The sequence below is a fragment of the Flavobacterium sinopsychrotolerans genome (genome assembly GCF_900110375.1).
In the GTDB taxonomy this organism is placed as follows: Bacteria; Bacteroidota; Bacteroidia; order Flavobacteriales; family Flavobacteriaceae; genus Flavobacterium; species Flavobacterium sinopsychrotolerans.
On record NZ_FODN01000003.1, the window covers coordinates 115,343 to 230,685 of the forward strand.

The window sequence follows — 115,343 nt, forward strand, 5'->3', positions numbered from 1 at the left end:
CAAAGGAGCATTGAATTGGGAAAATGGAACATGGACTAATCCTTTGGCGGGATTGCAATCAGAAGTTGAATCCCGTATCAATGATCTTGTCGCTAATACGGTATTGTCGTATCGATTTTTGCCAAATTTGGAATTTAAAACAAGCTTTGGTTTTACGGATTTGGATAATAATGAGAGCCGGACCCAGCCTTCGACAATGTATAACCCTTCGTTTGGTTTAGGCAGTAAGTCCTCAAGTATTGCTACCAATTTTACTAACCGCAGTTCTTGGATTGTGGAGCCACAAATTCATTACAATGTGGCTATCCGTAAAGGCCGTTTTGAGGCCCTGTTGGGAAGTACATTACAAAACCAGCGCACCGAGCGTCTTTATCAGTTCGGTTCTGGGTTTGCGAGTAACAGTCTTATCCACGATTTGGCTTCAGCGACTACCAAGGCAGTTCGATTGAGTGACGTTACGATTTACAAGTATCAGGCTCTTTTTGCCCGTTTGAATTACACATGGGATAGTCGTTATATCCTTAATCTGACTGGTCGTCGCGATGGTTCGAGCCGTTTTGGACCGGGTAAGCAGTTTGGTACTTTTGGAGCAGTAGGGACTGCATGGCTGTTTTCGAACGAAGCTTTTTTGAAAGGCAATAGCATCCTAAGTTTTGGAAAACTACGTGCCAGTTACGGAATTACAGGTAATGATCAGATAGGCGATTACCAGTTTCTGGATACCTATATTTCCACCGGCAATAATTACCAAGGAACTATAGGATTGCAGCCCACACGATTGTTTAATCCTGAATTTGGATGGGAAAGTAATAAAAAATTTGAAGTAGCTCTTGAAACGGGATTTTTGAGGGATCGTATTTTCCTGACGACTGCTTATTACTTTAATCGTTCTTCGAATCAATTGGTTGGAGCACCGTTACCGGGAATTACAGGATTTAGTTCGTTATATGGTAATCTGGATGCTACGGTAGAGAATAGTGGTTTCGAGTTGACATTGCGAACGGTAAACTTGACTGGTGAACACTTTGAGTGGTCTACTAATTTCAATATTTCAGTTAACCGAAATAAATTGATTTCGTTTCCCGGGCTTAAAAGATCGACTTATGCCAATACGTATGTGGTGGGGGAGCCCACGAGCATTATTAAAGTGTATCATTATACAGGAATGAATTCGACAACCGGTGTTTATGAGTTTGAAGATATTAACAGTGACGGAATCACTACCGCCTTAGGCGACAGGCAGGCATTGGCTGATTTGACGCCTAGTTATTTTGGAGGGCTATCGAATCAGTTCCGATATAAAGGAGTGCAATTGGACTTCCTTTTTCAGTTTGTGAAGCAGGAAGCTTTCGGTGCATTGCCCGGAGTTCCTGGCACACTGGTTAATCAATTGGCGAGTGTAGCGGATTCAGCAGCGCAACAACCCTATACTGCGGGGAAGAACGGAAGTGTAATAACAGCTTACAATCGTTTTGGATCGAGTGATGCAGCGTTGCAAGATGCCTCTTATGTTCGTCTTAAAAACATTTCACTCACGTATGATTTACCATTGAAACTCAGCCAAGGTTTGCGATGCCAATTGTATTGGCAAGGACAGAACCTACTGACATTTACCAAATATACTAATGGTGATCCAGAGTTTAAATTTGGTGGCTATCTGCCCCCATTGAGAGTTAATGCCGTAGGGGTAAAGCTGACTTTTTAATCAAATCATTTTACTTAGTCAGTTCGCTTTTACTTATACGCAGTGTTTTTTCTTTTGTCTTGATACAAAAGAAACAAAAAATCAAGCCTGAATATTTTTATCCCAAAAATCATCGGACAGATTTTCCCTATCGCGACCTCAGCCGCTCGTGTTTCACACTCGACTCCGGGGTCACTCCCTTCGACCAGCGCTCATATCCTTACCGTGATTTTTTGGTATAAAAATATAAGGGCGATAAGAGGAGGTTTTCATGAGTTTATCGTTGGGATTGATTTTGACTTGGATTGTGTAGTTTCTTGCGGAAATTGCTACCCAGTTAGCTTCATTCGTGTATGGAATCTGTGTTTAATTTCATTTATACCTCGTGGGTTCTACCCCGAGGCAGTTTAATCAAATATTTTTAATTATGAAAAATTATATACTACTAGTGCTATTTTTGATATTGATACCTTTTGCGGGATGTGATTCCTTTGTAGATGTGGATATTCCGGATTCACAACTCACCGGAAACCTAGTTTTTGAAGACCGAACGACGGCAAATGCTGCTATGGCGGATGTTTATGCTAAACTGCGTGATACTGGCATACTGACTGGATTAACGATAGGCAGTAGTGTCAGCTTAGGGCTATATGCAGATGAATTGATTTATTATGGAACGAGTAACGAAAATACTTCTTTCTTATTTAATAATACACTGCTGGCTAATACGGCGACTGTTGGACAATTATGGAATGAAAGTTATCATCAGATATACTGCGCGAATGCAGTTATATTGGGTTGTGAAAACTCAAAAACTCTTTCTGAAGCCGACAAGAATTTGTACATCGGAGAAGCTGTTTTTATAAGGGCATTGGTACACTTTTACCTCACAAACCTTTACGGTGATGTGCCTTATATTACTTCTACAGATTATGAGACCAATCGGCTCGTATCAAGAATTCCTACAACTGAAGTTTATAATACTATTATAGCCGATTTGAATCAGGCGATTGCCTTATTGCCCGAAAACTATAGCAGTTCTGATAGGGTCAGACCCAATCGGTCTACAGCGGTTGCCTTACTTGCGCGCGTTTATCTATACAATGGGGACTGGGCAGCAGCCTCGAATGCTGCTTCGGCTGTTTTGAATAACCCGCTTTACGTTTGGGAAAACAATATTGATAAAACGTTCCTCAAGGAAAGTAAGTCTACTATTTGGCAATTTATTCCCAAACTAGCGGGTAATAATACGGATGAAGGTTCCGCTTTTATTTTTATGACGGGACCACCGCCCTTTGTCGGTTTGAGCCCAGCGCTGTTTAATTCATTTGCAACCAATGACCTTAGGAAAACACATTGGATAGCAACCATATCAAATGGAAGTTCTAAGTGGTACCATTCCAAAAAGTACAAACAAAAAAGCAATACCGGAACCGCTGTAGAATATTCGATTGTTTTCAGACTGGCGGAACAATATCTTATCAGAGCTGAAGCGCGAGCCAAACAAGGAGAACTGACAGGAGCAAAGCAGGACCTAAATGTAGTGCGGCGTACAGCAGGATTGCCTGATATTGATGCTGTTGGTGCTGATGCAATTGTAGCTGCGATTATTCAGGAACGACAATTTGAATTGTTTACCGAATACGGACACCGGTTTTTTGATTTGAAGCGGACGGTTACTCTTGATGCAGTTCTACCTGCAGTAAAATCAGCGTGGAATAGGGATGATGCCTTATGGCCGATACCTGAAAAAGAGTTGTTAACTAATACAAAACTCACTCAAAATCCCGGTTACTAATGCATGATTATTTTAGATCTATTGTTTATAGTATTATTGCTGTAACTTTAATAGGGTTGATTCCCTGTCCCGTTTTGGGACAGGTGCCAATCAAAAAGCAACTCACTGAGGGGGATTATTCGCTTTGGGGAACGATGAGGGGAGAGCAAATTTCTTCGAAAGGAAAATGGACTAGTTTTCATATGTCTTACGAGTCCAAGGCAGACACCTTGTTTGTTCTAAATACTAAAACCAGACAGAAATATTCTTTACCTGGAGGACGGGCAGGAATTTTTAACGGTGAGCGCACTTTTGCATGCAGCAAGAAAGAAGGTCTTTCCTTAATTGATTTGAGTAATGGCAAAGAGAATGTGATTCCCGGTGTAGAGCGCTATGATTTTTCATCAGACACTCACTATCTTGTCACGATGGAAAAGGGTCAGGGCGGCCCGCTTGTGATTCGAAAAGACGGAATGATTATCGATGTCATTTCGAATGTGACGGAATACCGTTTGAATGATGCTAAAAATATGTTGGTTTATACGAGCACGGAAAATGGTATTGGTCAAGTGGGAACTCTAACATTGGCAGGAACTTATGTTAAACGCTTTATAGTACCACAAAAAGCTCAGACTTTTAAAGTTTTACGATGGCAACATAAAGGAAAAGCAATTGTTTTTTATGGTGTTAATGAGGGAGAGGAGGAGCTCTATTATTATGATATTGAATCGGGGCAACAGCATGTTTTAAAAAGTACGGATGCAAATTTCCCCGTTTCTATGAAAATTGCACCTAATCAAAACGTGGAGTTAACCCTATCACGAGATGGAGAAAAGGTATTTTTCGGGATATCGGCTGAAGTATCCAAACCTAATAGGATGTCAGCAGATGCAGTGGAAATTTGGCATGCAAAAGACAAAATGATATTTCCCGACCGGAAGTTATCGGCTACAGTAAAGTATCCACAATACCTTGCTGTTTGGTATCCTAAGAGTGCTATTGTGCGTCAAATCAATACTGCGGAGCAGCGCTGGGTGATGTTGAGCGGTAATCAAGATTATGCTCTTGTGGCTGACCCTTTGCAGTACAATCCACAATATAAGTGGATTGCCGATATGGATTATTATCTGGTACATCTTGCAACCGGTAAACGGGAATTATTCTTAAAGGGACATTCAGGTCTTATTAATCACATGGGTATTTCGCTGGATGGACGGTATATTAACTATTATAAAGAAAGTAATTGGTGGGTTTATGATCTAAAACAGCAAACCCATACTAATGTCACCAAGGGACTTAATGTGTCATGGGATAACAGTGCCACTGATCCTGGAAACCAATTGAATGTTTGGGGACAGCCCGGCTGGACTACAGACAATCAATGGGGACTTTATTATGATTATCATGATATTTGGGCCATTTCTCCTGATGGACTGGTACGAAAACGCCTGACCGATGGTAAAGAAAAGCAGTTGCGTTTTCGTTTTGATGTTTCAGCCCTTTCAGATCGACATGATTTTAATTATAAAGGAAAAGGAATCTTTAGATATGACCTTTCAAAAAGCCTCTTGCTTACCGTACTTGATTTATATGGAGGCTCAACTGGATACTACACTTTACAACCTAAAAAGGGTGTGGTGCCTCTTGTAATGGATACTAGTTCTATCAGTAAATTACAAAAGACCAAAGCGCTGGATGCTTTTGTCTATGTTACGCAACGCTTTGATCGACCTCCCAGCTTTATGTTTCAAAGTAGTATTGATAAACCGGCTATAGTTTTGGTGCAAAGTAATCCTCATTACGAATTGTATCAATGGGGGAAATCAGAAATGATTCATTACACCGATAGTAAAGGCAGGATTTTGAACGGGGCTTTGTTTTATCCCGCAGGTTATGATTCGACCAAACGATATCCCATGGTGGTTTATATTTATGAAATAGTATCACGTGATGTCAATAGTTATGTCAATCCTACACAATACAATACTTTGGGTTTTAATATAACGAATCTCACTAGCAACGGATATGCTGTTCTGTTACCAGATATTGCTTTTGAAAAAGGAAATACCGGATTTTCTGCTGTAGATTGTGTGACGAACGCCGCCTCAAAAGTCATTGCAATGGGAATAGCTGATGCCGGAAGGATAGGCTTGATGGGGCATTCATTTGGGGCTTATGAGACCAATTTTATCATCACTCAGACTTCCATGTTTGCGACGGCCATAAGTGGTAACGGAGTTTCGGACACTCTGGGGCATTATTTTACTATAAATACTGACTACAATACCATGGATGGGTGGCGGTATGAGAACCAACAGTATCGAATGGGATTTTCTTTTTTTGAGAATCGTGAAGCGTATTATCGCAATTCTCCTTTAGTTAACGCAAGATCGATTACAACTCCTTTACTGACTTGGGCAGGTGTATTAGATCAAAATGTACAACCCAGGCAGGCAGCAACTTTTTATGCGGCACTGAGGCGATTGCAAAAAGAGCATGTTATGTTGGTATATCCTAATGATGGTCATATTTTTTTTAATCCTAAAAATCAGATTGATTTGACCTATAAAATTCAGGATTGGCTTGGTCATTATTTGAAGAGGGAGGTCAAGGCGCAATGGATGAAAGCGGATAGAGAGGAGTAGTGTTTTTAATTTTTTATTTATTAAGGGTATTTTTCTTTTAGCTCACTAAAATTTTATTTTAACTGGTGTTCACTGAATCTTCGATTTGTCTTGATACAAAAGAAACAAAAAATCAAGTGTGGAATATTACTATATGTTTTTTGTTGATGAGGATGGTTTTTACTTTTTTCCTTGATGAAAAAAGTAACAAAAAATTATTCATGGTTTATTATTGTTTTTTGGTATTCATGAATCTTCGATTTCACTGCCTGAAAATAAAAAGCTTAAAAACTACCTTGAATTGCCGTTCCATGCCCCGAGCCGTTCGTCCTGCGGACTCAACTCGCGGAGCACTGCCACTTCAATTCTTCGTTGTTTTTTTATGCTTTTTCTTTAAGGGCGGGAGAAGAGGGACTAAAGGAACGTTTACTATTGCCGGTTCTTTTTTGTGTATTAAAGAATGAGTTTACTTTTTTCCTTCATGAAAAAGAAACAAAAAATATTCATGGGTTGTTATTAATTTAGGGGAGTTCATGAATCACTGAGTTCCCATTGTGGAACAATATTAAAAATAAGATGCAGTTTCCTTTGCGGGAAGCTGCATCTTACAATTTTTGCTTCTAGTCAATCACTTTGAATAAGTTGACGCTACAAGCATTCCCTTCGTTTTTATCAAAAACTTGTCTGGGAGTTGCCTCACTGGACATACATAGCTGACCAGTGTTTACAGGAGTACAATCTACATTAACTTGGAGACAGTCTTCGGGGGAAGGATTCTGAATGTATCCCGAAATTAAAACCGTTTTTTTTGACTCCTTGATTTTAGCTTCATTAGTGCTAACCGCTGCAGCACTCGCTAATGTGAATGCCAATACTGGCAGAATCACTTTTACAATTGTTTTCATAGTAAAAAAAATTAAATTAAAATTTTGACTTACTCTTTTTTACAGGTTTTCAGTCTCAACCCTGTCACTAGCGCCAGTAAATTATTTATATTGTTTTGTATTGTAAATCATGGCTTTGGGGATATTGAAAAAATCTTTACCCAAACGGTATTTGTGTATGTGGTGACCAATTATTGCAAACAAATTATTTCCGGATATCAGCATCGATTGTACTTTGGCTCCATTTACATCATAAATATAAATGCTAGACAAATAGATGTTTCGCTCGATGTCGTACACATCTACAATTGCTGCTTGCTTCCACATCTTTTTGGATTCGAAGCGTCCTATTAGCTTGGAATTAATAAAGAGTAAATTACCAGACACGGCAGTAAGTTGGTTTACTGTGGACGGAAGAGAAGCGATTTTTCGTTGTCCTGTCTCCTTTATAAATGTCACTTTGAGTTTTGCTTTACTTGTAGTGTCAATTGTGTTTCCTCTATACTTTAAGTCGCCGTTTTTATCAGCGACTAAAAATTGATTGCGATAATAATAGACATACACCAATTTTTGAAGTTTTGAATCATAGAGCATCATACCATCTGTATCAAAGAAACCATCAATTTGTTTTTGTAACAGGTTGGGAGCATATTGTACCTGCAGACTATCTGAGAAAGTAAAAATTCCCAATATGTTGTTTGATGATTTTAGTTCTTGTGCCCGAAATGCAATTTTGTCTGCAGCTATAACTTCAGCTTTAGAAAAATAGTAATTATTGCTATGCATTATTAATTTACCTTTCCAGCTTGCTATATCTCCTTTATAAATCACCGGAACTGTACCATCCATCAAGTAAAAGTTTGGAGGTATTATTCGCACTTGAACGGTACTAAATGGAAAATTTTCTCTTTCTAACTGGATTTTATATTGGTTTTTTACTTTCAAACTAGTGTCAAAAGCAGTTATGTGAAGCGGTGCTTTATTATCACCCATGTAAATTGTGCTATTATTTCCTCCAACAAAATATAACGAATTACTTTTTAGATCTATTTCAGCAATTTTTGTTGCTGAACCTTGAATAAAGCGGCGGATAAATGGATTTTCGCGATGCATTGTGTTTTCGGAATTAATGTATAGTGCCACTATTATGGTAGGTGCTACAATTGTGATACTTATTAATCCAAAGATTGTTTTCGATTTATTTCTTGTACTAATCAAGCAAGCTGTTGCTGCCAAGATTGTAAAAACAACATTAAATATTAAGTGTTCTTTCCATCCTAGTTTTTCCAATATACCACCGCAAGAACATGGAACGAAAGACGAATAATTGAGAATTACAATTATGTATGCGGTAAACATCACCATTAATACAAATGATGATAAAAGGCCTACAAAGCGGGTTTTAGGAAAAGCAAGAAGTAAGGCAATTGTAAATTCCACTATTAAAACAGCGTAGGAAATAAATCCAGTATACGCACTTAATAACGGGGATTGACCCAGCTGCGCTTGAAAATTTTGGAATTCGAGTACTTTACTCAGTACGCTATAGACGAATAATAGAATTAATAAAACACTTATTATTTCGATAACTACTTCTTTGAACTTGGTACTATAACTTTTCATAACTCTACAGGATTAGTACTGTAAAATTCTATCATTTAAATTTGTAATGTTATGCAAATCAGGCATTTCGTTATTCAAAAATAAAACAGTGCAAAAATATTAGGGTTAAAGATTTTCGTCAGGTCTTGAAATGTCACTTGGGTTGTAGCCAAATCTTTTTTTGAATGCTTTGTAGAAATTAAGGTAGACCTTAAAGCCATTCAGATATGCAATTTCTTTTAAAGAAACGGAGGTTTGTCGAATCATGAGATGTGCTCTTTTCAAGCGTTCTTCTTGATAAAAGTTATAAACACTAGTTTTAAGAAAGGTTCTAAAACCATTTTTTAATATGTGTTCTTCAACAGCAAACATTTGTGCCAAGGAATGTAAAGTGGGTAAAGGTTCATCCAGATGACTTAAAATATAATCATGTAAATTTTGTACTGCAGTAACTTCATTGTGTTTGCGAATTTTTGAACCAGAGAGACGGTCGTTAATGTCGCGCATGTCTTCAAGTATGGTTGATACTGAACTTACAATTATTTCATCGCTGTATAGTAATCGTGATACCGTGCAAAATGATTGCATTAGGTGATTATCACCAGTAATGAAAAATAATTGCAAAGAAGTGGTGTAATTGGAGTTTTTATCTAATTCATCAAGAATACCATTCCAAAGATCTTTCGATTGCTGATCAATCAATTTTCCAAAATCGGTATTGACAATTGTATCCGGTTTATATTTAAGAGTGAGTGGCACCTCATTATTAAAATTCAATAAAACAAAATCATTGTCCAATACAAATGTCGATTGAATTAGATTTTGATACGGGTAGTAAGCGGTTATATATCCTGATGCCAGAATTATTTTTTGGAGATCTTCTGCAATTTTATTTAATGCTGCAGCAATATTTTTTAATTCATCATTACTATTATCTTGGATGCGGAAGGTCATATTTCCAATTGCCATTTCGAAAAGCATTTGGTAAATACGTTTAATCCGGACCTGATTAAATTGGTCTGACATAATTATATAATTTGAAGTGATTTGCTGGAGGAAGAAAAGGGAAAACCTTTGCAAACCTATCTAAATAAATTATACGAAGCTAAAAGTGTAGTGTGCAATTCGGGAATTACACACCTGATTTGGAGCTATTTTTAAATTAAAAAGCATTACAATTTACTTGCAATGCTTTTTAATTTTTGGTTGCTTAAATTATTTCTTGCTTAGCTGCTGGTAAACTAAATTTCTCACGCAGTAAGTTCATGTCGTCACTTACTTTTCTATCGAGAACTTTAGCGTAGTGTTGCGTCGTGCGTAGATTTTTATGTCCCAACATTTTACTCACGCTTTCAATAGGAACGCCATTTGTTAGGGTTATAGAGGTTGCGAAGGAATGTCTTGCCATGTGAAAGGTTATTTCTTTTTGGATGCCGCACACGTCTCCTATTTCTTTTAAATAGCTGTTCATTTTCTGGTTGCTTAGTACAGGCAAAATACGGTCCTCATCAATACATTTAGGATGGTTAGAATATTTATGAATCAAATCTTCTGCAATTGGGAGTAAAGGTATTTTAGATCTTGTATCTGTCTTTTGTCGGTTTTTAAAGATCCACTTATTACCGTCAATGCCTATTCCTAAATGGTCACTTCTTAACTGCTGCACATCGATGTATGCTAAACCGGTAAAACAGCAGAAAATAAAGATATCCCTAACTTGTTCCAAGCGTGCATTCATAAATTTTTTTGCATAAATCTTTTGTATTTCTTCCTCTGTTAAAAACTCTTTGTCGATTTCATAAACTTTGCCTTCATACTTGCTAAAAGGATTTTTCTCAAGCCAATCATTGTTCAGGCATATCTTGATGATTTTCCTAAAATTCCGGATGTATTTTACAGCGGTATTGTTGGCGCAGTTTTTAATACTTCTCAGATAAAATTCAAGGTCGGTTATCATTGCGTGATCAACCTTATTAATTAAAATATCTGAAGCATTATATTTCCACAACAGGAAATTTTGAATATGATTTAAAGTAACCTCAAAGCGCTGCAGAGTTCCATATGCATACTTTTTCCCGACCAATTCTTTCATTTTGTCATTATGATCCTGAAATATGGGAATAAGTGTTCTATGGTTTTTATACAATCCTTTAATTATCGATTGTACGTTTTGGAGAGATACATCTTCGTCCTTATGAATTAAGTCCATTTCGGCACTTAAAACCTTTGACCTCATCATGTCGAGATAACTATTTATTGAACGGGCTTCTTCCGTGTTCCCTTTCATTTTCGCTAGCTCCGTTGACCATTTTGCTTTGTCTATGAATTTTTTAGAACTAAATTCAGTTCGTTCGCCATTAATGGTTAACCGAACATAAATAGGCAAATTACCGTTAACATTCATTTTTGTACTTTTTGCATAAAAATGTAAAGTGATTTTTGTTTTCATAGTGGTGACCTTTTAATTATTATTCAATTTATATTACTGAGTAATAACAAACAAGATGTACATCTTTTGAACTGCATAATGAACAGGCTGGAAGCACAGTGTTTGCAAGCCTTAAGAAGATTAAGCGAGACCCTAGAATTGAATTTTTTCTAGGGTCTCGATTTTGCCCCTTAAGATTTAAGATTGAATGAATATTTTGAAGTTGTCAGAAAAACAAAAACCCAGTAAATCATAAGATTTACTGGGTTTTGAGATTGAATGAATTCTCAATCGTGGGGAGAGCAGGATTCGAACCTGCGAAGTTTACACAGCAGATTTACAGTCTGCCCTCGTTGGCCGCTTGAGTATCTCCCCAAGTCTCAATAAGCATTGCTTATCTTGCTAACCGGGTGCAAATATAGGAACAGTTTTGAAGTTTCCAAACTATATTTGCACTTAATTTTACTATTATTTTTAAAGTATTGGTATTGAATAAAATAAAAAAATCTCCACTAGGGAGATTTTTTTTATTTGTATCAAATAAGGTCTTTATTTTGCTAAAAGCTCTAAAATTTTGGCTCTAAGTTCAGCTCCTCTTAAATCTTGTGCTACTACATTTCCTGATGCATCAAGAATAAAAGTGGCAGGGATAGATTGAACTTTATATTGAGCTGCTATTGGTTCATCCCAAAATTTTAAATTTGAAACATGATTCCAAGTTAGTTTGTCTTTTGCAATAGCATCTTTCCAAGCTTTCGCATCTTTATCTAAAGATACACCAATAATGTTAAGACCTTTACTGTGTAACTCTTTGTAAAGCGCCACAACATTTGGGTTCTCTTGACGACAAGGTCCACACCATGATGCCCAGAAATCAACAATTGTAACCTTTCCTAAATTTTCTTTAAGAGAAATTATTTTCCCTTGAGGATTAGGACCTGAAAAATCTGCTCTTCATTTAGCGTCACCAGCTGGAGCTGATGCAGCAGGAGCAGCTCCAACAGAAGCTGGTGCTTTCATTTCTGCTAGTTTAGTTTTGATTGCTAAACCTGGTTTTGTTTTTTTCAATGATTCCTCTAAGCTATTGTATAACTTTTCAGATTTTGCAATATCGGCACTTTGGTCATTTAACATACCTTGAATAATCAAAGCTGAGATGAATGATTTTGGATGTGTTTCAGCATAAGAAATATATTTAGCTTTTGAAGCTACACCAACTTCTTCTTGTATCTTAGAAAATTCTTGCATCAACTTGTTGATAACAACAGTGTCTTTTGTTTGTTGTGCAGCATTCATTGCTTGCATGTTATTATTTTGGAAATCCATTAGTTTCTTTTGAACTTTAGTGATTTCGTCATTGAATTTTACGTATTCGTCATTATTGTAAGTTCCTGAAACTTTAGATTTTTGTATGCTGTCTTTGTTGATGACAACTTCAATATCTCCATTTTCTAAAATAAGAGGCACTTTACCTTGAACACCTTCAACTTGTAATGTATGAAAAGAAGGCTCAGTAGTTTTTCCTTCAATTTCAAATTTACCATTTTCAACTTTTACAGTATCAACAGCGATTAGACCCATTCCATTTGCATCTTGAGTTTCAAGAATGATGGTTTTACCATTTTCAATTCCAGTTGCGATTCCAGAAATAGTGTATTTATCTTTAGTACATGATACCAATACAACAGCTGCCGAAAGTAAAAAAATTATTTTTTTCATTATTAATTAGTTAATTGAGTTAAGTGTGCAAAAGTATTTAAAAAATATAAAATACAAATAAAATTACAACCTAAATTTTTGTTATAATTTTAGTATTATTTGTGTATAATATGTGTTGTATTAGAAATTATTTCAATAAATGAGCAGTAGGAAGTGTTATTGTGTAAATGTTATGGATGCTTAGAAAGTTCTTTTTTGAAATTAGATTCAATTTGAAAATAGAGTTTAATCCATAATAATAAATTCTTATTTTTTCAAGGATGTATAAGTGAAAAATGGAGTGAAGGTTAACTACAAAGTTTTATTTATTCAACTTACTAAATGAAATTTCTTGGTAGTCTAATAAGTTATTTAAAGAGATTACTTGTCTTGCATTAAAAAATTGTGTTTAATAATAGCGGATTCAGCATGCTCCAGTTCATTTGCAGTTATCTTTATGTCTAAATTTATTGTTCTTAATTCTTTGTGTAAAATAGAGCAAATAGGATTTGACTGCAAGTTAAAATCGATTTGAGCTTTTTGTTTTTCAAGAATGTCAAGAGTTTCCTTTGCTTTCTTATATTGAGATTGATACAGAACACTTAGGTCTTTCATAACATAGAATTTATGCTAAAATACTAAAATTAAGTCATATTACAATACTGGTTTATTCCATTAATTACATTTGATCATTACGTATAAATACCCATTATAAATGATTAGAAATAAAAAAGCACTCTTAAAAAAGAGTGCTCAAATATGTTTGATGCTTAAATAAAAACTAGTCTTGATTGATTGTTTTTCTCCAAGTAAATGAATTCAAGATGTGTCTTTTTGCAAATCTTCCAGGAGAATCAGCATTTACCATTTTTACATAAGTCGCTTTAGGAACACTAATGTATTCATAAACACTTCCATTTGAAAAATTGATAATCAATCTGCCCTCAACAAACTTGTAATCTGAAATTGTAGCAGTTGCTATTGTTTCAGTATATTCAGGTAAGTTTTGTTTTAAAGTTTCAGGATTGATGCTTACCAAGAAATGATATGCTTCAATAATTTTTTTACTGTTTTCTTCTGCAGCTTTCAATCCGGCGTCATCGCCTTGAAATTTATCAGGATGCGCTTCTTTCATGGCATTACGATAAATCGTTTTCAAATCTTTAAGCTCTGCAGTTTTGTCTACATTTAGCAGTTTGCGGTATTCAACTATTTTTTTCATAAATAAGGTAACTACTTGTCTTCTAATATAAAATCAATGTAATTTGATTTTAAAATCGACAAATTTTTTGCAAAGGTACACTTTTTTTTATTTTTTTTGTTTAAGACAAAAAAATATTCAAAAAAAAGTATTTAATGGTTAACTATTTAAAGAAAAAATAGCCTTTGAGCGTTTTATTGTTGGGGTTTGTTGTTCGCTTTATCAAAGTTTTTCGATTTTTTTGGATATTTATTATAGCTGATATCACTAGGATTTTCTATTATTGATTTTATCGTAATCCAATCACCAACAGCATATTTTGTAGCCATTTTATAATCCAAAAGATATTCACCACAAAAATAATTATTGTTTTCATCTTTTTCCATTATTCCGGTGTAAACTCCTTTTTGTAACATTTGTTCTTGTGAAGACTTTGTCATAATCAATTTAATTTTATGTAATTCTATTTTGCAAAGTTAATCAATTATTGAATCTTTTGCTATGTTTTAGGCTTTCTGGTTACTTTTGTGCTATGGAAAAAATATTTAGACCAAACCCAAATTCATTTAAAAATACTTTCTGTGTATTTCATGAAGTTTCTATTGATTCAATATTGGGATTGAAAATTCAATTTGACAGTAAATCGGGAAGTAAATATTATTACACTATACAAGGGATGTATCGCTTGTCAAATCATTGGGGACGATTGGCTAACAGCAAATGGCGTTTAGAACCTTTAGAATCCGTAACTGATTCTAAAATTAAATTGGGTTTTGCTTCTTGGGATACTTTTTATCCTGATAATGCTTTGGAAGAACTATATTATTTAGAGGCAGATTACAAAAAGAAAATAGTTAATTATCAGCATAAAAATAATCCAAATTATGATAATAAAGCAGTATTGAGAACTAGTTTTGAAACGACCAAACGAATCAAGCAGGCTAGAAATTTATTTAATTTAACTTCATGGGCAAAGTATTTTGACTATGAAGATTTAGATGTTTTGAGACAAAAAATTATTGATCAATTAATCTTTACCAATAAACCTTTGGAAGATATCAAAAAAGATTTTTTTTAATATTAATGATTTTTTAGTTAAGATATTTAATCATTAGAAGCTATTAATACTAAATCATTTATAGTGACTGGCTTTGATAAATAACCTAAAATGTCAGCATAGGTTTTTGATCTGTTTTTATCCTCAATTGAAATAGACGAACTCACAATATATACGGTTATTTGTTTATTAAACTTTGATTTCATCAATGCCATTTCTTCCATAAATTCCCATCCGTCCATTATTGGCATGTTGATATCCAATAAAATTATATCCGGAAGAGCGGTATCTTTATCTAATGTCTCCTGTAAAGCGTCTATTGCTATTCTTCCGTTTTTGAAAGAAGAAACTGCTGAAAACATTTCGGATCTTTGAATGATTTTATTAACAATAATTTGATAAATGGCATCATCGTCTATAACCCAGATTATTTTTTTTGTCATTGAATATAGATTTTAAATGTTGTTCCAACATTGGGTTCGCTTTCCACAGTTATATTTCCTCCCATGGCGTCAATTTGATTTTTTGTGATAAACAATCCAATTCCTTTTGAATCTAAATTGTTAGAGAATGTTTTGTACATTCCAAAAATTTTATCTGCATTTCTGACAAGATCAATCCCAATCCCATTATCCGAAATTTGAAGAACTTTCATGTCATTCTCCATGAAAAATTTAATTGTTATAATGGCTTTACGCGACGGATGTTTATACCGAATGGAATTAGAGATAATATTATAAAGAACACTCTCTAGATAGGCTGGATTATAATTTATCATTGTGTCTTTTGGTATTTCTGTCGAAATAATCACGTCATGGGATGTGATTTGTTTAGAAAGGACATTTTTTACCGTGATGATATATTGCTCTAAATTTAATGGTTCCGAGACTAAACCAATATTTGTTCTAATGTTTATGACTTCATTTAAGTGAAGCATAGTCTCGTTGAGTGAACATGAAACTGTCTTTAATAATTCCATCATTTGATCTCTTTCTTCTTCGGATTCGGATGATTCAATTAAAGACACAATAGATGCTATATTACTGGTGTGTGATCTTAGGTTATGAGAAACGATATAAGAAAAATTAAGAAGTCTTTTATTTTGTTCTGTTACTAAATTAAAGGAAGCGTTCAAATCTTTTTCAGCTTCTTTTGTTTTAGAAATATCAATCATAATACCTCTTAAACTTATAGCCTTACCATTTTCAAAAATTATATTAACAATATCTCTTAGCCAAACAATCGAGCCATTTTTGGCAACCATTCGATATTCAAAATCATGATTTAAATTCTGATCCGTTTTCAGCTTACAATAATTTTGAACCCAATCTTTGTCTTCTGAATAAATATGATTTTGCCAAAAAAACGGGTTTTCTAACCATTCCTCTGGAGTATATCCCAATATGCTTTCTGCTTTTTGACTAATAAAATTGAAGGAAAAGGTCTTAGCATCACATTCCCACACGATTCCGTCAATAGTATTGATCAATGACTCAACCCTTTGTTGCGATTTTAGAATAATGTTTTCCGATGATTTACGAACCGTAATATCCTGTGTGGATACAATTATTCTTTCTAATGTTTTTTCATAACCACGAATCACATTCCACCTTATATTTACGTCTCGGCATTCACCATTATAATTTTCTATTTTAGAGTCAATAATTAATTGTTTCTCACCTTGGGTGATGGCAATTAGCTGTTTTATGAAATCATCTATCGCATCTTTATCGGCTATTTGTTTGAGTCCAGAAATTAGTTCTTTTTTACTTTTCGCTCCATAAAGACTCAAACACATCGTATTCACATCAATAATTTTGACTAATTTGATACAATTGAATACTACAACAGGATGCATTGTTAAATACAGTAAAACTGTTTCTGGATTTTCATCAATAAGATTCAATTCTTCTAAATAACTTTTCACCTCTGAGAAATCTTTTTCTAATAAAGGTATAGGTGAATCATCAAAGAGACTTTTAAATCGTATTTCACTTTTTTTAATTATTTGAGCAGTTTCTTTTTGTAAAGTGATGTCTTCTACAATAACAATGTTAGTATTGTATTTCGAATTTGCTTCTAAAAATGGTGTGACAGTCTGATTAACCCATACAATTTTACCTGATTTAGTAATGTATTGATTTTCCCTAGAATGTTTTTTTATTTCCTTTAATTTTTTCTTATCCAATGTATCATTATTGGAATCATTAGAATTTGTTACTGGCTGAAAATTTTTCTCTCTCATTTCCCGCAATGTATATCCTAACATATTACAGTATTGTTTATTAATTTCAAGATACTTACCTGAAATGGTATCCACAAGTGCTATTCCAACAGATGCTTGATCGAAAATAGTTTTGAATTTTATTTCACTATTTAAAAGCTTTGTTGCTTGGGAGTTTACTAAAAACTGCAATTCTTCCGGTATTTTTAAAAGTGTGTAAATTAAAATGCCAAAGAGTCCTGCTAGAATAAATCCTATAATTGCCGGAATTAAAATTTGAGAATAAAGATAATTCTGTTGTTTCGATATTAAATAGATTTTCCAGTCACCATCTGGGATTGTTGTTGAGATAGTATAATTATTGGAAAAATTAGTTTTATTTGGTAAGTAAAAAATTTCTTTTTGTTCTTTAGCATCATACTTTGAAAACTGAAAATAATATTTTGAATCATCAACATTATTAATTCCAGATGATTCCAATAAAGTTTCTAATTTGATAATAACTGCTGAAAAACCCCAGAATTTATTATTTTGAAAAACCGGAAATCTTCCTACAATTCCCACTCCGCCTTGTTTTAATTTCAAAGGTCCTGCAAAATACATTTTTCTGGTTGAAATTGATTTTAAGGCTTCTCTTTTGAGATAGGGCGAAGTCAGTATGTTTAAGTTCATAGCGGCTCCATTTTCTATCATTGGATACGTATATTTTATTATGCCATTTGGGACCAATTGAACGGCATTAATACTGGTGTTTGATTCAACAAGTTTTTTGCCTACATAATCAAAATTTTCAGGAATGCCCTTGTCATTAATTGTTAATGCGAGTGTTAGCGTGGTGGTGTAACAATTTTTAAGAGATTGTTCAATATTTTGATGAACAACATGAAGGATATTATTCATTTCTCGCTGCTCGTCCTCTTTGATGAGTTTATATTGCTGCCACACAATAAAACCTGCAATATAACTCAAAAACAGGAATGTGAAAAAACCCGTTATTTTTGGTCTGCTAAAGAACCATCCGATGAATTTGGTGTGTTTTTTTTCAGACTCCATTTATTAATTAGGTAGGTTTTCTAGAAATTCATTATTCAAAAAATAAATATATAAAAAAAATATATAAGAGCATACTATTTTAAAATTATAGTTATATTCTTAATTTAAAATCCTTTAAATTCTCATTTTTGAATTAATAGTGCTTCTTGGATTATCATTTTTGATATAAAAACTAATTATTGCAAAGAAAGCATCTCTAGAAACGAGAAATTTTAGATAAGATTTGAAGAAATAAAGCGAACTTTGCAGTAATTATTGAATCAAATAACGGATTTGATTATTTAAAAGTAAAAAGTATGAGCAGAAATAACGAAAGAAATATTAAAAAACACAACGATAAGTTGCACAAAGCACAGGATAAAGTCAAACAAGCGGAGATGCTACGCAAAGAAAAATTGAAACAAATCGTTAAGAAGTTCAATGAAAATAACGCTACGGAGAATAATTAAACCACTAAATCATGGAAAAAAATAAATTTAGCGAAGTGAAAAATGGAGTTCAGCAAATAATTGATTTTATTGCCGAAAAAAATGCCCGTGAAGCAAATAATAAATTAGTGGAAGTTAGCGAGCAATTAGATGAACTCTTAGATTTTGCTGAAGAGGATGAAGATCTAATGGAAATAAGCCGCTATCAAGTATTGCTGAATCAGTTGCATCAAAAAATAATAGGGCTTAACGGACAGGCAACGAGTCCGATTTAAACATTTTTTATAAATAAAATGATTCAAAATAAATGTTATTGCGGTTTAGAAAAAATCTTTCAGGATTGTTGTGAACCAATTATAAAAGGCATTCAAAAAGCGCCTACAGCTGAATCCTTAATGCGTTCTAGATATTCGGCGTATGCAACGCATCAAGCGGATTATTTACTGGAATCCACTCATATTTCTGAAAGAAAATACTATTTGAGATCTGAAATTCTTCTTTGGGCAACCAGTAACCAGTGGCTTAAATTGGAGATTTTAAAGTCCACCGAAACTATCGTAGAATTCAAAGCTTATTTTTTGGACAGCAAACTTCAAAAACAAATTCATCATGAACTTTCGACTTTCAAACTCGAAAATGGAAGTTGGTTTTATGTCGATGGGAAATTTTTTTAATAATTTTCTCCTTAATATTAAATACAGTTTAATATTGTCTATATGTTTTTAACTAAAAATTAATAAACGTTTGTCTGGACTGCATTTTAAAATGATGTAATTTTAAAGTCTATGAAAAATGACAATAAAAAAGGATTTTATTTCAAGCAATATGAAGCGCCATTTCAGTCTCCGTTTGATAAGCTCTTTGGTATTTTCAAAGAATTAATCACACATACTTCAGGAGATTTTGATGAAGCAATCGATTGGTTGCGGGAATTAGACAAAGAATATAAACTCACCGATGAACATTACACCATTGATGATTTTATTGAAGATTTAAAGAAAAAAGGCTACATCCGAGACGAACTCAAAGACGATGGAACTTCTGGAATTGGAATTACCGCCAAGACGGAGCGAGCTATTAGACAACAAGCTTTAGATAATATTTTTGGTAATTTAAAACGTTCAGGAAGCGGGAACCACAAAACCAAACATTCCGGAAATGGAGATGAACACACCGGTGAATTTCGGGAATTTCATTTTGGTGACGGACTCGAACGAATTTCATTGACGGAAAGTTTACGCAACGCCCAAATCAATAATGGAGTCGCGGATTTTATGTTGACCGAAAATGATTTAGTTGTCGAAGAAACACAGTATAAATCCCAGATGAGTACGGTTTTGATGATTGATATCAGCCACAGTATGATTTTGTATGGTGAAGATAGAATTACACCCGCCAAAAAAGTAGCAATGGCTCTTGCTGAATTGATTACAACACGTTACCCAAAAGATACGTTAGATATTCTGGTTTTTGGAAATGATGCCTGGACGATTGCAATTCGGGATTTACCGTATTTAAAAGTGGGTCCTTATCACACGAATACGGTTGCCGGTTTACAACTAGCCATGGATATTCTGCGTCGAAAACGAAATACTAACAAACAAATTTTTATGATTACCGATGGGAAACCGAGTTGTGTTCGCGAAAAAGACGGTTCCTATTATATGAACAGTAATGGACTCGATGAATATATTGTGGATAAATGTTACAATCAGGCGCAACAAGCCCGAAAATTACACATTCCAATCACCACTTTTATGATTGCGAACGATCCGTATCTGCAAAAATTCGTCAATAAATTTACGGAATCAAATCAAGGTAAAGCATTTTATACCGGATTAAAAGGACTGGGCGAAATGATTTTTGAAGATTATGAAACTAATCGAAAAAAGAGAATAAAATAGAAGTCAGTTTACAGTCACAGTTGTCAGTTCGAGCGCAGTCGAGAACAAATTGACAAACCATAACATAACAATTTCAAAAAGCAATATGAAAATAGAAAATATAACAACACTCGGAGAATTAAAAAAATCAGGTTACGAAAGCAAAAGCATTAAAGATGAGTTGCGTTCTAATCTTAGAGAAAAAATAAAATCGGGAAAACTAACATTCGATGGCGTTCATGGTTTTGAAAACACCGTAATTCCTGAATTGGAGCGTGCTATTTTATCACGTCACAACATCAATTTGTTGGGCCTTCGTGGTCAAGCCAAAACCAGATTGGCGCGCAAAATGATTGAATTATTAGACGAATACATTCCGTTTGTGACTGGTTCCGAAATTAATGATGATCCGTTGCAACCGATTTCCCGTTTTGCAAAAGACATTATTGAAACCAAAGGCGATGCAACTCCAATTTCATGGTTGCATAGAAGCGACCGTTTCTTCGAAAAATTAGCTACGCCGGATGTTACAGTTGCGGATTTAATAGGTGACGTCGATCCAATAAAAGCAGCCAATTTAAAACTGTCTTATGCGGATGATCGTGTGATACATTTTGGGATGATTCCAAGAGCGAATCGTTGTATTTTTGTTATTAATGAATTACCTGATTTACAGGCGCGAATCCAAGTAGCGCTATTCAATATTTTGCAGGAAGGCGATATCCAAATTCGAGGTTTTAAGTTGCGAATGCCACTTGATATGCAATTTGTTTTCACGGCAAATCCTGAGGATTATACGAATCGTGGTAGTATTGTAACGCCATTAAAAGACAGAATAGGTTCTCAAATTCTAACGCATTATCCGGAAACCATTAAAATTGCCAGAACCATTACAGAACAGGAAGCAAAACTAGATGCAACGCAAAATGATATGGTTTACGTGCCTTCATTGGCAAGGGATTTATTGGAACAAATCAGTTTTGAAGCTAGAGAAAGCGAATATATTGATAACAAAAGCGGTGTGAGTGCACGATTGAGCATTACTGCTTTTGAGAATTTATTAAGTACTGCAGAAAGAAGGGCGCTGAAATCCGGAGCTGATAAAACAACTTTGCGTTTGTCTGATTTTATGGGAATTATTCCTGCCATTACTGGAAAAGTGGAGTTGGTTTATGAAGGAGAACAGGAGGGAGCTGCCGCTGTAGCGCAACATTTATTAGGCGATGCAATTCATACTTTCTTTCCTGCTTATTTTCCAAAAATTGAAAAATTAGAAAAAGAAGGAGTCAAAAATGCCTATACGGATATCATTGAATGGTTTTTTGCCGAAAGCGGTTTTGAATTATTAGACGATTGTTCTGATGAAGAATACGAAAGAATTTTGGGAAGTATTGTTCCGCTTGAAATTTTAATCAAGAAATACCAACCGCAACTGGAAAAAGAAGATAAATTTTTCATGAAGGAATTTATTCTTTGGGGATTGGTTGAATACAAGAAACTGAGCAAAGACCGCTTTTCAGAAGGATATCAGTTCAAGGATATTTACGGAAGTTTTATCAGTAAACTATAAAAAACGTACTGTTTTCACCAAAAAAAAGTCATTTAAGAAATCAACATTTTGTAGTTTCTTAAATGACTTTTCTGTTTAAAATTGAAACTGTATTTTTATATTTTTCTCGCTATAGGTGTTAGTTTACCATTTAATTTTTTATTTATTTCAGAATCAGTCTTTAACGATTTTTATTAGTCTACCTTGTCCCGTTGGCGGTATTTTCAGTCAATGCAAAAGTCATGGAAAATAGCTTTGAGGATTTAATTGCCTCTTATATTGAAAATAAAGTGGGGATATCTGAACATTTTTTGAGTACTGATTTGGCCAATAATCTCAAACAAAATTTGATTGTTTTGAACCAAAAAAGCCTGCTGATGGAAGCTGGAATTGGCAACTCAGAGAAGGTTTCTTATGATGGTGCGATACGAAGCGATTCTATTTATTGGTTGGATAAAAAACACAACAATGCATTCGAAAATGAATTCTTTGCCCAAATAGAAGCCTTTATTATTTATTTGAATCAAAGTTGTTATGCCGGAATAACGGGTTATGAGTTTCATTATTCGTTGTACGAATCGGGTGATTTTTATCTAAAGCATTTGGATCAATTTAAAAATAATCCCAGCCGAAAATACTCGATGATTAGCTACTTGAATAGCAATTGGCTAGAAAGTGATGGTGGCGAATTACTTATTCATCAATTGGATAACAATCAAAAAATTTCGCCCACTCAGGGTAAAACTGTTTTCTTTAAGAGTGATGAATTAGTTCATGAAGTTTTGGTTACCCAAAATACTAGAATGAGTATCACAGGATGGTTGAAGAGTGATTGATATTTATAAAAAAACTTCTAGTTTCCTTTCAATCGAATCACTATTTTTTGAAGAAGTCGCTTTCCGTCTCTTTTGTTTTTAGGGACTTCTATCGCTTTCAATCCTGCGTTGTTTGCAATAAATTGATAACTGAAAGCAAACTGTGGGTTTTTTGGGTTGTCATTTAACAATCCAAAGCGCAAATCATTGAAGTATAAAGATTGATTTTTTTGAGAAATGATATACCAGCCTTCGCTGGCTTTTTTCAGTTTCTCAAAATCTGAATTTCCTTTTAACTGTGATTCTAAAATTTTATTTTTGTTGTAAGCAGTAAAGGAAATGGGTTGCGTGTCAAAAAGAGAGTAGTCGCCTAATACGTAATTATCTGCAGTAGCTACGTTGGCATTCCATAAAATGAGGTTGAAAGCGGTAGGTTTTACAATAATTTCAGAATAGTGGATTCCTTGTTTTGTTAATGCTTTTTCAAATTGGTTTAAGGCGTATATTTTTATAAAACAGGACAAAAGCAAATAGAAACTACTGATGAATAATCCTCTGATGATGTATTTTTTACGAAGTATGGTGTCTTTTGTTTTCCAGACCAAAATCAATGTAATCACAAGCGGAATGGTATAGAGCGGATCAATAACAAAAATGGTTTTTAACGCAAACCGATAGTCCAAAGGCCATAAAATTTGTGTGCCCCAAGAAGTAAACATATCCAATAGCACATGGGTAAACAAACACCAAAAAACCATGCCAGATGCCTGAATAAAGTTGATTTTCTCTCTTTCTATTTTTGAAATAATCCAGCCCAAAATAGGCGATAAAAACAAAAAAAGAAAAAGAGAATGACTGATACCACGATGAATCAAGATAGTATCTACAGGATTTAAGAATAGTCCTACTAAAACATCTAAATCGGGAATTGTGCCCAGAACTGCACCGTATAAAACCGTTTTGTTTTTAAGTTTTTTGCCAGCGCATACTTCGGCTATGGCAATTCCTAAAGCGATTTGAGTAAAAGAATCCATGCTACAAAAGTAACCGTAATTATGTGATTTTAAAAGTGGTTTATAGAATAGTTTTTAATTGCCAAAGCTTATTATTTTTATAAAAATAGATTTTTTAGTTTAAATTAATATAGGTGTACAATGCGTACAAGACCATTATTACACTGATAATAATTAAATTGATTACAAACACCAAAGTACTTTTAACAGCAGAAATGAAATAAGTTTCACCATAAAAGAGTCGATGTGCTGGAAAAAAATAATAGAACATCCAGAGAATACCTATGGATTTAATCCCCAGATGAATCCAGCTTAAACTAATTGAACTTTCAGATAACGAAAAGAGTTTATCTATAAAAAACAGTAATAATATTAATAGCAGCAAAAACGAAAAGAAATGCAATGTAAAGATACCGTGATCATAATAGTACCATTTTTTTTTATCATGAAAAAGCCATAATATTAGAGCAAAAACCGGCATATACAAAAACAATACTTTAGGCAGATTATTAGCAAAGGACTGACTGAACTTTTCTATAATTTCCTCGTTTGTATTCTCTTCTTTTACCGCCAGCCACTTTTTGAGAAACCAATATTTAGTTTGACTTACTTTTACTTTTTCAGTACCATGAATTTGTATTGAATCGAGTTCATTAGTGTTTTTATATCCAAAATCTGTAATTTCTTTGGGATTAATATCTTTAGTATCCTGAAGTATTTTTTTAATTGTATCGTTGTTTTTCTGTGAAATCAAGCCTACTTTGGTAAGCCCATCGACACTTTTTTCATCAATATGCAATGAGTCAAGAGAAGGTACATTCTCTGTTTTTGTTTTAATTTTATCGGCTTTCACTATTTCCTTAGAATTTTCATCCGGAAACAGCGATATGAGAAAAAAAGTAATAAAGCTGAGGAAAATATACAGCCGTACAGGTGGCAAAAAGGACAAACGTTTTCCTAAGACATAAGCTTTAGTTAGAGCTGCAGGCTTGAATATGAGATAGATGATAGTTCTCCAAAATTTACTTTCATAATGGGTAAAGTCTTCAAAAAAATGAACAAACAAGTGATAAAAAGTTTTGCGAACCTTAGCATTTTCCTGTCCACAATTAGGGCGATATCGCTGTTCAACCAAGTGACTACAGTTAAGACAATTTCTTTCCGATCGTAATGGTTCTTTTGACATTAGTTTTAAATTTATTTCAAGTTTACAAAGCTATAAAACTTTTAACCTACTTCTTAGCACCTTAACAAAGTGTATTTTTGAAAAATCCGGTTTACATCTCTATTTAGTTAATCTTGTAAACAGTACTTCCAATTAATTACTATTTTCATTAGTATTTATATAAGAAAAAACATATATTAATTGTTTTTTTATGTATTTAATCGATAATATTAGGTACTTAAACGATATTATTCATACTTTTAATTGTGAAATAAAAAAACACAAGTCTAAATCCTAAAGAAGTTTGCCCCACAATCTACTTTAAACTTAAACTACTACAATTATGAAAACAAAATTACTCCGTGTAGTATTACTTTCTTTAGTAATATTTATGATGAATTCATGTTCGTCTGATTCTGATGCAGCTACAGTAGAAATTAAGTCTGAAGTAATTGAAAATTATTCTTATACTACATCTGAATTGGAAACAATGAATTTGATTAACGAATATAGAATAAGTGTAGGATTAAATGCTCTACAAAAAATAAATCATTTATCTTATAAAGCGGAAGAGCATGATGATTATATGATTGAAAATAACATTGTAAATCACGATAATTTTACAGATCGCTCTCAAAATATTATTAAAGCATTAGGAGCTAAAAGCGTAAGTGAAAATATAGCATATAATTATAGAACACCTCAAGCAGTTATAGATGCTTGGTTGCTAAGTGTAGGACATAAAGAAAATATCGAAGGAAATTTTACTCATTTTGGTATTTCTATCAGAGAAAATCCAGTTAATGGAAGAAAATATTACACAAATATTTTTGTTAAAATATAATTTGTTTTTAATTGAAAAAGGCTATTATCCCCCAATGATAGTCTTTTTTATTTATACTATCAAACATTATAAAATGATCTACTATAGTCTTAGTTTAATTTTAGAATAGATTCAATTCTGATTTCTAATGTTTATCAGATTGTTTTATTATAGTTTATCAACTACACTTCTACTCGCATTCGGAATATCAAAACGATCTTGTTTTGAATCCTTTTCTACTAATTTTTAAAGATCAATTTTCAAGCTTTTTATTCTTCAATTTATTTAAATTACCCCGCTATATAGCAATTATAAGGATATTTATTTCCAAAATTATTTCTTTTTATCAAGTTTAGGTATTTAAATGTTTATTTAAATAAAATGTATGTTATTGAAAATTATGGTTTTATAACCCTTTAAAATTTTCAATACAATTTTGATTGATACCTTTTTAATTTTTTCGGAGCTACTTTCATAAAATAATGATAAAAGGTTTAAGGATTAGCTTTTGTTTTGTAAATTGTATCTGATTATTTCGAACTATTTGCTAATTGATTCCAAATTTATTTTTCATTATGAAAAACTTAATATTAATACGGCATGCAAAATCAAGTTGGGAATCTCCCTTACATGACAAGGATCGTGCTTTAACAACTCAAGGAATTCAAGACGCACATATTGTTTCTTCACACATAAGTGATTACATTCCCAAAACCTATATAATCTGGACTAGTGGTGCAAGAAGGGCGACAGATACTGCGTTAATTTTTGCTCAAAATATTTCATATCCTCTTGAATGTATCGTTTACAAAGACGACCTTTATACTTTTGAAGAAAAGAAATTAGAAAAAATCATCAAATCATGCAGTAATATTTTCGAAAGTGTTATTCTTTTCGGACACAACGAAGCAATTACAGATTTTGTTAATAAATTTGGAGATATTTTTATCAAAAATGTTCCAACAGCTGGTTTTGTATCATTAGAATTTGATACTGATGATTGGAAAAAAATAAAGAAAGGTAAAATAAAAAAAATAATATTCCCCAAAGATTTAAAATGAATAAAGTAGTAGAACATAAATATATTGATCGAGAAAAAAGTTGGCTGGCTTTTAATGCGCGAGTACTTCAAGAAGCAGGTGACAATTCAGTCCCATTATTAGACAGGTTACGATTTTTAGGTATTTTTTCAAATAATTTAGATGAGTTTTTTAGGGTTAGATTTGCAGCTATCAGACGATTAAGTTTAACTGGGATATCTGGAGAAAAATACCTCGGTGGAATTTCTGCGCAACAATTAGTAAAAGATATTACCGAAATTGTTATCCAGCAACAATCAGAGAGTTTACGAATATTAAACAATATTGAAACAGAACTCGAAACTAAGAACATATTCATCATCACTGAAAATGACATTTCTATTGAACAAGAAATTTTTCTGAAAGATTTTTTTATTCAAAAAGTGAGCCCTGAATTGGTAACCATTATCTTAAATGATTTAGCAGAATTTCCGGTATTGAAAGATACTTCAGGATATTTAGCGATTAAATTGGTAATGAATAAAAATTCTGAAGTTCGGTATGCAGTAATCGAAATTCCTAAAACGATTAACCGTTTTGTTGTTTTACCATCCAATAACGAAAAACAGTACATTATACTTCTAGATGATGTTATTCGACATAATTTGAGTAATATTTTCAATATTTTTGATTACAAAAGCGTTTCGGCTCACATGATCAAAATAACCAGAGATGCGCAACTTGACATCGATAGTGATTTAAGTAAAAGTATGATTGAAAAAATATCATTAAGTGTAAAAGACAGAAGAATTGGAGAACCGGTGCGTTTTATTTATGACCAATTAATCGAAGAAGATACTTTGAATTTTTTCTTAGACAAAATGAAAATTGTTTCCACTGACAGCATTATTCCGGGCGGAAGATACCACAACAGAAGGGATTATATGGATTTTCCAAATCTTGGTAGATATGACTTATTATATCAAACAAACGATCCACTTCCTATTCCGGGATTAAGTCTTGAAGGAAGCATGCTCGAAAAAATAAGCGAGAAAGATTATTTATTAAACGCGCCTTATCAATCCTTTTCCTATTTGACCAAGTTTTTGCGTGAAGCGGCTTTAGATCCCAAAGTAATTTCGATAAAAATTACCTTGTATCGATTAGCAAAAAACTCTCAAATTATCAGCTCTCTTATTAATGCGGCCAAAAACGGAAAAAAAGTTACCGTTCAAATCGAATTGCAAGCTCGTTTTGATGAGGCTTCCAATATTTCCTATGCAGAACAAATGCAGCTAGAAGGTATAGAACTTATTTTTGGAATTAAAGGTCTCAAAGTTCACAGTAAAATATGTGTCATCGAAAGAATTGAAAATGAGAAAATAAAACGATATGGTTTTATTTCAACAGGAAATTTCAACGAATCTACCGCCAAAGTATATACTGATGTTACTCTTTTTACATCTCATCAACAGATTTTAAAAGATATCATGCGGATATTCGAGTTCTTTGACATCAATTACAGGGTACATCGCTACAAACATCTTATTGTTTCTCCGCATTATACCAGAACAAGATTTGTGAAGTTGATTGACAGAGAAATTACGCATGCGTTAGCCGGAAGGAAAACACATATTAAGTTAAAAATGAATAGTTTATCTGATTTCGCAATGATTGATAAATTATATGAAGCAAGTAGAGCCGGAGTAAAAATTCAACTTGAAGTCAGAGGAATTTGTTCCTTAATTCCTGGAATTCCCGGAATGAGTGATAATATAGAAGCAATAAGTATTGTCGATAATTATCTGGAGCATTCTAGAATTTATATTTTTGGAAATGCCGGACAAACAGAAGTTTATATTTCGTCAGCGGATTTCATGACTAGAAATCTGGATGGAAGAGTTGAAGTGACATGTCCTATTTACGATCAGGGAATAAAAAATGAGCTGATAGACAATTTTGATATTGGCTGGAAAGGTAACGTGAAAGCGCGTTTTCACTCGTATAAATTAGATAATAAATACCGCGCTAGAAATCATAATCCTATTTTTAGAGCGCAATTAGAAACGTACAAATACTATCAAAAAAAACTGGAAGAAGTTCTACATGATAAATAAAAAGTATAATTAATGGCTTATAAACGGACTGGATTTTATAATCCTAATAACTACGAAATTGGCACTATAATTAGTAAATAACGAATCGAAAATGATTAAAATAAAGAAATATGCAGCAATTGATATTGGCTCCAATGCCATGCGTTTGTTGATTGCTAATATTGTGGAACAGGAGGGAAAAGAGCCTCAATTTAACAAAAGTTCCCTCGTTCGTGTACCCATTCGTCTTGGTCAGGACGCTTTTACAGTTGGTGAGATTTCAGAAGAGAATATCGAAAGAATGTGTGATGCCATGAAGGCTTTTAATCTTTTGATGAAAGTACATAAAGTGGAACGCTATATGGCTTTTGCAACCTCAGCGATGCGAGAAGCGTATAACGGAAAAGAAGTTGTAGCATTAATTAAGAAAAAAGCAGATATAAAAATAGAAATTATTGATGGAAAAAAAGAAGCAGCCATAATTGCATCAACTGATTTACATCATTTGCTGAAAACAGATCAAACCTATCTTTTTGTCGATGTTGGCGGTGGAAGTACCGAGTTTACGTTGTTTTCTAATGGTAAAATGATCAACTCAAGATCTTTCAAAGCTGGAACCGTTCGTTTATTGAATGACATGGTTTGCGATGTCGTTTGGGATGAAATTGAAAAATGGATTAAAGCAAATACAGAAGAATACGATGAAGTTACTTTGATAGGGTCTGGCGGAAATATAAATAAGCTATTTAAAATGTCCGGTAAATTACAGGAAAAGCCGCTTTCTTATATTTATATGAATTCGCAATATGCGTTTTTAAATTCTCTGTCTTATGAACAAAGAATTTCTGAATTAGGTCTGAATCCGGATCGTGCCGATGTAATTATTCCTGCAACAAGAATTTATCTGAATGCAATGAAGTGGAGTGGTGCACGAAATATTTATGTACCAAAAATTGGTCTTTCGGATGGAATTGTAAAAGCAATGTATTACGGTAAAATATAATTTTAATGCAGATTATGCATCTAAATCTAATCCAAATGTTGTGCGTAAAAGCTCAATATTTGGATTTATTTCTAATAATCTGTTGTAGCGGTCTTGGTCATTAAAACTTCTTTTGTTTTCTATACTTTCATTTACAATAACCTCAATTGTAAGGTCATGATTTTGCAAATGACCTTTTAAATGCCCTAAAAGTCCATGTATTTCCTTTTCAAAATCTAATTTTGATCCTTCATTAGGCAATTCAATTGTGATGGCGGTTCCATTTAATTTTGGATCGTTAATAAGTAACAAAGATTCCATAATTCTATATCCTTTGTCGCCTAAACGTTGCGCATATTTATTCCATTGTAGCAACATTTCAGTCTCTGAGAAAGCTTCTGTTGGCAAATGAAGCACTTCTTTGACGATTCCTTTATTACTTTCTTCTAATGCTTTTTTGGCACGAATACTGGCTAATGAAAATGCAGAAACCTTTGGTCCATCGGAATGTGAAATGTTTATTTTTGTTGCTGGAGTAGGTAATGGAATTGATGTAACAGCAGCTGTAGTTTCCGGTTCTTTTAATGGAACTGATTCTATAACTGGCATAGCAGGTTTTGAATCGTCAATTTTCGGTTGAACCGTTATCGAATAATCATTCTTTCTATAATAAGTAGGGGGAATTATATATTGTTCAACTTTTTTTTTTCTCCATCAAAAGTGATAGAGGCAAGTTGCATTAGGCAAAGTTCAACAAGAAGTCGTTGGTTTTGACTCGGTTTGTATTTCAAATCACAATCATTTGCAATCTCGATTCCTTTCAAAAGAAAGTCTTGACTACATTTCTGAGCTTGCACGCCATACATTTGTTGTGCTTGTTCGCCAACTTCTAATAAAGTCAAAGTTGCAGGCGTTTTAGAAACTAATAAATCTCTAAAATGAGAAGCCAATCCAGATACAAAATGATGTGCATCAAAACCTTTAGCAAGAATTTCGTTGAACGCCATCAATAGATCCGGGATTTTGTTTTCCAAAATCAAATCGGTGATGTTGATGTATGTTTCGTAATCCAACACATTCAAATTCTCTGTAACGGCCTGACGTGTTAAATCTTTTCCACAAAAAGAAACTACTCGGTCAAAAATAGACAAAGCGTCACGCATGGCACCATCAGCTTTTTGAGCAATAATGTGCAAAGCGTCATCTTCAAAAACTACGCCTTGACTGGTGGCCACTTCGGCAAGATGTTCTTTGGCATCTTTTACGGTAATTCTTTTGAAATCAAATATCTGACAACGAGAAAGTATCGTTGGAATAATTTTATGTTTTTCGGTCGTAGCCAAAATAAAAATGGCGTGCTTAGGCGGTTCTTCCAGTGTTTTCAGAAAAGCATTGAAAGCTGCCGAAGACAACATGTGAACCTCATCAATAATGTATACTTTGTATTGTCCCGTTTGTGGTGGGATCCGAACTTGGTCAATAAGATTCCTAATATCATCAACAGAATTATTAGAAGCGGCATCTAATTCGAAAACATTAAAGGCAAAATCTTCATTAGGATCATCATATCCGGGCTGGTTAATTTTACGAGCCAAAATACGAGCGCAGGTTGTTTTTCCAACGCCACGAGGTCCTGTAAATAACAATGCTGAAGCTAAGTGATTGCTTTCTATGGCATTCAATAAAGTATTAGTAATGGCTTTTTGTCCTACAACTTCTTTAAATGTTTGAGGACGATATTTACGGGCCGATACAACAAATTGTTCCATAGAAATTTTATTCGAAAGCAAATATAGGTTTTAATTTAAAGATGTAAAAATTTAAGGATTGAAAGATTTTATAATTTTCATAATGGTTTTTGTTCCCCAAATTTCCTAGCCCAGATAGTAGTGAAAATCCTTATGCGCCGGGGTTCGGCGTATAAGATTGTAACGGATAGCTGGAATAAGCTCCTAGAAAAATTCTTGATTTAGTTTTAAATTATTTTAGAAAACGAGCTTACTTGCCTCTTCCTTTGATGCTAAGATCGATTAAAACTCTTGCGGCACCATTTTCGGAATTTGCAGCATATCCCGCTACAAACACTCCTTTTTTACCCGAAGCTGATTTTATGCCATAAACTGTTGCTTCGTCATCTGGATTGGTATCTCCTTCGTAGCGATAAATATGTTGAATTTCATAGTGGCTTGGGTTTTTTATAATGTCTTCCTCATGGAGATTGAAATCATAGGTAAATCCCATCTCATTCAAATCGTCTAAGGCTTTAGAAACGCTGGCATAATGATACATATTTGACATAATAAAGAATTTATAGTTAGTTAATAAAGGTAACTATTTTATTATGAATTGATTGTAAAAGGCTTGTTAAAGTAAATAGCTGTAAAGGAAAAAAAAGAATTAAATAGTGTAAATTTGCACCGCAGACCGCCTTATCGCCGTTTTGAGCAATCAAGAGGGAGGAAAGTCCGGACACCAAAGGGAAGCATAGCGGGTAACACCCGTCGGTCTCGTCTTTACGGACGAGATTAGGACAAGTGCAACAGAAAGTATGTACAGGTAATGCTGTAGTGAAACCAGGTAAACTCTATGCGGTGAAATATCAAGTATATCAGCATTTAAGGGCTTCTCGTCCGTTGTTGAAGGGTAGATAGCTTGAGTCTCGCAGTAATGCGGGATCTAGATAAATGATAAGGCTCTAATTTATTGGAGACAGAATCCGGCTTATAGGTCTGCATTTTTTTATTAAAAGATTTAATAAAATTAAGGATTGTGAAATCTAAAAGAAAACCATTAAGAAATTAAGTTTCATTAAGTTCCAAGGCTTAATTTTCTAAATTTCTTAATGGTTTAATTTTTAACTAGTAGTTATGAAATCGCCAATAACAACAAGTTTGCGTAAGCATACACCAATAAATAAAAGGCGATACCATATATGACAGCTAAAAATTAAATTTTGTACATATGAAAACAAGAATTGGAATTTTAGGATTGGGTGGAGTAGGCGGTTATTTTGGTGGGTTATTAGCCAAAGCTTATGCTGACTCAGATACAATCGAAATTGTTTTTATTGCTCGTGGCGAAACTAAAAAAGCCATTGCTGCGAATGGTTTAAAAATCATTTTGGATGAAAGTGAAATGATTGTTTTTCCAAAATTGCTTTCGGATGATGCAGAAAAAATTGGTAAACTGGATTACTTAATTTGTGCCACTAAAACCTATGATATTGAAACTAGTTTTGAGTCTATAAAAGACTGTATTACTTCGAAAACTATAATTTTACCTTTATATAATGGAGTTGATGCAACGGAACGCATACTAAATTTGTTTCCTGAAAATAATGTTTTGCAAGGCTGCGTTTATATTGTTTCTATGATTGAATCACCTGGAGTAATAAAGAAAATAGGCCATTATGAAAAGCTTTTTTTTGGTTCTAAAAATACTTCAATTTCTTTATTAAAGGAACTACAATCTATTTTTGAAAATGCAAGTATCGAAAGTTATCTTGTTGAAAATATAGAAGAAACAGTTTGGGAAAAATTCATTTTTATTTCTGCTTTGGCTTCGGCAACTTCTTATTTGAATGAGAATATTGGTGGGATTTTGAATAATCCTAATAACAAAGCAATTTATATTTCACTTCTCAATGAAATTACTGCTGTAGCTCTCGCTAAAGGATTAGCGATGCCAAATGATATTATTGTTCAAACGATCATTAAACTTGAAAAATCACCACAAGATAATACATCATCTATGCATAGGGATTTGTTGGCTGGACATAAGATAGAAGTGAATTCCTTAACCGAGTTTGTAGTAAAAGAAGGTTTGAAGTATGCTGTTCCAACTCCAATGTATCGAATGATTTTAGATAAATTAATGAACAGTAACATTTACTAATTAATGATTTAATAAATAAGAAGTTTAAATATTCTTTTTAGTGCGTAAAATAATTTCACGTTTTTTTATTTAATGATAAAAAGGACACTACATAACTATGTTTTAGTAGTAAAAAAAAAGAGGTTGTCTTTTGTAGACAACCTCTTTTAATAAAAAATTTTACAAAAATTATGGTTTTTGTTTTTTCATTTCTTTTTCGATCATATCATAAAACTGATCTATTTTTGGTAAAACTACAATACGCGTTCTTCTGTTACGAGCTTTATTTTCAGCAGAATCATTTTCAACCAAAGGAATATAAGAACTTCTTCCTGCCGCGATTAACTGTGCTGGATTTACACTTAATTGATCTGTCAATACACGAATAATAGAAGTAGAACGTTTTACACTTAAATCCCAGTTGTCTAGTAAAACTCCTTTACCATTGTATGGAACATTATCGGTATGACCTTCAACCATACATTCAAAATCAGGTTTGTCATTTACTACTTTTGCAACTTTGGCTAAAACACTTTTTGCTTTGTCTGTTACTTCATAGCTTCCGCTTTTGAATAATAACTTGTCAGCAATTGAGATAAATACAACTCCTTTTTCAACATTTATTTCAATATCTGGATCCGAGATTCCTACTGAACTTTTCAAACTAGTTACTAAAGCCAATGTTACACTGTCTTTTTTAGTTAATGCATCTTGCATTCTACTAATTTTTAAATCTTTTTCTTTTATAGATTCTAAAGCTTTCTCAATATTTTCGGCCCCTTTAGTAGATAATATCGTCATATCTTTTGAGGTACTGATTAAACCCTGATTTTGTTCTTTCAAACCAGCAACAGTTGCAGTTAATCCTGCTTTTTCTTCTAAGCAAGAATTTAATTTTACAGTAGCTGTATTTAATAAATCTTGAGTTTCTTTGTTTCTGGCTTCTAAATCAGTGTATTTCTTTTTAGAGACACACGAAGTTAATAAAGCCAATACTGATAATGCAATAACTATTTTTTTCATAAGTTGTATTAATTTGATTAAAATGTTAATGACAAAGTTAGTTTTTTAAAATTTATTTAATTCCAAATAAATCGTTAAAAACACTGATTTTCTTAATAAAATAGAAGTAAACGATGCTTTTGGTATTATAGTATTTAGCATTTTGAAAATTACTTCTTTTTTTATAAGTGATAGAAAAAAGGGTGTAAAACGCACCGTGAGCTTTTAATATTGCCCAAAAATGCTTGAACTTTCCTTGAGTTAAAAATTGAATTCCTGCAATTCCATCTAAAATCATTCTGCCTAAAAGTATCGTGTATAATTTTTCTTTAGGAAGGTTTTTGGTAAGCATCAATAGGGAGTTTCTAAAATTTAAGTAAGTTTTCATTGGATGGCCTTGCTGTAAAGTGGCACCTCCTACATGATAAACTACCGATCCAGAATTGTATTTTATTTTATATCCTTTATTAAAGGCACGCCAACACAAATCAATTTCTTCCTGATGTGCAAAAAAATCATCATCAAAACCATGTAATGTTTTATAAACTGAACTTCGGATAAAAAAACAAGCTCCTGAAGCCCAAAATATCTCACAATTATCCTCATACTGTCTAGTATCTTTTTCTAAAGTATCAAAAATTCGACCACGACAATAAGGGTATCCGTATTGATCAATAAATCCACCGGCAGCACCAGCATATTCAAAGTATTCTTTGCGTTTATAATCTAATATTTTGGGTTGGATGATAGCAGTTTTTGGTTCGTTTTCGAAAGTTTTAAGAATAGGTTGCAACCAATTCTCTGTTACTTCAATATCAGAGTTTACTAGTGCATATATTTCTGCATCAATGTGTTTTAGGGCTTCATTATATCCACTGGCAAAACCAAGGTTACTGTCGTTTTTTACAATTTTGATCGAAGGGAAAAAAACTTTGATGTAGGAAATAGAATCATCAGTAGAAGCATTATCAGCCACATAAATTGTAGCTTCCGGAGAATATTGTACAACAGAGGGCAAAAATTTTTCTAATAATAGTATTCCATTCCAATTGAGTATGACAACTGCTAATTTCATTTAGATTATTTTATACATTGGCAATTCGGGGAGGAATTGATATTTTTCATTTTCAAAATCCATTTGGCAAAAGTAATGATTCAATCCATTGGTTACCATCAAAAATTCGGACTTCATCGTCATATTGTATCTTGCAATTTGGTCAAATGTCGCTTGTGCAATTTTTACTTCAGGCGCTTTGCATTCGATTAAAATGAAAATAGAGCCATCAGGATTGAAAACCACGACATCGTATCTTTTACGCAAGCCGTTGATTTTTAAAACCTTCTCTACATTAATCAATGATTTTGGGTATTTTTTTTCTTCCAATAAAAATTGGACTACATGCTGACGAACCCATTCTTCGGGAGTAAGAATGATAAATTTTTTCCTGATTTCATCAAAAATGGAGACTTTATTTTCGCTATTTTTGAACCGAAAGTTATAAAGTTGAAAATTTAGTTTTTGCATAAAGCAAAAGTATTAAATAAGTTTAAAGTTTAAAGTTTAAAGTTTCATTCGAGGCAACAAACTTTAAACTTAAAACTTTAAACAAAAAGGAATGGACGAGGTTATAAAAATTGTAAATGATATAAAAAGCGGGAACATCAAACCAATCTATTTTTTGATGGGTGAAGAACCGTATTATATTGATAAACTATCAGATTATATTGAGGAAAAAGTCTTATCCGAAGAAGAAAAAGGCTTCAATCAAACCGTTTTATACGGAAGAGACGTTTCTATTGAAGATATTATTTCGACTGCAAAACGCTATCCAATGATGGCAGAACGTCAAGTGGTCATCGTAAAAGAAGCACAGGATTTAATCAGAACCATAGATAAACTGGAAAGCTACGCTGAAAACCCAATGACAACAACAGTTTTAGTTTTTTGCTATAAATACAAAACGCTTGACAAACGTAAAAAAGTAACCAAATTGTTAGCGAAAAACGGTATCGTTTATGAAAGCAAGAAACTATATGAGAACCAAGTAGGAGAGTGGATTAAACGCGTTTTGTCAGGCAAAAAATATTCCATTGAGCCCAAAGCAAATGCTATGTTGGTAGAATTTCTTGGGACAGATTTGAGTAAAATAAACAATGAACTGGAAAAATTACAAATTATTTTGCCAGTAGGAAGCACCATAACTCCCAAGCATATTGAGGAAAATATAGGGTTTAGCAAGGATTTTAATGTATTTGAATTACGAAAAGCTCTTGGCGAACGCAACCAGTTAAAAGCTTATACGATTGCGGAAAACTTTGCACAAAATCCAAAAGACAATCCAATGGTGGTAACTACAAGTTTGGTTTTTGGATTTTTTATCCAATTACTGAAATACCATGGTTTGAAGGACAGAAATCCAAAAAATGTGGCTGCAGTATTGGGCGTAAATCCATTCTTTTTGAAAGAATATGATGTGGCTTTGAAAAACTATCCGATGAAAAAAGTGAGTCAAATTGTTGCGGCTTTAAGAGATATTGATGTGAAAAGTAAAGGTGTTGGCGCTAATGCAATGTCTCAATCCGATTTGTTACGAGAAATGCTTTATAAAATATTTAATTAAAGGACAAAAATTTCCGATATTTGCACTCCCATTCCGAGACTTCGGAATTGGGTTATTAAAAATAAATACCACAATTATGGGAATGAATAAAAACACTATTTTAGGTTGGGCTACTTTGATAATGATTGTAATGGGTTTATTGCTTATCGCATTAGGCGCTTTTAGATATGATGACGTAGCTGGCTGGGGATTTGCAGCAGTAGGTGTTGGTTTTTTGGCTAATGCTTGGGTGTTTAGTTCGCTTAAAGGCAGACTGTAGTAGTTGTTTTAAATGTGGATTCTAGACTGAAAGTGAAAATTGATAATGTAATTTTAAATTAAAAAATAAAGATGGCAGACGATAAAAAAGTGATATTCTCAATGTCAAAATTGAGTAAAACATATCAAGGAGCAGATAAACCGGTACTTAAAAACATCTATTTGAGTTTTTTTTATGGAGCTAAAATTGGTATTTTAGGTTTAAATGGTTCTGGAAAATCTTCCTTATTGAAAATTATTGCTGGTGTTGATAAAAACTATCAAGGTGATGTAGTTTTTGCACCTGGTTACACAGTAGGTTATTTAGAACAAGAGCCTATTTTAGATGACAGTAAAACGGTTATTGAAATTGTAAGAGAAGGAGTTGCTGAAACAATGGCTGTTCTAGATGAATTCAATAAAATTAATGACAGTTTTGGTTTGCCGGAAGTCTATGAAAATGCCGATAAAATGGAGCAATTGATGGATCGTCAAGCGCTTTTGCAAGATAAAATTGATGCATTGGGAGCGTGGGAAATCGATACCAAACTGGAAATTGCCATGGATGCGTTGCGAACTCCGGAAGGCGATACACCAATCAAGAATTTATCTGGTGGTGAGCGTCGTCGTGTAGCTTTATGTCGTTTGTTGTTACAACAACCTGATGTATTGCTTCTGGATGAGCCTACGAATCACTTGGATGCGGAAAGTGTACTTTGGTTAGAACAACATTTAGCACAATATGCAGGAACTGTAATTGCAGTAACACACGATAGGTATTTCTTGGATAATGTTGCCGGTTGGATTTTAGAATTGGATAGAGGTGAAGGAATTCCTTGGAAAGGGAATTATTCTTCTTGGTTGGACCAAAAATCAAGTCGTATGGCATTAGAAGAAAAAGTAGCTTCGAAACGCAGAAAAAACTTAGAACGTGAGTTGGACTGGGTTCGTCAAGGTGTCAAAGGGCGTCAAACGAAACAAAAAGCACGTTTGCAGAACTACGATAAATTATTGAATGAAGACCAAAAACAATTAGACGAAAATCTGGAAATTTATATTCCAAATGGTCCACGTTTAGGAACGAATGTAATTGAAGCCAAAAATGTTGCTAAAGCTTTTGGAGATAAATTGTTATATGATAATTTAAATTTCACTTTGCCACAAGCAGGAATTGTTGGGATTATTGGACCAAATGGTGCTGGTAAATCAACTATTTTCAAAATGATCATGGGCGAAGAGAAGCCAGATGCAGGAGAATTTTTAATTGGAGACACTGTAAAAATCGCTTATGTAGATCAAGCACATTCCAACATAGATCCTAATAAATCAATTTGGGAAAACTTTGCTGACGGTCAGGAATTGATCATGATGGGCGGAAAGCAAGTAAATTCAAGAGCTTATTTGTCACGTTTTAATTTTGGTGGAGGAGAACAAAACAAGAAAGTTTCTATGCTTTCTGGAGGAGAACGTAACCGTTTGCACCTTGCGATGACTTTAAAAGAAGAAGGAAACGTACTTTTGCTGGATGAGCCTACGAATGATTTGGATATTAATACACTTCGTGCATTAGAAGAAGGTTTGGAGAGTTTTGCAGGTTGTGCGGTAGTTATTTCTCACGACAGATGGTTCTTAGATAGAATTTGTACGCATATTCTAGCTTTTGAAGGTAACTCTGAAGTGTATTGTTTTGAAGGTGGTTTTTCTGAATACGAAGAAAACAAGAAAAAACGTTTGGGTGGTGATTTAACGCCAAAACGATTGAAATACAGAAAATTAATTAGAAGTTAATTCATTCTAATTGTCTTAATAATAGCAAGAGGGTGTCCATTGGTCATCCTCTTTTTTTGTGCTATTTTTTTATTTTTTTGTCGGAATTCATCATAATCAAAACTGCGGCAACCAGTCCTATGATTACTAACCCGAATACAACAACCATTATAAAAGTTCCGTTATCCCAAGAAAAAAGTGTAGTGTCTTTCATGATTAATTAAATTTTAAGATTGTCCAAATATATTATTCTTACAAAATAAAAGGCATGATAATTATCATAATTGGGCATTTATTCTAAAAATTTACCTTGTAGCTCCTTTGTAGGGATCAGACAAGTTTCCTTTTTTCCATACCATTTGTATCGGTTCTTAGCGATATAATCGTAAATATAGTTATTAAAAGAAGTCGGTAATATTGAAAATAGTGAGGCAAAATAGAATATTCCACCCAAATTTTTTGCAATCTCTAAAGCTGCTTCTGATTTGTAGTAGTAAGCAAAACCAGGCTGGTACAAAATAATACTATCTATTTTTTGTGCATCAATTCCCAAGTGTTGGATAATTTTTTGACCCAAATCAGATTGTAAGGCAACGAACCTAAAAACATCTTTTGCATCATGTTTAATAATCATTTGTACTGCCGAATCACACAGATTGCAAACGCCGTCAAAGAGGATTATTTTTTTATCTCTAGGAATATTGAGCATAATTTAAAATTTAAAATTCAACCGGATTGAGATTTCTCCTTCGTCGAAATGACAAAACATGAGATGAGACTGAAAACTGCAAACTGAATACTTTTATTTTTTTCCCGCTTCAACAAATTCCAGTGCTTCCAGACTTACTTTTGAAGTAAATACACCATAGTTTACAGTTGCTTTGTTTTTTTCAATAGAATCAATGGTTCCCACTGCTTTTCCGTCCAACATTCGTACGCGATCGCCTACTTTTAGGATTGGTTTTGGTTTTTCAACCACTACTTTTAATTTCTTCTCTTTCTTTTCTTTTCTTATTTCTTCAACCTGAACGGTCACTTCTTGAATGACTTCTTTTTTCTTTTCAATCAGTGCTTTTGTCTCTTTAGTTGTGGCTTTCTTGCGCTTTGAATTTTCGATTTCAATGATTTTCAAAAACTCACCAAGGAGTTCTTTCTTGTTCTTATTGTTGAAATATTTCTCCGAAATGTCTTCAATTTTTTGACCAATGTAAATTGTTTTCTGGTTGCTGTCGTATAATTCTTGATAGCTTTCCAGTTTTTGTTTGATTTTTACATTAATGGTTTCCATTTTCTTGCCTTCTTCACGTGCTTTTGTTTCCTCTTCTTTCAGCGTTTGCGAAGTTTTCTCCATTTTAGAACGTTCTTTCTGAAGGGTTGCAATCGTTTTATCAAAACGCACTTTACCCACTTCAATTTTCTTTTTCGCCCGATTGATTAAACTGAAAGGAATTCCATTTTTTAAAGCTACTTCAAAGGTGAAGGAACTTCCTGCTTGACCTAAAACTAATTTGTACAATGGCTCTAATGTTTTTTCATCAAAAAGCATATTGGCATTGGTAGCAAAAGGCAATTCGTTGGCCAGAATTTTTAAGTTTGAATAATGCGTTGTAATAATCCCGAAAGCTTCTCGATGGTAGAATTCTTCTAAGAAAATTTCGGCTAAAGCACCTCCTAATTCTGGATCAGAACCGGTACCAAATTCATCAATAAGGAACATGGTTTTTCTATTGCACTTCTTTAAAAAGTAGTTCATGTTCTTTAATCGGTAACTGTATGTACTTAGATGATTTTCAATAGATTGATTATCTCCGATGTCTGTTAAAATTCGATCAAATAAAAACGTTTCACTGCGTTCGTGCACCGGAATCAACATTCCGGATTGCAGCATTAATTGCAGTAGTCCTACGGTTTTTAACGAAATAGTTTTACCTCCCGCATTTGGCCCTGAAATCACTATGATTCTACTTTCCTGACTCAATTCAATAGTTTGCGGATGCGTAATTTCGTTTTTTTGTTTGTTGTTCAAATACAGAATTGGATGGAAGGCATCTCTAAAATAAAGGCGGCGTTCCTCTGTAATTGTTGGCAAAATTCCATTGATTTTATTGGCATATTTTGCTTTCGCAGCAATTACATCAATATCACTAAGAAAATCCTGATATTTGATTAAAAGCGGTAAATATGGGCGAATATAATTAGATAACTGTTTTAAAATTCGGGTGATTTCTTCTTTCTCTTCGTATTCAAGATTACTCAATTCACGGGAATATTGTAAAGTAGCTTCGGGTTCAATATAAGCAATACTTCCTGTCTTGGAACTGCCCAAAATAGATCCTTTGACTTTACGGCGATACATCGCTAAAACTGCTAAAACGCGTCGATTTTGAACAAAACTTTCTTTGATATCATCTAAATATCCTAAAGCATTGTATTGTGTCAATGCTGTGCCAAAACTTTGATTGACTTTTCCGCGAACAACATTCATACTGCGACGGATGTTCAATAAATCCGGGGAGGCATTGTCTTTAATTTCGCCATATTTATCGACTACTTCGTCCACCATCGTGATGATTTCTTTGGTCAGTTCGACTTGGTTTGCTCTTGCGTTTATATTTGGATAATAATCCTCGAATTTTCTCAAAAAACTCAACAGGAAATTTACCGTTGAAGAAATGGTAGCGATTTTTCTAAAACTGCCTACTTCCAAGAAACTGTCTTCGATGGCCAGAAATTTTATTTCATGCGTGATAGCATCAAAACCATGATTGGGAATGGCATTGTTATTTTGGAAAGACGAAACATATTCTGAGGTTTGCATTAATGCTTGCATCAACGTTTCCTTGTCTTTAAAAGGGGTTATTTCTAATGCTTTTTGTTTTCCAATGTCAGTATTACAAATGGTCGAAATAGTTTCGAGAACCGTTGGAAATTGTAAATCTTGTAATGTTTTTTCAGTGATGGATATCATTTATCGTATAATTCTTTTCAACACAAAAATAGCTAATAGTTAAGACTATTTAACAGACTTTCACAAAGAATTAATGAATGTTTATTATCCTTTTTATGATTCAAAAAAAATATTCTCTCTGTATCTTTGCTTTCTAATATTTAACTATGCAAATCAATCTCAATACCACTTGGCAATCCATTTTATCTGATGAAATCCAGAAACACTATTTTCAGGAACTAATGGAAACGGTTGATGAAGAATATAAAAATCATACGTGTTATCCTTCGAAAGAATTGATTTTTGCTGCATTTAATTATTGTAATTTCAGAGATGTAAAAGTGGTTATTATTGGTCAAGATCCGTATCACGGTAAAGGCGAAGCCAATGGCTTGTGCTTTTCTGTAAATGATGGTGTTCGAATTCCGCCTTCGTTACGTAATATTTTCCGCGAAATGAGTGAGGATTTGGAAACTATTTTCATGCCCACTTCCGGAAATTTAGAAGCTTGGGCAAAGCAGGGCGTTTTGTTGTTGAATGCCTCGCTGACCGTGAGAGAAGATAATGCGAATAGTCATAAACACTTAAAATGGAATCTTTTTACGGATGCAGTTATCCAGAAAATTTCGGAAGAAAAAGAGCATGTTGTTTTCTTGCTTTGGGGAAATTTCGCCCATAAAAAAGGACTCAAAATAGATCGAACAAAACATCTGGTTTTAGAATCTGGGCATCCTTCGCCTATGAGCGCCAATCAGGGAAAATGGTTCGGGAACAAGCATTTTAGTAAAACGAATGCGTATTTGAAAAGTAATAATTTAGAACCTATAAAATGGTTATAGTTTTTTAAACTATTTTCAAATTATCGTTTCTGAACCATTAAGAAATTAAGTTTAATTAAGGTTTTAAAACTTAATTTTCTAAATATCTTAATGGTTTGATTTTAAAGGTACTGTTTTCTAAAATTTACTTTTATACGAATAAAAGAGTAATTATTTTTTTATAATATCCTCTAAAACGGCTTTGTCAGTGTAATTAATGACTTTCAAAGTTACCTCTTGATTTTTGATTGTTTTTCCTTCGATGATGTATAACTTTCCTTTTTTAAGTTCGATATTACTATTGTCGAAATCTACGTCACCAAATTGCAATGTGTTTTTAATATCGGAAGTATCAATCCATTTTTCAGCCAAAATCTGTGATGCTTTATCTGAATAATAGAAGGGTTTGTTTCTTAAATCATTCAAGACTCTTGCATTTGGAAAATAGTTACAACGGGTATCTTTACCACTGAAAACTAACGCTACAAAAAACAGTCCTATTACTAAACCTACTAAATAATAGGCAAAACGATGTATAAACTTCATGAATTAAATTTTTGGCAAAGGTAGAAGAAAGTTTTCTTAAAAAACAATTAAATTGATGTCGTTATTGGGTAAATCGAACCAATCACCAATGGCACTATTTGTGAGGATTCCGTGGTACATATAAACGCCATTTTTCAATCCTTTATCACAACGGATAGCACTTTCTATTCCGCCATCTTCAGCAATTTTCATAAGATAGGGAGAAATTATATTGCTAATGGAAAGCGATGCCGTTTTAGAATATCGGGAAGGAATATTGGGTACGCAATAATGCAAAACATTGTTTTTGATAAATGTTGGTTTCTCATGTGAAGTCACTTCCGAAGTCTCAAAACAACCGCCGGTATCAATACTTACATCAACAATTACAGCTCCATTTTTCATGTGTTCTACCATGGTTTCCGTAACAATTACGGGACAACGTTCTTTACCTCGCATAGCGCCAATAGCGACATCACATCGTCTTAATGCTTTCAATAAAGATTTTGGTTGTATGGTAGAAGTAAAAATACGCTGATTCAAATTATTTTGCAAACGACGCAATTTGGTAATAGAATTATCAAAAACTTTGACACTGGCTCCTAAACCAATTGCGGTTTTAGCGGCAAATTCCCCAACGGTTCCTGCGCCCAAAATAACCACATCGGTAGGAGGGACGCCGGTAATGTTCCCGAATAATAATCCTTTTCCAAATTCGTTGGTAATCATCAACTCAGCAGCGATAAGAATGGATGCTGTTCCGGCAATTTCGCTCAAGGATTTCACCGCAGGATACGTTCCGTCTTCGTCCTTGATGTATTCAAAAGCTAGAGCAGTAATTTTCTTTTTGGTTAACGCCTCAAAATACGTTTTCTTGCGCGTTTTCAATTGAATGGCGGACAACAGAATCGTTTGCGGGTTCATCATTTCAATTTCAGCGAGTGTGGCGGGTTCCACTTTCAAAATCATGGGGCAACTGAATACTTTTTTGGTGTCATTAGTAATTTCGGCACCTGCATCAGAATATTCTTTGTCGGTATAACTAGAACTCAATCCCGCTCCCGCTTCTATCATCACGCGATGGCCATGAAAGGTAAGCGAGTTAACAGCATCTGGGGTAAGACAAATTCGGCGTTCCTGATAACTCGTTTCTTTTGGAATCCCAATAAAAAGTTCGCTTTTTTGTCTTGCAATCTCCAGTTTTTCCTCTTGGGGTAAAAGCTGTTGTTTTGTGAATGGCGTTATAGTTATTGACATTGATGTTGTTAAATTAAGGGTACAATTTACGTAAAAAGTTTTATAAAAAGTACAAATTCAATATTGATAGATTCATTTGGAATACGACAGAATCTCAGTGAATGATTCTTTCCATTTTTATATCGGCTCGTTCATAAACGCCATCTTCCAATGGCACTTCTACGAAACCAAATTTTTCATACAAATGAATAGCCGACAGTAATTTCCGGTTCGAATATAAAATCAGTTTCTCCATTCCTTTTGCTTCGGCAACAGCAAGACAATGCAACATTAGTTTCTTGCCAATTCCTAATCCTTGTACACCATGTGTAACTGCCATTTTACTCAGTTCGAAAGTCGTATCGTCAATTTTTATTAAGGAAACTGTTCCTACAATTTCATCTTTATATTTCGCATAAAAAATCATTCCCCCTTTGTCTATTATCTGACCTTGCGGATCCGAAAGTACGATTTCATCTTTGGGTTCAACCCTAAAATGTTTTTGCAACCATTCCAGATTTAATGTTTTTATAGCTTCTTTGTATGTCGGAGAAAAAGGTATAATTGCTACAGAATTGTCTACATTCATAATTACTTTTAACTTAAGGTTAAAGAACGTTTTCCATCAGCAAGTAGCGAAATAGTAATAACCGAATGAACTTCGGGAATCAAATTTGGAATCTTCTCTGCCCATTCTATAAAGCACCAATTACCGGAATACAAATAATCATCAATTCCCATATCTAAAGCCTCTTCCTCTTTGTTTAATCTGTAAAAATCAAAATGATAAACCAGCTGATTGTCATTAGCTTCGTATTCATTAACTAAAGAAAAAGTTGGACTGCTCGTTGCTCCGGTTACGCCAAGTGTTTTACATAATTGCTTGATCAACGTTGTTTTTCCAACGCCCATTTCTCCATGAAAAAGAATCACTTTTTTAGGGTTATTGGCAATAATTTGTTGCGCCACTTCTTCGAGTTGGTCAATAGAAAAAATGATATTCATTCTTATAAAATTGTTTAAAGTTTAAAGTTTAAGGTTCTTGCCGTACACTGAAAACTGAGACTGACTACTTTTTTATTTCGGGTTAAAAACTAAAAACGGAATAATCATTTCTTCCAATGAAATTCCACCGTGCTGATACGTATTTTTGTAATAACTCACATAATGATTGTAATTGTTGACATACGCCAAGAATAAATCATTTTTTGCAAAAATATAAGAACTGCTCATATTTATGGTAGGCAAACCAATATTTTTTGGTTCTTTCACGGCATAAACATCTTTGTGTTCGTATGTCAAACTGCGTCCGGTTTTGTAACGTAAATTCAAACTGGTGTTTTTGTCACCCACCACTTTCGATGGATTTTTTACATTTATCGTCCCATGATCGGTAGTCAAAATCAATTTGAAACCCATTTTTTGGGCCTGTTGAATGATTTCTAAAAGAGGGGAATTCTTAAACCAACTCAACGTCAGCGAGCGATACGCTTTATCATCTGAGGCCAGTTCTTTTACCACATCCATCTCCGTTTTAGCATGTGAAAGCATATCTACAAAGTTGTAAACCACGGTCACTAAATCATTATCTTTTAAGGCTTTGAAGCTTTCGGATAATTTTTTTCCGCCGGCAAGACTGGTAATTTTAAAATAATCTTCCTTGATATTCAAGCCCAATCGTTTCAATTGCGCCGTCAAAAATTCTGCTTCAAAAAGGTTTTTTCCGCCTTCTTCAGGGTCATTTTTCCAGTATTGCGGAAACTGTTTCTCCATTTCCAGTGGCGTTAAACCAGAGAAAATGGCGTTTCTTGCATATTGCGTCGCCGTAGGAAGAATAGAGTAGTAAGGCACTTCTTTTTCCAGCTTGTAGTAATTTCCCACTACACTTTCAAAAGTTTTCCATTGGTCGTAACGCAGGTTGTCAATCACGACAAACAAAATGGGCTTGTCTTTTTTCTTGAGTTCAGGAAGTACTAATTCTTTGAATAAGGTGTGTGATTGAACTGGCTTATCGGCTTTTGGTGCAAACCAATCCTCGTAATTACGCTCAATGAATTTTCCAAATTGCGAATTGGCTTCTGTTTTCTGGGATTCCAAAATTTCAATCATGCTTTGATCATCGATATTCTCCAATTCCAGTTCCCAAAAAATCAATTTCTTGTACAACTCAATCCAGTCTTCATAAGAATTTACCATCGCCATTTCCATGGTGATTTTTCTAAATTCCTTCTGATAATCTAGCGTAGTTTTTTGCGAAATCAATCGGGAATGATCCAGATTTTTCTTCAAACTCAACAAAATCTGATTCGGATTCACAGGTTTGATTAAATAATCAGCAATTTTAGAACCTATGGCTTCCTCCATAATGTATTCTTCCTCACTTTTCGTAATCATAATCATAGGAACCGAAGATTTTTTCTCCTTCATTTCTGACAAGGTTTCCAAGCCGCTCATTCCGGGCATATTTTCATCCAAGAAAACAATATCAAAATTATTTTCCTCAAAAATCCCAATGGCATCAAGCCCATTGTTACAGGTTGTTACCTCGTAATTTTTCTTTTCCAGAAATAGTATATGTGGTTTCAAAAGGTCGATTTCATCATCAACCCAAAGTATTTTTATTTTATCCATAATTGTATCAACAAGAGTTCTAACGTACTAAATTAAAGTGCCAAATTACATTTTTTTGTAACGGCTACCTGCTAATATTATGATAATTTTTTAACACACTTACGCTGCATTTTATAAAAGTACAATTCACTTTCGTTTTGTTTTATGTTTGCTTTTGGGCGTGCCCCATCCTCCGTAAACTCCGTCCGGGTCGGGCTATACGCTGTATCTTTCCTTTTTTAAAGAAAAAAGGAAAGGATGCCGCTTCCATCCCTCACGCAGTTGAAAGAATGATTGGGGTTTACAATTACGTTTGGGAACGGGAGGTTTCTGGAAACTAACTTGGATTATATTATTTGTAGTTTTTATTTTATATTTTCGTAAGAAATAATGATAGATGTTTATCAAACTTGTAAATAAGTTATTGGCAACTCAAAAAAAAAACGAATCAAGAACCAATTAAAAAAAAATGAAATTAGGAAAACCAGCAATAAAAAGATTAGCAGAAATGATATGCGGAAATATTCCTTTTGATCATTTCCCATATCGTTCATCATCACAACTAACAAAATTTTTCTTTGATTTAGATTTAGAATATGTTCACGATGGCTCAACAAGGTCAGCTTGGGTTCAAGAAACATTAGAAGAATTAAATGAAAAAAATGATAGTCAAGAAAAATTACCCAGCAGAGATTTAATAAGGGTTATTATACTACTTGTAAATCCTGATTACTTCTTATTTGATGAAAAATTAAATCATCTAAAAGCTATTGAAGACGTAAATAAAGCAATTAAAAGTTCTGGTTTAATATTGAAGCAAAAATTTGACGGACAATCTAATGTCGCTTTGTTGAGCGGAGAATTTATATCTACATCCATTAAAGAAACTGAAGTTGTAAAAACCATAACTTTTGCTCCTTCGGTATTTAAAGTTCCTCAAAAAGAGATTAATAACAAGTTAATTTCGGTTATGATGCCATTCAATCCTGCCTTTCGAGGAACTTATGATGCTATAAAAAGGGTTACAGACCATATGAATTTGGAATGTTTAAGGGCAGATGATATTTGGGAAAATTCAACTTTTATTCAAGATATATTTGATTTGATTTATTGTGCAAGAATAATAATTGTTGATTTTAGTGACAGAAATCCAAACGTAATGTATGAAACTGGAATAGCTCATACTTTAGGGAAAACCGTAATTCCGATTGCACAATCTTTAAGTGATGTTCCTTCTGATTTAGGTCACCATCGGGTATTAAAGTATTTACCAAATGATGAAGGTTACCGAAATCTTTCAAATGAATTATACAAAAGAATAAAAACTATATTAGAAGAAAAATAAGTACTTGTTACAACTTCTGCTAGCTCTCACGTCCAGCTCATGAAAGCAAACAAAATCAAACAATATATAACAATGTCACACACATTCATTTTTAAAAATATTCGATGAGAAACAAAATGATGAAACCAATATTGATTTTAATACTGCTCTTTTTTGCTACATCTTCAAGTTCTCAAAATAATAAGCCAAAAGAGAACAGTAAACCTTTTGTTCTGGGAAGCATCGAAGAAATACAGTCAAAAGTATTATCCGAAAAAAGAATACTAAACATTTATTTACCCGAAGGATATCAACAAAATGATACTATCACCTATCCCGTAATCTATTTACTAGATGGTTCCGCTGATGAAGATTTTATTCACGTTGTTGGGCTTTTTCAATTCAACAGTTTTTCGTGGATTAATAGAGTTCCAAAATCAATTGTTGTCGGAATTGCAAATGTGGATCGCAAAAGAGATTTTACATATCAAACTACCATCGAAGCAGACCAAAAAAGATATGCAACTGCGGGGAAATCGGCAAATTTCATTTCATTTTTAGAAAAGGAATTACAACCTTATATTGAAAAGAAATACAAAACAAACGATTCAAAAACCATTATTGGACAATCATTAGGCGGACTTTTGGCTACCGAAATTTTACTTCAGAAACCCAATTTATTCAATAAATACATCATCATAAGTCCAAGTTTGTGGTGGGATAATGGCTCTTTGTTGCGTCAAAATTCAGTTATTTATCAAGAAAATTTTAATAAAAAAATTGATATTTACATAGGAGTTGGCAAAGAAGGACTTGCACCAAGTGAGATTCCGCATGTTATGGAAGTAGATGGAAATCTATTAACAGAAAAGTTAAAAAGTTCAAAATCTAAAACGGTAACAGTAAATTTTGACTATTTGCCACAGGAAGACCACGCCACGATAACGCATCAAGCTATTTTTAACGCTTTGAGAATTTTGTATCCGATGGCAACTGAAAAGTAAAAAGTAGCGTTCCTAAATATTCGAATGAATAATTCTTTTAATTATCAATTCTGACAGGAATTATTAATTACAAATTAGCGTGAATAAGAACTTAAAATAATACGAAATCAAAAAGTCAACATTCGTAATTATTGGATTCATGTTATCATTTGGATTTGGTTTAATTTTCAACTAAAAATAAAATGTTAGACAAAAAACACTACGTAAACGGACAAATCGCCCATGAGTTGGTTGGAGATCAATTGACTTATTTTTTCAAAAACGGAAAAGTGAAGGCAAAAGGTACTTTTATCAATGGACTAATGGAAGGCGAGTGGATCTTTTATCGGGAAACCGGACAGCTTTGGCAAATTGGAAATTTCAAAAACAGCACCAAAAATGGTTCTTTTATTCGGTATGACAGAAACGACCAAATAGAATATCAGGAGACTTTTGAAAACGACAAAATCATCAAAAAACGATAGTTCAATTAATTGTTTCAGCATTTCTAAAAAGCTGTTATTTATTACGTTAAAAGCAATAAATGGCATTCTTGAAATTCTGGTTTTTTAACTACAGTAAATTAATTTCTTTAAGAATTACTTAGTAAAAAAAACAGTAAATTTTTTGAGCATCTAAAAAATAGGAATTAATGAAGTTCGGGTTTTACTTTTTGCCATGATAACCCTGACAACATTAAGAAAATAAGACGTTAAACCGAGAAAAATTAATATAAAATTGGCAGTAACAAACCGTGGAGATTTTATTTTTGTATGTAGTATTATGGCGAATAAAACGAGTTAACTTTTTGATTAGCTACAATACTGCAATTTATTATTAATTCAATTTTTACTATTATGACAGAAGATTTCAAAATCATTGATAAAGAGGATATTGCGCTTCTTAAGTTTCCAAAAACAGATGTTCTAAACGACGTTGAAGAAATAAAAACTAGAACAGGTGAAATCAACAGGGCCTTATCATTGGGTAATTTAGAGCATTCAAAAATTAAAATATTCTTTGAAGACAGCGAATCCAAAAAAGTTGTGGATACTACGGTTTGGGCTGTTACAGACAAAAATGTTATTTTAAAGCAAGGTGTGATGATTCCTATTCACAGAATATATAAGTTGTTTTAGTATTATAAAAACAAAAAATGAACACCCTAATTCTCAAAACAGCACGATTAATACTAAGACCAATCACGCTATTGGATTTGGATTATATTCACGAATTACATTCTTTGAAAGAAACCGATGAGTTCAATACGTTAGGAATTCCGGAAAATATTGAAGAAACAAAACAGGTTTTAGAAAAGTGGATTTTTGAAAACAATAAAGACCTTACGACCCATTTTACTTTTGCGATCGAATTAAATACCGGAAACCAAATTATTGGATTAATTGGAATCAATTTAGGGAAATTGAAATATAAAAATGCTGAAGTTTGGTTTAAATTCCACAAAGACCATTGGAACAAAGGGTACGCTACAGAATCTTTGAAAGAAATTCTACGTTTTGGTTTCAATGAACTGAATCTGCATCGGATTGAAGCGGGTTGTGCTGTTGGGAATGTTGGTTCCATACATGTTTTAGAAAAAACAGGAATGACCAGAGAAGCTCACACCCGAAAATTATTGCCATTGTCATCCGGCTGGTCCGATAATTACGGTTACGCTATTTTAGCAACCGATTAATAAAATTCAACAAAAACTGCACTATGAAATTTACCACAATCAATCTTGGAGACAATAAAATTGAAGTTTTTAATTCTTTTATCGGAAGAGAAACTATCGTACTAAACGGAAAAGTAGTTTCGGAGAAAAATTCGATAACCGGAGCAACACACCATTTTAAAATGATTGAAAATGATCAAGAAGTAGCGTGTAAATTTATTTTGGGTTATGGACTAAACGGTGTGGTAATGAGTTTATACAAAGACAACAAACCAGTAATTGAGTCCGAAAAAAGTATGTTCTTTGGATTTGTATTTCTGACGCTTATTTGCTTTGGTTTTGTGTTTTTTTATAACGTAATTTTTCACTGAGAACGTTACTAATACCATTCAATACAATTGTAATTTAAAAGACAAAACCACTGCCGGTACAATAAGCAGTGGTTTTGAACAAACAGGAATCAATAATATTTAGTCAAGCAATCTCATTATTGCCAGCCACCTCCAAGGGCTCTGTACAATTGAATTATCGCTTTATATTGTTGGAATTTATTGTCTATCAAGCTTAGTTCGGCATTCAAAGCATTGTCTTTTACAGTCAAGACTTCTAAATAATTGGCTAAACCGTACGTCAATAATTCATCCGAATAATCAGTGGCTTTATTCAACGCATCGACTTGTTTTTCTCTAACGGTAAGTTTGTACGTCTCATTATTGTATTGTGCCAAAGCATCCGAAACTTCTTTTCCAGCGGTCAATAACGACTGCTCAAATTGAAGATAGGCTTTTTCCTGATTGGCTTTTGCAATTTCAAACCTTGTTTTAATTTGTCTTTGATTGAAAATAGGTTGCGTCAATCCCGTAATTACATTTGCAAAAATCGAATTGGCACTAAACCATTCTTTCAAATCAATACTCTGGAGCCCACCGGAAGCAGTAAGTTTCAGTGTTGGATAAAAATTACTTTTGGCAACATTAGTCTGTTCAAAATTTGAAATCAAGTTGTATTCAGCTGCAATCACGTCAGGTCTGTTTCGTAGCAAAGTTGCAGGAACACCAAGCGTAATTGTGGGTTGCATCGATTGTGACTCAAAAGTGCTTCTTTCAATTTTAGCAGAACCTTCACCCATAAGAATACTCATTGTATTTTCAAGAATGATGATGCTATTCTTTAAATCAGCGATGATAATTTCGGTAGCATATTTCTGTGCTTCAGTTTGCTTTACGCCAACTTCCGTTACATTACCGGCATCTTTTAATGCTATAATAGTTTCGATACTCTGGTTTCTGTTAACCAATGTTTTCTCCGCTAATTTTATTTGCGCATCAACAGAAAGCAATTGATAATACGTCGCAGCAATGTTAGCTATCAATTGTGTTTTTACCGCTTGGTTTGCAGCTGTTGTTTGAAGATAAGTGGCATTTGCAGCACGCTTGTTGCTTCTTATTTTTCCCCAAATATCAGCTTCCCAAGAAAGACTTCCTGTCAATTGATATTGATCGGTGCTTCTGTCTTGCAACAAAGCACCAAATTGGCTGTTTTTGGAAAGTTCTTGGTGCGTCCAATCGGCTCCTGCAGAAAGAGTAGGGAAGTACCCCGCTTTTCCTTGCTTCATGGTTGCTTCTGCCGCTGCAATATTTTGCATGGCAATTTTGATATCCAGATTATTTTCTAACCCTTTCTTTATATATCCCTGCAAAAGCGGATCCGTAAAAACATTGTCCCAAGCAACATTAGCAAATGAAGTGGTATCGGTTGAAACGATTTCGTTTCGATATAAATTTTCTGTTTTTAATTCCGGTCGTTTGTAATCTTTGGCTACAAAGCACGATTGCATTACCGTTGCCGTTACAACAAGTACTGCTATTTTATTTAAATTATTCTTCATTTTCTTCGTTTAAAAGTATAACATCAGATTCTTTTTCTCCGAATGGTTTTCCAGTAATTCTCTCCTGTAATCCTTGGAAGATGATAAACAAAATTGGGATTACAAATACTCCTAAAATGGTTCCAACTAACATTCCGCCAACAGCTCCCATACCGATGGAACGGTTACCAACAGCTCCAACTCCAGAAGCCAAAGCCAAAGGCAATAGACCAAATATGAAGGCAAGAGAAGTCATCAAAATAGGACGTAAACGCGCTTTTGCACCTTCAATTGCAGCTTGTGCAATATCCATTCCTTGTCGGCGTCGCTGGATGGCAAACTCAACAATCAGAATCGCATTTTTCGCTAATAGTCCTATAAGCATAATCAAGGCGACTTGGAAATAAATGTTGTTTTCCAATCCGGCTAATTTCACGAAACCAATCGCTCCGGCAATACCTACAGGTAGTGAAAGCAATACTGACAATGGCACTAAATAACTTTCATATTGCGCACTCAATAAGAAATAAACAAATATTAAACTTAATAAGAACACGCCAATCGCTTGGCTTCCAGCTAAAATCTCCTCACGAGTCATTCCGGAAAATTCATAGCTGTACGTCTTTGGCAAATGCTTTTCGGCAACTTCTTGAATGGCTTTTATAGCATCTCCAGTACTGTAACCCGGATTTGCTTTTCCGTTTACGTTTACCGCTTTCAACATGTTGAATCGGGCAACAGCTTCAGGGCCGTAGATTCTTTTTAAATCTATAAATTGGCTAATTGCTACTTGTTGACCAGCCGCATTTTTTACATAAATGTTATTAATGGAAGCTTCGGTCGCTCTATCAGACGGTTTTGCCTGAATCATCACACGGTATTGTTTACCAAATTTATTAAAATCTGTGGTGTACAATCCACCATAATAACCTTGCATCGTATTGAAAATGTCAGAAACAGTTACTCCCGCATCTTTGGCTCTTTCTACATTAATATCCATTTGGAATTGTGGGAAAGCGGCATTAAAATTGGTCTGCGCATACTGAATTTCGGGTCTTTTCATTAATTCGCCTAAAAATTCATTACTCACTTTACTCACTGTAGCCCAGTCATCATCACCTTTATCTTGGATTTTTAATTCGAAACCATCGGCTGAACCAAAACCTTGAACACTTGGAGGCGTAAAAAATAATGCTCTTGCATCTTTGAAATGAGCGGTTCTTCCAAACAGTTCTTTCACCACTGCATCCACAGATTGATTGGCTTCCTTACGGTATTTCCAGTCTTTTAGTTTGATTACCGTAAAGGCATAAGAACCTCCATTTACACTATTCAATAAACTGAATCCTACTACACTCATTCTAGCTTCCACAATATCCATTGAACCTAAAATAGTATCCAATTCTTTTACTGCTTTTTGGGTTTTCTCCAATGTTGTTCCGGGAGGAAGTGTTAAATCGGCCATGATAATTCCACGGTCTTCATTTGGAATAAATCCAGAAGGCGTAGTTTGGAATAATATGAAAGTGATTCCTGAAAATACAATTAAAGCAACAACAGTAATCCATTTTTTTCGTGCCAAGAATCCTAAAGACTTAACATATCTGTTATTCATTCGATCAAAACTGGTATTGAAAGCCAAGAAAAATCGATCTTTCAAATTGGCATTATGATGATCAGAATCTTTATGTGGTTTTAAAAACAAGGCACATAATGCAGGACTCAGCGTCAAAGCATTAATTGCAGAAATCAAAATTGCAATCGCTAAAGTAATCGCAAACTGTTGGTAAAATACTCCTGAAGGTCCGCTCAAGAATGACACCGGAATAAATACTGCCGCCATTACCATTGTGATTGAAATAATCGCACCCGTAATTTCGCTCATCGCTGAAAGGGTTGCTTCTTTTCCTGATTTTGCTCCTTCATCCAGTTTGGCGTGCACCGCCTCGACGACGACAATTGCATCATCGACGACAATTCCAATTGCTAGAATCATAGCAAACAAAGTCAACATATTAATGGAGAATCCAAACAATTGCAGGAAGAAAAAGGTACCAACAATAGCTACCGGAACTGCAATCGCAGGAATTAACGTAGAACGGAAATCTTGTAAAAAGATATACACTACAATAAATACCAGAATAAAAGCTTCTATTAATGTGGTGATTACTTTATCGATAGAAGCATCCAAAAATGTTTTACTATTAAATGGAATTACATAATCAACTCCTTTTGGGAAGTCTGGTTTTGTATCTTCCAAGATGGTCATTACTTCTTCAATAATATCTTGGGCATTCGAACCCGAAGTCTGGAACACACCTACAGCAACTCCTTGTTTTCCCATTGCGATATTCTTGGTTCCATAATTGAAACCGCCTAATTCAACAGTGGCAACATCTTTCAAGTGAAGGAAATTCCCGTTTCCAGTAGCTTTTATAACAATGTTTTCGTAATCCGTAATTTCAGAAAGTCGTCCTTTATATTTGATTACATATTCATAAACTCCTTCGGCATTTTCACCAAATTTCCCTGGCGCTGCTTCAACATTTTGTTCCAGTAAAGCGGCTTGAATTTCTTTTGGAGAAACATTATACGAAGCCATTTTTGCAGGATCAATCCAAATTCGCATCGAATAATCTTTGGCACCAAAAACATTTACTTGTCCAACACCTTTTACACGTTGTAATTTTGGAACCAAATTTATTTTGGCGTAATTCTGAATATAAGTCTCATCAAAGTCTTTGTTATTGGAATATAAAGCAAAGAACATCAAGGCACTCGTTTGACTTTTCAGGGTTGTAACCCCAGTTTGTACCACCGCTTGAGGCAATTTACTGGTAGCACGGGATACTCTATTTTGAACGTTTACCGCAGCAATATCCGGGTCAACACCCAGTTCAAAATAAACAGAGATTTTAGCAGAACCATCATTTGCTGCAGAGGAAGTCATATAGGTCATTCCTTCTACACCATTGATTTCTTCTTCCAATGGAATCACGACACTATTCAAAACAGTTTCTGCATTTGCTCCGGTATACGTAGCACTGACCTGAACCGTTGGAGGCGCGATTTCGGGGTATTGTTCAATGGGTAATGACATCAATCCTAAAACCCCCAAAATGGTTATTAGAATCGAAATTACTGTCGAAAGAACGGGTCTTTCAATAAAAGTTTTTAGCATCTTGTGAATTATTATTTAGCTGGAGTTGCTGTTAGTTGAATTTCATTTTTTGTTTGTTGAGGAACAATTGCAACATCATCTTTTAATTTTGATGCGCCTTCGATTACCACAACATCACCTTCTGCAAGACCTTCTGTCACAATAAAATTCAAATCGGCACTTCCGTTTGTAGTAATAATTCTGGATTTCACCTTATTTCCTTGACCCACAACAAAAATCATTTGTTTTCCTTGTACTTCAAAAACGGCATTTTGTGGAACCAGAATTACTTCTTTTTGAACAATTGGTAAACGGATAATCCCGCTGCTACCACTTCTTAGAATACTTTCAGGGTTTTTGAATTCTGCTCTGAATTGTGTTGTTCCGGTTTCTGGATTTACCAAACCGTTCATTGTTGCGATTTTTCCTTTTTGATCGTATTCAGAATTATCTACTAATAACAAGGAAACTTCTGGAACAGATTTTAGCTTTTCAGCTGTTGTAGCACCTTTGAAAGTCTTGTTGAAAAATAACAATTGCTTTTCATTCATTGAAAAATAAGCGCGTACAATCTTGGTATCAGAAACCGTTGTCAAAGGCATTTCGCTGGCTGAATTCACTAAACTTCCTTCACGAAAAGGCAAACTTCCGATAACGCCGTTAACGGGAGAAACGATAGTCCCAAAGCCAATATTTGCAGCAATACTTCCGTAAGCACTTCTGGCTTGAACTAATTTAGCTTTAGCAGTTTCCAGTTGAACATTACTGATGATTTTTCGGTCTACCAAAGGTTTTAATCGGTCTACTTCAACCTGAGCGGCTTTCACCATTGCTTTTGCGGCAGAAGCGTCCTGGTTTAAAGTTTGTGTTTCTAATTTGAAAAGCAATTGTCCTTTTCTCACAAGCTGCCCTTCATCAACATAGATTTTTTGGATAAATCCATTCACTTTTGGACGAATTTCTACATTTTGTTGTCCTTCAAGGTTGGCTGTATATTCTTGATACACAACTGCATCTTGTAAAGTAACGGTTTGAACCGGAAATGGGACTGCTGCTTGGGCCGGCATTTGCTGTTCTTCTTTTTTGCCACATGATGCTAAGATTAGCAAAGCAAATATTGAAAATATTGAAAGTTTTTTCATTTTTATAATTGGGTTTTGGATTTATATTTAGGTGTTTTTTCTTTCTATTTCTTTGAATTTGTCAATCGTTTTGATCAAAAGTTCCTCTACTTCGCAAACATGGGCTTTATAGGCTTTTACATTTTCCATATTGCATTGTTCTTCTGTACAAGAAATAGTTTGCTCTCTGTAGGTAATTAATTTGTCTATAATTTTTTTTTCAAAATCAAGGATTTTGATATAATTAGAAAGTCTTTCACTGAATGGAGAGGGCTTAAAATATTTTTTGCGATCACCGCATAAAGTATAATAATTTATTTTGTCCATTTTTAGAAGCAGATTCAAGTTGGTTGAAATGGAGCTTTTACTGGCACCCATTTTTTCGACTATCTCTTCAAATGTTAATCCGGTCTTGCAACCATCTATTATTAGTAATCCAAGAATCCTTGAACCTAGTGGCGGTAAATTATATAATAACTCAAAATGAATTCCGAACATCTCGATAAGTTCTTCTCTCTCTTTTTGTATTGCAGCCATGATTTTTTTTGCAAAAGTAAATTTAGTTCGTAATTTACCGAACTAAACGAACTTAAATTTATGTTAATTTATTTAACAAACTGTTTCTCTTGGTTTTGCTCCTTTAGAATAAAAGTCTGATGTTTCGTCATCAATTTCATTTTTTTTAGTTTGAAAGTTAGTTTGTAAAAAAATAGCAATGCTAATGAAAAAAACAAGCCGCTATTTTATGCAATCTAATTTGCATATATTTGTTGACCAAAAAATAAAGTTATAGTGAGTCAAATCAATAAGCTAAAAATATTCAATGATCCCATTTATGGGTTTATTACCATCCCCAATGCCTTAATTTATGATTTAATTCAGCATCCCTATTTTCAGCGCCTGCGACGTATTTCACAAATGGGATTATCATATTTAGTATATCCTGGAGCCAATCATACCCGTTTTCATCATGCGTTAGGTTGTATGCATTTAATGCAAAAAGCCGTCGATGCTTTGCGATTCAAAGGAATTCTTATATCTCAGGAGGAAGAAAATGCCTTATATATTGCTATTTTATTACACGATATTGGTCATGGCCCTTTTTCGCATGCCATGGAAAGAAGTATTGTTGAGGATGTGCACCATGAAGCCATTTCGTTATTGTTTATGAACCAATTGAATGTAGAATTTAAGGGGCAACTGACTTTAGCAATTCAGGTTTTTAAGGGAGAATATGACCGAAAATTTATGCTCCAGCTTATTTCCAGCCAATTGGATATGGATCGAATGGATTATTTGAAACGGGATAGTTTTTATTCCGGAGTTTCAGAAGGAAATGTCAATTCAGAGCGGTTAATTCAAATGATGAATGTAGTGGATGATGTTTTGGTTATTGAGGAAAAAGGGATTTATTCCGTTGAGAAGTTCTTGATGTCAAGACGCTTAATGTATTGGCAGGTTTATTTGCATAAAACCAGTTTGGTAGCGGAACTTATTTTGACAAAAATCTTAAAACGAGCAAAGGAATTAACCCAAAAAGGCGTTCATTTGCCATGTAGTGCACCGCTCTCTTTTTTTATGGAGAATAAAGTTACTATAGATACTTTTGACACATCAACATTAGATCTTTTTGCACAATTAGATGATTTTGACATTATAAGCGCTTTAAAATCTTGGCAAAAACAAGATGATTTTATATTGTCTTCACTGAGTAAAATGATAGTTAATAGAGATTTATTAAAAATAAAATTAACCAGCGAAAAAGTTACAGTAGAAGAATTACAGCCTTTGAAAGAACGATTTGCATTAGAGCATAATATTAGTTTATTGGAAACTAATTACTTTATATTTAAAGGAAAAATAAAAAATCAGGCATATAGTAAAGAAGCCGAGCCGATACGGATTTTGAATAAAGATAAAACAATTGAAGATGTTGTAGATGCCTCTGACCAATTGAATTTGAAATCATTATCTAAATTGGTAACTAAGTATTATATCTGTTTCCCAAAACAACTGTTATAAAAACACCATTTAAAATCTATTTTTTTATATTTTTGTCGCGATGAAATTTACAGCAGAACAAATAGCAGGGATTTTAGAAGGAGAAGTTGTTGGGAATCCCATGGCTGAAGTTTTCAGATTATCAAAAATCGAAGACGGTGCTGAGGGATCACTTACTTTTCTATCCAATCCTAAATACCTGAACTATATATATACTACAAAAGCCTCAGTAACAATTGTTAATGATACTTTTGTCCCGGAATTAAAATTAACCACTACACTGATAAAAGTACAAGATGCCTATGCGGCATTTTCTAAATTATTGGAATTTTACAATCAGGTTAAATTGAATAAAAGTGGAATAGAGCAACCTTCTTTTCTCTCTCAAAGTGTGAAATACGGAGATAATTTATATCTTGGTAGTTTTAGTTATGTGGGGCAGAATGTTGTTTTGGGTGAAAATGTAAAAATATATCCTAATTGTTTCGTTGGAGATAATGTGGTAATAGGGGATAATGTGGTATTATTCGCTGGCGCAAAAATCTATTCGGAAACTATAATTGGGAATAATTGTACCATTCATTCTGGAGCAATAATAGGTGCAGATGGTTTTGGTTTTGCACCAAATCCAGACGGAACATTCACTAAAATTCCACAAATAGGAAACGTAGTCATTGAAGATAATGTAGATATTGGTTCTTGTACTACAGTTGACAGAGCTACAATGGGGTCTACAATTATTAGAAAAGGAGTAAAGCTTGACAATCAAATTCAGATAGCTCATAATGTTGAGATTGGAGAGAATACCGTTATTGCTGCCCAAACGGGTGTTGCAGGTTCTACAAAAATTGGAAAAAACGGAATGATTGGCGGTCAGGTTGGGATTTCAGGGCATTTGACAATTGGTAATAATGTCCGAATTCAAGCGCAATCAGGTGTGGGAAGGAATATAAAAGATAATGAGATCTTGCAAGGAAGTCCTGCCTTTGGTTACAATAATTTTAGTAAATCGTATGTTCATTTTAAGAATTTACCAAAAATTGTTGCGGAAATTGAAGAATTAAAAAAAGAAATATTAAACCAAAAAAATGGAAAAAATGGTTAAACAGAAGACCATCAAAACAGAAATCTCACTAACTGGAGTTGGATTACACACAGGTAAAGAAGTGAAAATGACTTTTAAACCTGCTCCAGTCAATAATGGTTTTACTTTTGTTCGAGTAGATCTGGAGGGGCAACCTATTGTTGAAGCTGATGCAAATTATGTTGTAAATACACAAAGAGGTACCAATTTAGAAAAGCTTGGGGTGAAAATTCAAACGCCGGAACATGTTTTGGCGGCATTGATTGGTTGCGATTTAGATAATGTTATCATAGAACTAAATGCTTCGGAATTACCTATAATGGATGGTTCCTCTAAGTATTTTGTTCAAGCTCTGGAAAAAGCGGAAATCGAAGAACAAAATGCAAAAAGAAAAGTGTATGTAGTTAAAGAAGTAATTTCTTTTACTGACGAAGCATCAGGAAGCGAAATTTTAGTAATGCCAAGCGATCATTATTGTGTAACTGCAATGGTTGATTTTGGAACTAAAATTTTAGGAACTCAAAATGCAAACATGAAAAGTATTGCTGATTTTAAAACTGAAATATCAGAGTCTAGAACCTTCAGCTTTTTACACGAATTAGAATCGTTGTTAGAAAACGGTTTGATAAAAGGTGGTGATTTAAATAATGCAATTGTTTATGTAGATAAGGAAATATCTGAATCTACTATGGAAAATTTAAAAATTGCATTTGGAAAAGATGAATTGACAGTTAAACCTAATGGTATTTTAGATAATCTCACCTTGCATTATCCAAATGAAGCTGCAAGACACAAACTACTGGATGTGGTAGGTGATTTAGCTTTGATTGGAACAAGAATTCAGGGTAAAGTAATTGCCAATAAACCGGGGCATTTTGTGAATACGCAGTTTGCAAAAAAAATGGCAAAAATCATAAAAATAGAACAAAGAAATTATGTTCCTGTTTATGATTTGAACCAAGAACCATTAATGGATATTCATAAAATCATGGCGGTTCTGCCTCATAGACCACCATTTTTGTTGATTGACAGGATTATTGAAATGTCAGAAACGCATGTGGTAGGAATGAAAAATGTAACGATGAACGAAAATTTCTTTGTTGGTCATTTTCCAGAAGCACCAGTTATGCCGGGAGTTTTGATAGTAGAAGCAATGGCACAAACAGGAGGAATTCTAGTATTAAGTACTGTTCCTGATCCAGAAAATTATTTGACTTATTTTATGAAAATTGATAATGTCAAATTCAAACATAAAGTATTGCCTGGTGACACCTTAATTTTTAAATGTGATTTAATAACGCCAATCAGAAGAGGGATTTGTCACATGCAAGCAAATGCTTATGCAAATGGTAAACTAGTTGCTGAAGCGGAATTAATGGCGCAAATTGCAAAAAAACAATAGATTCAGATTAAAAACCAGAATTTATCATTTGAAAAAGATAAAATTCTGGTTTTATTCTGATAAAATATAAAAATAAAAAATAGCTGATGAATCAACCACTAGCCTATGTTCATCCAGGTGCTAAAATCGCCAAAAACGTTGTAATTGAGCCGTTTACAACTATTCATAACAATGTTGTTATTGGAGACGGTACTTGGATAGGATCCAATGTTACGATTATGGAAGGTGCAAGAATTGGAAAAAATTGTAATATATTCCCAGGAGCGGTTATCTCAGCAGTTCCACAAGATTTAAAGTTTGGCGGAGAAGATTCACTTGTGATTATTGGAGACAATTGTACCATTAGAGAATGTGTAACCATCAATAGAGGCACAATCGCTTCGGGACAAACTGTGATTGGTGATAACTGTTTAATTATGGCAACAGCACACATTGCTCATGATTGTCACGTAGGAAATAATGCTATTATTGTTAATGGTGTTCTTTTGGGAGGACATGTGACTATTGGTAATTATGCTATTGTTGGAGGATTGTCAGCTGTACATCAATTTATCAGTGTTGGAGACCATGCCATGATTTCAGGAGGTTCTTTACTTAGAAAAGATGTTCCACCATATACAAAAGCAGCAAAAGAACCTTTATCGTATGTTGGAATCAACTCGGTAGGATTGAGAAGAAGAGGTTTTACATCTGAAAAAATCAGGGAAATTCAAGATATTTATAGAATTTTATATCAAAAAAATTATAACGTTACTCAAGCTTTGGGGATTATTGAAGCAGAAATGGAAGCAACGCCTGAAAGAGACGAAATTATTGATTTTATCAGAAATTCATCAAGAGGAGTAATGAAAGGATATTCTGGGAACTACTAAAGATAAAGTAATTTCAGTAACTAAAAAATAAAAATAGTAATAAAAAATAAACAATATAATGGCATCTACATCAGATATTAAAAACGGATTGTGTATTAAATACAACAACGATATTTATAAAATCATTGAATTTCTTCACGTAAAACCAGGAAAAGGTCCTGCTTTTGTTAGAACAAAACTTAGAAGTTTGACTAACGGAAAAGTATTGGACAATACTTTTTCTGCAGGTCATAAAATCGAAGAAGTTAGAGTAGAAAATCATAAATTTCAGTTTTTATATCCAGAAGGTGATGATTTTCATTTTATGAATACAGAAACTTTCGAACAAATTACCTTAAACAAAAACATTCTTGATTCCCCGGATTTATTGAAAGAAGGTGAAAACGTAATGGTAAGTATCAATACAGAGACTGATTTACCTCTTTCCGTAGATATGCCAGCTTCAGTTATTCTTGAAGTTACTTATGCGGAGCCTGGAATCAAAGGAAATACAGCTACAAATGCAACTAAATCAGCAACTGTTGAAACGGGTGCAACTGTAAATGTCCCTTTGTTTATAAACGAAGGGGATAAAATTAAAATTGATACGACATCAGGTTCTTACATGGAACGTGTAAAAGAGTAGATTACAGTTTTCAGTATTCAGTTTGAAAATGAGCTGAATACTGAATATTGAAACCGAACATTAAATTTATGAAATTCCAAAAAGTTTATACTTTAGAAGAAATTGCGAGTATTATCGGCTGTGAATATGTTGGTGATAAAGATTTTCCAGTGACTGGAATGAATGAAATTCACGTTGTTGAATCTGGAGATATTGTTTTTGTAGATCATCCAAAATATTATGACAAGGCATTAAATTCTGCAGCTACGATTGTTTTAATCAATAAAAATGTAGCTTGTCCTGATGGAAAAGCGTTGCTGATTTCTGAAGATCCTTTTAGAGATTTCAATAAATTAACAAATTATTTCAAGCCATTTCAGTTCTCTAATGTTTCAATAGCTACTTCAGCTTCGATAGGTGAAGGTACTGTAATACAGCCTAATACATTTATTGGAAATCATGTTGTTATTGGGAAGAATTGCTTGATTCATTCTAATGTTTCCATTTATGATTATACCGTAATTGGAGATAATGTAATCATTCATGCCGGAACCATTCTGGGTGCGGATGCATTTTATTATAAGAAACGACCTGAAGGATATGATCAACTACTTTCCGGCGGAAGAGTGGTAATTAAAGATAATGTGGGAATAGGAGCGCTTTGTACAATTGATAAAGGAGTTACTGGTGATACCACTATTGGTGAAGGTACAAAAATTGACAATCAAGTGCATGTAGGTCATGACACCGTTATTGGCAAAAAATGTTTAATTGCTTCCCAAACTGGAATTGCAGGCTGTGTGATTATTGAAGACGAAGTTACTATTTGGGGACAAGTAGGAACGACCAGCGGAATAACAATAGGAGCTAAGGCAGTTATTCTGGGACAAACTGGTGTCACAAAATCTGTTGAAGGTGGGAAATCCTATTTTGGTACTCCAATAGAAGAATCAAGAGAAAAATTGAAACAACTGGCTAATATCAAGAAGATACCAGAAATTCTTAATAAACTAAAGTAATATGTCTGCTAAAGAAATCGTTCAGCAATTTTACAAATCAGATGCTCTCATTGATAGCGAAGTCATAAAAGATTTTTTGCATCCTGAAGTTATCGTTGAATGGAACAGTAGCAAAGGATTAGTTCAATTGAATTATGATTCTTTGGTAAGTTTATCCAATGATTTGAGCAAGGCGTATGTACGTTCTAAAGTTCGTATAAGTCATATTATTTCTGAAAATGATTTGATTTCAGTTCGCTATTCTCATTTTGTGAAAACGATTGAGAATCCAAGAGAAGAGATGTTGCTAGCACATTTTATTGTTATTTGGCAAATAAAAGACAATAAATTATTTCGAGGGTATCAAATGAGTCAATTATCATAATTTAGTGTCAAAAAACTGAATGCCGAAGATTGATTAGTGCTTACTATTTTATACTTTTGCATAACCATTTTAAAAACTACATAAAAAATATATCATGAGTGTTTTAGTTAATAAAGATTCCAAAATAATTGTTCAAGGTTTTACAGGAAGCGAAGGAACTTTCCATGCTTCTCAAATGATTGAGTACGGTACTAATGTTGTTGGTGGTGTAACTCCAGGAAAAGGTGGGACTACTCACTTAGATAGACCAGTTTTTAATACTGTAAAAGATGCTGTTGAACAAGCGGGTGCTGATACAACTATCATTTTTGTACCGCCGGCTTTTGCTGCAGATGCAATTATGGAAGCTGCAGATGCTGGAATAAAAGTAATTATTGCAATTACTGAAGGAATTCCTGTTGCTGACATGATAAAAGCAAATAGTTATGTTAAAGAAAGAAACGCAAGATTAATCGGTCCAAACTGTCCTGGAATTATTACTCCGGGTGAAGCTAAAGTTGGTATTATGCCAGGTTTTGTTTTCAAAAAAGGAACTGTTGGTATTGTTTCTAAATCTGGAACATTAACGTATGAAGCAGCTGACCAAGTTGTAAAACAAGGATTAGGAATCACTACTGCAATTGGTATTGGTGGAGACCCGATCATTGGGACTACTACAAAAGAAGCGGTCGAATTATTGATGAATGACCCAGAAACAGAATGTATCGTAATGATAGGTGAAATTGGTGGACAATTAGAAGCTGATGCTGCTCATTGGATTAAAGCTGATGGTAACCGTAAACCAGTTGTAGGTTTCATTGCAGGAGTTACTGCTCCTCCAGGACGTACAATGGGGCATGCTGGTGCAATCGTTGGAGGTTCTGATGATACTGCTGAAGCTAAGAAACAAATCATGAGAGAATGTGGAATTCACGTAGTAGATTCTCCAGCTGAAATTGGTAAAAAAGTAAAAGAAGTTTTAGGTTAATCTAAACTCTAATTAAATATTTCTAGAAGCCTCACAATTTGTGGGGCTTTTTTATTATTAATTGAATTAAAGAAATATCTTTGCACTTTATTAAATATTTCTGTTTTTACAGATTCAATTGTAATAAGAACAAACATAAACGAATGGTTTCTAATGGACCTCACGATTTTGTGGGGTATTTTTTTGTCGAAGCCAGTTCAAATTAAAATAAAATAATATGTACAAAGAGTTAAAAAATTTCAAAGTTACCAATCAGTTTTCATTCACTACAGAAGATAGTTTAGCAGAAGTTTGCAACGCATCAGAAGGTTCTGGAGTATTTTTAGTGTATTCAGTAGGTGATGAAAAAGAACTAATTATGGTTGGTTCTACTGGAACTGTTCAAAATAATGGAACTTTGAAAATTAAAAATGGTGGTTTGAACGATAAAATCGTTGAAGGACACCAATTTGCAAAAACAGGAAGAAAATATTCTTGGCCAGCACAAATGAAAATTGAAAATATCAGCACGCTAGAAGTAGTTTGGTATGAAACATTCAATGATGAAACTAAAGTGATTCCAACATTCGTAGAAGGACAAGTTTTACAAAACTTTCTTGACGAAAATGGAAGATTGCCAAAATGGAATGTAGCTTTCTAAAAGTTAACAACTGTTTTTCAATATCTTACTTATAATTGCGTCACATTTTTATGTGGCGCTTTTTTTGTTTTATTATTTTTTTGAATGAAATTCAAAATATTTCATAAATAATTAATTACTTTTGCACCCTTTATCACGAATCCTTCAATAGGATAGCAACCTGCAACAACAAGCAAGGTGCTAAAACGATAAGCCAAATCCTTTGGAAAAAATGTTGTTTACATTCCCATATTTAGCTTTGTTTTTCGTCATAATTTTTAATTTAAAATTATTTTTATGACTTTATTTTCTAAAGAAAAAGGAAATGCCTTTGCCTTAATTCCTTTATTTGTTTTTATTTTTACTTTTTTGGGAGCGGGAATTATTTTGAATGATTTTTATGCTTTCCCATCTCCAGTAGCTGTTTTAGTTGGTATAATCGCCGCTTTTTTATTATTCAAATCCTCAACTGAGGATAAAGTTGCTACACTAATCGCAGGTTGTGGCGAAAGTAAAATCATGACCATGTGTTTAATTTACTTGCTAGCGGGAGCGTTCGCAGTGGTAAGTAAAGCGATGGGCGGAGTTGACGCTGTGGTGAATCTTGGAATAAATACTATCGACGTTGCTTACTTTCCGTTAGGTATTTTCTTGATTGCTTCTTTTTTATCAACTGCTACAGGAACTTCAGTAGGTGCAATTGTAGCGATTGGTCCAATCGCTGTCGCATTAGCTGATAAAAGTGGTGCTTCATTACCGCTGATATCTGGCGCTTTATTAGGCGGTTCTATGTTGGGAGACAATCTTTCCATGATTTCTGATACGACCATCGCTTCAACGCAATCATTAGGATGTGATCTAAAAGACAAATTCAAAATTAACTTGTTTATTGCTTTTCCAGCTGCAGTTTTGACTATTCTGGTTTTCTTCTATCTTGGTTTAAACTCGGATATTGTGACCGTTGCTATTGCAAAAAACGATTTTTCTTGGATAGCAATTGTACCTTACATTTTAGTAATCGTATTGGCAGTCGTGGGTGTTAATGTATTTTCAACATTGCTAATCGGTACATTATTAGCTGGTATTATTGGATACTTTAGTGGTTCGTTTACGCTAATGGAATTCACTCAAAAAATATATGAAGGCTTTACCAGTATGACTGATATTTTCTTATTGTCAATGCTAACTGGAGGTTTAGCTGCCATGGTAGATAAAGCGGGTGGAATAACCTATTTATTAGTTCAAATTAAAAAAAGAATTAAAAGTAAAAAATCGGCTCAAGCGGGAATTGGCGCTATAGTAGGTTTTGCAAATTTAGCTATCGCCAACAACACGGTTTCTATTGTAATTACCGGACCGATTGCTAAAGAAATTAATGATGAGTACGAATTAAATCCTAAAAAAACGGCTGCAATTCTGGATATTTTTTCGTGTATAATTCAAGGGATTTTACCTTATGGCGCTCAAGTATTGCTTATATTGAGCTACGCTAACGGAAAATTAGATTTCTTTGACTTAATTAGTAATGCATGGTATCATTTATTTTTACTAGTTTTTACATTAGTGGCTATTTACAGTTCGTTCTGGGATAAATGGACAAAGCGTTTCTTTAAAATTTAAGAGTTGAATTTTGACTGTTATTGCTTTTGAATTTTTTTTAAAAAGGGAATTATTATATATTTGACGAGTGTAAGATAGCCCTGATAGCAGTGAAAATCCTTTTATGTAAGCGATAGCGGTCATAAAAGATTGAAGCGAATAGCAGGAATAGCTCCAAATAAAATTTAAACTAATTTTTGAATATGAAATTACTAGAAGGAAAAGTTGCCATAATTACTGGTGCGAGTCGAGGAATTGGAAAAGGAATTGCTGAAGTTTTTGCAAAACATGGTGCAAATGTAGCCTTTACTTATAGTTCATCAGTAGAATCTGCTTTGGCTCTTGAAAATGAATTGAATGCTCTTGGAATTAAAGCCAAAGGATACCAATCGAATGCTGCGGATTTTAATGAAGCGCAAACTCTTGTAGACGCGGTTTTGGCTGAATTTGGAACAGTTGATATTCTAATAAACAATGCCGGAATTACCAAAGACAATCTTTTGATGCGTATGTCTGAAGGCGATTTTGATCAAGTAATTGATGTTAATTTGAAATCGGTTTTTAATATGACTAAAGCCATTCAACGTACGTTCTTGAAGCAACGTTCTGGTTCAATTATCAATATGAGTTCTGTTGTGGGAGTAAAAGGAAATGCTGGACAAACGAATTATGCTGCTTCTAAAGCGGGAGTTATTGGTTTTTCTAAATCAGTAGCATTAGAATTAGGATCTCGTAACATTCGTTGTAATGTAATTGCTCCGGGTTTTATAGAAACGGAAATGACGGCTAAATTGAACGAAGATGTTGTGAAAGGGTGGAGAGACGGAATTCCCTTGAAACGTGGCGGAACGACTGAAGATGTTGCTAATGTATGTCTTTTCTTTGCTTCGGATATGAGCGCATATGTAACCGGACAGGTTATGAATGTTTGTGGAGGAATGCTTACTTAAAATTTAATTGAAAGATTGTAAAATTCAAAGATTTAAAGATTTTTGAATTGTGTAATTAATTTTTTAATCATTAAATCCTTCAATCTTTTAATAAAGAATAAATGACAACAAACACGCTACTATTATTACTGCTTTCTTTACTAATAGCTAGTGGTTTGTCGTTTTTTCACTATATCTACAAAGCCAAAAACAAATCGAAAGTCGGTTGGTTTTTGGCTTTTTTACGTTTTTTATCCATTTTTGGAATTTTATTGTTGTTGATTAATCCAATAGTAACTAAAAATACGCTCGAAACAGTTAAAACACCTTTGCCGATTGTTGTTGATAATTCGAGTTCTATTTCTTTTTTGAATGCCAATGAAAAAGTATTAGAATTGTATAAAAAAATACAATCAAACTCTGATTTACAAGAGAAATTTGATGTGCAATCGTATCAGTTCTCTGATGACTTTGAACCCACAGAAGCATTTGATTTTAAAGGAACTCAAACGAATATTGATGTTGTAGCCAAAAATCTAAAAAGTATTTATAAAAATACAACGTATCCAACGGTTTTAATTACGGATGGAAACCAAACTTCGGGTAATGATTATGTCTACAGTTTTGATTCTGTAAATAAAGTGTATCCAGTGATTGTAGGCGATACAACGACTTTTTTAGATTTCAAAATCAATCAACTGAACGTTAATAAATACGCTTTTCATAAGAATAAATTTCCTATAGAAGCTTTTTTACAGTATTTAGGAACCAAAAGTGTAACAGCTGATTTTGTAATTTCGCAAGGAAATTCGGTATTTAGTAGACAATCGATTACTTTTTCTCCTTCCAAGAAAACAGCAACTGTAAACATACTTTTACCGGCTGATAAAATAGGATTACAGATTTTTAAAGCTACAATTTTATCAAAAGAAAAAGAAAAAAACACGTATAATAATACTAAGAATTTTGCGGTTGAAGTCATTGATCAAAAAACAAATATTGCTATTGTATCAGCTATAAATCATCCTGATTTAGGGGCATTGAAAAGAGCAATTGAATCGAATGTACAGCGTAAAGTAACGATTGTTAAACCAAATGAAATCAAATTATTGCAAGATTATAATGTTTTGATTTTATATCAACCAACAACCGAGTTTAAAACTATTTTTGAGAATAATAAAGCTGCCGGAATTAATACGTTTATCATAACTGGAAACAACACCGATTTTAATTTTCTGAATCAGCAACAGGATAATTTGAACTTTAAAATGAGCGGACAAAAAGAAGATTATTTGTCGTTTTTTAATGAGCAGTTTAATTTATTTGCAACGGATAATATCGGGTTTGAAAATTTACCGCCTTTGCAAAATGCTTTTGGAACCATAACTGCAAAAGGTGCGGTGTCTGTTTTGCTTTCGTCCAAAATCAGAACTATAGATACGAATGCGCCTTTGTTGGCTTTTGCCGAAAATCAGGGGAAACGAGCCGCTTATCTTTTAGGAGAAAACAGTTGGAAATGGCGTTTGCAAACCCATGTCAACAATCAATCCTTTGAAAAATATGATGTTTTCATCGATAAGATTATTCAATTTTTGGCTTCTAATAATTCTAAAAAATCACTGGTGGTTGAACATGAAAGTTTCTATAATTCAGGTGAAGCTATTGAAATAACCGCTCAATTTTTTAATAAAAATTATGAGTTTGATGAAAAAGCCCGTTTGACAATTGCGGTAACAAATACAAAAACCAAGCAAACGAAAAATTACGATTTATTAAAAGGAAATAATTCCTATAAAGTCAATCTTGACGGATTGAAAGCGGGTTCTTATGCGTTTACAGTAAAAGAATTGAATTCTAAAACGACTTATTCCAGTAGTTTTGAAATTCTTGATTTTGATATAGAAAAGCAATTCGTTAATCCCGATGTTGAGAAATTGACACAATTAGCGACGCAGACACAAGGAAAAGTTTTTTTCCCAGACCAAGTTGATGTGTTGATTAAAACGTTTTTAGAAAATGAGGAATACAAAGCGATAGAGAAGAACATTATTACTAAAACTCCTTTAATTGATTGGATTTGGTTATTGGTTTTAATTTCAATTTTGCTCGCAACTGAATGGTTTGTTCGAAAATACAACGGATTACTGTAAAACAATTAAACAACATGGATTTTAGACTGAAAGTATTTTATACCGTTGCAAATCGTTTAAGTTTTACCAAAGCCGCAACGGAATTATTCATTACGCAACCTGCGATTTCAAAACATATTCAGGAATTAGAAGAGCAGTATAAAATCAAATTGTTTGACAGGAATGGTTCTAAAATAGGATTGACACCTGCAGGTGAAGTGTTATTAAAACATACTAAAAACATTTTCGAACTATATCGAGAGATCGATTTTGATATGAGCACGCTTATTAATCAACGTTCTGGATTGTTGCGATTAGGCGCCAGTACAACTATTTCTCAGTATATAATTCCGCCACTTTTAGCTCGTTTCCATCAAAAATTACAAGATGTAAAAGTGAGTTTACTCAATGGAAATACCGAACAAATAGAAAATGCTTTACTAAACCAGGAAATTGAAATAGGAATTGTTGAAGGACAATCAAAAAATAAATCCATTAAATATTCTGAGTTTTTAAAAGATGAATTGGTTTTAGTTTGTAAGAGTTCCAATTCGTTAGTAAGTCTTGATGAAGTGACTCAGGAAGATCTTAAAAAGATGCATTTTTTAATGAGGGAACAAGGTTCAGGAACACTTGAAGTTATTGAACATGCGTTGAAACCATTTGACATTAAATTATCGGAACTTCAAATTGAAATGCAATTAGGAAGTACCGAAAGTATAAAATCCTATTTGATAAACTCTGATTGCGTGGCTTTTATATCCATTCATGCGATAAAAAAAGAACTTCAAAACAATGAATTGGCTATATTAGATATTAAAGACTTAGTTATTGAACGGTACTTTTATATTATTACTTTACAAGGAAAAACTGATTCACTATCGGATTTGTTTATCCAAAACATTTCGAATCACTATAATCTAAAGTTATAGCGGATTATAATTTACGATTGGTATTAATAGTTTTATCTCTCCACCTTTGTACTGTAATAATTCAACAACTTTACATTGGAAACGCATCAAAAAGAATCTTTTATTTTTTTTAAAGTAAATGCCAAGTTGCAGCAGCTCATTTTCGCTGCATTGCTATTGTTTTGTACCACAATTTTTGTTTCTCCGCCAATTGCTTTAGTATTAGGACTGATTGTCGCCAATCTTTTTGGGCATCCTTTTTTAGAATTGAATCATAAAGCTACTAATTATCTATTGCAGTTTTCAGTAGTTGGTTTAGGATTTGGAATGAATGTTCATAGTGCGGTTTCTGCAGGAAAAGAAGGTCTTTTGTTTACGATTATTTCTATTGTGAGTACTTTAATTTTAGGAACTTTTCTGGGGAAATGGTTTAAAACAGATAAGGAGACATCGCATTTAATTTCTTGTGGAACTGCAATTTGTGGAGGAAGTGCCATTGCTGCGATTGCTCCAGTAATTAAATCCAATGAAAAGCAAACCTCAGTTGCTTTGGGAGTGATATTTATTCTGAATTCGGTAGCGCTGTTTTTATTTCCGGCCGTGGGTCATTGGTTGGATTTAACACAAAAAGAGTTCGGATTATGGTGCGCCATTGCTATTCATGACACGAGTTCTGTGGTAGGAGCAGCGAGTAAATTTGGCCCCGAAGCCTTGCAAATAGCCACAACAGTAAAATTAGCCCGTGCGTTATGGATTATTCCTGTAGCATTGATTACGGCATTTATTTTCAAAAATAAATCAGGAAATATAAAAATCCCCTATTTTATCGGATTGTTTGTTTTAGCGATGATTGCCAATACCTATTTGCCAGAAATGGATATTATAGGACCACATTTTGTTTCAGTTGCCAAGATAGGTTTAACAATAACTATGTTTCTGATTGGTGCCGGACTAAATAGGAATGTCTTGAAATCAGTGGGATTAAAACCACTTGCGCAGGGAATCTTGCTCTGGACATTTATTGCAATTGCAACTTTAGTCTCGATTATTTATCTAAAATAGTTTTATGATGAAAGGTTTTTCGTTTAATCACATGAAATTGCAATCGGAGATAATCATACAAAAGGGCAAACAATAAAAATGTTGCCGCAACAAAAAGGGTTTTCATTTCCAATAAATTATAAAGAAAACCACCTGAAATACAACCGATAAAAAAGAAAATAATTATGGATAATCTTAGATAAATACTGGTTTTTAATTTTTTCTTTTCTTCTGGTTTTTTATAGAAAAATAATTGAGACAATTCGATTCCTAAATCGGTAAAAAGTCCTGTTAAATGGGTTGTTCGGACAGTAGATTGAGAAATTTTAGTCACCAAAGAATTTTGTATTCCCATCGCGAAAAGCATTGCAAAAGCAATCCATTTCCCTTCAATACTGGATAATTCAGAGGCGATTCCAAAAACTCCAACAGCAATTAGAATAATCATCTCCAACGAAATAGGAATGACATGAGATAAATTGGGATGTTTTTTCGAAATCAATTCTGCTAAAAAATTAGAGGTAAAAGCGCCCAACAAAAAGAAAATAGTGAATACAAAAAAGGTGATTGCGGCTGCATAATCTCGTTTCATGATTTCTTCGGCAAAATAGGCGAAATGTCCCGTAACATTTGTTGTCAACGTTTGTATCGATAAAACTCCGGTAACATTTACGATTCCGGCAACAAAAGATAATAAAGTGGCTAAACGAAGATTGTGAATAAAAGTTCTGTTTTTTCCTTGATGTCGAAACATATTTGTTGTTTTCTTTTTTTAATTAACAGAATCTTAAACCCAATTTTTTCTAATAACGATTTAAAGAAATACATTTGTACTTCAAAAAAATAAATTTAATGAAAAATTTTAAAATTAGACCTACACTAATCACTTTATCTGCTCTAGGAGTTGCACTTTTTCTTTTGTCATGGGGAGTTATTGGTCATGAACGAATCAACAGAGCGGCAGTAATGGCACTTCCAAAACCATTGCAGACTTTCTTTTACAATCATATTGATTTTATAACTCAGGAATCTACCGTTCCGGATTTAAGAAGAAATGTTTTGAATGATAAAATGGAACCACCACGTCATTATTTTGATATGGAAAACTTTGGAGATGAGGCTACATTTCCTAAGACTATGGACGAAGCGAAGCTAAAATACGACGAAAAATTCTTGACCAAAAACGGAATTTTACCTTGGCATATTCAAGATTTAATGGTGAAACTTACCAAAGCATTTAAGGAAAAAAGGAAAAATGAAATATTATTTATTGCAGGTGATTTAGGACATTATATTGCTGATGGTCACATGCCATTGCACACATCTGATAATCACGACGGGCAAAATACCAACCAAAAAGGAATTCACTCTTTATGGGAAAGCCGTTTGCCGGAATTGTTTGCAAAGGATTATAAGTTCAACGTACCTCAAGGCGTTTATCTTGAAAATGTAGAAAAAGCAACATGGGACATGATTTTTGACACGCATAGTTTAGTAGAACCTCTGTTAGCGATAGATAAAAAATTGAGAACTGCGACACCTGAAAATAAAATATTTGTGACTGATGCTAGTGGAGTAATTGTAAAAAATAAATACGGAGGAACCATGTATTCTGATGAGTATGCCAAACAATTGCATGCTGATATGAACGGAATGGTTCAACAACAAATGAGAAAAGCCATTACAGTTACGGCAAGTTTTTGGTACACTGCATGGGTTAATGCCGGTAAACCCGATTTAAGTGGTCTTGATGCTGCCGAACTTACAAAACGTAACAATAAAACTTTAAAAAAGGATTTGAAAACTTTTGAAAAAGGGAATCTTTTTGGTTTGTCAAACGAAAAAGAGTAACGATATATTTCCAATTAAAAAACGGGTGAAACTTCAATTTCACCCGTTTTTTTATGCTAATTAATTTTTTGATATTTCTTTTTCTTCAACATATCCGAGGCTGTTTGATAGTAGGAAATCGTTTCGTTTACTAAATCCGTTCTTTCTTTTTTCAACGGTATTTGATCATAAAATATTTGAAAATCAGAAGCTGCTTTTTGATTGGGTTTCAAAGTCAATTGAAACTGTTTTACGGTTTGCTTAGGAGAAATAATCGTTAAAATATTGTCTTTAATCAATCCTAAATCCTGATAAGTAGCAATTAAAGCTCTGGGTTTGTAATCTGGTTTTAAAACATCCTGTCCAAAGAATTTACTTTGGTAATCAAAATTCAATAATCCAAAAGCGGTTGGCATTACATCAATTTGCGACATCAAATTATTGTATTTTCTGGGTTCAATAAAACCAGGGCTGTAAATCATTGCCGGAATCCTGTATTTATCTGCCGGAAGTTCTGTTTTTCCTGCACTCGAAGCACAATGATCGGCTAGAATAACAAAAACAGTATTGGCAAACCAAGGCTGCTTTTTTGCCATTTCAAAGAATTTTTTCATTGCATAATCCGTGTATTTTACACCGCCATCACGAGATTTTGCATCACCTGGAATGTCAATTTTTCCATTTGGATAGGTAAATGGTCTGTGATTGCTTACGGTCATAATATGATTGAAAAACGGCTTATTTGCCGCTGCTTCTTTGTTCATCTCCTTGATGGCTTTGTTGTACATATCCTCATCGCAAACGCCCCAAATATTAGCAAAAGTGATTTCGTTGGGTTCAAATGTTTTTTTGTCTACAATTTCATAACCATTTCCTGAAAAGAAATCTCCCATATTATCAAAAAAGGAATCGCCACCATACATGAATTTTACAGCATAGCCTTTTTGCTTAAAGATGCTTCCGGTAGAAAATTTATTTTTATTATCTTCTCGTTTTACCACACTTTCGCCGGCTGTAGGAGGAAAACACAAAGTAACGGCTTCAAGACCGCGAACCGTCCTGTTTCCTACGGCATAAAGATTGGTAAAAACTAAACTTTTGTTTGCTAAACTGTCTAAAAACGGAGTGATATTCCCTTCATTTCCATACATTTTCATAAATTCTGCGCTGTAACTTTCGATAGTTATCAGAATGACATTTTTATGATTTTCGGCAGCTTCATTTTTTATTTCTCTTAAAGTCGTTTCTCCTGAAATGGAAGAAATTTGTTGTTTTAATTGAGCAAAAGCTTCATTATTGGGAACTGTTTTATAGAATTTAAAATAATCCAATTCACTTTTCATAAATGCCATGTAAAACTTATACAGTCCGTTTGCTTGCAATTCATTGGCAAATATATTTTGGGAATTTTCTTTGGCGGATAAAGCAGGAATTGCCAATAATGATAATCCGAAAAGAAGGAGGTAAACTCCTGAAATTTGGATTTTTTGCACAAAAGCAGGAATGTTTTCAATATAGTTTTTTGATTTTTTTACAATGAAATAGGTAACAAGTCCTGCAATAATAAACAGCGCTGAAAACAACGGAATAACAGGATAGGATTCCATGATATTTCCAACCACTTCATTGGTGTAAACCAAATAATTTACTGCGATGAAATTATATCTCACCCCGAATTCGTTCCAGAAAAAGTACTCGCTGATTGCGTTTTGCAGAATTAAAACCACGTAAAGGAAAATGACAAAAGAGAACAACCAAAACCTGATTTGGTTTCTATATTTTTGTAAGAAAAGTAACAATACAAATAATATCGTTTTTATGGACAGGAAAGCGATTACAATTTTGGGTAAAGCACTTCCATATTCGTTGAGTATTGTGTTTCCAAATGCAACGTAAAGCAATAAGGCAATCAACAATCCAAAAATTAGATATCCGTAGGGCTTATAATATTTTGCATTGGATATAAAAATAAGATACAGCCATAAAAATCCACTAACTAAAACAAAAATAAAAATATCAGAAATTAACCCTAAAATAAATAAGGACAGCGTATCAATCCAGATAAATGAAGTTTGGGTTATTGGATGAAAGAAAAGAATAAATCTTACAATAAAACTTACACTAATGTAAAACAGTAATAAGTAATAGAATGGAGAGACTTTTTTTAACAATTTCATAATGATAAATTTAAAATCAAAAGTATGCATATTTTTTGTTGTTATTTTTTAAGAATTGCTTAATATTTTATCAAAATTAATATTAGCTTAAAATCAGGAAACAAGAGGTTTGATTTGGTATAAAATGAATAATTTTACTTCAAAATGTAAAACATTATTGCAATGAAAAAAAATATTATGATTTTGTTTCTTTTCATAGGAACTTTAGGCTACTCTCAAAATTGGGAAGCAAATTTTGAACAAGCAAAAATGCAAGCCAATAAAGAAAACAAAAATATTCTTCTTGTTTTTTCAGGATCAGACTGGTGTGCGCCTTGCATCAAATTAGAAAATACCATTTGGAAATCAGAGGATTTTAAAAAAGAAGCAGAACAGAAATGGGTCATATACAAAGCTGATTTTCCTAAAAAGAAAGCAAATTTATTATCAGCAGAGCTAACGGCCAGCAATAAAAAATTAGCTGAGCAATACAACAAATCAGGAAATTTTCCTTTAGTGTTGCTTTTGAATCAATCAGGAAGTGTATTAGGAATCACTGGTTACAAAAATGTAACTCCGCAAGAATACTTACAAATCATTCATTCCTTTGAGAAATAATGAAAAAAATACTCTTAATAGTTTTTTTATTTACAACGGTATTAGCAACTTCTCAAATTACGCACAAGAGAAAGTTGTTTATGTTAGGAAGTCCTTTTGAGGTTACTGCTGTTGCAAAAGACATTATAAAAGCCAACGAATATATTGATTTGGCTGTAGCCGAAGTAAAACGAATTGAAAATTTAATTTCAGATTGGATTCCAACCACACAAATATCCGAAATCAATCGCAATGCTGGAATAAAACCCGTAAAAGTTGACACCGAAGTTTTTGAATTGGTCGATAGAGCGATAAAAATTTCCCAAATTACCAATGGTGCCTTTGATATTTCTTATGCTTCGATGGATAAAATATGGAAGTTTGATGGTTCGATGAAAGTGATGCCAACTGAAGAAGCTATAAAGAAATCAGTAGCAAAAATTGGATATAAAAACATTATTCTAAATCCAAAAGAACGTAGTATTTTTCTAAAATTAGAAGGAATGAAGTTAGGTTTGGGCGGTATTGGACAAGGATATATTGCTGATAAAGTGAAAAATTTATTGTACGCGAAAGGCTGTATTTCAGGAATTATAAATGTTTCTGGCGATATTAATGCTTGGGGAAAACAACCGGATGGGAAACCTTGGACTGTAGGAATTGTAAACCCTTTGAATAAGAATAAAATTTTCGCCACTTTCCCAATAGAAGACAGCGCGGTGGAAACTTCTGGCAGTTATGAAAAATATGTGATTTTTGATGGAATCCGTTATTCACATATTATTGATCCTAGAACGGGTTATCCGGCAAAAGGTGTGGTCAGTGTCTCTGTTTTTGCCAAACAAACAGAAATCGCTGATGCCATGGCAACAGGAATTTTTGTCCTTGGAGTAGAAGTAGGCTTGGATTTAGTAAATCAAATTAAAGGACTTGAATGCATTATTGTTGATGATAAAGGCAAAATTCATTCATCGAAAGGAATTGATATCAAAAAATATAATTAATTAAAAAATACAATTATGAAAGAAAAAATAGCCTTTGTGTTTTTTACACTTTTGATTTTACAATCGTGCAGTTCCGTAAAAGAATACGAAAAAGAGAAAATAAATGATCCTGATATGAAGCTTTCCGCACGAACGGCGGAACGGTATGAAACGTCTTTTCAAGTATATCGTGAAGCTGCTGCAGGCGCCAATGGCGGAAAGTCTGGTGGTGGTTGCGGTTGCAATTAATTTAAAGCATCAATTCAGATTGTAAATTTCAATCCATTAGAAAATGAAAATAAAAATTTTATCTCTTTTTTTCCTAATTACGGCAACTGCTTTTTCTCAAGAAAACAGCAAAGAACCGGTTTTCAAAAAAAGAGTGTTAGAAAGTACGGAAGTTGACTTTTTAGCCAGTTATTACAATCAAGACGGATCAAAATCAGCCGTTTCAGGTGGAATTGGTTCGGAGAAACTGACTGATGTTGCCTCCAATATTGTCGTGGCAATGCCCTTGAATGATGATGATGTTTTGACTATTGATTTAGGAATATCCGCCTATTCATCAGCATCTTCCAGTAATATAAATCCATTTAATTCCACGGGAGCTTCTGGTGGTGGCGAAGACGGTGACGATGATAGAATAGCAGGAAGTAAAGCGGCGGCTACCGGACCTTACGGAACGCCTTGGCAAGCTTCTTCGGGTGCTTCAAAAAGTGATCAGCTGGTTTCTGTTGTTGCCAATTATAGTCACAGCAGTGATTCCAGGAATTTTATTTGGAACACAGATGTTTCTTTTTCAAATGAATACGATTATACTTCTGTTGGTTTTGGCGGAGGAATCGCAAGTCTTTTTAATGAAAAAAATACGGAATTGAGCTTGAAAGTAAATGCGTATTTGGACCAATGGAGACCTATTTATCCTACTGAACTGCACGAATATTCAAAATATGGTTCTAATTTTTTAAATCAAGGCTACTTTAGCGGAGTTTCGGTTTTGGATCAAAACGGAGTTTCGACAACCAATTATTTGCCGTCTGCGTTTCAAACAGTAAATGCGGTTAATCGAAATTCGTTCTCAGCTTCTGTAGGTTTTTCTCAGGTTTTAACCAAGAAATTACAAGTTTCTGTTTTCTTTGATGTATTGCAGCAACAAGGATTATTGTCGTCTCCTTATCACCGTATTTATTTTGCTGATAAAGCGAATTTTTACATTGGACAACCGGAATATATCAGCAATTATGAAAGTACAAGTAATGCTGGAGTCTACAAATTAGCGGATGATATCGAAAGATTACCGGATTCTCGTTTTAAACTTCCTGTTGGAGCACGTTTGAATTATTACATCAATGAGCGATTTATATTGCGAACCTATTATCGTTTTTATTCTGATAACTGGGACATTCAATCGCATACCGCCAGTTTTGAACTTCCTGTGAAATTATCGGATAAATTTACTGTTTTTCCAATGTATCGTTATTATACACAAACTGCTTCTAAATATTATGCCCCTTACGAAACCCATTTGTCAACGGAAAAATTCTACACTTCAGATGCTGATTTAGCTACATTTGATGCAAATCAATACGGTTTTGGTGTAAATTACACCGATATTTTTACTGCGGGAAAAATTTGGAAATTTGGTCTGAAAAATATTGATTTTAGATTCAATCATTACAAACGAAGTGATAATCTGAATGCTAACATTGCTACCATTGCTTTCAAATTTGTAATGCAATAAAACCTAAATTTACAAAAAGATAAAAATGCACATATTAATTGTAGAAGACGAAGCCGGAATTGTTCAATTTCTGCAACAAGGATTAGAGGAGGAAGGCTATACAATTAGCAGTGCTTCGGATGGTTTGAAAGGATTTGAGTTGTCCCAAAAGGAAAATTTTGATCTGATTTTATTGGATTGGATGTTGCCAAAAATGACTGGATTAGAACTTTGTAAATCCATTCGATTAAAAAACACTACGACTCCAATCATTTTTCTGACAGCAAAAGATACCGTTCAAGAAACAATTGAAGGATTGAAAGCGGGTGCCAATGACTACATCAAGAAACCTTTTAGTTTTGATGAATTGGTAGAACGCATCAAAATTCATTTCAGAAACCAAATTGAAGATGAAATTCTGACCCTTGGTACAATCAAAATTGATATTCCACAACACCGTGTTTTAGTAAATGAAAATGAAGTGGCATTGACACAGCGTGAATTTGAACTATTGACGTATTTGGTGAAAAACAAAGGAAAAGTGTGTACCAGAACTCAGATTATTGAGGATGTTTGGGACATACATTTTGAATATGATACCGGCGTTATTGATGTTTTTATGAATGCAATCCGCAAAAAATTGAATTTAAAAATTGAACAAGACTACATAAAAACCGTTCGTGGTGTAGGGTATATTGCTAACGATTAAATAAAAATGCAACAACTTTCCTTTAAAAATAGAATTGCTTCTAACTATATTGTTACCACAGCTTTATTGATTTTTGTGGTTTTCTTTATCATTTATTCTATTGTTAAATTCAGTGTTTACAGTCATGTTAACAACGATATTACGAGTGAAGTTGATAAACATCTCAATGAAATTGTAATTGTTGGTGATAGTTTTTATTTGATTCACGAGGAAGAATGGAAGGAACGGGAACACAATACGCTAGACGTAAATCCGGTATTTATTCAGTTTGTAGATCAAAATAGAAATGTGATTGAAAAATCGCCCAATCTTAAAAAATCTACTTTAATTTTTGATAAAGAAAATGCAGAAAATAAACTTTTTGACACCAAATTAGCGGATAACGCTATCCGACAAATTCAAGTTCCTATTTATCAAAAAACAAAAATTATTGGCTACATCATAATTGCCATGTCGCTTGAAGATGCAACAATGGTACTTAATAATTTATCCGAAGTATTGATAATTGCCTATCCTGTAATTCTGATATTGTTGTTTTTTATTGCTCGATTTTTCGCCGGAAGGAGTATAAAACCTATTAGTTCCATTATCACAACTTCAAATATTATTACCAAAGACAATCTTACTTCCCGAATTCCGTTACCGCAAAACCGTGACGAATTGTTTGTTTTATCTCAAACTATAAACAATTTATTAGACCGAATAGAAACTGCTGTTGAACGAGAAAAGCAGTTCACTTCCGATGCTTCGCATGAATTAAGAACACCACTAACTGTAATCAAAGGAACTTTGGAAGTTTTAATTCGGAAACCTAGAGATCACGCAGAATATCAAGAAAAAATTAATTTTTGTGTTACAGAAGTGAATCGACTGAATCATTTAGTGGATCAATTGCTTTTATTGGCTCGATTTGAAAACCAAAAGCAAACCTTAAAAACGGAAAAAGTGTATCTGAACGCTTTATTTTTAGATACTATTGCTAGATATTCTACTGTAATTCAATCCAAAAAGATCACTGTTTCTACTGAATTTGCTCAGGATTATTACTTAGAAACTGATAATTATTTATTTTCGATAGTGATTAATAATTTGATATCGAATGCATTAAAATATTCAAATCAAAACGGGAATCTGGAAGTTACCATAAAAACTATGGATTCTAAAATTCAATGTCAGATCACTGATTCTGGAATTGGAATCCCTGCTGAGGACTTAGAAAAAATATTCAATCAGTTTTACCGCTCAAAATCCACTAATCATCCAGAAATAAAAGGAACAGGTTTAGGATTGTCTATCGTAAAAAGATTGTGTTCTTTACTCAATATTGAAATTACAATTAGCAGTAAAGAAAATAATGGAACCACTGTAATTTTAAGTTTATTTGAAGCAGACCTTAAGTAGTTCTTAAGGAAATCCTTATCTTTAAACTTTACTTTTGAAGTATAAATAAGATAAAAATGCTCGAAAAAATTATTGCCTTTAGCTTAAAAAATAAACTGATTGTCTTACTCTTTACTTTAGGGGTTTTCGGATTTGGTTTGTTTTCTGTTTTCCAAATATCCATTGGAGCAGTTCCTGATGTGACGAACAACCAAGTTCAGGTAATTACCACTTCTCGTAACCTTTCTACACAAGATATTGAACAATTTATAACCTATCCGGTTGAGATTGAAATGGCCAATTTGCCCGGTGTCAAAGAAATTCGTTCTATATCTAAGTTTGGGCTTTCCGTTGTCACGATTGTTTTTGATGAAAATTTGGGTACCTATCTTCCAAGGCAACTTATTGCGGAGAAAATCAAAACGGCTTCAGAGAAAATTCCGCAAGGTTTTGGAACACCTGAAATGGGTCCAATCACTACAGGACTTGGAGAAATTTATCAATATACTTTAGAAGTAAAACCAGAATTTAAGAATAATTATTCCGTTACTGATTTACGAACCATACAGGATTGGGTGGTAAAACGTCAATTATCGGGAATAAAAGGTGTTGTAGAAATTAATACTTGGGGTGGTTTTTTAAAACAATACGAAATCGCGATTAGTCCCTCACGTTTGAAAGCGATGAATATTACAACAGCTGATGTTTTTACAGCGCTGGAAAAAAACAATAGTATTGCCGGTGGCGCTTACATCGAAAAAGTGAACCAAAGTTATTTTATCAGAGGCGAAGGAAAAGTAAATTCGCTGGAAGATATTGGGAATATTGTTGTTGCAAATGCTAATGGATTGCCCGTTTATATCAAGAATGTAGCACAAGTTCGTTTTGGTCATGCCAACCGTTTTGGTGCAATTACAGGTAATGGCGAAGGCGAAAAAGTCTTGGGACAAGTGATGATGCTCAAAGGTGGAAATTCTAAACAGGTAATTGATGATGTTAAGAATAGAGTTGCCGAAATCCAAAAATCATTACCTGATGGTGTTTACATTAATGGATTTTTGGAACGAAGCGAGTTAGTAGGAAAAACAACTTTTACAGTTGCCGAAAACTTGATTTTAGGGTGTTTAATCGTAATTTTTGTTGTCATTTTGTTATTAGGAAACTGGCGTTCCGGATTGGTCGTGGCTTCTGTGATTCCGTTGTGTTTATTATTCGCCATTTCGTTTATGAATATTTTTGGTATCGATGCCAATTTAATGAGTCTGGGAGCGATAGATTTTGGAATTATCATCGATGGTGCTGTAATTATTGTTGAGTTCATAGCTTTCCAAATCGCCAGTAAATCAGCTCATTTAGTAAATCTCAGCAAGGAAGAACGCCAGTTAGAAATTGATCAAATCACTTATAAAAGTGCTTCCAAAATGATGAATTCGGCTATTTTTGGACAATTGATTATTCTGATTGTTTTTATTCCAATTCTATCCTTATCCGGAATTGAAGGTAAAATGTTCAAACCAATGGCAATGACCTTTAGTTTTGCTTTATTAGGCGCAATGATTTTCTGCTTTACCTATGTTCCAGTCGTTTCTTCTTTGTTTTTAAAACCAAAAGAAGAAAATCCAAATTCACTGTCCAGTAAATTAATCCATAAACTGAATTCCTGGTATTTGCCCATTATTACATGGGCGGTAAGCAATACTAAAAAAGTAATGTATGGCGCATTAGGATTATTATTGCTAGCCGTGGGATTATTTGCAACTATGGGAGGAGAATTTATTCCTACGCTTGATGAAGGTGATTTTGTGATTCAGCCGGTTTTAAAAACAGGAACATCTTTGACAAAAACAATAGCGATAACGACCAAAATAGAAAAAATAATCCTCAATAACTTCCCGGAAGTCACACAAGTTGTCAGCCGAATTGGAGCTGCAGAAGTGCCTACAGACCCAATGTCTATGGAAGAAAGTGATATTATTGTAAAATTGAAACCCAAATCAGATTGGACTTCTGCTTCTTCCAAAGATGAATTGGCAGATAAAATAAAAGCAGCATTGGAAAAACAAATCCCGAATATGGAAATCGAATTTACGCAGCCGATAGAAATGCGTTTTAACGAATTAATTTCTGGAACAAGATCTGATGTGGCAGTTAAAGTTTTTGGTGAAGACTTAAATATTTTGGCACAGAAAGCGCATGAAATCAAAAATGCTATTGCAAAAGTAGAAGGCGCTTCGGATATTATTATCGAGAAAACAGAAGGTTTACCACAAATGTCAGTCGTTTATGATCGTTCAAAAATTGCTCGTTACGGTTTGAATATTGCTGATTTGAACGAAATGATTGCGCTGGGCTTTGCCGGAAAAACCGTTGGAAATGTTTTTGAAGGCGAGAAACGTTTTGATATGGTAATTCGTTTGGATCAAGCAAACCGCCATGACATTGAAGATTTACGTAATTTATATGTTCCAACGCCAAACGGAGAACAAATTCCGTTGAGTGAATTGGCTTCTATCGAATATACTGAAGGTCCCGCAAAAATTTCTCGAGACAATACTAATAGAAGAATTGTAGTGGGAATCAACGTTCGGAATCGTGATTTACAAAGTGTAGTGACCGATATTCAGAAAATTGTGGACAATCAAGTTAAATTGCCAGCTGGTTATTACGTGAAATATGGCGGACAATTTGAAAATTTACAAAGCGCCAAAGCCCGATTGATGATTGCAGTTCCTATCGCATTATTTTTGATTTTTATCCTTTTGTATTTTGCGTTTGGCTCCGTAAAAGAAGCGTTAATGGTCTATTCAGCGATTCCTTTATCAGCAGTTGGTGGAGTTCTATTTTTATGGATGCGTGATTTGCCGTTCAGTATTTCGGCAGGCGTTGGTTTCATCGCACTTTTCGGAATTGCAGTATTAAACGGAATTGTCCTAATCGAACATTTTAAAGAACTCAAACACCAAGGCATGAAAGATATTGATGCATTAATTTTGAAAGGAACTACCGATAGATTACGTCCGGTTTTATTAACCGCTTCGGCTGCCGCATTAGGATTTTTACCCATGGCAATTTCATCTTCGGCTGGGGCAGAAGTGCAACGACCATTAGCAACGGTAGTCATTGGCGGATTGTTTACGGCTACTATCTTGACGATGATTGTGCTACCTATTTTATATAAGGTTTTTGATAGTCAATCCTTCAAAAAAGCGAAGTTTAAGAAACATCAAAGTTCAACTTATATCATTTTGTTATTGTTGAGTTCTTCGTTGGCTTTTTCACAAAATGCTAATCCGGAATTGGATAGTTTATTGTCGAAAGCAATTCAAAATAATAAAGGAATTAAAGCGGCTCAATTGCAAGTGGATAAAACAAAAGCCAATATCAAAACGGCAAATACTTTTGATAAAACCAATATTTATTACAGTTACGATCAAAATAATTTGGCACTGAATAACGAGCCTTTACGAGTATTTGGTGTACAGCAACGTTTTTCTTTTCCAACGGTTTACGGAGCTCAGAAAAAAGTATTTTTTTCTGAATATGAAAGAGAAAAAGCCAATTTTGATATTCAAAAAAATAAACTTTCATTGGCTGTTTCTAAATCGTATCAGCATATTGTTTATTTGCAACATCAAGAAAAACTATATCAATATTTAGATAGTTTGTACCAAAATTTCTCTAAAGCAAGCGACAGACGTTTTGAATTAGGAGAAACCAACTATCTGGAAAAAATTACGGCTCAAGCTAAATTCAGACAAATTAGAACTAAGCTTTCGCAAATTGAGAATGACAAAAAAGCACAATACGAGCTGCTGCAATCCTCGCTTCAAACCGATGAAATTATCGCAATAAAAAGCAATTCAATTACACCTTTAAATACTTTTATTGATGCAACAAGTAAATCATTTTATACTGCTTATTTAGAAAGTGTTACCACAAATTATAAAAACCAGATAGAGCTGCAAAAACAGCATTGGTTACCAGATATTAACTTGGATTATTTTCAAGGAAGAAATAACGGTTTATCACAATCGTTGTATGGTTTTCAAGTTGGTTTAGCAGTACCGATTTTATTCTCGGGACAAGTTGCTAAAAGTAAAGTTGCACAACTTGAATTACAAAGTTGGGAACAACAAAAGCAAAACGAGGAAGTAAAAATAGAAAAGTACATTACTCAAAAAAAGAATGAATTAGCCAAACATCAAGAAGCCATAAATTATTACAATATGTATGGAAAAAAATTATCGGATGAGATTATAAAAGTAGGGAATAATAGTTATAAACATGGTGAGATTGATTTCTTCCAATACATCCAAAGTTTAGAAAATGCTACAACCATTCAGGTGGATTATTTAGATACTATTTTACAATTCAACCAAACCCAATTAGATTTACAATACCTAAATTTTTAAAATACAACTAATGAAAAAATTACTCTATATAATTGCTTTATCTCTTGTTTTATTTTCTTGCAAAGATTCAAAAACAGAAGAAGTCGAACAAAAAGATAACGGTTTGACAACTGTAACTTCCGCCCAATTCAAGTCTTCGGGAATGGAGATTGGGACTCCAACAGAACAGGATTTTGATGTAACGGTAAAAGCATCAGGGAAAATTGATGTTCCACCACAAAACAGAGCTAAAGTGAACACTTTTATGGGCGGTTATGTGAAATCAACGACGCTTTTGGTTGGAAATAAAGTCACAAAAGGACAGGCTTTATTAACGCTACAGAACACCGAATTTCTTGATATTCAAAAAGATTATATGGAAGTGGCGGAGCAACTAAATTTTTTGAAATCGGAATATGATAGACAAAAAACCTTGTATGATGAAAAAATAACTTCGCAAAAAAACTACCTAAAAGCAGAAAGTGAATACAGAAGAGCTAAGGCAATGCATCAAAGTTTACGTGCCAAATTATTGCTTTTGAACATTAATCCTAGAAATGTAGAGAAAGGAATTTTGACTTCAACAATCACTATTTTTTCTCCAATAACGGGTGATATCGTAATCATGAATGCCAATGTGGGAATGTATGTAGCACCTTCGGATGTGATTTTAGAAATTGTCGATACGGATCATTTGCATTTAGAGTTGGCCGTTTTTGAAAAAGATATTTTGAATGTGAAAATTGGGCAAAAAATACATTTTAAAGTTCCTGAAGCTTCAAAAGATGTTTTTAATGCCGAAGTACATTTGGTTGGAAAATCAATAGAAGGAAATGACAGAACGATTAATATTCACGGACATTTAGACGATGCCATAAAACAAAAACTGTTGACGGGAATGTTTGTAGAAGCTGAAATAATTATCGATGCTAAAAAAGGTTTAGCAATTCCTTCTGAAGCATTAGTTATTGAAAACAACAAAAATTTCGTACTTTTATTGGACAATGAAAAAAACGGGTATTCATTCAAGAAAGTAAGCGTTACAATAGGCGAGAAGTCTGAAAATTTTGTGGAAATACTTCCCAATACTGCAATTAATGCCTCTTCAAGAATTTTGACAAAAGGGGTATTCGATTTAGCTAATTAATTAAAAAGTAAATAAAATGGACTTGAAAAAACTTAAAGATCAGTTGCAAACAGAGGTTGATACTGCTTTTTTATATGACAGTATTGCCGCTATTCAATCGGATGATAATCTTTCAAGAGTATTATTGAGTTTGGGTGAAATTGAGAAAGGACACGCGAAACACATGTTTGATAAAGTGTTGACTTTGGAACCAAATTATAAAATGCCTTCGCCTTCAGGAAGAGCAAAATTCCAATTAAAGTTGGGTAAAATCTTTGGCTACAGTTCTATTATTAGCAATCTTTCCAGTATAGAAAAGCAGTTTGCCGTAAATTCAATTAAAAATAAACTTAAAAGCGGAGAGAAACCAACAGGTTTTGAGCACAATCATCTTAATATTATTGAAGCAGTAAATAATAATGCTGCCTTGAATGTTTCCGGTGGCTTATTGTCTAAATTTGAAAGCAGGCATAAATCAGTAGGCGGAAATGCATTGCGTGCCGCCGTTTTAGGATCTAATGATGGATTGGTTTCTAATATGAGTTTGGTCATGGGAGTTGCTGGAGCAGCCGTTTCTAATGATACGATATTATTAACTGGTATTGCGGGACTTTTGGCAGGAGCAATTTCAATGGCTTTGGGTGAATGGCTTTCGGTACAAAGTTCCAGAGAATTAAACCAGCGCCAAATTGATTTGGAAACCGAAGAATTGGAAGCTTCTCCCGAAGAAGAGAAAAAAGAATTAGTTTTATTGTATCAGGCCAAAGGAATGAATGCTGTCGAAGCACAAAAACTGGCTGATAAAGCTTTTGAAAATCCTCAAACAGCAATAGATGCAATTATTACGGAGGAATTGGGAATTGACAAAGAAGAATTAGGCGGTTCAGCCTGGGAAGCAGCAATAGCTTCATTCGTACTTTTTGCCATTGGAGCCATTATTCCATTGTATCCTTTTATGTTTTTGGACGGAAAAAATGCCATTTTATTGAGTGTGGGAAGCAGTGTTGTTGGACTTTTTGGAATTGGCGCCGCAATAACCTTATTGACCGGAAAAAGTATTTTGTTTTCTGGATTTAGACAAGTTTCTTTTGGATTACTGGCTGCAGCCGTAACTTATGGAATAGGTTCCCTGATTGGAGTTTCACTGGCGGGATAAAATAATTAACATATTAAAAAATATTAAATAGTATTAAACTTTAAATAAAAAAAATATGAATAATGCTCATTTACACATGGTCGTAAATCATTTTCCAATTATCGGAACCTTTTTTGGAATTGGAATTTTAATTACAGGAATATTTTTAAAGAACAATTCTATAAAAAATACTGCGTACGTTTTGTTTATTGTTGCAGCTATTTTTGGTGCATTCAGTATGGGAACTGGCGAGGGAGCAGAGGAAATGGTGGAAGATTTTCCAAATATTGGTAAAGCAATTATCCATGAACATGAAGAATTAGCGGAGAAATTTGCTCTAGTACTTTATGTAACGGGAGTTTTTGCATTGATTTCATTAATAGCGACTGTAAAAAAGTTCCGATTGGCTAAAATATTTTCCTTTATTACGCTTGTTTTAGCATTGATAAGTGGAATTATGTCGATAAATGTTGGGACTTCGGGAGGAGAAATTCGTCATACAGAAATTAGAGAAAATAATGCTGTTTCTGTGCCGGGAAATGAGAATACACCTGTGGAAAAAGAATACAAAAACTTAGAAGAATAATATCCATTTAACAAAAATTAGCATTTAAGTTACAATAAAAATTGTTTTGTAAATAATTAATCTCTTATATTTGCAAAAGAATTAAAACAAAGCACACAAAATGTTTATAAATCAATTGCATCATCATCATTTTCATTATTGCTCTCAAGCGATGTGTTAATGGTATGTGTGTAAATCATCATATTCTAAAAACCCGTTTGAGTACATCAAACGGGTTTTTTTATTACCTATTATTTGTACTCAATCAAAATATTTTAAACAAAAATAAAAAAACAAAATGAGTACATTAAAAATTGCAATTCAAAAATCAGGACGTTTAAACGAAGACAGCATTCAAATTTTAAAAGATGCAGGTATTTCAATAGATAACGGTATTGACCAATTAAAAGCTGAAGCATCCAATTTTCCTTTAGAAGTTTTATATTTAAGAAATTCGGATATTCCTCAATATTTAATTGATGGAGTTGTAGATATTGCTATTGTTGGCGATAATCTATTAGTCGAAAAAGGCGGAAATATTGAAGTAATTCAAAAATTAGGTTTTTCAAAATGTAAAGTTTCTGTAGCTGTACCAAAAGCATTTGATTACAAATCCGTTAAAGATTTAGATGGTATGCGTATTGCGACTTCTTATCCTAAAACAGTGCTTGATTTTTTTAATTCGAAAGGTGTAACTGTAGATATTCACCAAATTTCAGGTTCGGTTGAAATAGCCCCAAACATTGGTCTTGCTGATGCTATTGTTGATATTGTTTCTAGCGGAAGTACTTTATTCAAGAATAATCTAAAAGAGGTTGAAGTTATTTTTAAAAGTGAAGCAGTTTTAGCCGTTTCTCCAAAAGTAAGTCCTGAATCTCAAAAAATAATTGACACGTTAAAATTCAGAATCGAATCGGTTTTAAGAGCAAGAAAATCAAAATACATTTTGATGAATGTGCCAAATGACAAAATTGAGGCAGTTGGTAAAATTCTTCCTGTATTACGAAGTTTGACGGTTTTGCCTTTGGCACAAGAAGGATGGAGCAGCGTTCATTCTGTAATCGATAAAGATACTTTCTGGGATGTTATTGATCAACTAAAAGAAGCGGGAGCTGAAGGAATTTTAATTTGTCCAATTGAAAAAATGGTGCTTTAAAATTTTAAATTATAGTTTATGAATTATGAGTTTAAAAAACGGAATAATTATATTATTTAATCTTTGAATAAAATTAAAATGAATAAAATATACAATCCCAAAGCAGAATCGTGGTCTTCAATTTTAGAACGTCCTACCAAAACTATTGATGACATTGAAGCCACTGTAAAAGAAATTTTCAATGAAGTTCAAAAGAAAGGTGATGTTGCTGTTGCAAAATACACCTCGCTTTTTGATGGTGCCAAAATCGATACAATTGAAGTTTCTAAAGCTGAAATTGAGCAAGCTATTGCTTCCGTTTCTCCAGAGTTAAAAGAAGCTATCGAATTAGCAAAATCTAATATTTCAAAATTTCATATTGCTCAAAAAACGGATAGAGTTGCTGTAGAAACAATTGAAGGAGTAAATTGTTGGCAGGAAAAAAGACCGATTCAAAAAATCGGATTGTATATTCCTGGCGGAACCGCACCTTTATTTTCTACTGTTTTAATGCTTGCTGTTCCTGCAGAAATTGCTGGTTGTAACGAAATTGTTCTTTGTTCGCCACCGGATAAAAATGGAGTTATAAATCCTGCGATTTTGTACGCTGCAAATTTATGTGGTGTGACAAAAATATTAAAAGTAGGTGGAATTCAGGCTATTGCAGGAATGACTTTTGGAACAGAAACAATCCCGAAAGTATATAAAATTTTTGGTCCTGGAAATCAATTTGTGACTGTGGCAAAACAATTAGCTACACAATTTGGTGTCGCAATCGATATGCCGGCTGGACCATCAGAATTATTGATTGTTGCTGATGATACTGCAGTTCCGGCTTTTGTAGCTTCTGATTTATTGTCACAAGCAGAACACGGAGCGGACAGTCAGGTTATTTTAGTTTCTACTTCCAAAAAATTAATTGATGCTGTAGAGACTGAAATTCAAATACAAATGGAAGCGTTGCCAAGAAAAGCTATTGCAGAAAAAGCCATTGCGAATTCTAAATTGATTTTTGTTAAAAATGACAAAATTGCTTTGGATTTAATCAACGAATATGGACCAGAACACTTTATTATTTGCTCTGAATATGATGATTTTTATAGCAATGGTGTTCAAAACGCGGGTTCTGTATTCATAGGGAATTATACCCCTGAAAGTGCAGGTGATTATGCTTCCGGAACCAATCATACATTGCCAACTAACGGTTATGCAAAGAATTACAGCGGTGTAAATCTGGATAGTTTTACCAAAGCGATGACTTTTCAAAAAATAACTCAAAAAGGCATACAAAATATCGGTAGAGCTATCGAAATTATGGCAGAAGCTGAAGGATTACAAGCACACAAAAATGCAGTTACATTACGATTAAAAGCGATTGAAGATGGAAAATAATTTCGACATAAATAATTTGGTCAGAGAAAACGTTAAGGAAATGAAACCCTATTCTTCGGCTCGTGATGAATTTGAGGATTTTGATACGGCTGATATGATTTTTTTGGATGCCAATGAAAATCCGTTTGAAAATGGTGTAAACCGTTATCCGGATCCACAACAAATAAGTGTGAAAGAGGTTTTGGCAAAACAAAGAAATGTCAAAACAAATCAAATTTTATTAGGTAACGGAAGTGATGAAGTTTTGGATTTATTATTCAGAGCTTTTTGTGAGCCAAAAACAGATAACGTAATCACTTTGCCACCAACCTACGGAATGTATGGTGTTTTGGCGAATATTAATGCAGTAGAAAACAAAGAAATTTTACTCTCAGAAGACTTTCAACCGCAAATTGAGAAAATCATGGAAGCTGTTGATAAAAACACAAAAATTATCTTTTTGTGTTCTCCAAATAACCCAACCGGGAATTCATTCTCGGATGAAAGTGTTGCGTATCTTTTGCAAAATTTCAAAGGATTAGTGGTAATTGACGAAGCCTATATTGACTTTTCAAAGAAAGATAGTTGGATCAATGAATTAGATGAGTATCCAAATCTTGTCATTACTCAAACACTATCAAAGGCGTATGGTTTGGCAGGAATTAGATTGGGGATTTGTTATGCCTCTGCGGAAGTAATTTCGGTTTTAAATAAAATAAAGCCTCCATATAATGTGAATGAATTGACTCAAAAAAGAGCTTTGGAGCGATTGGATAATCCGGAAAAAATAAAATCTGAAATTGATTCTATTATAGAGCAGAGAGATGAGTTACTTAAAGTTTTACTTGATGTTAAATTTATTGAGAAAATTTACCCAACAGAAGCTAATTTTATTTTAGTAAAAGTGGATGATGCCAATAAAATATATGATGAATTGATTGCGAAAGGAATTGTAATCCGGAACCGAACAACCCAGCCATTATGTGATAATTGTTTGCGTTTGACAGTTGGAACAGAACAGGAAAATATGAAATTAATAGTAGCTTTGAAAGAAATTAATTAATATAAACTCAACCAAAAATGAAAAAATCTATTTTTACCTTAATTGTTACTTTATTTTTTGCTTCACTTGCCTCGGCTCAAGACAGTACCAATGTTGAAACTGGCAAAATTTATTTTTTGCGTTCTACAGGTTTTCAGGGATCAGCAGTTGCCTTTAAAACTTTTATAGACGGTGAATTTGTTTGCAAATTGAACAATAAAAAATATTCTATTCACGAAGTTCCTGCCGGAAAGCATGAATGTTCTGTGCAATTTGGCGGTAAAGTCTCGAAAGATAAAGCTGAAAAATTTGTAATTCAAGTCGAGCCGGGTAAAATAACTTACGTTCAGCTTGTATTTGAAACTGGGATATTGATAAATAATATTTACTGTGAAGAAGTGACTGAGAATACAGCTAAATCCAAAATGACCAATATGACAGAGGATACTAAATGTTTGTAATATTTAAAATAGATTTCTACTACTCTGCGTTAGGGATAGCAGTGGAGCACTTTTTAGAGTAGAGGAACGAGACTGTAAAAAAGCGGGAACGTATAGCCCGACCCACAGGGAAACGCCCCAAAAAATTGATACACAGACAAAATAAAATAAGAGACAAATAGCTAGTTTTAAATTAGCATAGCGCATAATTAATTAAATGAAAAAAATACTCTTTATAGATCGCGACGGAACAATGGTTCTGGAGCCAAATGATTACCAACTTGACAGTTTTGAAAAATTAGAATTTTATCCAAATGCCTTTCAATATCTTGGTAAGATAGCAAAGGAATTGGATTTTGAATTGGTAATGGTTACGAATCAAGATGGTTTAGGAACTGATTCCCATCCGGAAATTAACTTTTGGCCCGTTCATAATTTAATCATGAAAGCGTTTGAAAATGAAGGAGTGGTTTTCAAAGAAGTGTTTATCGATAAGACTTTTCCGTACCAAAATGCACCGACTCGTAAACCTGCGACTGGAATGTTGACACAATATATTGACAATCCTGAATATGATTTGGAAAATTCATTTGTCATTGGAGACCGAATAACAGATGTAGAATTAGCCAAAAACTTATGTTCAAAAGCGATTTTCATTAACAAAGATGAAGCTTTGGGAGGTGATGAAATATCGTCTAAAAGACACGAATTGGATTCGGTTATTGCCTTGCAAACTACTGATTGGAAAACCATTTACGAGTTTTTGAAATTAGAAGAACGCTCTGCAACCATTTCTAGAAAAACGAATGAAACGGATATTTTCATTAATTTAAATCTTGACGGAACAGGAAAAAGCAAAATTGAAACAGGTATTGCGTTCTTTGATCACATGCTAGACCAAATTGCACGTCACGGACAAATGGACTTGGAAATCCTTGTAAAAGGTGATTTAGAAGTCGATGAACACCACACAATTGAAGATACAGCGATTGCACTTGGAGAAGTTTTTGCGAAAGCATTAGGGAATAAATTAGGAATAGAACGTTATGGTTTTTGTTTACCAATGGACGATTGTTTAGCGCAAGTGGCTATTGATTTTGGAGGTAGAAACTGGCTAGTTTGGGAAACCGAATTTAAACGAGAAATGGTAGGTAAAATGCCTACGGAGATGTTTTATCATTTCTTCAAATCATTCTCGGACGGTGCTAAAGCTAACATCAACATCAAAGCAGAAGGAACGAACGAGCATCACAAGATAGAAGCTATTTTTAAAGCTTTTGCAAAAGCTATAAAAGTTGCCGTAAAGCGTGATACAGAAAAAATGATTTTGCCGAGCACGAAAGGAATGTTGTAAAATTGTTTAAAGTTTAAAGTTTCAGGTTGACTCGAGCAACTTTAAACATTAAACCTTAAACTTGAAACAAAACTAAAATGAAAATAGTAATCATAAATTACGGCGCAGGAAATATTCAAAGCATAAAATTCGCTATTGAAAGGTTAGGTTTTGAAGCTATTTTGAGTAACGATTGGACAGAAATCAAAGCTGCAGATAGGGTTATATTTCCAGGTGTAGGTGAGGCTAGTTTTGCAATGAAAATGCTTATTGATAGTGGTCTTGATGTATTAATCCCAACCTTGAAACAACCCGTTTTGGGAATCTGTTTGGGTATGCAATTGATGTGCAACAAATCAGAGGAAGGGAATACCATAGGATTAGGAATTTTTGATGTTGATGTAATCAAATTCACGCCAAAAGTGAAAGTGCCACAGATGGGCTGGAACCAAATTTATAATTTGAAATCGCCTTTATTTACTGGAATTAATGAAAATGAATACATGTATTTAGTACATAGTTTTTATGCTCCTAATTGTCCTGAAGCCATTGCTACAACGAATTATGAAGTTGAATATGCCTCAGCTTTACAAAAGGATAATTTCTACGGAACACAATTTCATCCGGAAAAAAGCGGAGATGTTGGAGAACAAATTTTAGCAAATTTCTTAAAATTAAAGGATTGAAAAATTCAAAGATTGAAAAATTAGAGAGTCAAAATTTCTTTAACTAACAATGTCAATCTTTAAATAATTCAATTTTTAAATCTTTAAATTATAAATAAATGAGAATAATACCCGCGATAGATATCATAGACGGAAAATGTGTTCGCTTGTCAAAAGGCGATTACAATACCAAAATTATATACAATGAAAATCCACTTGAAGTGGCGAAATCATTTGAAGCTCACGGAATCGAATACTTGCATTTAGTTGATTTAGACGGAGCAAAGTCGAGCCAAATTGTAAATTACAAAATATTGGAGCAAATTGCTACACAAACCAAATTGAAAATTGATTTTGGCGGTGGATTAAAATCGGATTCCGATTTAAAGATTGCTTTCGAAAGTGGTGCGAATCAAATAACCGGTGGAAGTATTGCCGTGAAGAATAGAGAACTATTCGAAAAATGGATTGCAAAATATGGTTCTGATAAAATCATTTTGGGAGCAGATGCTAATAATGAAAAAGTAGCTGTTTCAGGTTGGTTGGAAGATTCAAACGAAGATTTGATTCCTTTTATACAGGATTACCAAAGCAAAGGAATTCAGTACGTAATTTGTACCGATATTGCCAAAGACGGTATGCTTGAAGGGCCATCTTTCGATTTATATGCAAAAATTTTGGCTGAAGCCAAAGGAATAAAATTGATTGCTTCAGGAGGAATTTCTACTTTTGACGAGTTGCCAAGACTAGCCGAATTAGGTTGTGAAGGAACAATAATCGGAAAAGCAATTTACGAAGGACGAATTTCATTGAAACAATTGGAAAACTATATTTTAGAAAAATGTTAACAAAAAGAATTATTCCCTGTCTCGATATAAAAAACGGAAGAACCGTAAAAGGTGTTAATTTTGTGGACTTACGGGATGCAGGAGATCCGGTTGAATTAGCCAAAATATATTCGGATGAAGGTGCTGATGAATTGGTTTTTTTGGATATTTCGGCAACGGAAGAAAGAAGAAAAACCTTAGTTGATTTGGTTAGAAAAGTAGCTTCGACTATTAATATTCCGTTTACTGTTGGTGGTGGAATTTCATCTGTAAAAGATGTTGAAATATTGTTGCAAAACGGAGCTGATAAAGTTTCTATTAATTCATCTGCGGTAGAAAACCCACAGTTGATCAATGATTTGGCACAGAAATTTGGAAGCCAATGTGTCGTTGTTGCGATTGATGCAAAGCAAATTGACGGTCAATGGATTGTTCATTTAGTGGGTGGAAAAGTACCAACCGAATTGAATTTATTTGATTGGGCAAAGGAAGTTGAAGATCGCGGCGCAGGTGAAATCTTATTCACGTCAATGGATAATGACGGAACTAAAAACGGGTTTGCTAATGAAGCTTTGGCTAGACTTTCGGAATTAGTTAATATTCCGATTATTGCTTCTGGTGGAGCGGGAAACATACAGCATTTTGTAGATACTTTTTTGGATGGAAAAGCAGATGCAGCATTGGCCGCGAGCGTATTTCATTTTAAAGAAATTGAAATCAAGACATTAAAAACAGCCCTTAAAAATAACAATATCGAAGTACGAATTTAATTTTTTTTTTGACTTTAAGACATTCGACTTTAAAACTTTAGACTAAAAATATGAACATAGATTTCTCAAAAAATACAGACGGATTAATACCAGCTATCATTCAAGACAGCGAAACCAAAACGGTTTTGATGTTGGGTTTCATGAATGCTGAAGCGTATCAAAAAACGATGGACACTAAAAAAGTAACTTTTTATAGTCGCACCAAACAAAGACTTTGGACAAAAGGCGAAGAAAGTGGTAATTTTCTGAATCTGATTGATATCAAAAACGACTGTGATAATGATACTTTATTGATACAGGTAAAACCGGAAGGACCTACTTGTCATAAAGGAACTGAAACTTGTTGGGCTGACGAAAATAAGTCTGATTATGGCTTTCTAACAACGTTAGAAGATACGATTCAACTTCGAAAAGAAAATGCGGATTCTGAGAAAAGTTATGTGGCTTCCTTATTTAAATTGGGAATGAACAAAATTGCACAGAAAGTAGGTGAGGAAGCCGTTGAAGTGGTTATCGAAGCAAAAGATGAGAATGACGATTTATTCTTAGGCGAAAGTGCCGATTTACTTTTTCACTATCTTATCTTACTGCAAGCCAAAGGATTTAAACTAAATGATGTTGTTGAAGTTTTGAAAAGCCGTCAAAAGAAAAATTAGTATATTTAAATTTCATTTATAAAAACCCAATAGCAAAATTGATTCGCTATTGGGTTTCCTTTTTTCTTTTATTTCCAAATGCAATCCACTATATTTACTATATATTTTGATAAATTTCATAAAACTTTGAAATTTATTATTTTTTCAATTTGATAAAGATAAAAATGAAAACAAATACAGTAATAAGCGTAGACAATTTTTCAGGCACTATTTTGATTCCGGTTTTCGAAACCTATGAAAAAAGTATTGTTCCTATAATTTATAATGAAGTAGAAGTAACATCAAAAGTTTTTTTTGGTAAAAAAGATACACATTATCTTGCTGAAAAAAATAACAATACATACGTTTTTATTGGCCTGGGAAAAACGATAGATTATAAAGAATTGAAGACTATTTTTCGTCGTATTTCATCAAACCAAAAAGACGGTTTTAGTTCTAATGTTGCTTTAATTATACCCCAACAATTCGATGATAATCAAGTAGAATCTATGATTTCAGGACTGCTTTTAGGAACGTATGATTTAGGTCATTTTAAGTCGGATAAAACGTTACATCCATTTCTTAATCCTGATTTTACCTTAAATTTAGTTTCTGAAAAGGATTATTTGGCTGCAGCTAACAAAGGAATTAAAATTGCCCGTGCACAATTAGCGACTTATCATTTAGTCGATTTGCCTCCCAACACGGTTAATCCAAAATACCTGGCGACTTGGGCTAAAGATACCGGTGAAAAATATGGATTTGAAGTAGAGGTTTTGGGTTATGAAGCTTCAAAAATAGTAGGTTTGGGAGCCTTTTTAGCAGTTGGAAAAGGAAGTGAAAATGAACCCCAATTTATAATTATGAATTACACACCAAAAGAGGAAGTGGATTCTATGAAACATGTTGGACTGGTTGGGAAGGGAATCACTTTTGATACTGGTGGTATAAATATAAAAATATCTGGGATGCTTCACATGAAGTGCGACATGGCAGGAGCCGGGGCAGTACTTGGCGCCATGCAATTGATTGCGGATTTGCAATTACCCGTTAAAGTTACCGCGATTGTCCCTTGCGCCGAAAATTCTGTTGATGCCAAATCCTTTTTGCCAAGTGAAGTAATTCACAGTTACAGCGGACATTCCATAGAAATAATCGATACTGATGCAGAAGGGCGACTTGTATTAGCCGACGGCTTATCGTATTTAATCAAGAATTTTAAGCCAGAATATATTGTTGATATAGCAACACTTACGGGAAGCAGCATTAGTACCTTTGGTTCTGAATGTGGTGCTTTGTTTACGAATAATGAAGAAATAGCTAAGAAACTACAAGAAACCGGAGATGCAATTGGAGAGCGTTTGTGGCCTTTACCACTTTGGGAAGCTTATAAACAAGACATTGAAAGCGATATTGCCGATGTAAAAAATTTTAACGGAAAAACGGTAGCCGGAGCCATAAGCGCAGCCAAATTTTTGGAATTTTTTACTCAGAAACATACTGCTTGGGCACATTTAGATGTTGCCGGTGTGACATTTAATGAAGATGAATTTGCTAAAAGCAATCATGCAACTGGCTATGGTGTACACTTATTGACTAAATTCATTGAAAATTTATAGAGTATCAAAATTTTAATTAAAAAAGCGATTATTTCAAAAGGGATAATCGCTTTTTTATTAAAGTTTACTTAAACCTTTAACAGGTGGTTTTTTATATCTTCGCAAAATAAAATTTTAAAACCTAAAGAATTCAATAGTATCTTCACATGAAAAAAATACTTTTATTTATTCGTCAAAGAAATAAATTTTGGACTGTTGAAATTTGATTTTGAAAAGAATAAAGTGATTATGGAAATTCGTGGAAAAGAAAATAAATTGCTACAGAAACATGTTCAAACCTATCCTGAAAAATAATTTTTTTGAGATTATATTTCTTAAGTTATAAAGTTTATTTTTGTCCAAAATGAATTAATCATGAAAAAATATTTGAATTTTATTTGTTTCTCATTTCTTGTTTTTAATGGCGCAAATGCACAAGGTTTACTGGGAAAGCAAGAACAATCTTTTACAAGACAAGATACTTTACGTGGAAGCATCACAAAAGAAAGAGCCTGGTGGGATGTGAAATACTATCATCTTGATATTAAAATTAACCCTGCGGATAGTACAATTACAGGTTCAAATACTATAAAATATCAAGTTCTTCAGGAATACAAAACTATGCAGATTGATTTGCAGAATCCAATGGACATTTACAAAGTTGTTCAGGACGGTAAAGTTTTAAAATACAAAAGAGAAGGTAATGCTTTTTTTGTTGAATTGGTCGCTTCTCAAACACCAGGACTCATAAAAGAGCTAACTGTATTTTATGGCGGAAAACCTAAGGTAGCAGTAAATCCGCCCTGGGATGGAGGAATAACCTGGAAAAAAGATAGTAATGGAAATCCATTTATAGCTTCTTCCTGTCAAGGATTAGGCGCCAGCGTATGGTGGCCTAACAAAGATCACATGTATGATGAAGTGGACAATATGCTTATCAGCGTAAATGTTCCGAAAAACCTGGTCAATGTATCCAATGGACTTTTGAAAAGCACAAAACAACTAAAAGATGGTACAAAAACATATAATTGGTACGTATCAAATCCCATCAATAATTATGGTGTGAATATAAACATAGGTGATTATGTATCTTTTTCGGAGAAATACAAAGGAGAAAAAGGAGATTTAGATTGTAGTTATTATGTGTTAAGAGAGAATTTAGCCAAGGCGAAAATACAATTTAAAGAAGTTCCGCGTATGCTAAAAGCTTTTGAGCATTGGTTTGGGCCATATCCGTTTTATGAAGACAGTTATAAGCTGGTAGAAGCACCATATTTAGGGATGGAACATCAAAGTTGCGTAACGTATGGAAATGATTTCAAAAATGGGTATCGTGGCAGAGATCTAAGCGGAACTGGTTGGGGAATGAAATTTGATTTCATCATTATTCACGAATCCGGACATGAGTGGTTTGCAAACAATATCACCTATAAAGATATTGCTGATATGTGGATTCATGAAAGTTTTACTAACTATTCAGAGAGTCTTTTTGTAGAATATTACTATGGTAAGGAAGCTGGTTTTGAATATGTAAGAGGAATAAGAAAAGGTATTCAAAATGACATTCCAATAATAGGTAAATATGGTGTTAATCAAGAAGGTTCTGGCGATATGTATAATAAAGGCGGTAATATGTTGCACACATTGCGCCAAATTGTAAATGACGATGTCAAATGGAGAACTATATTAAGAGGATTAAACAGTACTTTTTATCATCAAACGGTAACAACAGAACAAATTGTGGGTTATTTAAGTCAACAAGTTGGAATAGATTTAAACCCGTTTTTCAATCAGTATTTAAGAGATACTCGAATCCCAACATTAGAATATTATTTCAAAGATAACCAACTGGGCTATCGTTGGACTAATTGTGTTCCGGATTTTAATATGGCTGTAAAAGTGACTTTGAATGACAAAGAAGAATGGATCAAACCAAAAACAGAATGGAATACCATGTCTGTCACAGCTGAAAATCAAAAATTTGAAATAGATAAAAACTTTTACGTTGCTGGTTTTAATATAACGGAATAAAACCAACCAATAGCTAAGTAAAAAGGCTGTATTTATATCAATAAATACAGCCTTTTTATTTTATAAAGATTTTATAAAGTAACGACTTATTATAAATAAACAATTTTTTAATTTACGAAGGTTTCATTTCAAATAGTTGCACTTGGCTTTTCAATCTTTCAACCAACATGCTCATCATTCTTTTGTTGATACTAGATGAATTTTTTATATAAATTGCATACTCGCCTGAGGTAAATAATCCTACGATCATCCCTTTCATAGTATTTCTAAACTTACTATCTTTTTGGATTGCATTTTCTATAACTGACAATTTTTTTTCGATAGTATATCCATAAAAATCAGCTTTGTTTTTACTCACATAATTAATAAATGAAGCTATAAACAAGTCATTTTGAAGCTTCAAAATAGGTCGAAGTACCTCATTTTGAAATGATTCATCAGATGAGGATTGAGTTGTTACAGATCCTATTGTTTGTCCTCTAAATTCCTTTAAAAAAGTATCCCGCATGTTCATTATTTTTTCATTAAAAATAAAAAAAAATGCGATAGGAATAGCTTATTTTTACATTTATAAATATAAAATTTATGAGATTTCATACTAGAAAATGGGTAAAACCAGAAGACTTAAATCCAAATGGAACTTTATTTGGAGGTAAATTATTAGCTTGGATTGATGAAGAATTGGCTTTGTACACAATTATTCAATTAGAAAACACCAGAATTGTCACCAAGTACATGTCTGAGATCAATTTTAGAAGTTCTGCAAGACAGGGTGATATTATCGAAATTGGAATTGATGTTATAAAATTTGGGAATACTTCACTCACGCTAAAGTGCGAGGCGAGAAATATGATGACCCGCGAAACAATTATTACAATAGATCATACTACAATGGTTAATTTGGATGCCGATGGAAAACCAAAAGCGCATGGCAAAACAGCAATTGAATATGTAAAAGATCGTTTGTAGTTTTTGAAAATTGGATTAGAAACGTCTTTGTAATTTTAAAAAAAACACTATCAACCAGGAAATTCGTTTTCTGTGGCTGTTTCAAAAATTTCCAAATCAAAATAACGGACTGAAGCAATAATATGATCAAATATATCAGACATGATGTATTCATAGTTCTCAAATCGTTTGTCATGTGAAAACGCATACACTTCAAGCGGAACACCATGTGAGGTAGATTGTAATTGACGACAAAGCATTAACATGTCTTTGTTTAATTCTGGGTAATTAAATAGGTATTCTGTAATATACTTTCGAAATAATCCTAAATTAGTCAAATTTCTTCCATTGATAGCAATTGATTTATCAATTTTATTAGCAGTATTATATTCGTCTATTTCTAATTTTCGGGTGTCAATATAATCCGAAATAAGATGTATTTTTTTTAAATCATTCAATTCCGCTTCTTCTAAAAACCGAATACTGCTTGTTTTTATGAGAATGTGTCTTTTGATCCGTCTTCCGTCAGAATTGAGCATACCGCGCCAGTTTTGAAACGAGTCAGAACTCAAACTATAGGTTGGGATAGTAGTAGTTGTATTATCGAAATTTCGAACTTTTACGGTTGCCAGATTGATTTCGATTACATCTCCATCTGCACCAAATCTGTCCATCGTAATCCAATCACCAATACGAACCATATCATTTATGGATACTTGAACACTAGAAACAAAACCTAAAATAGTATCCCTAAAAATCAAAATAATCACTGCAGAAACAGCTCCTAAAATGGTTAAAAGCTCTTTTTGATCAATATCAAATAATTTTGAGATAATAACGGTAATACCAACTGCCCAAAGTACAATCATGATAACCTGAATGAAACTATCAATGGGTTTGTCGCTGTAGCGGGGCTTTAGTTTTAAATAATCACGTAATGCATTGAAAATAGTCCGTATAATCCATAAAACTAATATTACAATATAGATTCCAACCAATTTTCCAAAAAAACCTTCCCAATATTCAAAACGGTCTAAAATTATTGGAACTGATTTGTAAATAAATAACAATGGAATTAAATGCGCGATGTATTTAGCCGTTTTGTTGGTTACGAGTAAATCATCAAATTTGGTTTTGGTTTTTTGGGCAATCACTGCCATGATGGTAACCAAAATAAGCCTGAAAATCACGTATATGACATACGCCAGTACACACAACACTATGATATTCAATAGCAAGCTAAAATAGGAGGCAGAACTGCTTCCTAATCCCCATTTTCGAAATATAGGATATAGAAAAGTGAATATTTTTTCTATGTATTTATACATTTTTCAGGTATTTTCTTTCTATGTAAAAAGTACCAAATGGAGGAATTGACGCAATACAAATTATAAAATATTTTTTAAAATCCCACTTTTCTTTAAATTTTAAAATTGTTGCAAGAACAATATATAAAGTAAATAATATTCCGTGCGCCATACCAATATGTTTAACATAAAAAGGGTCATTATAAATATATTTCATTGGCATAGCAAAGAAAAACAATAGTAAAGCAGATATTCCCTCTATTATTGCAGTAATTTTAAAAATCTTAAGCATTTGAATTTATTTAGTTATAATGTGCAAAAATAAGTATTAAGTTTGATTTTTAGCGCATTGATTCCTAAAGTAAATTACTTTTGCATTCTTAAACTTTGATAATGAGCAAACGCGATTTAAAAAAATACTTAGCCGAATTGAATAAGGAGCAACTCGAAGAACAAATCATAGAATTGTACGAGAAATACAGTCCCGTGAAAGTCTATTATAATTTTGTTTTTAATCCAAAGGAAGAAACACTTTTGCAGGAATGCAAACTCAAAATATCAAATGAATATTATCCTTTAAAAAAGGCGGGAAGACGCAGTAAACCTAAAATGAGACGCTCCGTTGCCCAAAAATACATTAAGCACTTTACGCTCTTGGGAGTCGATCCTTTTGTAATTGCGGATGTAATGCTCTATAATATTGAAATAGCACAAACATTCTCATCGGAACATGTTATAAAACAAGATTTATTTTTTAAAAGCATGTTCAATTCTTTTGAGCAAGCTGTCATTTTCTTGATTGCAAATGGAATTCTCAATGATTTCAAGCCAAGAATTATTGCCATACACGATGAAACCATTGTGCAGAAATGGTACAACGAACCCGAGTTCAATGCCATTATTGAGCGATTTGAATATTGAATAGTTGCATAATTCAATTTTATTTAATCAATCGTATTTTTTTTAATTAAAAATCACAATTAAACTGTTTTTTAGGTGTATTTTTGCAAAAATCCAACAATAAGCAATGTCCCAAAACACTTTAGAAATAGAAATCGAAGACAAAAAAGAACTTTATGCGTATCAAAAAGGCGATATCGATGCCATCTTTGAACGCATAGATAATGCACCACCACAACACCATTTGTTATACCAATTGCCTACCGGTGGTGGAAAAACAGTAGTTTTTTCTGAAATAGTACGCCGTTATTTATCACAACACGATAAAAAAGTAGTTGTTTTAACACACCGAATTGAGTTGTGTAAGCAAACTTCAAAAATGTTGAAGGGTTTTGACGTGAAAAATAAAATCATCAACAGTAAAGTAAAAGAACTTCCAGACCAAAACGATTATTCTTGTTTTGTAGCCATGGTTGAAACTTTGAAAAACCGTATCAACGATGAAAAACTTCATTTGGATAATGTAGGATTAGTAATCATCGATGAGGCGCATTACAATTCGTTCCGCAAATTATTAAGCTCTTTCAAAAATGCCTTTATATTAGGAGTTACAGCAACGCCTTTAAGTTCAAATATTAAATTACCAATGCACGAAAGCTACGATGAATTAATCGTAGGAGACACCATTAGTTCGTTGATAGCCAATGGATTTTTGGCAAAGGCAGTTACGTATAGCTATGATGTTGGTCTTACCTCATTGAAAGTGGGAATCAACGGAGATTATACCGTAAAATCATCAGATGATTTATATACGAATATGGCCATGCAGGAAAAATTATTGCATGCTTATACGGAGAAATCTTTGGGTAAGAAAACCTTAATTTTTAATAATGGAATCAATACCTCTTTGTATGTGTATGAAACTTTTAGAGAAGCTGGTTATGCCATTCGTCATTTGGATAACACCAGTAATAACGAGGAAAGAAAGGATATTTTACATTGGTTTAAGCATACGCCTGATGCCATTCTAACATCTGTAGGGATTCTTACCACCGGTTTTGATGAGCCAACCGTAGAAACTATAATTTTAAATAGAGCAACAAAATCGTTGACATTATACTATCAAATGATTGGTCGTGGTTCCAGAAAATTACCTAATAAAGATACCTTTAATGTTATCGATTTAGGAAATAATGCAGCTCGATTTGGATTGTGGAGCGAGCCTGTAAACTGGCAGCACATTTTTAAATCACCAGAGTTTTATCTGGAAAATTTACGTGACGATACTGAAATCGAATTGTATTTTAAATACAGCATGCCGCCGGATATTCGTGCTAAATTCAGCAAAACCGAAGTCGTAACTTTTGATGTTGATGAAGAACACAAACTCATTATCAAACAAAATTTGCGATCGAAAGAAGTGCTTGACAAATCGCTAGAACAACACGCTGCCATGTGTGTAGACAATTCGGATACATTACAAGAAGCAAAAATATTAGGAAAACTGTTAGATGATGATATCGATTGTCGCATCAAACGCTATTCTAAATGTTTGAGTCAATGCAGTAAAAATTACCGTGAATGGCTTGTTGACGATTACAAATTAAAACTGGTATTGTTAACAGGGAAAAAATATCGCGAGAAAATCATGAATGAACCGGATGAAGATTAATTTCTTTTCAAGGAGCTAATCCTGCTATTCGTTGCAAATAAAATTCACTGAACTCTGATTAAAATAAAAGTAGTGTGAAGTAATCTTTTCTTTTTTAAAGAAAAAAGGAAAAGGATTTCCACTGCTATCAGGGCTAAAAATTACGTTTACAAAACAACTATTTTTTATAAAAATATAAAATCCAAAAAAATGCCAAAACAATTCTCTGATTTAGGAATTTTAGCACCCATATTAAAAGCGATTACCGAATTGAAAATTGTTGTACCAACAGAAATTCAGCAAAAAACAATTCCGTTATTATTATCAAATACTACGGATTTGGTTGGACTTGCTAAAACAGGTACAGGAAAAACAGCTGCTTTTGGATTGCCTATTTTGCAATTAATAGATACTGATAAACCAGTTGTACAAGCCGTTATTTTGGTTCCAACTCGTGAACTGGGACAACAAATATTTAAAAATTTAGAGTCTTTTGCTAAATTTTTACCCGAAGTTTCTATTGCGGCAACTTGTGGAGGAATTCCAATTAAACCACAAATAGAACGACTTTCATTGCCTACTCACATTGTTGTGGCAACTCCGGGAAGATTGATTGATTTGATTCAACGCAAAGCAATAAACTTAAAGGAAACCAAATTTCTCGTGCTCGATGAAGCCGATGAAATGGTTACCATATTAAAAGAAAGCTTAGACGAAATCATCGCTGAGTTACCTGTTGCGCGTAAGACTTTTTTATTCTCGGCAACCATGCCAGGAACTATAAAACAATTGATTCAGAACTATCTGAACAAAAATGTGATTCAAGTTAGTGCCAACATGGAAACAATAGGAAATCAAGGAATTGACCATGAATATATTGTGGTGGATCCCATTGAAAAACTGGATGTTTTGATGCATTTCTTAAATTCTAAAGAAGGAGAACGCGGAATTATTTTTTGTAAAACGAAAGCTGCAGTCAATAAATTAGCTAAAAACTTAGCTATCAACCGATTTTCTTCGGGTGCATTGCATGGAAGTTTATCGCAAGGAATTAGAGATAGAATCATGGAGCAATTCCGTGAAGGACATATCAATATATTAGTAGCGACAGATTTAGCTGCAAGAGGAATTGACGTAAAGGAAATCTCTTATGTGGTTAATTATCATTTACCGGACGTTTATGAAGCTTACGTACATCGTAGTGGTAGAACAGCAAGAGCAGGAGCAAAGGGACTTTCTTTGACGGTATTACAACCGGAAGAAGTAGTTGAAATCGCTGATTTTGAAAAAGAGTTGGGAATAAAATTCAAAGAATTCAAAAAACCTACTGTTGCCAGCATCGAAGAAAACAACACATTGTTATGGGCGAAGCAAATCTTCAAGACAAAACCCAATCATGATGTTGCTCCAGAATTTAAAGAAAAAATAAAAACTGTTTTTCATAATTTGACTAAAGATGAATTGATAGAAAAGTTGTTAGCCAATCATTTACTTCAGACAAAAAATGAAGCACTTTCAAAAACAGAGAAACCAATTAAAAAACAAAAGAGAATGAATTAATCAAATTTCATTCTCTTTTGTGAACAATTAATGAACTATTACAATTTCTTCATCACCGGAAGTTGTAATAGTTTTTTTTATGTTTCGTTTTCCAAAAATTAAAATAATCAGTGCCAGAATTGTAGACACTGTCATAATCCAAACCATTGGTAACATAGAATTTTTAACAAAAACGCCCACTGCAAAAGAAGCCAAAGCACCTAATCCTAACTGAATCGCGCCCATCAATGCTGAGGCACTTCCGGCATTTCTTGAGAAAGGAGCAAGGGTAAGTCCCGCAGTATTGGGATTTGAGATGCCCAAACACGCCAAAAATAAAAACAACATGGCTATAGTTTCATACAAACCTAAAAGATCATTTATTGCTAAAATCAGAAATAAAATACTGATCACTGCCTGTGAAATCAATGCGCCTAGAATCATTTGCTCACTGTTGAACTTTCTTAATAACAATGAATTTAATTGGCTGGCACTTATAAAACTTAAGGACATAAAGGCAAATATCCAGCCATACGTTTTCCCATCCACTTCAAAAATATCCATAAATAAAATAGGAGAAGCTGCAACATAAGTAAACAATCCTGAGAAAGCGATCGCTCCAGCAAAAGCGTATGTATAAAATTGAGGTTCTTTCAGAATGCTAATAAAGTTGCTGATAATAGGTTTTGGTTTTAAAGAAATAGAAGTATCAGGCAAATAGCTGTTTGGTAAAACGATTTGGGCAGCTATAAGAATTACAATTCCCATGCACATCAAGATAAAAAATACGGTATGCCAGCCATAATCTTCGGTAACGTAACCACCAATAGTCGGCGCTAACATTGGTGAAAGCCCGACAACTAACATTAATAAAGAAAATACTTTTGGAATATCTTTCACAGGAAATAAATCCCGAACCATAGAAACAGAAGCTACTGTTGCAGCACAACTGCCCACAGCCTGAATGAATCGTAATCCAATAAAAGTATCAATATCAGTTACAAAAACGCAACCTAATGACGCTAATATGTAAACTAACAATCCTATAAATAAAGGTTTTTTTCGACCAAAACGGTCTAATAAAGGTCCATAAAGCAATTGTCCTGCGGAAATTCCGACAAAATAACTGGATAAAGTCATCGAAACATTGGCAACCGAAGTATTCAAGTCTTTAGCAATCCCAGCAAATCCCGGTAAATACATGTCTATTGAAAAAGGACCTAAAGCTGTTAATGAGCCTAAAATCAGGATCAATTTGATATATCGTGTTTTTGTCATTTCGGAATTGCTTATGAAAATTGGAATTTTTTTAAATTTTTTGCAAAGGTAAATATTTAAGGTGCGAATAGAAGCAGTTTCCCTAATAATATTGCAGATTAAAGCAATCTATCGATTAAAAAAAATAGCAATCTAAATATTGATTAAGTATGATTCCTTATAAATTTTTTGATAAACGTCTTTGCTGAACATAAACAGTTGAGAAGGTCTTTTTGAAACGCCAACTTGCTTTTCATCCAGAGCAATAATATACTTTTTCGTTAGCAGTTTTCTCCTGAAATTGCGATTATCCATTTCATTTCCCAGTATAGATTCATAAGTGTCCTGCAATTCATTGAAGGTAAATTTATCTGGTAAAAGTTCAAAAATAATAGGTTTATACACTGCTTTTTCTTTTAAATCAGCATAGGCTTCATTGATAATATCTTTGTGATCAAATCCTAATTCCGGTAAATCATTCACAGGAAACCATTGCGGATGGTGTTTGTTATTTTCTAAATTTACTTCTTGAGTTTTTAATAAAAAATAATAAGCGATGGTTATGGTTCGTTGGTTAAAATTTTCATTTTTGGCCCAAATAACATCTTTTTCATTCATCAAACGATTTGGGTCTCCAAAAACTTTAAATTGTTTTTTATAAACATTATCAAGTCCTGTTAACTCCTTCAAAACTCTGGTTGCAGTTTCATCTATGGTTTCCTGCTCAAATGTATGGTAGCCTGTAAGAACATAATCGTTAACCAACGGCTCCTGATTTTCCTTAGATTCTAAATAGCGTTTTATTAATAATACGTTAAGTGATTTTGTATTGGCGTCAAACCCAAAAACGACGCAGTCTACAGAAATATTTGGAATTATTTTAGACATAATAAAATAGTGAGAATATAATTATTTTTTTGAAAGATAGTAATGTTTTACAAAACCTTCTAATACTACAAAACTAATCATTTATTTATAATTATATATCTATATAAATAGATTCATTTTTCATATTAAACGTCACTATTACGTTATAATTATTTTGTAACAGATTAATTATTATTTATTAAAAACACACGTTATAGGCTTTAAATATGCTATTAATAAATATATATTTACTTTTTTTTGTTGTAAATTAAAAAAATATAATATATTTGAAAAATAATATTCAAAATGACGCTTATTGTTGTAAAACTATAATACTATTCATAAACCTAAATTTTACACCAGAAATCGATTTGAGTATTTGATATATTAAGAGCAGAAAAAAACAAAATTTAAGTAAAAAATAGTTACCATTTATAAAATTTAAAACCACCAAAAAACATATTAAATCCCTTTTTTTAAATAAACATTTATATGCAAAAAGCACTTTTTATATTCTTATTTTCGATACTGTTCATGCCAATTTATTCACAGGTGGTCATAACTAATTCGAATTTTTCATTAGGAACAACAGGTCGTATTGGAGTTGGGCTTTCGCCAAATGGTGAAGGAAATATGTGGAAACCTTTGAATCTTTCCGGTCAAGGTTCCTTAGGTGGTCGTTTAGAGCAAACGGACTATATCGATATATTACCTGCCATCCATTTTACTCCAAAAATCAACGGCAAAGACAGCACAAACGTAACGTTCCAAATGCGTTTGGGAATGTATTCTGCCAATGGTCAGTTTGTGGGAAATGTAAGTTCTCGTTCTAATAATGGGTTGACATTTATTCTTCCCGAAGCGTATATTGAAGCCAGAAATATCATGGGAAGCAAATGGTCGGCTTGGGCAGGATCTCGTTTTCGCCGCTATGATGACATTCACATCAGTGATTATTTTTATTTTGATGATCATTCCGCGCAAGGTTTTGGCGTAAGCCATAAAAATACGGAACTAACCATGTTGATGCCCGCTTCTGCTGATTCAACAAATGTGTATCCTTACAATTATGAAGTTACTGTTGCCGGCGCAACAAATCCTGCTATTCGCCAACGCATGGTTTGGATTGGAGAACATAGTATTCACTTGAAAAATGATAATGTGATGAAACTTTTGGGTGAATTTCATTATGTTGCTGCCAACTCAAAAAATGCTTCTAAAAACTATCCATCGGATAACGGCTGGGTCGCTGGAATTAAATACAATAATCCATTCAAAACTGCTTTACCGGGTTCGTTCAATCAGCTTTCGGTACGATATGGTTCCGGTATTGCAAATGGGGGCGATAACGGAAACACTTTTACTTGGGCAACTTACGGAGCGCCAGATTCTGAAGGAAAATATACAAATGCGTATTCCTTTACCATGGTGGAGCATTTTCTGCTAAACCTCTCGCAGAAATTCAGTATCAACGGATATGGCGTTTTCACAAAAAGCAAAGGTGGTTCTGCCAATACGAATACGGACGAGTATTTCAATGGTAATCAATTATATAATCAAAAAACGGATTTCGTAGTTGGTTTCAGAAGTTTTTATTATGTAACGAAGTGGTTGCACTTAATCGAAGAAGTACATTATGCAGTACGAAAAGATGGAGATAATCCAGAAGCCAATATGTGGAAATTCTCTTTTGTTCCTACCATAGTTCCGTTAGGAAAAAAAGACCCTTGGAGCCGTCCGCATATTCGCCTTGTTTGCACGTTGGCGCACTACAACGATTACGCCAGCAATCATAACTATTCTCCTTTTTTACAAGTGAACCAAAAACGTTGGGGCTCTTTTATTGGAGTAAAAACAGAATGGTGGTTATTTTAATAAATAAATTTAAATTATATAGATATGCCAATTTTTGGAACGACAATTTTATCATTTATCCCCGGATGGAGTGCCGATGGAGGACGTTTTGCAATAGAAAAGACCGCAGAATATGGTTTTGATATGCTTGAAATAATCTTGCCAAGTTCATTAGATTTCGATGCTAAAACAACAAAAAAACTACTAGACGATAATCGTATTTCAGGTCGTTGTACATTGAATTTACCCGCAAATTGTCACATTCCTTTATATCCGGAGCAAGCCACATCGATTATTAAATCCGCTCTTGACAAAGTAGCTGAAATGGACGGTGATTTTTTAGGAGGAGTTTTGCATTCCGCCATTGGAACATTCACTGGAAATCCTTGTACAAAAGAGGAAAGGATAATTATTCAACAAGTGTTCACGGAACTTGCCGATTATGCCAACAAAAGAAATATCACTATTGCTCCTGAACCCATTAATCGGTATGAAAGTTACGTTTTTACTGCTGCAGATGAAGTATTGGATATGATTGAATCTATTGGAAAACCTAGTATAGGATTGCATCTGGATACTTTTCACATGAATATTGAAGAACGAAATTTCTACGATCCCATTATTCGTGCCGGAAATAGATTAAAACATGTGCATATAACAGAAAGTGATCGCGGAATGACTGGTGAAGGCAATGTGCATTGGGATGATTTTTTCAAAGCTTTAGCAACCATTAACTATCAAGGTCCACTTGTTCTGGAGAATTTTTCTTCACAAATTACAGCATTAGTTGGTCCAACTTCCTTGTGGAGACCTTCAAAATACAACTCGGAAGATCTTGCCAAGAGGAGTCTTGCTTTTATGAAGAAGATGGTTGGAAAATGGTATGCGAATTAACTATAATTAAATCTAAAAAAAGTAATTATTCAATGCTTTTTTTACAAAAAATCGCAAAAAAATGAAAAAGAAATTAAACGGTGTTTGTTTTGGAGAAATCCTTTTTGATGTATTTCTGGAGCATAAAAAAATTGGTGGAGCTCCGCTAAATGTGGCTTCAAGATTAAGTTCGCTAGGAGGGGAGGTTTCCGTTATCAGTGGAGTAGGGAACGATTTAAACGGAAAAGAATTAATAGAGTATTTGAATGTTTCAGGAATTAACACTGATGCTGTTCAAGTAAAGGATAATTATCCAACGGGTTTAGTTAACGTTATTTTGAATGAAAAAGGAAATGCTTCTTATGACATCAATTATCCTTCGGCGTGGGACAAAATCGAAACTTCAAACGAGAATATTTCAATTGTTGAAAAAGCAGACTTTTTTGTCTATGGAAGTTTGTCTTCAAGAGATTCAGTTTCCAGAAATACATTGGAACAACTTTTAGCGGTAGCAAAATATAAAATATTTGATGTGAATTTAAGAGTGCCGCATTACACCAAGAAAAATGTTTTGGATTTATTGCAAGTATCTGATTTCATAAAGTTTAACGATGATGAGCTAAATGAAATTTGCGAAGATTTAAATTCGAATAAAAAGTCATTAGAGCAAAATATTAAATTCATTGCTAAGGAAACCAATACTGATACGGTTTGTGTCACTTTAGGATCTCATGGTGCGGTATTGTATTGCAATGATACCTTTTATCATAACTGTGGATTCAAAGTTAATGTTGTTGATACTGTAGGTTCCGGGGATTCATTTTTGGCTTCCTTAATAATAATGTTACTCAATGGAGAAGATCCTCAATACGCTATTAATTTTGCCAGTGCAGTTGGTGCAATTGTCGCCCAAAACGAAGGAGCAAACCCAGTAATTTCATCCTCGGAAATAGATGATTTTTTATCTGGTTTTGACAAAACAGATTCTAAAACCAAGGAAATTTCTACTATTCATAACTAACAAATTAAACCAACCAAACAATGAATCTATCCAAAAAAATCCCTGTAGTCAGTAAGGAATTCGCTTTTCAATTTATCATCATAACCATATTATTCGCGCTGTGGGGAATTGCTAATGATTTGACAACTCCGATGGTTTCAACTTTCAAAAAAGTGATGCCAGAACTTTCAAATACACAAGCCTCATTAGTACAATTTGCTTTTTATTTTGGTTATTTCTTCATGGCATTGCCGGCGGCATTATTCATTAGAAAATACAGTTATAAATCAGGAATAATATTGGGACTTTTATTATATGCAACTGGCTCTTTTCTATTTTATCCCGCTGCACATTACCAAAGTTATACTTTTTTCCTTGTTTCATTATGGGTAATCACGTGTGGTTTAGCATTTCTTGAAACCACTTCAAATCCTTTGATTTTATTCCTTGGAAATAAAGAAACTGCAACGCAACGTTTGAATTTAGCGCAGGCATTCAACCCAATTGGAGCAATAACTGGATTGGTCATGGCGCAGTTTTTAGTGATTAAAGAAATAAAATCAGATGATTACACCACCGAAGCTTATAATGCGTTAACTGAAAGTGAGTTGGCCAATATTCGTGAAAATGATTTAGATATTATTAGCATTCCATACATTGGATTAGGAATATTTGTCCTAGTAATTCTAATCATTATTATTTTAACAAAAATGCCTAAAACAGCACAAGAAGATAAAATGTCTGTATCTGAATCATTTAAAAAGCTGTTTGTCAATAGAAATTACAAACATGGAGTTATTGCACAGGCTTTTTATGTGGGTGCGCAAATTATGTGTTGGACTTTTATTTTCCAATATGTAGACAACATCAATAAAACATTCGGATTAGAATTAACAGCCACATATTACAACATAGCGGCCATGATTTTATTTTTATTAGGCCGATGGATTGGAACTGGTTTGATGAAAACTATAAATCCTTCAAAAATATTAATGGTATTTGGTATTGGAGGCGTAATTTGTGCAGCCGGAGCGATTGTATTACAAGGAATGCCAGGACTAATTTCGCTAGTTTGTATTTCTATTTTCATGTCGATTATGTTTCCAACAATTTATGGAATAGCATTAAAAGATATGGGTGACGAAGCAAAAATTGGCTCTGCAGGTTTAGTAATGGCTATCGTTGGTGGCGCACTGATGCCAGTTTTACAAGGAAGTATTTTAGATTTAGGCGGTTCTGGTTTTGCCGATATTAAATTATTTGGCTTTATTCCTGAAGTGAATTTTTCTTTTATTTTACCATTGATATGTTTGGCTGTTGTTGCATATTATGGTTATAGTACGTTTAAAACATCAAAAAATATTAACATTACAGTTTAAATTAAAAAAGACACGAA

Annotated in this window: 106 protein-coding genes, 1 tRNA gene, 1 other RNA gene, 1 pseudogene and 1 riboswitch (1 of these 110 cut by a window edge); of the genes and pseudogenes, 70 read left to right on the forward strand and 39 right to left on the reverse strand. The window is 33.6% G+C overall.

Annotated features, from left to right (window positions below; genetic code table 11):
* From BMX64_RS07410 to BMX64_RS07420, 3 genes are all read left to right on the forward strand, one after another.
* Positions 1 to 1,705 carry the 3' portion of a SusC/RagA family TonB-linked outer membrane protein gene (locus BMX64_RS07410; RefSeq protein WP_317614714.1) on the forward strand. The gene continues 1,193 nt to the left of window position 1, outside the view, so the window shows 1,705 of its 2,898 coding nt (coding positions 1,194-2,898); its start codon lies off the left edge, out of view; its stop codon occupies positions 1,703 to 1,705.
* A gap of 406 nt (positions 1,706 to 2,111) precedes the next feature.
* Positions 2,112 to 3,482: a RagB/SusD family nutrient uptake outer membrane protein gene (locus BMX64_RS07415; protein WP_091169439.1), complete on the forward strand. Its 1,371-nt coding sequence runs from the start codon at positions 2,112 to 2,114 to the stop codon at positions 3,480 to 3,482.
* On the forward strand, positions 3,482 to 6,106 hold the full coding sequence (locus BMX64_RS07420; RefSeq protein WP_091169441.1) for a S9 family peptidase: 2,625 nt from the start codon (positions 3,482 to 3,484) through the stop codon (positions 6,104 to 6,106). Before BMX64_RS07415 ends, BMX64_RS07420 begins: the two co-directional genes overlap by 1 nt.
* Positions 6,107 to 6,705: 599 nt before the next feature.
* Here the strand turns inward: BMX64_RS07420 and BMX64_RS07430 are convergent.
* From BMX64_RS07430 to BMX64_RS07475, 10 genes and pseudogenes are all read right to left on the reverse strand, one after another.
* Complete coding sequence (locus BMX64_RS07430) at positions 6,706 to 6,990, reverse strand: DUF6520 family protein (RefSeq protein WP_091169446.1); 285 nt, start codon at positions 6,988 to 6,990, stop codon at positions 6,706 to 6,708.
* An 81-nt stretch (positions 6,991 to 7,071) separates the two neighbouring features.
* A complete protein-coding gene (locus BMX64_RS07435) occupies positions 7,072 to 8,592 on the reverse strand; it encodes a MauE/DoxX family redox-associated membrane protein (protein WP_091169450.1) in 1,521 nt (506 codons plus the stop codon).
* A 105-nt stretch (positions 8,593 to 8,697) separates the two neighbouring features.
* A complete protein-coding gene (locus tag BMX64_RS07440) occupies positions 8,698 to 9,597 on the reverse strand; it encodes an AraC family transcriptional regulator (protein ID WP_091169454.1) in 900 nt (299 codons plus the stop codon).
* Positions 9,598 to 9,781: 184 nt separating this feature from the next.
* The gene (locus BMX64_RS07445) at positions 9,782 to 11,020 is read right to left on the reverse strand and encodes a site-specific integrase (RefSeq protein WP_091169458.1); all 1,239 of its coding nucleotides are present in this window, start codon (positions 11,018 to 11,020) and stop codon (positions 9,782 to 9,784) included.
* A gap of 273 nt (positions 11,021 to 11,293) precedes the next feature.
* A tRNA-Tyr gene (locus BMX64_RS07450) sits at positions 11,294 to 11,374 on the reverse strand.
* Positions 11,375 to 11,548: 174 nt separating this feature from the next.
* Positions 11,549 to 11,935: pseudogene (locus BMX64_RS07455) on the reverse strand (TlpA family protein disulfide reductase); the annotation flags it as partial.
* Between the two features lie 18 nt (positions 11,936 to 11,953).
* Positions 11,954 to 12,718, reverse strand: coding sequence for a DUF4369 domain-containing protein (locus BMX64_RS07460; RefSeq protein WP_091169466.1), 765 nt, complete (start codon positions 12,716 to 12,718; stop codon positions 11,954 to 11,956).
* 360 nt (positions 12,719 to 13,078) lie between these two features.
* Positions 13,079 to 13,312, reverse strand: a complete 234-nt coding sequence (locus BMX64_RS07465) for a hypothetical protein (protein WP_091169469.1) — start codon at positions 13,310 to 13,312, stop codon at positions 13,079 to 13,081.
* Between the two features lie 166 nt (positions 13,313 to 13,478).
* Positions 13,479 to 13,919 (reverse strand): KTSC domain-containing protein, encoded by a 441-nt coding sequence (locus tag BMX64_RS07470; protein ID WP_091169475.1) that lies wholly within the window; start codon positions 13,917 to 13,919, stop codon positions 13,479 to 13,481.
* Between the two features lie 173 nt (positions 13,920 to 14,092).
* Positions 14,093 to 14,338 carry a hypothetical protein gene (locus BMX64_RS07475; RefSeq protein ID WP_091169479.1) on the reverse strand — a complete coding sequence of 82 codons (246 nt, stop codon included), beginning with the start codon at positions 14,336 to 14,338 and terminating at the stop codon, positions 14,093 to 14,095.
* A 92-nt stretch (positions 14,339 to 14,430) separates the two neighbouring features.
* On the opposite strand from BMX64_RS07475, the gene BMX64_RS07480 reads away from it, so the two are divergent.
* Positions 14,431 to 14,976 carry a hypothetical protein gene (locus tag BMX64_RS07480; protein WP_091169483.1) on the forward strand — a complete coding sequence of 182 codons (546 nt, stop codon included), beginning with the start codon at positions 14,431 to 14,433 and terminating at the stop codon, positions 14,974 to 14,976.
* Positions 14,977 to 15,002: 26 nt separating this feature from the next.
* Here the strand turns inward: BMX64_RS07480 and BMX64_RS07485 are convergent, their stop codons facing one another.
* A complete protein-coding gene (locus tag BMX64_RS07485; RefSeq protein ID WP_091169487.1) occupies positions 15,003 to 15,398 on the reverse strand; it encodes a response regulator in 396 nt (131 codons plus the stop codon).
* Positions 15,395 to 18,232: a PAS domain S-box protein gene (locus BMX64_RS07490; RefSeq protein ID WP_091169490.1), complete on the reverse strand. Its 2,838-nt coding sequence runs from the start codon at positions 18,230 to 18,232 to the stop codon at positions 15,395 to 15,397. The genes BMX64_RS07485 and BMX64_RS07490 overlap by 4 nt, the downstream gene beginning before the upstream one ends.
* Before the next feature lie 296 nt (positions 18,233 to 18,528).
* On the opposite strand from BMX64_RS07490, the gene BMX64_RS07495 reads away from it, so the two are divergent.
* The 6 genes from BMX64_RS07495 (at position 18,529) to BMX64_RS07520 (ending at position 22,928) form a co-directional block, all read left to right on the forward strand.
* Positions 18,529 to 18,681: a hypothetical protein gene (locus BMX64_RS07495; protein ID WP_091169492.1), complete on the forward strand. Its 153-nt coding sequence runs from the start codon at positions 18,529 to 18,531 to the stop codon at positions 18,679 to 18,681.
* 11 nt (positions 18,682 to 18,692) lie between these two features.
* On the forward strand, positions 18,693 to 18,935 hold the full coding sequence (locus tag BMX64_RS07500; RefSeq protein WP_091169495.1) for a hypothetical protein: 243 nt from the start codon (positions 18,693 to 18,695) through the stop codon (positions 18,933 to 18,935).
* A gap of 18 nt (positions 18,936 to 18,953) precedes the next feature.
* Positions 18,954 to 19,334 (forward strand): YchJ family protein, encoded by a 381-nt coding sequence (locus BMX64_RS07505; RefSeq protein ID WP_091169497.1) that lies wholly within the window; start codon positions 18,954 to 18,956, stop codon positions 19,332 to 19,334.
* Between the two features lie 111 nt (positions 19,335 to 19,445).
* A complete protein-coding gene (locus BMX64_RS07510) occupies positions 19,446 to 20,564 on the forward strand; it encodes a vWA domain-containing protein (RefSeq protein WP_091169499.1) in 1,119 nt (372 codons plus the stop codon).
* 85 nt (positions 20,565 to 20,649) lie between these two features.
* Entirely contained in the window at positions 20,650 to 22,113 is a 1,464-nt protein-coding gene (locus BMX64_RS07515; protein ID WP_091169501.1) for an AAA family ATPase, read from the forward strand.
* Between the two features lie 221 nt (positions 22,114 to 22,334).
* A complete protein-coding gene (locus tag BMX64_RS07520) occupies positions 22,335 to 22,928 on the forward strand; it encodes a 2OG-Fe(II) oxygenase (protein ID WP_091169505.1) in 594 nt (197 codons plus the stop codon).
* Between the two features lie 17 nt (positions 22,929 to 22,945).
* Here BMX64_RS07520 and BMX64_RS07525 read toward each other — a convergent pair whose 3' ends face one another.
* Positions 22,946 to 23,941 carry a metal-dependent hydrolase gene (locus tag BMX64_RS07525; RefSeq protein WP_091169510.1) on the reverse strand — a complete coding sequence of 332 codons (996 nt, stop codon included), beginning with the start codon at positions 23,939 to 23,941 and terminating at the stop codon, positions 22,946 to 22,948.
* Positions 23,942 to 24,035: 94 nt separating this feature from the next.
* Positions 24,036 to 25,106 carry a DUF3667 domain-containing protein gene (locus BMX64_RS07530; RefSeq protein WP_091169513.1) on the reverse strand — a complete coding sequence of 357 codons (1,071 nt, stop codon included), beginning with the start codon at positions 25,104 to 25,106 and terminating at the stop codon, positions 24,036 to 24,038.
* A 322-nt stretch (positions 25,107 to 25,428) separates the two neighbouring features.
* Between BMX64_RS07530 and BMX64_RS07535 the strand changes: the two genes are divergently transcribed.
* The 4 genes from BMX64_RS07535 to BMX64_RS07550 all read left to right on the forward strand — a co-directional run bounded on the left by BMX64_RS07535 (position 25,429) and on the right by BMX64_RS07550 (position 30,026).
* Entirely contained in the window at positions 25,429 to 25,929 is a 501-nt protein-coding gene (locus tag BMX64_RS07535) for a CAP domain-containing protein (RefSeq protein WP_091169516.1), read from the forward strand.
* A 554-nt stretch (positions 25,930 to 26,483) separates the two neighbouring features.
* On the forward strand, positions 26,484 to 26,969 hold the full coding sequence (locus BMX64_RS07540) for a SixA phosphatase family protein (protein WP_091169520.1): 486 nt from the start codon (positions 26,484 to 26,486) through the stop codon (positions 26,967 to 26,969).
* Complete coding sequence (ppk1, locus tag BMX64_RS07545; RefSeq protein WP_091169524.1) at positions 26,966 to 29,044, forward strand: polyphosphate kinase 1; 2,079 nt, start codon at positions 26,966 to 26,968, stop codon at positions 29,042 to 29,044. The genes BMX64_RS07540 and ppk1 overlap by 4 nt, the downstream gene beginning before the upstream one ends.
* A gap of 91 nt (positions 29,045 to 29,135) precedes the next feature.
* Entirely contained in the window at positions 29,136 to 30,026 is an 891-nt protein-coding gene (locus BMX64_RS07550) for a Ppx/GppA phosphatase family protein (RefSeq protein WP_091169532.1), read from the forward strand.
* A 12-nt stretch (positions 30,027 to 30,038) separates the two neighbouring features.
* On the opposite strand, the gene BMX64_RS15835 is transcribed toward BMX64_RS07550, so the two are convergent.
* The 3 genes from BMX64_RS15835 to BMX64_RS07565 form a co-directional block, all read right to left on the reverse strand.
* Positions 30,039 to 30,614, reverse strand: a complete 576-nt coding sequence (locus BMX64_RS15835) for a DNA polymerase III subunit gamma/tau (RefSeq protein ID WP_244273267.1) — start codon at positions 30,612 to 30,614, stop codon at positions 30,039 to 30,041.
* A 74-nt stretch (positions 30,615 to 30,688) separates the two neighbouring features.
* Positions 30,689 to 31,774, reverse strand: a complete 1,086-nt coding sequence (gene dnaX / locus BMX64_RS07560; RefSeq protein ID WP_091169535.1) for a DNA polymerase III subunit gamma/tau — start codon at positions 31,772 to 31,774, stop codon at positions 30,689 to 30,691.
* A 229-nt stretch (positions 31,775 to 32,003) separates the two neighbouring features.
* Positions 32,004 to 32,303, reverse strand: coding sequence for a hypothetical protein (locus tag BMX64_RS07565; protein WP_091169538.1), 300 nt, complete (start codon positions 32,301 to 32,303; stop codon positions 32,004 to 32,006).
* 118 nt (positions 32,304 to 32,421) lie between these two features.
* On the opposite strand from BMX64_RS07565, the gene rnpB reads away from it, so the two are divergent.
* Together rnpB and BMX64_RS07575 are read left to right on the forward strand one after the other, a co-directional pair.
* Positions 32,422 to 32,745: RNase P RNA component class A (gene rnpB / locus BMX64_RS07570), an RNA gene on the forward strand.
* Between the two features lie 221 nt (positions 32,746 to 32,966).
* The gene (locus tag BMX64_RS07575) at positions 32,967 to 33,899 is read left to right on the forward strand and encodes a ketopantoate reductase family protein (RefSeq protein WP_091169542.1); all 933 of its coding nucleotides are present in this window, start codon (positions 32,967 to 32,969) and stop codon (positions 33,897 to 33,899) included.
* 168 nt (positions 33,900 to 34,067) lie between these two features.
* On the opposite strand, the gene BMX64_RS07580 is transcribed toward BMX64_RS07575, so the two are convergent.
* Genes BMX64_RS07580 through BMX64_RS07590 form a run of 3 tightly spaced genes read right to left on the reverse strand, consistent with a single transcriptional unit; the run spans position 34,068 to position 36,405 of the window.
* Positions 34,068 to 34,901 carry an OmpA/MotB family protein gene (locus BMX64_RS07580; RefSeq protein WP_091169546.1) on the reverse strand — a complete coding sequence of 278 codons (834 nt, stop codon included), beginning with the start codon at positions 34,899 to 34,901 and terminating at the stop codon, positions 34,068 to 34,070.
* A gap of 52 nt (positions 34,902 to 34,953) precedes the next feature.
* Positions 34,954 to 35,955, reverse strand: coding sequence for a glycosyltransferase family 2 protein (locus BMX64_RS07585; RefSeq protein ID WP_091169551.1), 1,002 nt, complete (start codon positions 35,953 to 35,955; stop codon positions 34,954 to 34,956).
* Positions 35,956 to 36,405 carry a type I restriction enzyme HsdR N-terminal domain-containing protein gene (locus tag BMX64_RS07590; RefSeq protein ID WP_091169554.1) on the reverse strand — a complete coding sequence of 150 codons (450 nt, stop codon included), beginning with the start codon at positions 36,403 to 36,405 and terminating at the stop codon, positions 35,956 to 35,958.
* 91 nt (positions 36,406 to 36,496) lie between these two features.
* Between BMX64_RS07590 and holA the strand changes: the two genes are divergently transcribed.
* From holA to ettA, 3 genes are all read left to right on the forward strand, one after another.
* Positions 36,497 to 37,501 carry a DNA polymerase III subunit delta gene (holA, locus tag BMX64_RS07595; RefSeq protein ID WP_091169558.1) on the forward strand — a complete coding sequence of 335 codons (1,005 nt, stop codon included), beginning with the start codon at positions 36,497 to 36,499 and terminating at the stop codon, positions 37,499 to 37,501.
* A gap of 76 nt (positions 37,502 to 37,577) precedes the next feature.
* A complete protein-coding gene (locus BMX64_RS07600) occupies positions 37,578 to 37,760 on the forward strand; it encodes a CAL67264 family membrane protein (RefSeq protein ID WP_091169561.1) in 183 nt (60 codons plus the stop codon).
* 71 nt (positions 37,761 to 37,831) lie between these two features.
* Positions 37,832 to 39,526: an energy-dependent translational throttle protein EttA gene (gene ettA / locus BMX64_RS07605; protein ID WP_091169565.1), complete on the forward strand. Its 1,695-nt coding sequence runs from the start codon at positions 37,832 to 37,834 to the stop codon at positions 39,524 to 39,526.
* A 61-nt stretch (positions 39,527 to 39,587) separates the two neighbouring features.
* On the opposite strand, the gene BMX64_RS15915 is transcribed toward ettA, so the two are convergent.
* The 3 genes from BMX64_RS15915 to BMX64_RS07615 all read right to left on the reverse strand — a co-directional run bounded on the left by BMX64_RS15915 (position 39,588) and on the right by BMX64_RS07615 (position 42,473).
* Positions 39,588 to 39,719, reverse strand: coding sequence for a hypothetical protein (locus BMX64_RS15915; RefSeq protein WP_262987363.1), 132 nt, complete (start codon positions 39,717 to 39,719; stop codon positions 39,588 to 39,590).
* A gap of 78 nt (positions 39,720 to 39,797) precedes the next feature.
* Positions 39,798 to 40,214 (reverse strand): thiol-disulfide oxidoreductase DCC family protein, encoded by a 417-nt coding sequence (locus BMX64_RS07610; RefSeq protein ID WP_091169569.1) that lies wholly within the window; start codon positions 40,212 to 40,214, stop codon positions 39,798 to 39,800.
* Between the two features lie 93 nt (positions 40,215 to 40,307).
* Positions 40,308 to 42,473 (reverse strand): endonuclease MutS2, encoded by a 2,166-nt coding sequence (locus BMX64_RS07615; protein ID WP_091169572.1) that lies wholly within the window; start codon positions 42,471 to 42,473, stop codon positions 40,308 to 40,310.
* A gap of 146 nt (positions 42,474 to 42,619) precedes the next feature.
* Here BMX64_RS07615 and BMX64_RS07620 point away from each other — a divergent pair, with 146 nt between their 5' ends.
* On the forward strand, positions 42,620 to 43,291 hold the full coding sequence (locus BMX64_RS07620) for a uracil-DNA glycosylase (RefSeq protein ID WP_091169574.1): 672 nt from the start codon (positions 42,620 to 42,622) through the stop codon (positions 43,289 to 43,291).
* 150 nt (positions 43,292 to 43,441) lie between these two features.
* Here the strand turns inward: BMX64_RS07620 and BMX64_RS07625 are convergent, their stop codons facing one another.
* The 5 genes from BMX64_RS07625 to porX all read right to left on the reverse strand — a co-directional run bounded on the left by BMX64_RS07625 (position 43,442) and on the right by porX (position 47,662).
* Positions 43,442 to 43,816, reverse strand: coding sequence for a DUF4258 domain-containing protein (locus BMX64_RS07625; protein WP_091169577.1), 375 nt, complete (start codon positions 43,814 to 43,816; stop codon positions 43,442 to 43,444).
* Positions 43,817 to 43,852: 36 nt separating this feature from the next.
* Positions 43,853 to 45,052 (reverse strand): alanine dehydrogenase, encoded by a 1,200-nt coding sequence (locus tag BMX64_RS07630; protein WP_167543041.1) that lies wholly within the window; start codon positions 45,050 to 45,052, stop codon positions 43,853 to 43,855.
* 94 nt (positions 45,053 to 45,146) lie between these two features.
* Positions 45,147 to 45,620 (reverse strand): GNAT family N-acetyltransferase, encoded by a 474-nt coding sequence (locus BMX64_RS07635; RefSeq protein WP_091169581.1) that lies wholly within the window; start codon positions 45,618 to 45,620, stop codon positions 45,147 to 45,149.
* 8 nt (positions 45,621 to 45,628) lie between these two features.
* Positions 45,629 to 46,036, reverse strand: a complete 408-nt coding sequence (tsaE, locus tag BMX64_RS07640; protein ID WP_091169584.1) for a tRNA (adenosine(37)-N6)-threonylcarbamoyltransferase complex ATPase subunit type 1 TsaE — start codon at positions 46,034 to 46,036, stop codon at positions 45,629 to 45,631.
* 72 nt (positions 46,037 to 46,108) lie between these two features.
* Positions 46,109 to 47,662 carry a T9SS response regulator signal transducer PorX gene (gene porX / locus BMX64_RS07645; RefSeq protein WP_091169587.1) on the reverse strand — a complete coding sequence of 518 codons (1,554 nt, stop codon included), beginning with the start codon at positions 47,660 to 47,662 and terminating at the stop codon, positions 46,109 to 46,111.
* A gap of 448 nt (positions 47,663 to 48,110) precedes the next feature.
* On the opposite strand from porX, the gene BMX64_RS07650 reads away from it, so the two are divergent.
* The 6 genes from BMX64_RS07650 (at position 48,111) to BMX64_RS07675 (ending at position 51,994) form a co-directional block, all read left to right on the forward strand.
* Positions 48,111 to 48,986, forward strand: a complete 876-nt coding sequence (locus BMX64_RS07650) for a hypothetical protein (RefSeq protein ID WP_091169590.1) — start codon at positions 48,111 to 48,113, stop codon at positions 48,984 to 48,986.
* 104 nt (positions 48,987 to 49,090) lie between these two features.
* The gene (locus BMX64_RS07655; protein WP_244273268.1) at positions 49,091 to 49,969 is read left to right on the forward strand and encodes an alpha/beta hydrolase; all 879 of its coding nucleotides are present in this window, start codon (positions 49,091 to 49,093) and stop codon (positions 49,967 to 49,969) included.
* A 182-nt stretch (positions 49,970 to 50,151) separates the two neighbouring features.
* On the forward strand, positions 50,152 to 50,433 hold the full coding sequence (locus tag BMX64_RS15695; RefSeq protein WP_091169594.1) for a toxin-antitoxin system YwqK family antitoxin: 282 nt from the start codon (positions 50,152 to 50,154) through the stop codon (positions 50,431 to 50,433).
* Positions 50,434 to 50,805: 372 nt separating this feature from the next.
* Positions 50,806 to 51,087, forward strand: a complete 282-nt coding sequence (locus BMX64_RS07665) for a hypothetical protein (RefSeq protein WP_091169597.1) — start codon at positions 50,806 to 50,808, stop codon at positions 51,085 to 51,087.
* A 17-nt stretch (positions 51,088 to 51,104) separates the two neighbouring features.
* The gene (locus BMX64_RS07670) at positions 51,105 to 51,644 is read left to right on the forward strand and encodes a GNAT family N-acetyltransferase (RefSeq protein WP_091169601.1); all 540 of its coding nucleotides are present in this window, start codon (positions 51,105 to 51,107) and stop codon (positions 51,642 to 51,644) included.
* Positions 51,645 to 51,667: 23 nt separating this feature from the next.
* On the forward strand, positions 51,668 to 51,994 hold the full coding sequence (locus tag BMX64_RS07675) for a hypothetical protein (protein ID WP_091169606.1): 327 nt from the start codon (positions 51,668 to 51,670) through the stop codon (positions 51,992 to 51,994).
* Between the two features lie 116 nt (positions 51,995 to 52,110).
* Here the strand turns inward: BMX64_RS07675 and BMX64_RS07680 are convergent, their stop codons facing one another.
* Genes BMX64_RS07680 through BMX64_RS07695 form a run of 4 tightly spaced genes read right to left on the reverse strand, consistent with a single transcriptional unit; the run spans position 52,111 to position 58,308 of the window.
* On the reverse strand, positions 52,111 to 53,511 hold the full coding sequence (locus BMX64_RS07680; protein ID WP_091169610.1) for an efflux transporter outer membrane subunit: 1,401 nt from the start codon (positions 53,509 to 53,511) through the stop codon (positions 52,111 to 52,113).
* Positions 53,501 to 56,671, reverse strand: coding sequence for an efflux RND transporter permease subunit (locus tag BMX64_RS07685; RefSeq protein WP_091169614.1), 3,171 nt, complete (start codon positions 56,669 to 56,671; stop codon positions 53,501 to 53,503). The genes BMX64_RS07680 and BMX64_RS07685 overlap by 11 nt, the downstream gene beginning before the upstream one ends.
* An 11-nt stretch (positions 56,672 to 56,682) precedes the next feature.
* Positions 56,683 to 57,792, reverse strand: coding sequence for an efflux RND transporter periplasmic adaptor subunit (locus BMX64_RS07690; protein ID WP_091169618.1), 1,110 nt, complete (start codon positions 57,790 to 57,792; stop codon positions 56,683 to 56,685).
* Positions 57,793 to 57,819: 27 nt separating this feature from the next.
* Complete coding sequence (locus BMX64_RS07695) at positions 57,820 to 58,308, reverse strand: GbsR/MarR family transcriptional regulator (RefSeq protein WP_091169622.1); 489 nt, start codon at positions 58,306 to 58,308, stop codon at positions 57,820 to 57,822.
* 255 nt (positions 58,309 to 58,563) lie between these two features.
* Between BMX64_RS07695 and BMX64_RS07700 the strand changes: the two genes are divergently transcribed.
* From BMX64_RS07700 to BMX64_RS07765, 14 genes are all read left to right on the forward strand, one after another.
* Complete coding sequence (locus BMX64_RS07700) at positions 58,564 to 59,793, forward strand: HD domain-containing protein (protein WP_091169626.1); 1,230 nt, start codon at positions 58,564 to 58,566, stop codon at positions 59,791 to 59,793.
* Positions 59,794 to 59,833: 40 nt separating this feature from the next.
* Positions 59,834 to 60,877, forward strand: a complete 1,044-nt coding sequence (lpxD, locus tag BMX64_RS07705) for a UDP-3-O-(3-hydroxymyristoyl)glucosamine N-acyltransferase (RefSeq protein ID WP_091169628.1) — start codon at positions 59,834 to 59,836, stop codon at positions 60,875 to 60,877.
* Complete coding sequence (locus BMX64_RS07710; RefSeq protein ID WP_091170160.1) at positions 60,870 to 62,258, forward strand: bifunctional UDP-3-O-[3-hydroxymyristoyl] N-acetylglucosamine deacetylase/3-hydroxyacyl-ACP dehydratase; 1,389 nt, start codon at positions 60,870 to 60,872, stop codon at positions 62,256 to 62,258. Before lpxD ends, BMX64_RS07710 begins: the two co-directional genes overlap by 8 nt.
* A gap of 86 nt (positions 62,259 to 62,344) precedes the next feature.
* Positions 62,345 to 63,130 (forward strand): acyl-ACP--UDP-N-acetylglucosamine O-acyltransferase, encoded by a 786-nt coding sequence (gene lpxA, locus BMX64_RS07715; protein ID WP_073351284.1) that lies wholly within the window; start codon positions 62,345 to 62,347, stop codon positions 63,128 to 63,130.
* 58 nt (positions 63,131 to 63,188) lie between these two features.
* On the forward strand, positions 63,189 to 63,755 hold the full coding sequence (gene efp / locus BMX64_RS07720; RefSeq protein WP_039108160.1) for an elongation factor P: 567 nt from the start codon (positions 63,189 to 63,191) through the stop codon (positions 63,753 to 63,755).
* A 68-nt stretch (positions 63,756 to 63,823) separates the two neighbouring features.
* Positions 63,824 to 64,753, forward strand: coding sequence for a UDP-3-O-(3-hydroxymyristoyl)glucosamine N-acyltransferase (locus BMX64_RS07725; RefSeq protein WP_091170164.1), 930 nt, complete (start codon positions 63,824 to 63,826; stop codon positions 64,751 to 64,753).
* 1 nt (position 64,754) lies between these two features.
* Positions 64,755 to 65,117: a hypothetical protein gene (locus tag BMX64_RS07730; protein WP_091169631.1), complete on the forward strand. Its 363-nt coding sequence runs from the start codon at positions 64,755 to 64,757 to the stop codon at positions 65,115 to 65,117.
* 94 nt (positions 65,118 to 65,211) lie between these two features.
* The gene (gene sucD / locus BMX64_RS07735) at positions 65,212 to 66,084 is read left to right on the forward strand and encodes a succinate--CoA ligase subunit alpha (RefSeq protein ID WP_035672307.1); all 873 of its coding nucleotides are present in this window, start codon (positions 65,212 to 65,214) and stop codon (positions 66,082 to 66,084) included.
* Between the two features lie 217 nt (positions 66,085 to 66,301).
* Entirely contained in the window at positions 66,302 to 66,724 is a 423-nt protein-coding gene (locus BMX64_RS07740) for a hypothetical protein (RefSeq protein ID WP_091169635.1), read from the forward strand.
* Positions 66,725 to 66,849: 125 nt separating this feature from the next.
* Positions 66,850 to 66,946: riboswitch (SAM-I-IV-variant riboswitch) on the forward strand.
* 54 nt (positions 66,947 to 67,000) lie between these two features.
* Entirely contained in the window at positions 67,001 to 68,323 is a 1,323-nt protein-coding gene (locus BMX64_RS07745; RefSeq protein ID WP_091169639.1) for a Na+/H+ antiporter NhaC family protein, read from the forward strand.
* A 182-nt stretch (positions 68,324 to 68,505) separates the two neighbouring features.
* Positions 68,506 to 69,252 (forward strand): 3-oxoacyl-[acyl-carrier-protein] reductase, encoded by a 747-nt coding sequence (gene fabG / locus BMX64_RS07750; protein WP_091169642.1) that lies wholly within the window; start codon positions 68,506 to 68,508, stop codon positions 69,250 to 69,252.
* A 101-nt stretch (positions 69,253 to 69,353) separates the two neighbouring features.
* Positions 69,354 to 71,381, forward strand: coding sequence for a hypothetical protein (locus BMX64_RS07755; RefSeq protein ID WP_091169646.1), 2,028 nt, complete (start codon positions 69,354 to 69,356; stop codon positions 71,379 to 71,381).
* A gap of 14 nt (positions 71,382 to 71,395) precedes the next feature.
* Positions 71,396 to 72,292, forward strand: coding sequence for a LysR substrate-binding domain-containing protein (locus tag BMX64_RS07760; protein ID WP_091170167.1), 897 nt, complete (start codon positions 71,396 to 71,398; stop codon positions 72,290 to 72,292).
* A gap of 75 nt (positions 72,293 to 72,367) precedes the next feature.
* Positions 72,368 to 73,333, forward strand: coding sequence for a YeiH family protein (locus BMX64_RS07765; protein ID WP_091169651.1), 966 nt, complete (start codon positions 72,368 to 72,370; stop codon positions 73,331 to 73,333).
* Here BMX64_RS07765 and BMX64_RS07770 read toward each other — a convergent pair.
* A complete protein-coding gene (locus BMX64_RS07770) occupies positions 73,317 to 74,066 on the reverse strand; it encodes a YoaK family protein (protein ID WP_091169655.1) in 750 nt (249 codons plus the stop codon). The two genes, BMX64_RS07765 and BMX64_RS07770, sit on opposite strands and share 17 nt — an antisense overlap.
* 98 nt (positions 74,067 to 74,164) lie before the next feature.
* Here BMX64_RS07770 and BMX64_RS07775 point away from each other — a divergent pair, with 98 nt between their 5' ends.
* Complete coding sequence (locus BMX64_RS07775) at positions 74,165 to 75,163, forward strand: zinc dependent phospholipase C family protein (protein ID WP_091169659.1); 999 nt, start codon at positions 74,165 to 74,167, stop codon at positions 75,161 to 75,163.
* 56 nt (positions 75,164 to 75,219) lie between these two features.
* On the opposite strand, the gene BMX64_RS07780 is transcribed toward BMX64_RS07775, so the two are convergent.
* Positions 75,220 to 77,319 (reverse strand): LTA synthase family protein, encoded by a 2,100-nt coding sequence (locus BMX64_RS07780; protein WP_091169663.1) that lies wholly within the window; start codon positions 77,317 to 77,319, stop codon positions 75,220 to 75,222.
* 162 nt (positions 77,320 to 77,481) lie between these two features.
* Here BMX64_RS07780 and BMX64_RS07785 point away from each other — a divergent pair, with 162 nt between their 5' ends.
* The 21 genes from BMX64_RS07785 to BMX64_RS07885 all read left to right on the forward strand — a co-directional run bounded on the left by BMX64_RS07785 (position 77,482) and on the right by BMX64_RS07885 (position 101,751).
* Complete coding sequence (locus BMX64_RS07785) at positions 77,482 to 77,916, forward strand: thioredoxin family protein (protein ID WP_091169666.1); 435 nt, start codon at positions 77,482 to 77,484, stop codon at positions 77,914 to 77,916.
* On the forward strand, positions 77,916 to 78,899 hold the full coding sequence (locus BMX64_RS07790) for an FAD:protein FMN transferase (protein ID WP_091169669.1): 984 nt from the start codon (positions 77,916 to 77,918) through the stop codon (positions 78,897 to 78,899). The genes BMX64_RS07785 and BMX64_RS07790 overlap by 1 nt, the downstream gene beginning before the upstream one ends.
* Positions 78,900 to 78,914: 15 nt before the next feature.
* The gene (locus BMX64_RS07795) at positions 78,915 to 79,127 is read left to right on the forward strand and encodes a DUF4266 domain-containing protein (RefSeq protein ID WP_206531523.1); all 213 of its coding nucleotides are present in this window, start codon (positions 78,915 to 78,917) and stop codon (positions 79,125 to 79,127) included.
* A 43-nt stretch (positions 79,128 to 79,170) separates the two neighbouring features.
* A complete protein-coding gene (locus BMX64_RS07800) occupies positions 79,171 to 80,619 on the forward strand; it encodes a DUF3570 domain-containing protein (RefSeq protein WP_091169672.1) in 1,449 nt (482 codons plus the stop codon).
* Between the two features lie 25 nt (positions 80,620 to 80,644).
* Positions 80,645 to 81,307 (forward strand): response regulator transcription factor, encoded by a 663-nt coding sequence (locus BMX64_RS07805; RefSeq protein ID WP_091169676.1) that lies wholly within the window; start codon positions 80,645 to 80,647, stop codon positions 81,305 to 81,307.
* A gap of 6 nt (positions 81,308 to 81,313) precedes the next feature.
* Positions 81,314 to 82,708 carry a HAMP domain-containing sensor histidine kinase gene (locus tag BMX64_RS07810; RefSeq protein WP_091169680.1) on the forward strand — a complete coding sequence of 465 codons (1,395 nt, stop codon included), beginning with the start codon at positions 81,314 to 81,316 and terminating at the stop codon, positions 82,706 to 82,708.
* A 56-nt stretch (positions 82,709 to 82,764) separates the two neighbouring features.
* Positions 82,765 to 87,099 (forward strand): CusA/CzcA family heavy metal efflux RND transporter, encoded by a 4,335-nt coding sequence (locus BMX64_RS07815; protein ID WP_091169684.1) that lies wholly within the window; start codon positions 82,765 to 82,767, stop codon positions 87,097 to 87,099.
* A 10-nt stretch (positions 87,100 to 87,109) separates the two neighbouring features.
* Entirely contained in the window at positions 87,110 to 88,225 is a 1,116-nt protein-coding gene (locus BMX64_RS07820) for an efflux RND transporter periplasmic adaptor subunit (protein ID WP_091169689.1), read from the forward strand.
* Between the two features lie 16 nt (positions 88,226 to 88,241).
* Positions 88,242 to 89,360, forward strand: coding sequence for a VIT1/CCC1 transporter family protein (locus BMX64_RS07825; protein ID WP_091169692.1), 1,119 nt, complete (start codon positions 88,242 to 88,244; stop codon positions 89,358 to 89,360).
* A gap of 55 nt (positions 89,361 to 89,415) precedes the next feature.
* On the forward strand, positions 89,416 to 89,925 hold the full coding sequence (locus tag BMX64_RS07830) for a DUF2231 domain-containing protein (protein ID WP_091169695.1): 510 nt from the start codon (positions 89,416 to 89,418) through the stop codon (positions 89,923 to 89,925).
* A 277-nt stretch (positions 89,926 to 90,202) separates the two neighbouring features.
* Positions 90,203 to 91,060 (forward strand): ATP phosphoribosyltransferase, encoded by an 858-nt coding sequence (gene hisG / locus BMX64_RS07835; RefSeq protein ID WP_091169699.1) that lies wholly within the window; start codon positions 90,203 to 90,205, stop codon positions 91,058 to 91,060.
* Positions 91,061 to 91,138: 78 nt separating this feature from the next.
* Positions 91,139 to 92,431, forward strand: a complete 1,293-nt coding sequence (gene hisD, locus BMX64_RS07840; RefSeq protein WP_091169703.1) for a histidinol dehydrogenase — start codon at positions 91,139 to 91,141, stop codon at positions 92,429 to 92,431.
* Positions 92,421 to 93,473 carry a histidinol-phosphate transaminase gene (gene hisC / locus BMX64_RS07845; RefSeq protein ID WP_091169707.1) on the forward strand — a complete coding sequence of 351 codons (1,053 nt, stop codon included), beginning with the start codon at positions 92,421 to 92,423 and terminating at the stop codon, positions 93,471 to 93,473. The genes hisD and hisC overlap by 11 nt, the downstream gene beginning before the upstream one ends.
* A 17-nt stretch (positions 93,474 to 93,490) precedes the next feature.
* On the forward strand, positions 93,491 to 93,913 hold the full coding sequence (locus tag BMX64_RS07850; protein WP_091169710.1) for a DUF2846 domain-containing protein: 423 nt from the start codon (positions 93,491 to 93,493) through the stop codon (positions 93,911 to 93,913).
* Positions 93,914 to 94,109: 196 nt separating this feature from the next.
* Positions 94,110 to 95,246, forward strand: a complete 1,137-nt coding sequence (gene hisB, locus BMX64_RS07855; protein ID WP_091169711.1) for a bifunctional histidinol-phosphatase/imidazoleglycerol-phosphate dehydratase HisB — start codon at positions 94,110 to 94,112, stop codon at positions 95,244 to 95,246.
* Between the two features lie 77 nt (positions 95,247 to 95,323).
* Complete coding sequence (gene hisH, locus BMX64_RS07860) at positions 95,324 to 95,911, forward strand: imidazole glycerol phosphate synthase subunit HisH (RefSeq protein WP_091169714.1); 588 nt, start codon at positions 95,324 to 95,326, stop codon at positions 95,909 to 95,911.
* Between the two features lie 98 nt (positions 95,912 to 96,009).
* On the forward strand, positions 96,010 to 96,738 hold the full coding sequence (hisA, locus tag BMX64_RS07865) for a 1-(5-phosphoribosyl)-5-[(5-phosphoribosylamino)methylideneamino]imidazole-4-carboxamide isomerase (RefSeq protein ID WP_091169717.1): 729 nt from the start codon (positions 96,010 to 96,012) through the stop codon (positions 96,736 to 96,738).
* Positions 96,732 to 97,487, forward strand: coding sequence for an imidazole glycerol phosphate synthase subunit HisF (gene hisF / locus BMX64_RS07870; RefSeq protein ID WP_091169723.1), 756 nt, complete (start codon positions 96,732 to 96,734; stop codon positions 97,485 to 97,487). The genes hisA and hisF overlap by 7 nt, the downstream gene beginning before the upstream one ends.
* Positions 97,488 to 97,537: 50 nt before the next feature.
* Positions 97,538 to 98,143 (forward strand): bifunctional phosphoribosyl-AMP cyclohydrolase/phosphoribosyl-ATP diphosphatase HisIE, encoded by a 606-nt coding sequence (gene hisIE / locus BMX64_RS07875; RefSeq protein ID WP_091169726.1) that lies wholly within the window; start codon positions 97,538 to 97,540, stop codon positions 98,141 to 98,143.
* A 164-nt stretch (positions 98,144 to 98,307) separates the two neighbouring features.
* Entirely contained in the window at positions 98,308 to 99,741 is a 1,434-nt protein-coding gene (locus tag BMX64_RS07880; RefSeq protein WP_091169730.1) for a leucyl aminopeptidase family protein, read from the forward strand.
* 354 nt (positions 99,742 to 100,095) lie between these two features.
* A complete protein-coding gene (locus tag BMX64_RS07885) occupies positions 100,096 to 101,751 on the forward strand; it encodes a M1 family metallopeptidase (RefSeq protein ID WP_091169733.1) in 1,656 nt (551 codons plus the stop codon).
* 112 nt (positions 101,752 to 101,863) lie between these two features.
* Here BMX64_RS07885 and BMX64_RS07890 read toward each other — a convergent pair whose 3' ends face one another.
* A complete protein-coding gene (locus BMX64_RS07890) occupies positions 101,864 to 102,265 on the reverse strand; it encodes a glyoxalase (protein ID WP_091169737.1) in 402 nt (133 codons plus the stop codon).
* A gap of 71 nt (positions 102,266 to 102,336) precedes the next feature.
* Between BMX64_RS07890 and BMX64_RS07895 the strand changes: the two genes are divergently transcribed.
* Entirely contained in the window at positions 102,337 to 102,720 is a 384-nt protein-coding gene (locus tag BMX64_RS07895) for an acyl-CoA thioesterase (RefSeq protein WP_091169740.1), read from the forward strand.
* 50 nt (positions 102,721 to 102,770) lie between these two features.
* Here BMX64_RS07895 and BMX64_RS07900 read toward each other — a convergent pair whose 3' ends face one another.
* Together BMX64_RS07900 and BMX64_RS07905 are read right to left on the reverse strand one after the other, a co-directional pair.
* A complete protein-coding gene (locus BMX64_RS07900) occupies positions 102,771 to 104,027 on the reverse strand; it encodes a mechanosensitive ion channel family protein (RefSeq protein WP_091169742.1) in 1,257 nt (418 codons plus the stop codon).
* Entirely contained in the window at positions 104,020 to 104,298 is a 279-nt protein-coding gene (locus BMX64_RS07905; RefSeq protein ID WP_091169746.1) for a DUF3817 domain-containing protein, read from the reverse strand. Before BMX64_RS07905 ends, BMX64_RS07900 begins: the two co-directional genes overlap by 8 nt.
* Before the next feature lie 101 nt (positions 104,299 to 104,399).
* On the opposite strand from BMX64_RS07905, the gene BMX64_RS07910 reads away from it, so the two are divergent.
* From BMX64_RS07910 to BMX64_RS07920, 3 genes are all read left to right on the forward strand, one after another.
* Positions 104,400 to 104,927: a DUF6155 family protein gene (locus BMX64_RS07910; RefSeq protein WP_091169749.1), complete on the forward strand. Its 528-nt coding sequence runs from the start codon at positions 104,400 to 104,402 to the stop codon at positions 104,925 to 104,927.
* Between the two features lie 106 nt (positions 104,928 to 105,033).
* Positions 105,034 to 106,578 (forward strand): DEAD/DEAH box helicase, encoded by a 1,545-nt coding sequence (locus tag BMX64_RS07915; protein ID WP_091169751.1) that lies wholly within the window; start codon positions 105,034 to 105,036, stop codon positions 106,576 to 106,578.
* 189 nt (positions 106,579 to 106,767) lie between these two features.
* Positions 106,768 to 108,117, forward strand: coding sequence for a DEAD/DEAH box helicase (locus BMX64_RS07920; RefSeq protein WP_091169754.1), 1,350 nt, complete (start codon positions 106,768 to 106,770; stop codon positions 108,115 to 108,117).
* Positions 108,118 to 108,144: 27 nt separating this feature from the next.
* On the opposite strand, the gene BMX64_RS07925 is transcribed toward BMX64_RS07920, so the two are convergent.
* Both BMX64_RS07925 and BMX64_RS07930 read right to left on the reverse strand, forming a co-directional pair.
* Positions 108,145 to 109,374, reverse strand: coding sequence for a multidrug effflux MFS transporter (locus BMX64_RS07925; RefSeq protein ID WP_091169757.1), 1,230 nt, complete (start codon positions 109,372 to 109,374; stop codon positions 108,145 to 108,147).
* 132 nt (positions 109,375 to 109,506) lie between these two features.
* Entirely contained in the window at positions 109,507 to 110,241 is a 735-nt protein-coding gene (locus BMX64_RS07930) for an NUDIX hydrolase (RefSeq protein WP_244273269.1), read from the reverse strand.
* 471 nt (positions 110,242 to 110,712) lie between these two features.
* On the opposite strand from BMX64_RS07930, the gene BMX64_RS07935 reads away from it, so the two are divergent.
* From BMX64_RS07935 to fucP, 4 genes are all read left to right on the forward strand, one after another.
* Positions 110,713 to 112,095, forward strand: a complete 1,383-nt coding sequence (locus tag BMX64_RS07935) for a carbohydrate porin (protein ID WP_091169764.1) — start codon at positions 110,713 to 110,715, stop codon at positions 112,093 to 112,095.
* Between the two features lie 24 nt (positions 112,096 to 112,119).
* Positions 112,120 to 112,968, forward strand: coding sequence for a sugar phosphate isomerase/epimerase family protein (locus tag BMX64_RS07940; protein ID WP_091169769.1), 849 nt, complete (start codon positions 112,120 to 112,122; stop codon positions 112,966 to 112,968).
* A 61-nt stretch (positions 112,969 to 113,029) separates the two neighbouring features.
* Positions 113,030 to 113,968 carry a carbohydrate kinase family protein gene (locus BMX64_RS07945; RefSeq protein ID WP_091169772.1) on the forward strand — a complete coding sequence of 313 codons (939 nt, stop codon included), beginning with the start codon at positions 113,030 to 113,032 and terminating at the stop codon, positions 113,966 to 113,968.
* A 20-nt stretch (positions 113,969 to 113,988) separates the two neighbouring features.
* The gene (gene fucP, locus BMX64_RS07950) at positions 113,989 to 115,326 is read left to right on the forward strand and encodes an L-fucose:H+ symporter permease (protein ID WP_091169776.1); all 1,338 of its coding nucleotides are present in this window, start codon (positions 113,989 to 113,991) and stop codon (positions 115,324 to 115,326) included.
* Positions 115,327 to 115,343 lie beyond the last annotated feature (17 nt).

Bases quoted from the DNA above. Each gene is read 5' to 3' on its own strand.
- BMX64_RS07915 (WP_091169751.1), top strand. From the start codon at position 105,034: ATGTCCCAAAACACTTTAGAAATAGAAATCGAAGACAAAAAAGAACTT.
- BMX64_RS07590 (WP_091169554.1), bottom strand. From the start codon at position 36,405: ATGCAAAAACTAAATTTTCAACTTTATAACTTTCGGTTCAAAAATAGC.
- BMX64_RS07655 (WP_244273268.1), top strand. From the start codon at position 49,091: ATGAGAAACAAAATGATGAAACCAATATTGATTTTAATACTGCTCTTT.
- lpxA (WP_073351284.1), top strand. From the start codon at position 62,345: ATGAATCAACCACTAGCCTATGTTCATCCAGGTGCTAAAATCGCCAAA.
- BMX64_RS07675 (WP_091169606.1), top strand. From the start codon at position 51,668: ATGAAATTTACCACAATCAATCTTGGAGACAATAAAATTGAAGTTTTT.
- hisF (WP_091169723.1), top strand. From the start codon at position 96,732: ATGTTAACAAAAAGAATTATTCCCTGTCTCGATATAAAAAACGGAAGA.
- hisD (WP_091169703.1), top strand. From the start codon at position 91,139: ATGAATAAAATATACAATCCCAAAGCAGAATCGTGGTCTTCAATTTTA.
- sucD (WP_035672307.1), top strand. From the start codon at position 65,212: ATGAGTGTTTTAGTTAATAAAGATTCCAAAATAATTGTTCAAGGTTTT.
- BMX64_RS07900 (WP_091169742.1), bottom strand. From the start codon at position 104,027: ATGTATAAATACATAGAAAAAATATTCACTTTTCTATATCCTATATTT.
- BMX64_RS07505 (WP_091169497.1), top strand. From the start codon at position 18,954: ATGATTCAAAATAAATGTTATTGCGGTTTAGAAAAAATCTTTCAGGAT.
- BMX64_RS07895 (WP_091169740.1), top strand. From the start codon at position 102,337: ATGAGATTTCATACTAGAAAATGGGTAAAACCAGAAGACTTAAATCCA.
- hisIE (WP_091169726.1), top strand. From the start codon at position 97,538: ATGAACATAGATTTCTCAAAAAATACAGACGGATTAATACCAGCTATC.
- BMX64_RS07615 (WP_091169572.1), bottom strand. From the start codon at position 42,473: ATGATATCCATCACTGAAAAAACATTACAAGATTTACAATTTCCAACG.
- fucP (WP_091169776.1), top strand. From the start codon at position 113,989: ATGAATCTATCCAAAAAAATCCCTGTAGTCAGTAAGGAATTCGCTTTT.
- holA (WP_091169558.1), top strand. From the start codon at position 36,497: ATGGACGAGGTTATAAAAATTGTAAATGATATAAAAAGCGGGAACATC.
- BMX64_RS07440 (WP_091169454.1), bottom strand. From the start codon at position 9,597: ATGTCAGACCAATTTAATCAGGTCCGGATTAAACGTATTTACCAAATG.
- BMX64_RS07445 (WP_091169458.1), bottom strand. From the start codon at position 11,020: ATGAAAACAAAAATCACTTTACATTTTTATGCAAAAAGTACAAAAATG.
- BMX64_RS07515 (WP_091169501.1), top strand. From the start codon at position 20,650: ATGAAAATAGAAAATATAACAACACTCGGAGAATTAAAAAAATCAGGT.
- BMX64_RS07800 (WP_091169672.1), top strand. From the start codon at position 79,171: ATGAAAATAAAAATTTTATCTCTTTTTTTCCTAATTACGGCAACTGCT.
- BMX64_RS07920 (WP_091169754.1), top strand. From the start codon at position 106,768: ATGCCAAAACAATTCTCTGATTTAGGAATTTTAGCACCCATATTAAAA.
- BMX64_RS07850 (WP_091169710.1), top strand. From the start codon at position 93,491: ATGAAAAAATCTATTTTTACCTTAATTGTTACTTTATTTTTTGCTTCA.
- BMX64_RS07510 (WP_091169499.1), top strand. From the start codon at position 19,446: ATGAAAAATGACAATAAAAAAGGATTTTATTTCAAGCAATATGAAGCG.
- BMX64_RS07535 (WP_091169516.1), top strand. From the start codon at position 25,429: ATGAAAACAAAATTACTCCGTGTAGTATTACTTTCTTTAGTAATATTT.
- BMX64_RS07760 (WP_091170167.1), top strand. From the start codon at position 71,396: ATGGATTTTAGACTGAAAGTATTTTATACCGTTGCAAATCGTTTAAGT.
- BMX64_RS07465 (WP_091169469.1), bottom strand. From the start codon at position 13,312: ATGAAAGACCTAAGTGTTCTGTATCAATCTCAATATAAGAAAGCAAAG.
- BMX64_RS07755 (WP_091169646.1), top strand. From the start codon at position 69,354: ATGACAACAAACACGCTACTATTATTACTGCTTTCTTTACTAATAGCT.
- BMX64_RS07690 (WP_091169618.1), bottom strand. From the start codon at position 57,792: ATGAAAAAACTTTCAATATTTTCAATATTTGCTTTGCTAATCTTAGCA.
- hisA (WP_091169717.1), top strand. From the start codon at position 96,010: ATGAGAATAATACCCGCGATAGATATCATAGACGGAAAATGTGTTCGC.
- BMX64_RS07530 (WP_091169513.1), bottom strand. From the start codon at position 25,106: ATGTCAAAAGAACCATTACGATCGGAAAGAAATTGTCTTAACTGTAGT.
- BMX64_RS07565 (WP_091169538.1), bottom strand. From the start codon at position 32,303: ATGTCAAATATGTATCATTATGCCAGCGTTTCTAAAGCCTTAGACGAT.
- BMX64_RS07830 (WP_091169695.1), top strand. From the start codon at position 89,416: ATGAATAATGCTCATTTACACATGGTCGTAAATCATTTTCCAATTATC.
- BMX64_RS07775 (WP_091169659.1), top strand. From the start codon at position 74,165: ATGAAAAATTTTAAAATTAGACCTACACTAATCACTTTATCTGCTCTA.
- BMX64_RS07580 (WP_091169546.1), bottom strand. From the start codon at position 34,901: ATGAAAAAAATAGTTATTGCATTATCAGTATTGGCTTTATTAACTTCG.
- BMX64_RS07575 (WP_091169542.1), top strand. From the start codon at position 32,967: ATGAAAACAAGAATTGGAATTTTAGGATTGGGTGGAGTAGGCGGTTAT.
- BMX64_RS07480 (WP_091169483.1), top strand. From the start codon at position 14,431: ATGGAAAAAATATTTAGACCAAACCCAAATTCATTTAAAAATACTTTC.
- BMX64_RS07885 (WP_091169733.1), top strand. From the start codon at position 100,096: ATGAAAAAATATTTGAATTTTATTTGTTTCTCATTTCTTGTTTTTAAT.
- BMX64_RS07730 (WP_091169631.1), top strand. From the start codon at position 64,755: ATGTCTGCTAAAGAAATCGTTCAGCAATTTTACAAATCAGATGCTCTC.
- BMX64_RS07540 (WP_091169520.1), top strand. From the start codon at position 26,484: ATGAAAAACTTAATATTAATACGGCATGCAAAATCAAGTTGGGAATCT.
- BMX64_RS07460 (WP_091169466.1), bottom strand. From the start codon at position 12,718: ATGAAAAAAATAATTTTTTTACTTTCGGCAGCTGTTGTATTGGTATCA.
- BMX64_RS15915 (WP_262987363.1), bottom strand. From the start codon at position 39,719: ATGAAAGACACTACACTTTTTTCTTGGGATAACGGAACTTTTATAATG.
- BMX64_RS07685 (WP_091169614.1), bottom strand. From the start codon at position 56,671: ATGCTAAAAACTTTTATTGAAAGACCCGTTCTTTCGACAGTAATTTCG.
- BMX64_RS07740 (WP_091169635.1), top strand. From the start codon at position 66,302: ATGTACAAAGAGTTAAAAAATTTCAAAGTTACCAATCAGTTTTCATTC.
- BMX64_RS07930 (WP_244273269.1), bottom strand. From the start codon at position 110,241: ATGTCTAAAATAATTCCAAATATTTCTGTAGACTGCGTCGTTTTTGGG.
- tsaE (WP_091169584.1), bottom strand. From the start codon at position 46,036: ATGAATATCATTTTTTCTATTGACCAACTCGAAGAAGTGGCGCAACAA.
- BMX64_RS07795 (WP_206531523.1), top strand. From the start codon at position 78,915: ATGAAAGAAAAAATAGCCTTTGTGTTTTTTACACTTTTGATTTTACAA.
- dnaX (WP_091169535.1), bottom strand. From the start codon at position 31,774: ATGGAACAATTTGTTGTATCGGCCCGTAAATATCGTCCTCAAACATTT.
- BMX64_RS07820 (WP_091169689.1), top strand. From the start codon at position 87,110: ATGAAAAAATTACTCTATATAATTGCTTTATCTCTTGTTTTATTTTCT.
- BMX64_RS07650 (WP_091169590.1), top strand. From the start codon at position 48,111: ATGAAATTAGGAAAACCAGCAATAAAAAGATTAGCAGAAATGATATGC.
- BMX64_RS07500 (WP_091169495.1), top strand. From the start codon at position 18,693: ATGGAAAAAAATAAATTTAGCGAAGTGAAAAATGGAGTTCAGCAAATA.
- fabG (WP_091169642.1), top strand. From the start codon at position 68,506: ATGAAATTACTAGAAGGAAAAGTTGCCATAATTACTGGTGCGAGTCGA.
- BMX64_RS07805 (WP_091169676.1), top strand. From the start codon at position 80,645: ATGCACATATTAATTGTAGAAGACGAAGCCGGAATTGTTCAATTTCTG.
- BMX64_RS07935 (WP_091169764.1), top strand. From the start codon at position 110,713: ATGCAAAAAGCACTTTTTATATTCTTATTTTCGATACTGTTCATGCCA.
- BMX64_RS07785 (WP_091169666.1), top strand. From the start codon at position 77,482: ATGAAAAAAAATATTATGATTTTGTTTCTTTTCATAGGAACTTTAGGC.
- BMX64_RS07430 (WP_091169446.1), bottom strand. From the start codon at position 6,990: ATGAAAACAATTGTAAAAGTGATTCTGCCAGTATTGGCATTCACATTA.
- BMX64_RS07665 (WP_091169597.1), top strand. From the start codon at position 50,806: ATGACAGAAGATTTCAAAATCATTGATAAAGAGGATATTGCGCTTCTT.
- efp (WP_039108160.1), top strand. From the start codon at position 63,189: ATGGCATCTACATCAGATATTAAAAACGGATTGTGTATTAAATACAAC.
- BMX64_RS07585 (WP_091169551.1), bottom strand. From the start codon at position 35,955: ATGAAATTAGCAGTTGTCATACTCAATTGGAATGGAATACTATTATTA.
- BMX64_RS15695 (WP_091169594.1), top strand. From the start codon at position 50,152: ATGTTAGACAAAAAACACTACGTAAACGGACAAATCGCCCATGAGTTG.
- BMX64_RS07880 (WP_091169730.1), top strand. From the start codon at position 98,308: ATGAAAACAAATACAGTAATAAGCGTAGACAATTTTTCAGGCACTATT.
- BMX64_RS07695 (WP_091169622.1), bottom strand. From the start codon at position 58,308: ATGGCTGCAATACAAAAAGAGAGAGAAGAACTTATCGAGATGTTCGGA.
- BMX64_RS07770 (WP_091169655.1), bottom strand. From the start codon at position 74,066: ATGTTTCGACATCAAGGAAAAAACAGAACTTTTATTCACAATCTTCGT.
- BMX64_RS07905 (WP_091169746.1), bottom strand. From the start codon at position 104,298: ATGCTTAAGATTTTTAAAATTACTGCAATAATAGAGGGAATATCTGCT.
- BMX64_RS07525 (WP_091169510.1), bottom strand. From the start codon at position 23,941: ATGGATTCTTTTACTCAAATCGCTTTAGGAATTGCCATAGCCGAAGTA.
- BMX64_RS07490 (WP_091169490.1), bottom strand. From the start codon at position 18,232: ATGGAGTCTGAAAAAAAACACACCAAATTCATCGGATGGTTCTTTAGC.
- BMX64_RS07910 (WP_091169749.1), top strand. From the start codon at position 104,400: ATGAGCAAACGCGATTTAAAAAAATACTTAGCCGAATTGAATAAGGAG.
- BMX64_RS07470 (WP_091169475.1), bottom strand. From the start codon at position 13,919: ATGAAAAAAATAGTTGAATACCGCAAACTGCTAAATGTAGACAAAACT.
- BMX64_RS07790 (WP_091169669.1), top strand. From the start codon at position 77,916: ATGAAAAAAATACTCTTAATAGTTTTTTTATTTACAACGGTATTAGCA.
- BMX64_RS07825 (WP_091169692.1), top strand. From the start codon at position 88,242: ATGGACTTGAAAAAACTTAAAGATCAGTTGCAAACAGAGGTTGATACT.
- BMX64_RS07520 (WP_091169505.1), top strand. From the start codon at position 22,335: ATGGAAAATAGCTTTGAGGATTTAATTGCCTCTTATATTGAAAATAAA.
- hisC (WP_091169707.1), top strand. From the start codon at position 92,421: ATGGAAAATAATTTCGACATAAATAATTTGGTCAGAGAAAACGTTAAG.
- BMX64_RS07925 (WP_091169757.1), bottom strand. From the start codon at position 109,374: ATGACAAAAACACGATATATCAAATTGATCCTGATTTTAGGCTCATTA.
- BMX64_RS07420 (WP_091169441.1), top strand. From the start codon at position 3,482: ATGCATGATTATTTTAGATCTATTGTTTATAGTATTATTGCTGTAACT.
- BMX64_RS07710 (WP_091170160.1), top strand. From the start codon at position 60,870: ATGGTTAAACAGAAGACCATCAAAACAGAAATCTCACTAACTGGAGTT.
- BMX64_RS07725 (WP_091170164.1), top strand. From the start codon at position 63,824: ATGAAATTCCAAAAAGTTTATACTTTAGAAGAAATTGCGAGTATTATC.
- lpxD (WP_091169628.1), top strand. From the start codon at position 59,834: ATGAAATTTACAGCAGAACAAATAGCAGGGATTTTAGAAGGAGAAGTT.
- BMX64_RS07495 (WP_091169492.1), top strand. From the start codon at position 18,529: ATGAGCAGAAATAACGAAAGAAATATTAAAAAACACAACGATAAGTTG.
- BMX64_RS07550 (WP_091169532.1), top strand. From the start codon at position 29,136: ATGATTAAAATAAAGAAATATGCAGCAATTGATATTGGCTCCAATGCC.
- ppk1 (WP_091169524.1), top strand. From the start codon at position 26,966: ATGAATAAAGTAGTAGAACATAAATATATTGATCGAGAAAAAAGTTGG.
- BMX64_RS15835 (WP_244273267.1), bottom strand. From the start codon at position 30,614: ATGCCAGTTATAGAATCAGTTCCATTAAAAGAACCGGAAACTACAGCT.
- BMX64_RS07635 (WP_091169581.1), bottom strand. From the start codon at position 45,620: ATGAATGTAGACAATTCTGTAGCAATTATACCTTTTTCTCCGACATAC.
- BMX64_RS07745 (WP_091169639.1), top strand. From the start codon at position 67,001: ATGACTTTATTTTCTAAAGAAAAAGGAAATGCCTTTGCCTTAATTCCT.
- BMX64_RS07620 (WP_091169574.1), top strand. From the start codon at position 42,620: ATGCAAATCAATCTCAATACCACTTGGCAATCCATTTTATCTGATGAA.
- BMX64_RS07945 (WP_091169772.1), top strand. From the start codon at position 113,030: ATGAAAAAGAAATTAAACGGTGTTTGTTTTGGAGAAATCCTTTTTGAT.
- hisG (WP_091169699.1), top strand. From the start codon at position 90,203: ATGAGTACATTAAAAATTGCAATTCAAAAATCAGGACGTTTAAACGAA.
- BMX64_RS07890 (WP_091169737.1), bottom strand. From the start codon at position 102,265: ATGAACATGCGGGATACTTTTTTAAAGGAATTTAGAGGACAAACAATA.
- BMX64_RS07485 (WP_091169487.1), bottom strand. From the start codon at position 15,398: ATGACAAAAAAAATAATCTGGGTTATAGACGATGATGCCATTTATCAA.
- ettA (WP_091169565.1), top strand. From the start codon at position 37,832: ATGGCAGACGATAAAAAAGTGATATTCTCAATGTCAAAATTGAGTAAA.
- BMX64_RS07435 (WP_091169450.1), bottom strand. From the start codon at position 8,592: ATGAAAAGTTATAGTACCAAGTTCAAAGAAGTAGTTATCGAAATAATA.
- BMX64_RS07670 (WP_091169601.1), top strand. From the start codon at position 51,105: ATGAACACCCTAATTCTCAAAACAGCACGATTAATACTAAGACCAATC.
- BMX64_RS07475 (WP_091169479.1), bottom strand. From the start codon at position 14,338: ATGACAAAGTCTTCACAAGAACAAATGTTACAAAAAGGAGTTTACACC.
- BMX64_RS07600 (WP_091169561.1), top strand. From the start codon at position 37,578: ATGGGAATGAATAAAAACACTATTTTAGGTTGGGCTACTTTGATAATG.
- BMX64_RS07610 (WP_091169569.1), bottom strand. From the start codon at position 40,214: ATGCTCAATATTCCTAGAGATAAAAAAATAATCCTCTTTGACGGCGTT.
- BMX64_RS07630 (WP_167543041.1), bottom strand. From the start codon at position 45,052: ATGTCAATAACTATAACGCCATTCACAAAACAACAGCTTTTACCCCAA.
- hisH (WP_091169714.1), top strand. From the start codon at position 95,324: ATGAAAATAGTAATCATAAATTACGGCGCAGGAAATATTCAAAGCATA.
- BMX64_RS07625 (WP_091169577.1), bottom strand. From the start codon at position 43,816: ATGAAGTTTATACATCGTTTTGCCTATTATTTAGTAGGTTTAGTAATA.
- BMX64_RS07415 (WP_091169439.1), top strand. From the start codon at position 2,112: ATGAAAAATTATATACTACTAGTGCTATTTTTGATATTGATACCTTTT.
- BMX64_RS07810 (WP_091169680.1), top strand. From the start codon at position 81,314: ATGCAACAACTTTCCTTTAAAAATAGAATTGCTTCTAACTATATTGTT.
- BMX64_RS07940 (WP_091169769.1), top strand. From the start codon at position 112,120: ATGCCAATTTTTGGAACGACAATTTTATCATTTATCCCCGGATGGAGT.
- BMX64_RS07680 (WP_091169610.1), bottom strand. From the start codon at position 53,511: ATGAAGAATAATTTAAATAAAATAGCAGTACTTGTTGTAACGGCAACG.
- BMX64_RS07815 (WP_091169684.1), top strand. From the start codon at position 82,765: ATGCTCGAAAAAATTATTGCCTTTAGCTTAAAAAATAAACTGATTGTC.
- hisB (WP_091169711.1), top strand. From the start codon at position 94,110: ATGAAAAAAATACTCTTTATAGATCGCGACGGAACAATGGTTCTGGAG.
- BMX64_RS07780 (WP_091169663.1), bottom strand. From the start codon at position 77,319: ATGAAATTGTTAAAAAAAGTCTCTCCATTCTATTACTTATTACTGTTT.
- porX (WP_091169587.1), bottom strand. From the start codon at position 47,662: ATGGATAAAATAAAAATACTTTGGGTTGATGATGAAATCGACCTTTTG.